Genomic DNA, 115,343 nt, shown 5'->3' on the forward strand with positions numbered 1-115,343 from the left:
TGGCAAAGAGGTCACACCCGTTCCCATACCGAACACGGAAGTTAAGCTCTTTAGCGCCGATGGTAGTTGGGGGCTTCCCCCTGTGAGAGTAGGACGTCGCTAGGCACCTGAAAAAGTCGAGGATTTATTCCTCGTCTTTTTTTCTGCGAAAATAAATGATTCTTAACGCCAGGAGGCAATAGCACGTTCAAGGATGTCGATTCATCTCATTGGGCGAGTGGATATATTGCCACTCTAGCGGACCATAACATTGCACTAGGTGATGAAAACGGCAATTTTAGACCAAATGAAAACTTAACACGTGCACAATTTACGGCGTTTATGTATCGAGCGCTTGGATTATAAAACGTGAAAAAGAGGGATGTATCGTATATTAAAATGTACCCTTTGTAAAGGACATTTAAAAAAAGGTTAGGCAGCTTTTTTAATTTCCATTGCCCTCGATAATGATTGTAATAAATCATATAACTCTTAATTTCTTTCTTTACTTCTTCTATCGTTTCACATGCTTTAATAGTTGTTTCATCTTTAAAATGCCCAAAGAATGATTCTTGTGGCGCATTATCCCAACAGTTTCCTCGACGTGACATGGACTGTCCTAAGCCAATTTTCTTCACTAAGTCTTGGAACTTTGGATGGCTTCCTCACTAAAATAGCGATAAAAACCAGAACGTGAAACACCTGTGATTTCACAAAGATAACGAACAAGACGCTTTAGTTGATACTTCTCTATGATTTGGTGGATGAGTTCGAACTTTTGGGTTGTAGTTATTTGGATTTCTTTCTCATCATCTGCCTTTCGAGTTGATCCAGCTTTTTTAAAAGTTCGTTTTCAGCTTCTAATAATTTCATCTTCGCTTCTAAGCGTTCATATTTTTCTTCTAAACTTAATTCCCGTTCTAATGGACGACCTGAATGATGTTTTCTTGCATCCTCTAATCCCACCATCCCATGTTCTTGCAGTACGCCAACGATAGGCTGCTTTATTTACGCGTGTCATGCCAATAATATCAATATCAAAACCTGCTTCAAGAAAAATTTCACGAGGGTATTTTCCTTTCTCAAATTCATCTATAAAGAATTGTTTAAATTCATCTGTATACGTAATCGATTTATCGTTCACAGCTTTTACATAAGGATTCAATTTTAATTGTGTCTGTTGCTGTTTGGTAAATAATTTTTTGGTCATGTCTGTCCGCTCCGATAGTTGTTTTTCTTATTATAAACTTAAAGACAAAAAGACCCTATAAGATGACCTTTTTAAAGTGTCTATCTTATAGGGTACATTTTATACTTGATACATCCTTCTTTTAATTTTTTGATAAATGAAAAGAAAAATAGGTACTACATTAATTATTAGCGAATAAACTGAGGAGTCGCAGGAACCATTGGGTCAGCTATTGGGAGTCTTTTTATCATAAATTTGTAACTATCTTCATATAGTATAGTAAGCCTATGAAAGGAGTCGTTATCATGCGCATGCCGGCACTACCTAAAAAGAAGTCTCCTCCAAGGGAAGCACCAAGGTCATGGTGGAAAGTTGTGAAAGCGTACTTATCCAGAGGGAGGTTTTACCGTATACCGCCTCGGAATTGATAAATGAGCATTCAATGTTCGATGCTAATAAAAAAGTCGCCATAATAGCGACTTTTTTATTGTTACATCTTTTCATTTTCTAATAGAAATGTATTTTTTGTTGAACCGATTAAATAAAGCTCATGCATGGCTCGAGTGAGTGCCACATAAAGCAGCTTGCGATCAACCTTCGTATCGTAGAAAGGTGTATCGAAGGCAGCTACGATAACAGCATCAAACTCAAGGCCCTTTGCTAAATGACTCGGAACAACGAGCAATAATTCCTGATTGATGGACTCATCTTCAGTTAGGAGCTGCGAAGCAATTTTTTTGTCTTTTAATGCTTGCTGCATTGTAATCGCCTCTGCAGTCGTTTTGCAAATTAAAGCAACGGAATGATGTCCATTGGCTCGAATGGCTTCGAAAATTTCTTTAATTTGCAGGGCATCAAATGATTGAGCCTGTATATAGGTAGGGACATTGCCATGCCGGACTACTGGCTCTACTAATGGAAGTTGTTCATCCATTTGTGCTAAGACTTTGTTCGCAACCTCCATAATTTCAATTGTTGTTCGATAGCTCTTTTGCAGTGTTCTAAAGCTTGCTCGAGGAAATAGATTTTGGACAGGTTCCCAGGCAGTAAGAGAACGATAACTATGAATTCCTTGTGCTAAATCACCGACCATCGTAAACATATCTGTTTCCAGCCCAGTCTTTAAAGCAGCAAGCTGAAATAAACTATAGTCTTGTACTTCATCGATAAAAACAACTCTCATTTTCCATTCATCTGGGATACCCTTTAGTCGAGCTTGTAAAAAATAAAGTGCAGCTAAATCTTCAAGGACCCATTGTTCTTTAGCGTGTGCCTGTAAAAATTGCTGTTGCTCAATGAAATGCCATTCCGGTGCAAGCTCTATTAAAAGATCAGCATTAGTTAGAAGAGTACGATAGAGAGTCTTGATGTTATGTTTAGAAAAGCGTCGCATATAAACAGTTGCTGTTGACTTTGCCTCTTTTTCAATGGCAGGAATGCGTTCATCACGCTCATCAATAAACTTCGTGACAACACGACGTCGTTTGTCATCATCACGAAAACCATCAAGTGCTCTGCCAAGTGCTTCATCATATTTTTTATGAAGTGTATTTAAAATAGCCTGTTTCTTTTGACGGACATGGCTTGCAAGCACTTTTTTAATATGTGCAAGTCGTTTTTCAATCGGCATATAAGAAAATTCATATAAAAATAGCTTCTTTAAATGCGAGGCACGCATAATGCAATATTTTTCAATGTAAACATCTTCAAATTGGTTGGCAATTTCCTGCTCAATCTTTTGAACGTATCGTTCTATTACATCACGGTAATAAAGAGAGCCCTTCATTTCGGATATCCAAGAAGCTGCTTGTTGGGGTTCTCCTGCAACAAGAGATTCTAACTGCTCATTAGGATTTTGAAGTTTCAGTTTTAGCTTAGTCGCAGCTAAGACGTAATCGGTAAAGGTTGTTTGGCAAATTTTATCGACACCAAGCTCTGGTAAAACATCACCAATATAATCGATAAATAACTTATTCGGTGCTAAAATCATGAGCTGCTCAGGGTTAAAATGCTCGCCCATTGTGTAGAGGAAGTAAGATATTCGGTGTAGGGCAATAGTTGTTTTTCCACTACCAGCAGCGCCCTGTACGATAATAGGCTGACGAAGATGTGCTCGTATAATTTCGTTTTGCTCCTTTTGAATGGTGGAGACGATTTCTGTCAAACGCACATCTGCTTTTCCAGCCAACGCTTCTTGCAGTAATTCATCGTTTGTTGTTAAATCAATATCCCGTAAATCAAGCAATTCACCATCATTGATTTTATATTGTCGCTTGGCAAATAGATGTCCCTGATGGATTTCTCCACGAACATCATATTCCATATCCCCAAGGCGACCATCATAATAGACGTTTGCTACCGGTGAACGCCAATCAACTATTATAGGCTCATGGGTTTCTCGATGAAACAAAGACGTTTTTCCGATATACAGAAATTCTTCAGGATCTCCTGTCTTTTGAAAATGAATTCGGGCAAAGTATGGCTTTTTTTGAATAGCCTCTAAGCCTTCCTTTTGGTTTCGAGCCATTTCAAAGAAACGAGCATTTGCTAAGATATTATTATAGCCCAAACTTGAATCTAAATAATCAAGATCTGCCATCGACTTACGAATATTTTCCTGAGCAGATTGCAAACCTCTTTGTGATTCATTTAAAATTTGCTGCATGTAATTTTTGGTGTAAGCTAGCCGTTCCACTTCAGCCTGAAAATCTGGATGTTGTGCAGTCATTTTTTAGCACCTCCTAAGTACTTGCATTTTCAAGTAGATTATCATACTACTATATATAATATTTACCATCAAGTGAAATTGTAATAGGCTTATTAAGGAAGAAGAGAAATCGAAATTTAATAGCCCGCCTGCTAACGAGATGAGAGGTGGGCGAAATAGGAGGTTATCAAATTTGGATATTTTTGCCCATAGGGGCGTTTCGGCACATTACCCAGAAAACACTATGGCTGCTTTTGTAGCCGCTTCAAAGCTACCGATTACAGGGATTGAACTAGATGTTCATTTAACAGCGGATAGGGAGTTAGTCGTTATTCATGATGAAACGATCGATCGCACATCTAACGGCTCTGGCTTCGTAAAGGATTATACGCTACAAGAGCTTCGTGCATTTGATTTTGGTTCATGGTTTTCTTCTGAATTTGAGGGTGAAAGCATTCCAACTCTAGGAGACATTTTAGAGCTGTTCGCAGGCACAAATCATCGCATTAATATTGAGCTCAAAACCGATATATTTCCATATGACGGGATAGAAGCGCTTGTTATTAGGGAAGTAGCTGCATATCAAATGACAGAGAGAGTAATTATTTCTTCCTTTAATCATGAATCTATTCAGATCGTCGCACAAAGGGCACCGTATATTGAAAAAGCAGCGCTGTTTGCGGAGATTTTAGTTGATTTTAACGGCTATACAGCTCAAATCCCGGCAGATGCTATACATGTCAGCTTACCTACAGCGTTTCGCAGATCGATACAAGAAACTCTAAATGAAGGAGCGACTGTCCGTGTGTATACAGTTAATGATGCCGATCACGCAAAACAATTACAGCAGCTCGGTGTACAGGCAATATTTACAGATGACCCGGAAAAGATAGTGTCGGGGCTGGCATAGGAAAAGGAGCGAAGAATAGAGCTGTCAAAGCGACGGATAGGAAGGCGAGAGCGACGGAAAGAAGAGCCAAGGTGACGGATAGAAATTAGAGCGACGGAAAGAAGAGTCAAAGCGACGGATAAGAAGGCGAGGGCGATGGAAAGAAGAGCCAAGGTGACGGATAGGCATCAGAGCGACGGAAAGAAGAGCCAAAGTGACGGATAAGAAGGCGAGGGCGATGGAAAGAAGAGCCAAGGTGACGGATAAAACCGCCAAAAAGGCGTTATTCGAAGGCTTTTTCGGATTTAACGCGCTGAGGGTGCGCGTATATCAGTGCGTTAAATCCTAGTATGAAAAGATAGCAATTAAATTTTTCTGTTCTTACCATTTGACGCGATTTTCTTCGATACTGCCTAGCATTTGCTTGATGACAAGTGTTTCGCCGTTGTCTAGTAGTACGGAGCCGTCGTAATAGCCAAACATTTGATGTACTTCAGATTTTACGAGACCAGCTTTTGTGACGGATACACGCTCGAAGAATGGGGAGAATGTTAATGCAACTTGGTTAGTGAATTTAGTCTTAATTTTCCACCGTTGCATCAAATCCTCTTGATCATAATTGAACAGTACATCCTCATGTATTTTTGTCATTTTACCTTCAACGAAAACAGCATTTTCCGTCATGCCAGTTCCGTCTGTCCATTTACCACCTAAATTGAGCCCGATTCGTCTCCCTCGAACTCGTTGTGAGGCCATTCCCCAATTCCATGTGGATGTACGAGGCCAAACGCCACGACTGTATTCTAGTACAGAGAAGTTTTCTTCAGGAGAAAATGTAAAACGGCGATTACCAATTGTCACAAATCCAGAAGTAGGGAGTATATGATGCTTACCTGTAAATTGGAATGTTTTACGGTTCCAAGGGATGACTACATTCAATGATTCATCTGTAGGCGGATGCTGAATGATAAGTTTTGCACGTAAACCATCTCCATCGAAGTCTGGGATTGAAACTGATAGATGTGTTTCATTTTGTACATATGTCATATCAATCATCATGTCACTATTTTTGAAGGATACTGAATCTAGCACCTGCGTAGGCATTTTTAGCTTTCCACCTAAAGGAATTGTAATTGTTTTTTCAAAGTAGCGCTGTGTTTCATATTCAAGGAAATAGACGAAGCAGACCGCTGCGTAGTCTAGATGGCTAATAGTAGCTGAGAAGATGATCTCATCACCGTAGACACACCAATAATTCCATTTCTTTTTGCGCATGATATGGCCACTTAAATTGCTGTTTATGAGAGGTTTACGTGCAAATCCGATGGCAGCTGGATTTAAATTACCTTTTTTATCGCATAAAAGAGTAGGCTGTATAATTTCTTTCTCAGCATGCTGCTTCAATTTCAACATCCCTTCTGATTCATAAAATAAAAATCTATAATTCCTTACCCTTATTGTAGCAAAAACTATCTTAAAATTGGCAAAGTTAGTTCCAATTAAGACCACATTCGACATTTTTATGAATAAGGACCTAGCTAATAGAAATACCTCTTTATACATATGTTGAACATAAGGAGGGGAAGTGTGGCAAAAATGTATAACAGACAGGCCGCTGTACAGTATGCGAACTTGTGGTGGAACAGACGGAATCCAGCATTTCCGAATTTTACTGTTGATTGTACGAACTATATATCTCAATGTTTACTTGCAGGAGGAGCGCCAATGCGAGGTGCTCCAAACAGAGGGAAAGGCTGGTGGCTCCAGCATGGAAATTGGAGCTTTAGCTGGTCGGTGGCACATTCCCTTAGATGGTATTTGGAAGGCTCTACAACTGGGTTGAAGGGTAGGCGTGTCCAATCTGCTGAAGAATTAGATCTTGGAGATATTGTTTTTTTGGATTTTCAAGGGGATGGAAGGATTGATCATTCCTTACTTGTGACAAGTATTCAAAATGGTATTCCATATGTTAACGCACATACTTCAGACAGTATTAATCGACCGTATTTTTATGAAGATTCAACGGCCTATACGCCAAGTATGACTTATTATTTCATTCATATAGACGATAGTTTTGCTTAGGGAGCTAGCAGTGTTAAAGCTCATCATTTTATGATAATGTGAAGGGTAGAAGATATACATTTTAATTATTGTATTGTTATAGAAGGAGATAAGAGTATATGAGTGAACAATTTTTGTCTGTTAGGGATGCGATCATTGAGCGTCGTTCTATTAAAAAATTTAATGGCCAGTCGGTAGGTCGTGAAGATTTGATGGCCATTATTGGCGATGCAGTATGGGCACCGAATCATGGAAATCGAGAGCCTTGGCGTTTAGTCGCTGCATGTGGTAAGGAGTTAGCTGCTCTTCATAATTTATTGCGTGATCTAACGATACCGAAATGGCAGGAGCTTTCAAGTGAAGATTTAGTGAAGCAAATGACGAAATTCACATTACCGGGTGGTTATGCTTTTGTAATCGTTCCAGAGGATGCTCGACAAAAAGAGCGATTAGAAGATTACGCAGCGGCAAGTATTTTTATTCAAAATATTCAATTGCTAGCTTGGGATAAAGGAATCGGCTCATGCTGGAAAACACCTGGCTTCCTAGATAATCCGAAATTCCGTGAAGCCTTAAAGGTTCAGCCGGGTGAGCGCGTAATCGCGATGCTACAAGTTGGCTATTTTGATGAAGTACCAAAAGGGAAAGAACGTAAAAAATCAGCAGATATCGTTACGTTTTTCGGAGAATAACATAGCAAAATCCCCTCGTTAAAAGGTAGCGAGGGGATTTGTTTCATTTATTTTATTTTTGTAATTCAGCTACTTCAAATAAATAATCACTTAAAACACGTAATCCTTTATCGAAGTTTTCTAAATGGAAGTGTTCATTTGGTGCATGGAAGTTTTCACTTGATAAGCCAAAGCCCATTAGCACTACTGGCAATTCTAAAATTTCATCAAAGGCAGCCACGATAGGGATTGATCCTCCACCACGTGTGTAAGCAGTTGGCACATTATATACTTTTTCGTATGAGCGACCAGCAGCTTGGATAAATGGATGATCAAATGGTGTTAAGAATGGACGACCTTTATCGAATTCAGAGATCGTCACTTCAACGCCAGTTGGCTTATGTTTTTCAATATGTGCTTTTAATAGAGCTACAATTTCATTAGGCTCTTGATTTGGCACAAGACGGCATGTGATTTTTGCGCCAGCCTCAGCAGGAAGCACTGTTTTAATGCCTTCGCCAGAGAAGCCACCAAACACACCATTGACCTCTAATGTTGGGCGTGCCCAAGTACGTTCTAAATAAGAATAGCCAGCTTCACCGAATAATTCCTTCACGCCAACTTCTTCCTTCACGGATTCTTCATCAAAACTAAGCGCACGATAAGCTTCGCGTTCTTCTTCAGATAATGGTAAAACGTTATCGTAGAAGCCCTCAACTTGAATTGTGCCATGCTCATCACGGAAGGATGCTAAAATGTCAGCTAATGCATGAATAGCGTTTTGTACACCGCCACCGTAAAGACCAGAGTGAAGGTCGCCTTTGGCACCGCGAACATCAATTTGAACCCCCGTTAAGCCACGTAATCCATAGCATACAGCAGGCTTACCAGGACCATATAAACCTGTATCAGAAATTAAAATTAAGTCTGCAGCTAGTTTCTCTTTATGCTCTTCAACATAGGCAGGAAGGTTAGGACTACCAATCTCTTCTTCACCTTCATAGATGAATTTCACGTTCACTGGTAAAGTGCCAGTTGTCGCAAATAGTGCTTCAATCATTTTTAAATGCATAAACACTTGCCCTTTATCGTCACTAGCACCACGAGCAAATAGTTTGTTATCTCGGATTGTAGGGTTGAATGGCTCAGTCTCCCATAAATTTAATGGGTCAACCGGCTGTACATCATAATGACCGTAAAATAGAATAGTTGGTTTACCCTCTGCATGTAGCCAATCAGCATAAACAACAGGGTGACCTGCAGTTTGCGTAACGGAGACATTCTCAAGAGTTAGCTTTTTAAAAGCGTTCGCTAGCCACTCAGCAGCATTTTGTATGTCTCCTTTATGCTCTGATAAAGAACTAATACTTGGAATACGTAAAAATTCATTTAATTCATGTAAGTGTGCTTCGCGATGTTCTGAGAAATACGCATCTAATTGCTGTAAATTTGTCATCTAGCATCCCTCTTTTCAAATATTTCGATAATAGAAATAGTATAGCATAATGTGGTTGGGGGATCTTGTGAGAGCAATGATTTTAGGCACACTCCTTATTGATTAGCCCCAGTTTTAACCCCACTAGCCTGTAAAGTTTGGCTAAATAAAGAAACAGATTCAGAGCTTCTAATTCCTTTTGAACATGCATATACATCCATAATCATCTTTGGTGCATTGCCTAATCTCTCTATGATAACTTGCATATTGAGTCCACGATTTAACAAGATGGTGCAATGTGTATGCCATAAACCATGTATAGTTGTTTTTGGCAGTCCAGTCCGATCTAAAAGTTCAAAAAAAGCAATGTCCTCCAAATGCCTTCTAGGACATTGCCAAAATCGATCGTACAACCGATGAATTATTTATTGAAGCGTACAAGGCGCTCAATTGGAAGACGTGAAGAACCATAAGCTGGTCCAGCTGCCTCGCCAATCGCTAGTAATAAAATAGGCACTTCGTTCGGTGGTAATTCCATATATTCAGCAAATTTTGATTTGTCGAAGCCACCCATTGCGACTGTATCATAGCCCATTTCCTTCGCTAATAGCATAATTTGCATTGAAATTAAGCCTGCGTCAAAGTGAACGATATTTAGTAGCGCCTCTTTTGGAATCGCACCATACATTGCTAGAGAGTCCTGGGCTAGCTTACTTGCAATTTCTTCGGGCATATAGCCTAGCTCAACGTTTTCTGCATAAATTTCCTCTGCATTTAGATACATTTCTGCATCTCCAATGACAGCGATAATGGCAGATGCTGTTTCGATTTGTTCTTGATTAAATGAAAAAATATTAATGTTCTTTTGGATTTTTTTATCATCGATGACGATAAAGCGCCATGGCTGCAAATTACTTGAAGATGGCGATGAAGTTGCATTTTGTAACAGTTGCATAATCGTTTCACGAGAAATCGCTGTGTTAGCATTGTATTTACGAACCGATTTACGCTCGTGCATAATTTGTTTTACTGGTGTAGTTGTTGTCATTTTATTTCCCTCTTTTACTAAATTAAATTAAACCGCTTTAATTGTTACGTTGATATTGCCCATTGTCGCTTTTGAATATGGACAGACGGTATGTGTAATTTCTAATAATTGTTGTGCTTCTTCAATTGATAAGCCTTCAATATGACCTTCTATGTCAACAGCAAGCACGTAGTCAAATGCAGCTTGCTCCGTTAGTTTAACTGTTGCTTTAATTGTTGATGCCCCTTGAATTTTCTTTTGACGTTTAATTAAATCTAACGCGCTATTAAAGCAAGCGCTATAACCTGCTGCAAATAATTGTTCTGGGTTTGTAACATCCGCTAATTTCGAGCCAGGTGGTGCAATATTTAATGATAATGATTGATCCTCTGCATACGATTTACCATTACGGCCACCGTTATTAATCATTGTTGTTGTATATAATTCTTTCATAAGATAAAACTCCTTTTCTGTGGCACCATTCAATTAGATTGTGCACAATTTAATTGCGTGATATTGATTGTATACAATTTAATTGTGTTTGACAAGTAGAAACTTTATTTTTAATATGAATAGTATCAAAAGTACTTAAAGAGGGGATTCCTATGTCGAATCATTTAGATAATCAACTATGCTTTCTTTTGTATGCGACTTCAAAAGAAATCATTCGACAATATACAATGTTATTAAAGCCATACGATTTAACTTATACAGGTTATATTGCCATACTAGCTCTAGAGGACGATGAGCAAATTACGGTGAAGGAATTGGGGCAACGTTTATTTTTAGATTCTGGTACATTAACACCAGTACTAAAAAAGTTAGAGGTAACAGGCTACGTCTGTCGTGAGCGTTCCAAGGAAGACGAACGACAAATGAAAATCTATCTAACAAAAGCAGGAATTGAAGTACGCCAAAAGCTACCTGAAGTGTCACGTCAAGTAATGAAGCAAACGAACATTTCAGAGCAGCAGTATATGCAGCTGAAAAACGTCCTTCAAGATATTTTACAAAACGACTTGCCAATTAAGGATGAAAAGCTAGGGAAATAAACTGATTTATGAGTCTCTCCTTGAACTATTGGATCAATGCACACAAGATTCAGCCACAAAATAATCAAATTGTATTATTTAGTAACGTCAGCTATCAAGTTGGCGTTTTTCTGTTTTATATAATAAAAACAAGGATAAACAGGTGTTTTTGTGCATCCAAATGAGAGGGATTGTCAAACTAGTTAATTTGGAAAAAAGGTAGTTACTGAAACTTTTCGATATTAAACCTCGTAAATATAATTAAATGTCTTATTTATACATTAATGGGGGTTATCATTATGAAGAAATTCAGTAGTCCAGAAGAAGTCATAGATATCTGGTTAAGAGAAGGTTACGAAAAAGTTTATGATGCTCATCAAAAGACTTTCAGAAGATGGTCACTTTAGAACAATTCATGGAGCTAAGCACATTTTTTAATAAGGGTGTTAAAAAATATCAATTAGAAACAAAGACGATATTACAAAATTTAACGCATTACGTATGGTCAGATGATAAACGAGAGAAAGTAGTTGTAGCTTCTTTTGATGAATTCAATCAAATACAGCTTTTTTATTTAAAGCCTTTTATTACTTATCCAAAAACGGATCAACAATTTACAGAAAATAAATATATAATGCCAATTAGAGGTGAGTGGTTTGCTTTTTGGGGTGGTACGAATGAATTTGTAAATTATCATTATGTATATGAAAATCAGCGATATGCTTACGATTTAGTAAAAGTTCAAGATGGACAATCTTATCAAAATAGCCAAATTCGAAATGAAAATTTTTATGCTTTTGATGAAGATATTATAGCACCAGCAGATGGTAAAATCGTAAAAGTTGTAGATGGAATAAAAGATAATGTGCCTGGTGAAATGGATGAACATAATCCGGCAGGAAACTATGTCATGATTGAGCATGCGAATAATGAATTTAGTATGATTGCTCATTTTAAACAGGACTCAATTTTAGTAAAAATAGGCGAAATCGTAACAGAAGGGCAACTTATTGGGAAATGCGGAAACTCTGGTAATTCATCAGAACCTCATATTCATTTTCAGGTAATGGATTCCCCGGATATTGTATATGGAAAGTCCATTCGTATTCTTTTTAAAGATGGTAATGAGCCAATACAAGGGGATACGATATCTTAAACATACGCAATAGTTTAGTACGAGATCAATAAATAATATACGTTATTGCCGCAGTATAGACGAGCCTTACTCCTAGCATGGTAAGGCTTTTTTTTACGGACAATAGAAAATGCTACTGAAGCTTGAGTCAGAGCAATCGGATCGATAGTGTACAGCACATGTTAAAAGCCTGTCAACAATTGGTTAGAACAACGTAATACTTGTGCATAATAAATAGTAGATAACCAAATTTAGATAACTGGTTGTTGAAATGATGATTGGTTAACGCGTTATTCAAGATCACCCTACAATAGGTAATCTTGAATAATCTGTTTTCAGAGTGTGTTACTATTTACCAAATGAAAGGAATTAGTTTTTTAGTTTTCTGTTTATATATTGTAAATTGTTCTCCGTACTTGTTTTGTAAGTAATCATCAGATTTTGGAATATAGCCAAAAACAAATACTAAGAATAAACTTAGAGGGATAAGCAAACTATAAATATTGTTAGAGATTAGTGCTAAGCCTAGTACCCAAAGGCAATCTCCAAGATAATTAATATGAATCGCATATTTAAATAAACCGCCTGTATATAGTTTACCTTGGTTTACAGGATTGTCTTTAAAAGGTTTTCTAAGTAACTCTGAAACTGTGTTTAACATACTGCCTCCTAAAAATAATATCCAGCCTACAATAAGTACCGTTAAGTTTGGATCCTGATTACTAGTAATCATTAAAATGGGAAAACCTAAATAATAAATCCCAAAAGCTATACTGTTCATGATGGCTTCTTGCCATGCAATACCTCTAGGCAACCATATAAACATCATAGCTGTTAATCGTAAAGCTGTAATAATTAAAGCAATAAAAAGCCCTAGTGAGATGCCTGATTTGTCATATGTAATGAAAAGCAAATAATAGGCAATGATTAAATAGATAATCTCAGCAACTAAAATCAAGATTTTTTCCTTCATCGTTAACTTGTTTATACCATACATTGTAAGACGCTCCTTCATTTTTTATTTAATAGGAAAATATACCTCTATGATATTATTCTCCTCTGGTGTGCTATAGGGGTCCGTTTGATAAACTTCAAACGGAGCACCATTCAGTTTATAGTTATTTTCAGCAATCCAAACATGCAGCTTTGTATGAATAGAAGGTAAATCATCGTAAGAGCCAATAAGCGTAGCCATTGCGCAAAGACCAGGATTAAACACTTTTGTTTGATTTGTGGCCATTGCAAGGGGAATGGCAATTTCTATATCATAATTTTCAGGTTCATATTCTGAACTATGGAAAATAGCAAGTGGCTTTGCGATAGGTGATAAATTCTCAAACAAAATTTTACTAAACAACTTATTAAAGTGTATTAGAAAATCAGCGGTATTCATTTGTTTTCGTTGAGATAATATATGATAGGTTAAGTGATCAACAAGTTTAATCTCAATCTGATCTAAATAACCCATGATATTTTCCTCTTCATCTAACAGTTGAATATCAATCTTTAATTTTTTTAACAACGAAGAATAAAATGTAATCTGTTGAGTCAGATTTTCTTGTTTGGCTTTCATTTTAGAGTTAAGAAGTTCGGTATTCTCCCAATTAGCTAAAATAACCTTGATTTCTTCTAACGAAAATAAATAGCTTTTTAAGCGTGCGATCAATAAAGCCGTTTCTAGCGTCTATGAAAACAGGTTTTAAAAGTCCAATTTCATCATAGTAGCGAAGAGTCTTCAATGTGAGATGTGATATCTTTGAAAACTCACCGATTGTAAGCATAACAATCACCTCCTGTTATAAATATAATGGTTCCTGTAAGGGGAGGGTCAACCAATGTAGCTATGAAAAATTATTTATTTTGTGAAGAATATATTGGATATTGCAATCACAAACGAATTAAGGCAAAAAGAAAAGGATTAAGTCTGGTTCGAAACCTAACTTAATCCTTTCTAGCTATTTAACTAAATAAGCGGCGTTTAACTTTTAGGGGAAAATGTTAAGAGTGTTAGTGTATGTGGAAATCATATTAAACTCGGAATTGAGCTGCTAAGTTTCTTAACTCTTCTGCCAAGTTTGCAAGTGCATAAGCAGATGATGAAATTTCCTCCATTGATGCCATTTGTTCTTCGGACGTAGTAGAAACACTCTCTGTGCCGGCTGTAGTAGATTTAGTTACGGAATGGATCGTATTCATACTACCAACTATTTCTTCAGTTCCTGCTGCCATCTGCTCGACTGCTGCAGATACTTCTTCTACCTGCATCGTAACACTTTGGATGGCACCTTGAATTGAAGCGAAAGTTGTACGTGTATTTTCTGTTGTTTCAATTCCTGCTGTAACTTCCGTTGTTACCAACTTCATTGATTCAACAGCCTTTTGAGTATCTTTCTGTGTCTCTGAAATCAACACTTCAATTTGGTTTGAAGAAACAGCAGACTGTTCTGCTAATTTCCTAACCTCATCTGCAACAACGGCAAAGCCCTTCCCATGCTCCCCAGCACGTGCGGCTTCGATTGCCGCGTTCAGGGCAAGTAGATTTGTTTGTTCAGCAATCGCTGTAATAGAATCAATAATTTGACCAATTTCATAAGAACGCTTTCCTAACAAGTCGACAACTTCGGATAAGCCTTTTACTCGATCTGTGATGTCTACCATTTGTTCATTCATTTGATTCGCTGCATTTATACCATTTATCACCAAGGATAATGAATCCCTTGACAGCTCACTTACAGCTTGAGCATTTCCGGCTACTTGTTGAACACCTGTTGAAAGCTCATTGACGGTATTGAATGTATTAGAAACATTATTTAGTTGCTCTACAGATCCATGAGCGATAGTTTCCATCGTATTTGCAACCATCTCTGTTGCCTTTGTAGTTTCTGCTGCATTAACATTCAATTCTTCAGATGCTGCGGCTACATGATTAGCAGTTTCAGTGACTTTTGTTACCGTATTGCGAATATTATCAATCATTGAATTAAATGATTGAGTTAATTGACCGATTTCATCCTTGGATGAATAGGTACCTCGCACAGTCAAATCACCGTCGCCTGCTTTTAACATATTAGCCTGTAACTCTTTAACTGGATTTACAATTAAGCGTCCAATCCATATTGCCAATGTAATAAACAAAATAATGGCTAAAACAGTGAGAATGACAGAAACAAGCATAGTAGTGGATAGGCTTTGTTTATTTTCTTCATTCAGCTCATTAGCATCTTTAGAACATAGAGTCATAAGATTGCGTGCATCAGTTGCCACTTTTTCACGATAATTATCCATATCTGTAGTGTATAAAGAATAGGCTTCCTCGTTTTGGTTCTTACCAGCCAAATCCCTGACCTCTGTCATGGCACTAATATAATCGTTGAGATTGGATTTAATAGATTCTAATAGTTTTTGTTCATCTTCTTTTCCAGTGTAAGAGTCTTCAAATTTTCCGATTGATTCTTCAATACTTTGAGCTCTTTCTGTGATGTTTTCTTGTAGCTCGGCATTATGTTTAGAATCCAAAGTAATCATAAGCTCTAAAATGAAAGCATCCATTGCACGAGTGTCAGTTCGAATTTGACCGATATATTGGATTGGCAAAAGTGACTCGTTATACATAGATTTGGTTTGTTTTGCCATATCATTAATGTAATAAAAACCGCCACCTGAAATAATTAGCAAAAAAATAACAGCAGACGTAATGAGTGTTAAAATTTTCTTTCTAATAGAAAAATTTTTCAAAATTATTTCCTCCATTGGCTCAATTATCTACAAAAAAAGTGGTATATACTAATAACCTTGGATATATTGAGTAATATAGATTTTGTGATAATATACCACATTCAAGATGTTAATAAGAGAAGAGTGAATTGTTGGATTTTTATAAAAAATGAAGAGTTACAGCTTATTGCAATCGAGTTTACTGACAAAAAAACCTAAATTGAAATCACATCCTGTGATAACGCCTTCGTGACCAACATCCTGCCACCCCGACGCCCCCGAGAAAGCGCCCACTCGGAACGGAAATTAACCACACGTTATGGTATGGGCCATTTATATTTAAGAATTTACAAATAGGAACATGATTTGTTTTTTAAATATTTAAAATATTGAGTTTTGTGTTAAAGTATTTAGTGAACAATATTTTATAAGGGGGTTTATAAATGTCTTCTACGACAACTTTAATCGAAGATTTTCAAGGTTTTTTTAATCGTTTTCAAAATGTATGGAATGGTTGCAACGCAGATGAAATGAATGCTTTGATTTCACCGGATATAGTAGTACGGTGGGTAGGACCTGGGACTGATATTTCAGATTGGGGCTACGAAGAGACTTGTAATGGTTGGGTAGAAGCATATAAACAATATGAAGGTCATGATCCAAAATAGCACTTTAAAAAGTTACATATTACACCTGCATCTGAAAATGAAGTGATTGCAACGTTTTGGGTAACCTTTGAAATGGATGGGAAATTAATAGATGTAGTGAAATTATTTGTTCAGAGATTTAGGAAAGAACAAAATGATGAATGGAAATTAATAAGAGAGTATTGCGAACACCTTAATTCGGAATCTTTTATCTCTAACTAATTCTTTATATCGTTTGAACTGAATATAACTTCTAATAAAAAGCTGAATGAGAGGAAATCATTCAGCTTTTAGTATGCTTATTCTCGAATAATTAATAGTACGCCACTAAAGATTAATACAGTTCCCACCCAAAAGGATACGCCGATTTGTTCGCCTAGTAATAGCCATCCTAAGAAGGTGCCGACGATTGGTTGAAAGAAGAAAAATAAACCACCACTTGCGGCATTGAGCATCTGTAATCCACGATTCCACAGTAAGAAGCCACACGCTGTAGAGATAACGCCTAAGTAGAGTAAGCCACCCCAGATTGATGGTTCTACCATAGCATGGAAGTCTAAATTTTTTAATCGTGGAACGGCTAAAGGTGTTAAGATAATGATAGCGACAAGTGTTCCGTAGCTAGTGACAACAATTTGTGAATACTGCTCCGGTACCCGTTTAATAAGGACGGACATCAGTGACCAGGTTAAGGCAGCGATTAGTAGAGCAACCCCACCTAATTGATGGGAGGAATCGATATGTGCACTACCGACGATCATATAGACTCCAAATGTCGCTAGAATAATAGAAACAGCTTTTTTAAAAGTGATTTTTTCTTTTAAAATGAACCTCGCAAAAACAACCATAAATGCAGGTGTCGTTGCTGTAATGATGGCCCCCATTTGAGCAGTAGACAGCATAGTACCCATCTCTTGGGCAACGATAGAAATCGTATTACCGATTAGCCCAATCATAAAGATTAACAGCCTGTCCCGCTTATCAATTCGCCATGATTGTTTTGTAATAATGCCAATGATGATCAAAGCAATTATTGCGATCATATAGCGTAGCCATACTAATTCTAAAGGTGGTACGGTATCGACAACTACCTTTACTACTACATACATGCCGCCCCAAATGCTAGCAGCAAGTGATAAATATAAGGAACCTAATAAGGTTTTTTTCATTTTTTTCCCCTCCGTTATCTCTAGACAATTCCTGTCCTTAACGGAGATATGAAGATTCTCCGTTAAGGGAGAATAACTTCAGGCACATCCTGTTCAAATAATGGTGAGAAGATCATAATAGCCAGCCCCTTTTATAGTATTTCATCTATCATATAACATTTTTTTGAATTTGATTAGAAAAAAATGGTCTGAATCTGGTAAATTACCGAATTCAGACCATGTTAAATCAATTTCACCATGATGTAATTGTAACTGCCGTTGCACTTTCGTTACAAAAAAACTTCTGTGGCTGTCGCTTTGCTTTCGCACAGGAAAACAATTTGTGGCTGTCGCTTTGCTTTCGCTACAAGATTATTGAGCTGTATAGCCGCCATCAACAAGAAGAGTAGTACCGTTGACAAAGCTTGCATCATCGCTTGCTAAAAATAGCACAGCTTTTGCTATTTCCTCTGGTTTACCAAGTCTACCTTGTGGATGAAGTGAAGCTAAATATTCTTTCTTTTGAGCATCTACTTCGGAGAGTAGGGGAGTGTCAATGTATCCCGGACATACGGCATTAACACGAATACCTTCTTTTGCATAAGCAGTACATAAGTTTTGTGTTAACAGTTTTACGCCACCTTTTGCAGAGGAGTAGGCTGTTGGAGCTGGTAAGGAAACAAAACTATGAATGGAACCAGCATTAACGATGACACCGCCTGTACCTTGTTTAAGAAACTGTTCAATGGCATATTTATCAGAAAGAAATACACCTGACAAATTAATATCGATCGTTCTTTTCCATTTTTTGTATGATAATTCATGTGCTGGAGCATCATCAGCTACACCAGCATTTGCATACATAATATTTAGCTTACCGTATTTATTAACCGTTTCATTCATCATGTTTTGGATTTCTTCTTCTTTTGTTACATCTGTTTTGATGAAAAGAGTATCATATCCATTACTATTCAATTCTTCTGAGATGCTTTGTCCACGATCAGAGAAATCAGCAATAACTACTTTTGCTCCTTCTTCAACAAATAGGCGAACAGTCGCTTCACCAATGCCACTTGCGCCACCTGTTACGATTGCTACTTTATCTTTAAGTTTCATATTTAATCCCGCCTTTTATTTTGCTGTTGCTCCACCATCAATGACGAATTCGGCTCCTGTTGAGAAAGAAGACTCATCAGAGGCTAAAAACAATACCATCTTAGCCACTTCGTTGACAGAGCCTAAACGTCCTAATGGGAAGAGGTTTTTACCTAATTGCTCTTTAGAGTTACCTGTTGTTTTTGATGCATAGTCTGCCATTCCAGTATCGATGTAGCCTGGATGAATAGAGTTTACTCTAACACCAGCGTCGGCATATTCCATCGCTGCATCCTTTGTCATAATACGGACTGCGCCTTTACTAGCTCCATATAAAACATGCCCAGCAGCTCCAGTTAAACCTGCTATCGATGAAGCATTAATGACAGAGCCTTTATTTTGTTTAGCCATTAGTGGCATAATATGTTTCATTCCAAGGAATACGCCTGTCACATTAATGGACATTAAACGATTCCATTCGGCTAATTCAATTTCTGCCAGAGGCTTGATAATATAAATACCAGCATTGTTGAATAGAACATCAACTTTGCCAAAAGCATGGATTGTTTCATCTGCAACCTTTTTCCAATCATCTTCGTTGCCCACATCATGACGTACGAAAAGTGCTTCTCCATCAATTGCTTGGATATCCTTTACTACTGCATTTCCTGATTGTTCATTAATATCAGTAATGACTACTTTAGCTCCTTCTTTAGCAAATAATAGTGCAGTCTCTTTACCGATTCCTGTACCGCCACCTGTAATAATGGCTACTTTGTTTTCTAGTCTCAAAACAACCACGCACCCTTCATTTTTGGATTCAAAAGATCTAGTGATACTTCCATCATACTCGTTTCATTCTGAAATACTATCCTATAAGATGCTGTATAATATTGAGTTAATATCGTCCATTTATAGGGTAATGGATTGTGAAGGAGCAGGATTTATATGACCCATTCAAATGAAGAAGTTACATTTCAAGAATTCGTCTTGTTCATTAAAATCTATAGCAAACAGCTAGAAGAAAATATAAATATCTATCTTAATTTAGAGCCTTCTATTTCTGAGTCGGATCGAAAAAGGACTACGATGCTATTGGATTCGTTTATTCTTTTGTTAACTCATATTGATATTGAAGATATCAATGAAGAATATGGAGTTTATTTAGATACGTGGCTTCAATCACAATTATCCATTATAGATATGAGAAGCTTTAACCTGTTTCAATTAATACTTGAGAAGTCCTTGATTACCTTTATGATTCAACAGAAACATAGCCGAATGAACGCAATAGTAATGTTTTTACTATTGATGTTTACTTATCTTGTTCAAAGTTATAACAAATATGAGGAAGAGCATACGACAAGGTCCGAATCACATGAAAGTTTGGAACTGAAAAACCTCCTATTGTTAGATCAATTAAATAAGCTACTGATTCGTTGTTCTGGATATCAAGATTTAGCCTATATATTAAAAAAATGTGAAGAGTATTTTCAATATAAAAGATGTGTTTTTTATGCATATGTCCCATGGTCAAATCAATTCTACGGGGTCATTGGTGCAGAGCTTTCAAAAGTACAGAGCATGAAGGGGCAGCTCACTGCACAAGATTTAGTTTTTAGCTCCAAGAAACCGATTTATTTAAGAGATCCTAAAAATTATGTAAAAGAAGAGCATATAAAATTATTTGATTTGTCCTCTGTGATTTTTATACCGATTATTCATGAAGATCAATTGTTTGGGTGGCTGACATTTGATCAGCTTGGAGAAGAATTTGATTGCTCCAAAGATGAATTACAGTTACTTGAACAAGTTGGGAAACGCTTGGGGTTATTTTTATCAAGAAAAGGTGAAAAAACGGAGAATTCCTCTGAGCTTCACTTAACAGAACGGGAATCAATGATTTTGGGCTTACTAGCAGAAGGGTATGACAATAAAAAAATAGGTAGCTTACTGTTTTTAAGTGAGCACACAGTAAGAGATTATGTCAGCAGTCTAATGACAAAGCTAAAAGCAAAGAACCGCACTCAAGTTGTCGCTTCTGCCTTTCGATTGGGGCTCTTGAATTAAGTGTTTAAAATGTATGGAAAATCTGAATTCTTTTGAGTTAGGAAATTTAAGGAAATGCTATTGAATATACAATAAAAAAGAAGGGGTAGGGGCGTGTTATAAAGCTTTTCTCCGAATAATAAATATAGTAATAAAACATTATTTACGAATATTACAAGTGAAAGCATTTAAGCTTACACGATTGTAATGTAATTGAAAGCCAATACGATAGAGTGTAATACATTATTTTGCGAGAATGTGTATAGAAGCAAGAACAAGAAGCGGAGGAATACACAATGAATGAAAAATTAGAAGGCGTATATGAGGAATACAATCGTTACATATACCACTTATGTTTAAAACTTACTCGCAATAATGTAGAAGCTGAAGATTTAATGCAAGAAGTATGGGTAAAAGTTGTGCGCTATGAGGAAAGCGTTGCCGAGGTGGAGCATATTAAAGCTTGGCTAACAACAATTACAATGAATACATTTAGAGATCGCTATCGTAAAAAAACACGACGTAGTAAATACATGATGAACCAACCTGAAACATTAGACGTACCGATTTTAGATTTGGTTCCCAACAATGACATTTCAACAGAAGAAAAAATTGAAAAAGATATAGTTACTAAATTAGTACAAGATAAAATGGGTCAATTAGATACAATCTATCGTAAAACATTATGGTATTTCTACATAGACCAATTTTCACTTGCAGAAATCTCTACAATTATGAAAGTTTCAATTGGTACTGTGAAATCTCGTTTATTCCGTGCAAAAGCTCGTTTAAAAGAAATGCTAATGGCCGATGTATCCATAGTAGAGTCAGTGCTGCCAGCATAATTAAATGCATTGGTCGCACTAGCATAATTACTTAGACGGAAGTATTCGCTCGGCCAATCCCAAAAAAGATGCATTGCAAAATTACTTTGCGATGCATCTTTTTTTGATGGATTTTTATCGCCAATAAACCAGAGAACATCGCTGGTAAAAGTGCTAGAATCGCCGGTAAACCAGAGAACAACGCCGATAAACCGAGTCAAGTCCTTATTATTGTGTAAAATTCTATACAAAGTTTTTTAACCCTGACTTTAGTTTTGCCAAATTGTCCAGCTTATATTGGAATTCGCCGCTAAAAGTGTGAGTTGCGCCGCTAACCAAGGGAGGAACGCCGCCAAAACATAAAGATGCGCCGCTAACCAAGGGAGGAACGCCGCCAAAACATAAAGATGCGCCGCTAACCAAGAAAAGAACGCCGCTAAAACTTGAAATCCCGATACCTGTATTCCGTAATGAACGGTACAGGTTTTTTTATTAACTTGACTTAGAGTTAACTCTAAGTTGTAAACTAACTTTAATCAAAAGAGAGGGATGATGTTATTGTATTCCATTAGTAAAGCTGCTGAGATGTCTGGTATTAGTCCATATACATTAAGATATTACGAAAAGATTGGGCTACTTCCCCCACCAAAAAGACAAAACGGAGGAAGGCGTTTTTATACGGAAACTGATATTCGATTCTTGTTATTCCTGAAAAGTTTAAAAGAAACAGGAATGTCTTTAGAGGATGTTAATGAGTTTATTATAGACGGTTGTATTTTAGAAAAAATTAATTCCGATGTGAAATCGTCACAACTTACTCCTTCTATAAATAAACGTATCGAGATTTTAACTAAGCACTTAGAGAAAATGGAAATTAAAAAGAAGGAACTTGAAGAAGTAATTTCAACAGCGAAGGAAAAACTAGATACCTATTATTCAATCCTGAAAGAGGAAGTGGAAATCAAGTGAGGCATTTGAAAATATATCTTATGTTAATCGGCTTCTCCATTTTTACGGGAGCTACCTTTAATCTCGCAAAATATACAGTTGGCTATTTTTCTCCATCATCTGCTGCGGCATGGCGTTTCGGCTTAGCCGCAGTGGTAATGCTAATTATTTTAATTTTTTCTGAAGGTATAAAGAAAAGTCAATTAAAAAAGAATGCCATTTCATATATTGTTCTTGGAATAGTGGGGATCTTTGGATTTAATGCTTTGTTTTTTGTTGGTTTGCAATATACATCTCCTGTTAATGGGGCATTAATCATGGGACTGAATCCAATATTAACGACGATTTTCGCACGAATTATATTAAAAGATAGTATTACAATAAAGCAAGTAGTCGGTATACTCTTTGCCCTTATTGGTGTTTTGTTAGTTATTACACACGGTTCTATTGAGACTATTAAAACTCTATCAATTTCAGGTGGTGATTCAATAATCTTTGCAGGCAACGTTTGCTGGGCACTTTACGGTGTACTTGGACGTCGATTTATTAAGGACGCTACTCCGCTATCTACCACCACTTATACGATGATTACTGGTGCTGTTAGTTTAATAGTGGTTTCTTTATTTACTTCAAATCCTGTCTCTTTACCGAACATTTCGATTGGAGCTTGGGGCGCAATTGCCTTCATGGCTTTCTTTACAAGTGTTTTGGGTTACCTTTGGTGGAATCAGGGGATAAAGGAGATTGGGGCAAGTAAAACATCTCTATTTTTTAATCTTGTTCCTGTTGTAACAATGATTATTTCATTTGTTATTGGAACACCGATAACGGTATTTCAAATTATTGGGGCTATGTTAGTTATAGTAGGTGTTTTAACGGCTTCGGGGGCAATAATTATTTCTAAGCGCAATACGGATGAACGAGCAGCTATATAATAGGTCATTCAGGGAAACGATCAATCTTTATTTCAAATATACAAATAGAGGGCAAGAGGAAGGGGAGTTACCCAAAAATTGAGCCAACAGAAAAACACCGTAAAAAGTTAGATGCATGTCTAACTTTTTAAGGCGTGAAAATGAAGCTTTTACTCATGTCGATTAGGCTCAACGTTGAGTAATTTTGCAAAAATATCTCGTAATGTTTGTACCTCATCAGCTGACAGCATACCAAACATATTTTGTATAAGTTCGGTAACTTGCTGACGGGAATCTTCTAAAATATCTTCGCCTTCAGCTGTAATTTTCAATTGGGATGCTCGTCGATCTGTTGCATGCTGTGTTTTTTCAATAAAGCCAGCATTAATGAGCTTACTTGTTAAAACAGTGACACCACCTGTTGTCACTTTTAACCGATCAGCAATGGCAGAAGGGCGCTTTGGACCCTCCTGCGATAAGTAGTCTAAAATTAAAATATGGGATTTTGAAAAGCCGAGTACATTATGATTATTCCACTCGTTTGCCCACTTACGCTCAATGGAAGATACTACTTCAAACAACGAGGTAATGGCTCTTTCTTTTTCTTGATCCATATAAGGTCAACTCCAAAACTGTTTTAACTTTCTTGTGCCAATCTTGTCATCGCGTTTAACTCGTAAGCACGTACTCTGCGTGGAATAAAACGACGAATGTCCATCTCATTGTACCCAACTTGAATACGTTTTTCATCAATTAAGATCGGGCTTCGTAACATTCTTGGGTGAGCTTGGATGATTGAAAACAACTCTTGAATAGAGAGCTGATCAATATCAATATTTAGATTTTTAAAATCATTTGAGTTAGTTGCGATAATTTCATCTGTTCCATCTTCTGTCATGCTTAAAATTTCTTTAAATTCAGCAAGTGTTAGTGGATGTGAAGTAATACGTTTTTCTTTATATTCGATGTTATGATCTTTTAACCATTTTAGTGCTTTTCTGGATGAAGAACAGCTCGCTTGTGAATAAATTGTAACTGTCATTCTTCATTCCCCGCTTTCTTTTTTAGGATTATATTTAATATATATCTTATTAGTAAGTTAAATAGGTTATACACATATCTTACTAGTAAGCTATATATAAATCAATAGTTATTTGAAAAAACTTAAACAAAAATGATAATTTTTTTAACTACACTAAAATATACGCACAAAAGAGCGAAAAGTTTCACTAATTCAGCTTACAATGATGTAAGATTTATTAAATTTTACTAATAGATGCTTATAGAATAAAGAGAGCTGTTCTAATATAGAGAGAAATAGTCTGAATTAAAGGAGATAGATATATTGTTAATCCACTCATTATTAATATGATTGAATACAGGTTTTTATGCCTAGATAAATAAATTTTTGTTTTGGGCTAAGAAGAAGGCCATTTCCAAAAGCTCAAGTAGGTTGGGGAACTGCTCGGGTATGCCGGAAAACTGATCAGGTAGGTGTAAGAAGTGCTCAGGTACTCCAAAGAACTGGTCAAATACGCAAGTATAGTTCCCAGAAACTTTACCCACGCCAAATGTTAAGCACAAAAAAGAGGGCAGCCCCGAGTGATCCATGAATCACACCGGTAACTGCCCACAGTGATAATATTTCTAGCTTTGTTGTCCTGAAGTAAACCAGTCTTGGACATTCCAAACCTTTGTTGCTAAACCTTCATAAAAATCAGGTTCATGGCTTACTAGTACGATTGTGCCTTTAAATTCTTTCATGGCACGCTTTAGCTCATCTTTTGCATCGACATCCAAGTGGTTTGTCGGCTCGTCAAATAGAAGCCAGTTTGCTTCATCCATCATGAGCTTACATAAACGTACCTTTGCTTGCTCACCACCAGATAAAGAATTAAGTGGGCGAGTAATATGATCCGTTTTTAGTCCTGCGCGTGCTAATGCTGCACGTACTTGTGCTTGCTCCATAGAAGGGAAGGCATTCCAGACATCATCAATAGGTGTAATTTTTTCAGCTTTTACTTCTTGTTCGAAGTAAGATGGGTAAAGATAGTCACCGCGAATCACTTTTCCATCTAGCGGATTTATTTTGCCTAACATCGTTTTTAATAATGTTGATTTACCGACACCATTCATACCGACTAGAGCAATTTTTTCCCCACGTTCAATAGCGAATGTAAGTGGAGGAAGTAACGGCTTGTCCTTGTCGTATCCAATGACTAAGTTTTCAGCCTCTACTACATAACGACCAGAAGAACGTGCCTCTTTAAAACCAAATTCAGGCTTTACAGCTGTTTCAGGACGGTCGATACGCTCTAAGCGGTCAAGCTGCTTGGAGCGAGATTTTGCACGACCAGTAGTTGAGTAGCGCGCTTTATTCTTCGCAATAAAATCTTCTTGTTTTTTAATGAATTCCTGTTGTTTTTCATAGGCATCGATATGTTGACGTTTATTGATTTCAGCAAGCTCTAAAAACTTTTCATATGTCGCAGTATAGCGAGTTAATTTTGAAAATTCTAGTTGGAAGATAACATCCACCGTTTCATTCATAAACTCTGTATCATGCGAAATTAATAAGAAAGCGTGTGGATAGTTCTTTAAATAGTTTTTCAACCATGTAATATGCTCTTCATCAAGATAGTTTGTCGGCTCATCTAGTAATAATACTTTTGGTTTTTCAAGTAATAGCTTAGCTAGTAAAACCTTTGTACGTTGACCACCTGAAAGAGCAGCGACATCACGGTCTAAGCCGATTGCGTCAAGCCCAAGACCTCGTGCAACCTCATCAATTTTCATATCAAGCGAATAGAAATCACCTGCATCCAGAGCATCTTGCACCTCAGCCATTTGCTCTAGTAAATCTTCCAATTCTTCAGGTGTTGCTTCAGCCATTTTTCCTGTAATTTCATTGAGCTCTTCTTCTTTTTTATATAAAGGAAGGAAAGCGTCACGTAATGCATCACGCATAGTTCGGCCGGCTGTCAATACAGTGTGCTGATCTAAATAGCCGTAATGCGTTCCAGGAAGCCATTCAACTTTACCAGTATCATGGATTGCTTGGCCAGTAATGATGCCCATTAATGTTGACTTACCAACACCGTTTGCACCTACTAGACCAATATGATCACCTTCAACTAGACGAAAAGAGACATCTTTAAAAAGCGTACGGTCACCGAATGAATGACCTAAGTTTTCAACTGTTAATATTGCCATATATGTTCCTCCGAGATAGCGGCTACGTTTTTTTGACCGCTAGATATTGTCATGCTTAAAGTTCTGCTAATTGTTTATTTAATTCCGCTAGCGTTGCTTCCATATTTGCAAGGCGTTGCTCTGCTTTTGCTACTTGATCATTATGACCTGTAGATTCAAGCTTTTCGATGTCGCCTTGTAAATTCATATAATCCATTTTAAGCTCTTTAATTTGATATTCAATATCACTTTTTGATGGCATGATGATTGCTCCTTTATGTGTATATTTGTATAACGAATGCGTGTAAAAGCGATGGAGGTTTTTTTATCCCCCACCGCTTATTAGTTACTATCAATCGGGTACTTATGATGCTTGAATTCACTTCTTGTAATTACAGATAAGTGAAAGTGAAAGTTCTACTATATTGTATCATATCCACCTGCAAAGAATCATTAAGTAGAAGCGATATTGTGCCGATCATAAGCGAAATCTAAAAGCAATGACTGTAGTGCTTCATTATTACTTGCAAGATTGAGCTGTCGTTGTTTTTTAACAGCGCGTTCGCTTCGGGCCTCATGTAATAAAAATTCCATGACAGCATTTTGAATCTGTGATTGCTTCATTTTGCGACCAAGTCCAAGATGAATAAAGCCATTCTGTTCGCGAGGGAAGGCATGTAATAGCTCAGCCTCAGTTTGTGCAAGAGTAATACAAGGAACACCATAAGAGGCGATTTTATAAGGAGTATAGTTAGCATTACAAATAATAATATCTGCTTTGGGTAATAGTTTTAGGAGTGCGTTTTTATCACGAAGAATGGCTGTGTTACGACGACTAAGTACCATCATTTGCAAATCATCTGTTGCATGACGATAGCTTTCATCAATCATCACTGTAATTTGTAGTGGGATTTGTAGCTGCGTTAAGTGTCGAAGGGTACGGTAGGTTAAGTTATGCTCGTCCCCATCCTCAAAAGCAACAACAATATGAGGTGGGTTTTCAGGTATTTTACTGTCAGGTCTATCATCAAAATTCTGATAAGCTTCTGGTAATGCAAAATTGAAGCTGCCACCAATATAATGAGATGGTAAATAATCTTTAACCTCTTGATAGAGTGCTAGCAATACACAGTCACAGGCTTGACCACCCTCACCAAAATCATCAAAATGAATGATTGTTTTGCAGAACGGTCGTAAATTTTGTATTTGCCAGCTTTCAGAGTTACGGCCATCTCTTACAATTAAATCAGGCTGAATACCTTTCATTTGCTTTGGCAGCTCATCGAAATGTTCAAATAAGATTGGCGAGAGATTTTCATTCATTAAAATTTGAATCCCATCATTTGAAGGGGTCTTTACAAATATGAAAACTTTTTCATTTGTAAGTAGCTTTGCCAGCGTTGCAACCCGTTCAAAAGGATACAGCCCTTTATCGATACAGCTTTCAATAATGAAAACTATCGTCTTTTTTAGTTCCATTGCTTGAGTTTCGTTTTGCAAATGTATCCCATCCTTTCATTCGTCTATTTAGACTATGGTGAATAATGGGCAAGTATGTGTAAAAAAATAGGATTATTAAATCAATATCGCCGAGGCATAATTGATAAAAACCTAAAATTAAATGAGGAAGAGCTCCTTCTTTGGCCGATAAATAAAGTAGAGTTTGTGGAAAGATACATAGGATTGTTTCAGTTTTTTAACAAAAATAGAGGCTAGATAATTTTGTTCCGGCAGTGGGGCTTCTGGAGCAAATGAGCTTTGAAGGGGGTACAACCAATGGGAATGCGCGCAGCGATTGTTGTAGGGGCTACTGGATTAACTGGTACTTCTCTTGTAGAACAATTATGTGAAAATGATGAATATGTTTCGGTTACGGTTATTGCACGAAGAGCACCAGCATTTACGCATCCAAAGCTAGAAGTAAAAATTCGTAATTTTGATACTTTAGAGGAAAAAGATATCGAATTTGCACATGAGCTTTATTGTTGTTTAGGAACAACGATTAAAAAAGCAGGATCTCGAGAGGAATTTGAGAAAGTTGATTTTGAATATCCGCTAACGATTGCCTCGTTAGCAAAAAATCGAGGAATCCCACATATGTTAGTTATTACAGCAATGGGGGCAAATGAAAAATCTCCAATTTACTATAATCGAGTAAAAGGAAAGCTTGAACATGATCTTATAGAGCTAGGCTTACAGAGACTTTCAATTATTCGTCCATCTTTATTGACTGGGGAGAGAGAGGAATTTCGCTTAGGTGAAAAGGCGGGAGAGAAGGTTTTGAAATTCGCAAAGCCACTATTAGTTGGGCCATTAAAGCGTTCAAGAGCTATAGAAGCTTCTCAGGTTGCGAAGGCAATGATAGTTATTGCGTTGTACGGCGATAAACAGCAAGTTACAATTTATCAATCTCAGGATTTGGCTAAGTTAGATTTTCCTGAAACGCATGATGAGGATGTTTCAAGGGAGCAAATATTTAATTGGGATAAGCGCAAATTATCGGGTTCTAGCGATGCAGGAAATAAAGTAAACCGTGAAGTCGTGATTAATCGAGATAAATATAAAATAGAGGAAACCGTTGTAGATAAAGAAGTAAATTTTCAACGTCGTGAGGATAAATAAAAAGTTCATCACCATAACGTGTGGTTGATTTCCGTTCCGACTGGGCGCAGTCTTCACTCCAATCAACTTAAATGATAAATCTTTGGAAATATTATTTTAGAACAAGTAATCGACATACCAAAGCCTCTTCTAAAGCAATATTTCTTGAGGGACTACATTCCGCCTAAAGACTGAATTTATGGTTTTAACCACTACAATTCTTTCCGTGCTTCTTTTCATTTGTTACAATATTATTGTAGAAATGAATGTGGAGGCAAAGTGAAAATGAAAATTTTACTCGTTGATGGCACAATGTTTGGTCGTAAAACTGGTGCTATTTTAGAGCAAGTGGAGCAATATATTAAAGAATTAGATGCAAGTTTCGACTTAGAAATTATGCATTTTAGTCAATATAAGCATCAAATTGTAGACGGTTCACCGTTAAATGATGACATGAAGGAAATGATTCAAAAGTTCGAGGAAGCGGATGCGTATATTATCGCTACACCGATTTTCCAAGCATCGATTCCGGGCGTTTTAAAAAATGCATTTGACTTCTTGCATCCGAAAACAATGCGCTATAAGCCAGTATCAATCGTGGCGAATGGTGGCACGTATCAGCACCATTTAGTAGTAGAAAATCAGTTGAAACCAATTTTAGACTACTTCCGTGCACTTGTAACGCCGAACTATGTATATACACACACATCTCATTTTGATGCAGATAATAAGATTGTCGACGAAGATGTTCATAATCGTTTACGTGAATTAGCTCGTGTTTTTGTGCAATATTGTGAAATGAGCAAAACATTGCCGAAAGAACCGATTGATCAACATTAAAATAATATCTTTATCCCTTGTGCAGTGGAAGGAAATCACTGTGCAGGGGATTTTTCTTTTCAAGAATCCATTTACGATGTGATAAAATAGAATTTTAGTGAAACGGAAGGGAGGGCTGCTCATGCAGGACATCGCTTTACTAGAAAAACAACGCTGTAGTCTAATATTGACTAATAAAGCGAAGGAAGCGGTAGAGGAATGCTCAGCAAATGAGCATGCCTTTTTTGCCTTACAAAAAACATTCACCGTCTATATCGAAAAGCGCAAAGCAAAAACAGTTGGAGAAACATTTTTATCTGTTTATTTCAATGCGGAGCACAATGAAAAGTTGACCGACGCCATTGCTGAGAAAACAGCCATTATGGATTGTGTGCTAAAGGCTGAAGGATTGCTAGCTACAAATATTCGTTTTGTACATATGCGAGGCCAAATCAATACAAACCGACGCTTACCAGCAGCATTACAATTTGTTACAAGACCTAATAATGGAGCAGGGATTCCGCTCGAGCTTCATAAAAAAATAAGAGAGCTACCGATAGCCGAGGAGCGCACAGAATATGTGAAAAAGCGTATCTCGAGCTGGGAAGGCTATTTAAAAATTCAAGAACGTGATGCGACTATTGATGATATTCATACAGAGTTTAAGCAAAGCTATTTTAATGAAGATTTTACTAGGCTGACAATTGTCTGCCCTTATATAAAATCGAAGGAATGGAAGAAGCTTGAAGGGTTAAGTGTGAGCATTCAAGGGGTACGCGGTGAAATTGGACAAGTATTAAAGGCTAATGCAGGGAAGCAGGCAATAGAAATTGACTTAAAGCCTTTTGTGCAAGATTTAGCACGTAAAGATCAACTAAACCTTCGTTCAAAGCAAGCGAGCTTTAGTAATTTTGCGACATTGAGTCAAATTAGACGATTGCGCAATGGTTTTACAAAGCTTGAAAAAGGCGAGGCAGTTAACCCTAATTTAGAGACAATTCTATTTGAAAAACGCCCAACTGTCCGAACATCAAAGCTTCGAGAGGATATTGTTTTTCACAATAATTTAAACGAATATCAAAGACGTGCTGTTTTAGGAGCATTGTCTGTTGAAGATTTGTATGTGATTCAAGGACCTCCTGGCACAGGGAAAACAACCGTTATTTCTGAAATTTGTCAGCAAAATGTCAAGGCTGGCTTAAAAACACTCGTGGCTTCTCAATCAAATCTAGCCGTGGATAATGCTTTAGGACGACTACTTTCTAATCAAGAAATTCGAATTTTACGCTATGGTAGAACGGAAAGTATTGAAGAAGAGGGTAAAAAATTTATTGAGGAAAATGTTGCGCTTTATTGGCGTGAGCAAACTCTCGTAGCGATTGAAGAGGAAATTACAGCCTTTACAGAACGTGAACAAGAACTAAAATCAAGTATTTGCAAGGCTGAGGAAGAGCTAGAAAAGCTTGAGGCATGGCTTGAGGAGCTAACAAAGGAAATAGCTGCAAAAGAGCAGGCCGCAATTGACGAGCCAATCTTACAGCAGGAAATACAAGCGTTAAAGAAAGAATTAAAGGCTGCGAAAGTTGAGCAGCAGGAGAACGAGGCACATAAAGAGCATTACGAAAAACAGCTGGCGCAAATCGAGCCTGCTGTAAAGTCGCTTGAGCAGACCCTTGCTGAAAGCCCATCTATAGAGCAGCTAAAGCTTACAATAGAAGAAACTACTCAAAAAATTGAGCAATTGGAAGCATCTTCTCAATATAAGGAGCTGCAAGAGCAAAAGCAGCATCTAGCACTGCAGTTCAAAGATATCCAATCGAAATATGAAGAGGAAAATAATCGTCTTCGATTAATGAAGGATGCCGAACAATATATCGGTACTTTAACGTCCTATGAGCGCATCGAACGATTTTTACAACATTATCACATTCGCCCATCCTATGTGCTGTCACAGCAAATTAATCGATTGCAGCATTTAGAGGATGCCAAAGATTTAGAGGCATGGGCAACCATCAATTCACGTTTGCAAAAAGCGATCGCAAAGCTTGAGGCGTTGGTATCTGATGAAGAAAAAGAACGTGCCCTTGCTAAAAGTAGAGTTCAGCAAGTTCAATCGTTTTCGTTGCAAAATCTAACAGGTGTTTTTGCGCAGCTTAATACAGTCTTTCAAGATGATCAAACACCACCTGCCGAGCAAATTGAGAGTTTCTTGCTCGGGTTATATATGCGTCGTGATTTTGTCTGGCAAAAAGGTGTAGCTCTCAAACAACAACAAGATCATAAAGATCAAGAATTTGAGTCCTTACGTAAAGGTATTGGTGGCTTGTTACATCAAGAGTGTGCGATTACAAGCTTTGACGTTCAAAGTATACAGCGACAATTACAACCATATTTACAGCATACAGAACGACTGCAGCAGCTAGCTGAGACATTCCAAATTGATGCTGAGCCAGAAGAGTCTGTAGAGCATTTAAAAATGCTTGTATCACAATCGAAATCTTCTCTTCAAACAGAACGTCAGCAGCTTGAGGCAGTAGAGCATGCTAATACACAGCTCCTACCAAAGAAAGCGGCACTTCAAACAGCGCAGACTAGCTTACAAGAGATTGAACAACAGCTCACACAATTAGTAGAAAATATAAAAGAAATTAATATAGCTGGATTAAAGAAGGAGAAGCAGCTAACGGCATGCACAAAGCTTCTACAATCAACACCAGAGCGTACTTCCGAGGAAGTAGTGGAAACAATTGCATCCTCCAAAACAACAATTGTGGAATTACAGCGCAAGGAACAACAGCTACCGCTTCGAAAAAAATTACAAGAGCAATGGCGTGACAAGCTGCAAAACGCTACTGAATATGATTTAGATGAAATTCGTAAATTATATGTGCGTCATGCGAATGTTATCGGTACGACATGTGTCGCTTCAGCAAGTAAGGAATTTATGGAGAACTACCCAACGTTTGATGTTGTCATTATTGATGAAGTATCAAAGGCAACACCACCAGAGCTATTATTACCGATGCTTAAGGGTAAAAAAGTTATTTTAGTGGGCGATCATCATCAGTTACCTCCATTACTTGGAGACGATACGTTGGAGGAAACGTTAAAAGCAATGCTCGATGAAAATCCAGACTTCGATGGCGCGCAGGAATTAAAAAATTTGCTGCGTGAATCACTGTTTGAACGCTTATTTAATAACTTGCCGCAAACACATAAGCAAATGCTGGCATTGCAGTACCGAATGCATGAGAAAATTATGCACAGTATTACACCGTTTTACGCAAAAGAGGAAAATGGTTTGCAATGTGGTTTACCAGATTCAGATGCAGCACGAGACCATTGCCTAGAAGGACAGTTTGTGAACCGTGATGATCATTTGCTATGGGTTGATATTCCGACCGAAAAGCCTTATCTAGAGGATCAGGTAAAGGGCGGAACGAGTCGTTACAATGAGGGTGAATTACAAACAATTCGACGTATTTTAATAGATTTGAATAAGGCTGTTATTGAAGCAAAAGCAGCGGGACGCATACCTCAGGATGCACAAAAAAGTGTTGGGGTAATTAGCTTCTACGGAGAGCAAGTAAAGAAAATTAACCGCCTTCTACAACAGGAATTACAGCTCCCACATCTTCAATTTAGAACCGGGACAGTCGATAAGTTCCAAGGTATGGAGATGGACGTCATATTAGTTAGTATGGTACGTAATACGCCGAAAGGGGGAGACGTTGGCTTTGCAAGAGATTATCGCCGCTTAAACGTTGCCTTATCTCGTGCACGAGAACTATTACTACTTGTCGGAAGTGCTGAGATGTTTGCCAAACGTGCCAAGCATCAAGATACACGAGAGATGTACAGCAATCTGTTAGAGACAGTGAAATCCTATAACGGCTTGCGTAATCACGAAGGACAGGTGATGTAGATTGTCAAAATTACAGCAGCGCTTAATGCGTGAACTTCAGCAAAATCGAAATATTAAAATCGTCAAAATCAATGAGTGGTGCATCCCCATTCGAACAGTAGAAGTGACCTATGAGCCAGTTCGTCGTTCCACTATGGATGTCTTGATGACAATGCTGTTAATGAGCATACAGGAAGCGGATTTTGCAAATGCACAAGAATTAAGTGAGCTATTGCTAGTCGATCCGTTATTTATTGAGGATTTAGTATCGTTAATGTCTCGAGTAAGTCTTATTGAGCAAACGGAAAGCTTCTATAGATTAACCTCTAAAGGACAGCAGCAACTGGAACGTGGCATCTTTGAAGAGGAGCTAGATGTAGAAATGGCCAACCTTTACTATAGTCCATGCCATCTTGCATTTCTTACTGTCGACGAGGACAATATGGAAGAATACGATGATCTACCAGAGATATATCGCTATGTGGATGAAGAGGCTGAGAAGCAGGAGCATTTCGAAGAAGCACTGTTAATAGAAGCGCTACAGCAAGAGGATGACAAAGAAGCTGGAGCTGGCGCCTCACAAAAAATAATTTCAAAAATTGTTCAAACCGACGCTAAACAAATTAATGATAGCCCGTGCCTTGAATTTGTCCTACACAATAAAGAGCAAGATACTTTGTTCGTTCGTGTATGGAACGCACTATTAAATCAATGGGATTCGCACCTAGAACAACAGCTCACAGAAAAAGAACAACTAGGGTGGCGTGAACAATATTTATAAAACAAAAAACGAACGTGTGTAGCGTTCGTTTTTTGTTGTGCTTTTTAGGTGAATGTCGATAAAACGGAAAAGTTGGGCGATAAAAACAAAATGTTAGGTGATAAATTAATAAAGTTGGTCGATAAATTCAAAAAATAGGGAGATAAAATAGTAAAACGCCTCGATAAATTTTTAAGCTTGCATATATTATTACAAAAAAAGGAGGGGACCGATGTTTACGATTAGTTTATGTATGATTGTCAAAAATGAAGAATGTATTATTGAAAGATGCTTAGATTCCGTTCAACATTTAGTGGATGAAATAAATATTATAGATACAGGTTCAACTGATCGTACAAAAGATATCGTTCGAAACTATACCTCTCGAATTTTCGACTTTACCTGGTGCGATGACTTTGCCAAAGCTCGTAACTTTTCCTTTCAACAAGCTACGAAAGATTATATTTTATGGCTCGATGCAGATGATGTGATCACAACAGAACATCAGCAAAAGTTTCTACAACTTAAGCAATCACTTTATCATCCAAATGTCGATGCTGTTTCAATGGATTATTATGTAACGTTGGATGTTGATGGCTGTGTAGAATCGAGCGAAAAAAGGTTTCGTCTCGTAAAACGTGCACGTAATTTTCAGTGGCGGGGTGCCGTCCATGAGTATTTAGATGTAACAGGCCAGCTTTATCATAGCGATATAGCCGTTACACATTTGCCAAGAAAAAGTGATATTCATCGCAATATTCGTATTTATGAACGTTTAATGAAAGAAGGGCACCCATTTTCAGCTAGAGAAACTTTCCATTACGCAAATGAGCTCAAAATTCATCAGCGATTTGTAGAAGCGATCAATCACTATAATATTTTCCTAGATTCCACAAAAGGCACTGCCGATGAAAATATAGAGGCTTGCTTAAATTTAGCGGATTGCTACCAACAGCTACGCGATTCAAAACAAGCAACACAAGCTATTTTACAATCATTATTATATGATCGACCAAGACCAGAAACATGCTGTCGAATCGGTCATTTTTTTATGGAGCAATCGAAAAATAAAGAGGCTATCTACTGGTATTCACAAGCATTACAGCAACCTATAGAACAAACAATGGCTATTCACAAGCACGCTTATTCCACATGGCTTCCACATTTACAGCTAAGCTTGTTATACAATCGCTTGCGTCTCTATGAAAATGCATATCAGCATAATGAAGCAGCACGTAAATTTAAGCCAAAAGATCAGCGCGTACTAGATAACCGAAAGTTCTTGTTAAGTCAGTTAAAGAAATAAGGCCGTCATGGAAAAGGAACATCAATAAAATTTATATATATACCGTAACCAATTAACACCGATACAAAAACAACAATCGTCATAAAAATCACATTCCGAGGCCTGAAAGTTCGAGCATCCATTCATTCATCCCCTTTCGATTTTGTGAACATTCTGTTAACTCAACATATGTTTTGAGAGTTTGAGTATGCAGTTCATCTTCGATATTTTTATTTGAAGCATAGAAAAAGAGCAAATTCACAATTAACGTGAATTTGCTCTTTAAATTAATCGTCTAGCTGATTAGTTCTGTGGGTTAGCCGATCAATATTCCTGTCTACCCGATCAGTTCTGAGGGGAACCTGATCAACATTCCTGCCTAGCCGATCAGTTCTCAGGCGTACCTGATCATTTTTCTAGGCTACCCGATCAATTCTCTGATGTACCCGATCATTTTCCATCACTACCTAATCATTTCTCCGGCAATGACTGTTATGGAGGCTAAGTAGATGCCTCTAAACAATTTCTACCCCGAACTTATGGTATATTAGACAGTACATAGTTAGTAAAGGAGTACGAAAATATATGGTTAAAAGTGTAGTTATTGCTGAAAAACCTTCAGTTGCACGTGATATAGCAAACGTCTTGAAATGTAATAAAAAGGGGAATGGATTTTTAGAAGGTGACAAATATATAGTTACTTGGGCATTAGGTCATTTAGTGACATTAGCTGATCCAGAAGCCTACGATAATAAATATAAAACATGGAATTTAGAAGACCTTCCGATGTTGCCAGAACGTATGAAGCTAGTAGTGATGAAGCAGACGGGTAAGCAATATAATGCGGTCAAATCACAGTTAACGCGTAATGATGTCAATGAAATCATTGTGGCTACTGATGCTGGGCGTGAAGGTGAATTAGTTGCTCGATGGATTATTGACAAAGCAAATGTTAAAAAACCAATTAAACGTTTATGGATTTCATCTGTCACAGATAAAGCGATCAAAGAAGGATTTGCTAATTTAAAACCGGGTAAAAATTACGAAAATTTATATGCTGCAGCTGTCGCTCGTTCTGAAGCGGATTGGTACATTGGCTTAAATGCGACGCGGGCTCTAACAACAAGATTTAATGCACAGTTGAATTGTGGCCGTGTTCAAACCCCAACTGTTGCGATGATTGCTGCACGCGAAGATGAAATTAAAAACTTCAAACCACAAACGTACTACGGTATTGAAGCACAAACAGATTCATTAAAGCTTACATGGCAAGACGCAAACGGTAATTCACGTAGCTTTAATAAAGAAAAAGTCGACGTTATTGTCAAAGCATTAGGCAATCAAGATGCAAAGGTTGCATCAATTGATCGCAAGCCTAAAAAATCATTTGCTCCTGGTCTTTATGATTTAACAGAATTGCAACGTGATGCCAATAAATTATTTGGTTATTCTGCAAAAGAAACATTAAATATTATGCAAAAGCTATATGAATCTCATAAAGTGCTGACATACCCTCGTACAGATTCACGCTATTTATCATCTGATATTGTCGGCACATTACCTGAGCGTCTAAAAGCATGTGGCATCGGCGAATACCGTACATTAACGAATAAAATTTTAACTAAGCCGATTAAAGCGAATAAATCATTTGTAGATGACAGTAAAGTATCCGATCACCATGCCATTATTCCAACTGAAGGCTATGTGAACTTATCTGCATTCAATGATAAAGAGCGTAAAATTTATGATTTAGTAGTAAAACGATTTTTAGCTGTATTATTCCCAGCACAAGAATATGAGCAATTAACAGTACAAGCTCAAATCGGTAATGAGAAATTTATTGCCAAAGGGAAAACGGTCACTATTGCTGGTTGGAAAGAAGTATATCAAAATCGTTTTGATGATGAAGAATCAACGGATGATGTCAAAGAGCAACTGCTTCCTCGTTTAGAACAAGGACAAGTGTTAAAAACAAAGCTAATTGCCCAAACATCTGGTCAAACAAAGCCACCAGCACGTTTTACAGAGGCGACATTACTATCTGCTATGGAAAATCCTACGAAGTATATGGAAACGAACGACAAGAAACTTGTAGATACGTTGAAATCAACAGGCGGGTTAGGGACAGTTGCAACACGAGCAGATATTATTGAGAAGCTATTTAATTCATTCTTAATCGAAAAACGTGGCGGCAAAGAAATTCACATTACATCTAAAGGTCGTCAATTACTGGACTTAGTGCCTGAAGAATTACGTTCTCCTGCAACAACAGCCGAGTGGGAGCAAAAGCTTGAGCTCATTTCAAAAGGTAAGTTGAAAAAAGATGTGTTCATCAATGAAATGAAACAGCACACGAAAGAAATAGTCGCTGAAATTAAAGCAAGTGATAAAAAATATAAACATGACAATATCTCAACAAAATCCTGTCCTGATTGTGGCAAGCCAATGCTTGAAGTCAACGGTAAAAAAGGCAAAATGCTTGTCTGCCAAGACCGTGATTGTGGACATCGTAAAAACGTATCTCGCGTCACAAACGCACGATGCCCGCAATGTAAGAAAAAGCTAGAACTACGTGGTGAAGGTGATGGCCAAATCTTCGTATGTAAGTGTGGTTATCGTGAAAAGTTATCTGCATTTGAAGCCCGTCGTAAAAAAGAAGGCGGTGGCAAAGTAGATAAGCGTAGTGTACAAAAGTACATGAAGCAGCAAGAAAAAGAAGCTGAACCGATTAATAATGCGTTTGCAGATTTGTTAAAAGGAATGAAATTTGATAAATAAAGTTCAATTAATAGTTGATATGACTGAATTTATTGTTGGTATAAAATAAAATCACGATGTTTTTGGCTCTGGATCACTGATCTGGAGCTTTTTTTTATTTAAATAAGGTAAATGAGAAAGTGCATAACAAAACTTATCACTATGTACTTCATTAAAGAATAACGGTTTATGGGAAACAGCACTTCTCGTTCAATAGTATCTATACCAGCAGTATCACTAGAATCGCTGATAACAGCATGAAAATCGCTGATAAAATGTCAAAGATAGCTGATAACATCATAAAGATCGCTGATAAAATTTCGAGAACAAGTTGGCCCAAGTGGCTCATCGGGCGCCTCTGGTCGAAACGGAAATTAACCCCGTTATGATAATGGGCCACTAAATTGAAAAATCTCTATTTTTCATATATAAACAGAAATTTCAGAAAACATATTGAATTGTGAAAATATTTATGCTACTGTATGTAACATGAAAATGAAGTTTAAACTTCAAAAACTAAAATAAAAAGGATGTACTTCTTTGATGGATAATCAAACAATTCAACAAGTCATTCAACATAACTACCAGGAGCTTTCAAAGAGTCAGCAAAAGGTAGCGATCTTTATCCTCAAAAATTTGCAGACTGTCGGCGTTCACTCAGCTGCATATGTGGGGGAAAAGGCAGGGGTAAGTGAAACGACGGTTATCCGCTTTTGCTACGCTATAGGATTATCGGGTTATGCTGAGTTGCAGAGAGAGATTACGATGCATCTATTCAATGAAGGACATACTAGTAGCTTGCACAATTATTTGCAATCAAAGCAGGCACTTTTTGAAACGCCACGTTTTTATGAAAAAACGATGGAAAAGGATGCATCGAGTATTTTAAATGTGGCTAAGAACATTAACGAGGAAGATTTTAATCGTGCTTCTCGCCTGCTGCATACGAAGAAAAAAATCTATATTGTTGGGAATGGGTCCTCCCATTTAGCGGCACAATGGTTGTATTTTACGTTAAATATGTTACGTCCTAACGTAGTGCTGTTAGATTTTGAAACTAGTGAAATCATTAGAGCTTTACAAGAAATCGATGAGGATAGTGTGGTCACTATTTTATCGTTCCATCGCTATTTTAAAGAACCGATTCAATTTGCAGCTGAAATTCAAGAAAAAAATTGTGAGATTATTGGTATTACAGATTCTAAAATTGCACCTATTACGCAATATGCGACGATTACCTTTGTGAATGAACAGCAAGAAATGTCTACAATTGACGCAATGCCAGCGCTGATTGCATTTTTAAATACACTAATTGCAGGTATGACTGCACAAAATCACGACTATTATGAAAATCAACGCGTAAAATATGATGATTTCCAAAATAGCTTTTTAGCAAATCGATGGAGTTGAATAAAATGAACCAAGGTTTACAAAACTTACAGCCGAGATTGGCAGAGATTTTTACACATCTACATGAGCATCCAGAAATTAGCTGGAAGGAGCAGAAGACAACGCAGTACATTGCAGATCTATTGAAGGAGGCACAGATGGAGCCTCAGCTTTTCGAAAATATGACTGGACTGTATGTAGATATCGGGAAAGGGACACCGACAGTCGGATTTCGTACGGATATTGATGCACTATGGCAGGAAGTAGATGGTGAATTTAAGGCCAATCATTCTTGTGGTCATGATGGTCACATGACGATGGCTATCGGGACGGCACTAGTGTTAAAGGATATGGAGCATTTACTTCCCGGCGCAGTACGAATTCTTTTTCAGCCTGCTGAAGAAAAGGCACAGGGCGCTCGCGCATTCGTTGAGAAGGGACTTATTGATCATCTAGAATACTTATTTGGTGTCCATGTTCGTCCGTTAAAAGAATTACAGGACGGAACGTATGCCCCAGCATTGTACCATGGTGCGGCAAAGCTTTTTACTGGGACCATTATTGGAGAAGAGGCACATGGCGCACGACCTGAACTTGGCATTAATGCTATTGAGGTAGGGGCAGCGATTGTCGAAGGCTTACAAAAAATTTGGACGGACCCCAATGTCTCAGCATCAGTTAAAATGACGCAATTTAATGCAGGAGGTACTGCTACAAATATTATTCCTGGGAAAGCAACATTTAGCATTGATGCACGAGCACAAACAAATGAAGTAATGCAAGCTCTTACAGATGGTATTGAACGCGTGAAGGCATCGGTAGAAGCAATGTATGGTGCAAAAATTTCCTTAAATGTAGATGCGCATATTGTTGCAGCACTAGTAAATGATGAGGCATTACAGCATATGAATGCAGCTATTATTGAAGTTGTTGGTAAAAAGGCATGTGCTTTACCAGTCGTCACTCCGGGAGGAGAGGACTTTCATTTTTATACGTATGAGCGTCCTATTCTTAAAGCGACAATGCTTGGCTTAGGCTGTGGTGTAACACCAGGATTACATCATCCTAAAATGACATTTAATCGAGAGCGGCTTATTACTGGTGTGAACATTATCACGAGAGCTATTTTACGAGCTTTATAGACCCTAAGTTAGGGCCGTTAAATGGGATAAAGAATAGAAAGAAGTGATAGTAATGATTGACGTAAGGGAAATAAAGACAATCGAACAACTAGAGCAAGTTCAGCAATTGGAATTTAACGTCTGGGGCATGCCTTCAATTCCCATTCATCAAACTTTAACAGCTGTGAAAAATGGCGGTATCGTTGTTGGAGCCTTTGATGATGATCAATTAGTTGGCTTTAGCTATGGCTTTTCAGGGTTTCGAGAGGGCAAAAGCTATTTATGCTCCCATATGTTAGGGATAGACGAAAATTACCGGTCTCAAGGAATAGGTGAACAATTAAAATATACCCAGCAAGCTATTGCTATTGAGCGGGGCTACGATTTAATGGTGTGGACGTTTGATCCGCTGGAAACACGAAATGGTTTTCTCAATCTGTCCAAATTAAATGGTATTTGTTATACGTATATAGAAAATTGCTACGGTGAAATGCAGGATGGCTTAAATAAGGGACTACCTTCAGATCGTTTTGAGGTGTGCTGGTATATCACCTCTGATTATGTAAGTAAAAGTGTTTCAATAGATGCAACTGATGCCATACCAGTGGCAAGTTGTATACCAAATGAACAAGGCTTTCCACACTTAAATATAACTGAAAATTCAAAATATAATGGAGATTTATATACATTGCCTGTACCGAAGGATTTTCAAGCATTGAAGCTGCAAGATCCAACATTAGCATTGGACTGGCGTTTCAAAACGAGATATTTATTACAACGATTATTTGCGCAAGGCTATGCGGCAGTTCAATTGCAGCAGCAAGAACATTACAACGAGTATGTTCTCATTAAATTAGAAACTTTAAATCTGGAAGGGGCAAACCAATATGAAAATTGCGGAAATTACCATTAGACATTTAAAAATGAAATTAAAAGAACCATTTACAACTAGCTTTGGCACGTTTGATGATAGAGATTTTTTAGTTTTAGAGGCCAAGGATGAAGCGGGAACGATCGGTTGGGGAGAATCTGTAGCGTTCCATTCTCCTTGGTACAACGAGGAAACATTGCAAACGAACTGGCATATGCTAGAAGATTTTTTAATTCCTCTTCTTTTAAATAAAGAGCTTCAGCATCCGGATGAGGTCAATGAGCTATTTAAACCAATTCGTAAAAATAATATGGCGAAATCCACGATTGAAGGTGCTATTTGGGATATTTATGCTCAGCAGACGAATCAATCACTGGCAGCTGCACTTGGTGGCAAAAAGGACAACATCGAAGTAGGGATCAGTATTGGTATTCAACAATCAATCGAGGACTTAGTAGCGTTAGTAGATGGCTTTGTGAATGAAGGTTATAAACGAATGAAAATCAAAATCAAGCCAGGTTGGGATGTAGAAGTCATGCGTACATTACGTGAAGCGTTCCCCGATGTGGCATTTATGGCGGATGCGAACTCAGCTTTTCGTCTGTCAGATGCTGAAACACTCAAGCAGCTAGATGCTTTTCATTTAACGATGATCGAGCAGCCATTGGCATCAGATGACATCATTGACCACGCAGCATTACAAAAATTAATCGATACGCCAATCTGCTTGGATGAAAGTATCCATTCATTAGAGGATGCACGTAAAGCTGTTGAGTTAGGCAGTACCAAAATTATTAATATTAAAATTGGACGTGTGGGTGGCTTAACAGAAGCAAAGAAAATACATGATTATTGTGAAGCAAATAACATTCCGGTTTGGTGTGGCGGCATGCTGGAGTCTGGTATTGGTCGAGCACATAATGTGGCATTAACTACATTATCGAATTTTATTTTACCTGGAGATACTGCAGGCTCCAGCCGTTATTGGGAAAAAGATATCATCGACCCAGAAGTTGTGGTAAAGGACGGCTATATTGAAGTTCCTCAAAAAGCGGGTATCGGTTATGAAGTGAATAGGGAGACGATTGATTTATTCACAGTAGCGCAGAAAACATATAAATAATGCAACTTAGAAAACTTATGGATGGAACTTAAATCATAAGGCGATGGCTCCTGCGAGGAAGCTACCGCGTACCCCAGGGGGATCTTGTGGATTTGAATTTGCTCAAAAAATAGATAAGCAGGTGTTCGATGAAAAAAAGTTGGCAGATAGGTGGCGCGTTTGTAGGATTAATCGTTGGTGCTGGCTTTGCATCAGGACAAGAAATTATGCAATACTTTACGAGCTTTGGTCTTTACGGTATTGCAGGAGGAATTGTCGCAACAATCGCATTTGCCTTTTTAGGGATGAGTCTAGCGCAATTAGGAGCGGATTCACAAACGACATCTCATAAAGAGGTTATATATCAAATTGGTGGACGTTATGTTGGGGTACTATTAGATATAGTCATTACATTCTTCTTATTTGGTGTTGCGGTTGTAATGTTTGCTGGATCGGGGTCAACATTTGAGCAAATGTTTAGTATAAATCCGATGATTGGCAGTATTTTTATGGTAATCATTACGATTTTAACATTGCTATTAAATGTAAAAAATATTATTAATATAATAGCTTTAGTGACGCCATATTTAATGGGGATCGTTTTTATTATTTTAATTTACTCCATTTTTACAATGGACTTAACAATTGCAGAACAGAATGTGTTAGCGCAAGAGCAAACATCTGCGGCTTCAAATTGGATATTGGGGGCGCTTCTCTATGTATCTTATAACATAGCTGCTGGTACTGCGATGTTAATTGTTATGGGGGGCACAGTAAAAGAGCGCAAGATTGCTGGTTTAGGCGGTTTTCTTGGGGGGGGAATGCTCGGTGTTTTAATCATACTTATTAATATTGCTTTGTTCGTTAAAATGGACGTAGTTGGTGGGGCAGCAATGCCAACATTAGAGCTAGCAAAACAAATTCATCCTGTTGTGGGTATTTTAATGTCTATTGCTTTATTAGGCATGATGTACAATACAGCTGTAGGGATGCTTTATGCATTTACAGTACGTTTTATAGCGCCTGACCATCAATATTTTAAGTTAGGCATTGTAGTCATTGGTTTAATAGGCTTTGTCGCAAGCTTAGTAGGGTTCACGACATTAGTTGGAAAGGTTTATTCAACAATGGGGTATTTAGGCTTTGCATTAATCATTGCAATCATCATCTCGTGGCTACGTAAAATACCAAAAGCTTCATAAAACTATGTTTTGAGATTCTCTAGTGTCTTTATACAGCGCTAGGGAATTTTTTTGGATTTTAGTAATGAAAAAAAGTTGGGAATCATACAGTAATTGTATGTTTGTTTACTTGTGGTGATTTATAATATTCTGCTTTATGTAAAATAAATTCTCGTAATTTTAAATAAAATCTATCTCGATGCTAGACACTAATTTTTGTAAATGCTATATTAATGGTGTCGTAGTTTTTTTATAATTAAGAAAAATCAGGTTTTGTCACCGAGAGATAGGATGGCATTTTGCTTAAACATATGCCGTATGCGTAAGTTGATTGGAGTGGAGGCTGAACGCCCCAAGGAAAGCGCCCAGCCGGAACGGAAATCAACCACACATTATGGTGATGACCCAAAACTTTTTCTAATTATAAAGAGTAATGGAGTAAAGAGTTATAAGAAGGATGATAGATGCCTATGGTAAAAAAGACGTTAAAACAACGCATTGTTGACGCTTCTGTAGTGCTATTTCAGCAAGATGGCTATCACAATGTAACTGTTGATCGCATTGTTGAATATATTGGTGCATCAAAAGGTGGGTTTTATCATAACTTTAAATCGAAAGATGAACTGTTGTATGAAATTCACGATGTATTTATTTCATATGTTATTAAACAGTCACAGGAGGCATATGACAAATACGATACGCCGATTACACGTTTATGTGCAATGCTGCAAACACTGACCCAAGTATTTGATATGTATCAAGCGCATATTACTGTTTTTTATGAGGAGAGTCGTTCATTGCCAGAGGAATATAGTGAAATTATTCATAAAAAACGAGATCAATATCGGGATATTTTACAAAAAGTCATAGCGGAAGGCCAGCAAACAAAGGATTTTCGCACAGAACTACCTTGTACTATTGTAACGATGGCTATTGTTGGGATGATTAACTGGACATATAAATGGTTTAAGCAATCAGGTCCATTAACAATGGAGGAAATTACAGAAGTATTTACGGATATGGTATTGCGTGCGATTGTCACTGAACAAGCAATGGAAGAAGCAGTTCAATTTATGATCAAGGGGGAGCCAGCAGTAGAGACTGGTTTTATTAATACTTAATACAAACCGACTAGTCGGTATTAACTTATTTCAACGGGTGTCCAAACACCCGTTGAAATAGAGGAACTCAACTCAGTCATTGCCACGTCCTGTGGCAATGACTGAGTGACCAACATCATGTCGGCCCAAAGCCGATTCCGGACGCAATTATGCCGAGGCATAATTGATTTTTTGCAACTGTCATCTGAACGAAATACGCTATGGCAAAATAAACATTAGGGGGACTAGGGATGAACTTTGAACTAACGAAAGAGCAAGAGATGATTCGAGACATGGTGCGTGATTTTGCTGAAAATGAAATTAAACCGTATGCTCGTGAGGTTGACGAGACATCGACGATGAGAATAGAGAGCTTTAAAAAGATGGCAGAGCTAGGTTTATTAGGTATCCCATTTCCTGAAGAGTACGGCGGTTCAGGCGGAGATACTGTTTCCTACGCACTTGCTGTTGAAGAAATCGGTCGTGCGTGTGGCGGCACAGGATTAAGCTATGCAGCAGCAGTTAGCCTAGGTGCATCGCCTATTTATAATTTCGGTACAGAGGAGCAAAAGCAGGAATGGCTTGTTCCGTTAGCAAAGGGGGAAACATTAGGTTCATTTGGTCTAACAGAGCCCAATGCGGGTTCAGATGCTGGTGGGACACGTACAACAGCCGTAATTGATGGTGATGATTACATCATTAATGGTGAAAAATGCTGGATCACAAATGCTGGCCATGCACGTCAAATTATTGTGACAGCAGTGACAGGTAAACGTGAAGATGATAAAAAAATCATCTCAGCTATCATTGTACCAACGAATACGCCTGGCGTAACGATCAACTGCAATTACGACAAAATGGGCGTACGTGGCTCCAATACGTGTGAGATTATTTTGCAAAATGTTCGTGTACCAAGAGCTAATCTTTTAGGGGATGAAAAACGCGGATTTAGCCAATTTTTAAATACTTTAGACGGAGGGCGTATTTCTATTGCTGCATTATCTGTAGGCATTGCGCAGGCAGCTTATGAGAAAGCACTAAAATACGCAAAAGAACGTGAACAATTTGGTGCACCAATTTCAAAACTTCAGGCAATACAGTTTAAATTAGCCGATATGGCAATGGAGATAGAGCTTGCACGTACGTTAGTACATAAGGCGGCATGGCTTAAAGATCAAAAGAAACCATTCGGGAAGGAAGCGGCAATGGCAAAATTATTTGCTTCTGAAATGGGCTTTCGTACTTGTAATCAAGCCATTCAAATTCACGGCGGTTCAGGGTATATGAAAGAATATGACGTAGAGCGTCATCTACGTGACATTAAGTTAATGGAAATCGGTGAGGGAACGTCTGAAATTCAACGTCTCGTTATTTCTCGTCTAATTGGCTGTTAATCATCATATATGAGGGGGATTTTCATGGCAGAACTTGTGTATCAAACTATTGGTCAATTGCTAGATGAACAATCTGAAAAGTATCCACAACGCGAAGCATTAGTGTATGCAGATAGGGATTTACGTATGACCTATGAGGAGCTCAATCGGCAAAGTCGTTTAGTAGCTAGAGGGTTGATGGCTCTTGGAATAGAGAAGGGTGAACATATTGCCGTATGGACGACTAATGTCCCAGAATGGGTGCAACTACAATTTGGTACAGGTAAAATGGGTGCCCCAATCGTCACGGTCAACACTAATTATCGTTCAAGTGAGTTGGAATATTTATTGAAGCAATCTGATGCAAAAACGATTATTTTAATTGAAAATTATCGAGACCATTCTTTTATGAATACACTGCAAGAGTTGTGTCCAGAGCTTGAAAATTGTGAACCGGGTAATTTGCAATCAAAGCGACTACCTTTATTGAAAAATGTTATTTTAATTGGCGAGACAAAATATCCCGGAGTGCTAAACTGGTCTGATGTTTTATCTGCTGCAGAGCAAATAACAGAGGAGCAATTAAATCAAAGACAGCAAGAGCTTCATTATGATGATGTTATTAATATTCAATATACTTCGGGAACAACAGGTTTTCCGAAAGGTGTTATGTTAACGCATTATAACTTAGTCAATAATGCGATTAATATTGCAGAATGTATGCGTTTAACATATGAAGATCGCTTGTGCATCCCTGTCCCATTCTTCCATTGCTTTGGCTGTGTAATTGGAACATTAGCGATTACAACTAGTGGTGGGACGATGGTACCAGTGCAGGAATTTTCAGCTGCTGAGGTGCTACAAACGGTTGAAAAAGAAAAATGTACAGCGTTACATGGCGTACCAACGATGTTTATTAGTGAGCTTAATTTACCGAATTTTTCGTCTTTCGACCTATCAACGTTGCGTACTGGAGTAATGGCTGGCTCTAACTGTCCTATTGAGGTGATGAAGGCCGTTATCGACAAAATGGGGATGAAGGATGTTACTATCTGTTACGGACAAACAGAAGCCTCACCTGTTATTACACAAACGAGAGCAGATGACCCGCTATTGTTAAAGGTAGAAACGGTTGGCCGTGCATTGCCGAATCTAGAAGTTAAAATCGTCGTTCCCGGTACAGACGAAGAAGCTGTGCCGAATGAGCAAGGAGAGCTATGTACGAGAGGTTACCATGTCATGAAAGGCTACTATAAAAACCAAGAAGAAACGCTTCTTGCAATTGACGAGGCTGGTTGGCTGCATACCGGGGATTTGGCAACGATGGATGAGGCGGGCTATGTACGTGTAACAGGGCGTTTAAAAGATATGATTATTCGTGGTGGTGAAAATGTATCTCCTCGAGAAATTGAAGAATTCCTTTACACACACCCAAAAATTGCAGATGTACAAGTTGCAGGCGTACCTGATCCTGTTTATGGAGAGGAAGCGGCAGCTTGGATCATTTTGCGAGAAGGAGAGCAGACAACAGAGGAAGAGATTCGGGATTATTGTCGGGATAAAATCTCTAGACATAAAATACCACGACATATTTTCTTTATCGACGACTATCCGATGACTGCATCAGGAAAAGTTCAAAAGTATAGATTGCGAGAGAGTTTTGGTGCAACAGTGAAGTAAAAAGGGGGCCAGTGTTATGTTCAAGAAGGTTTTAATTGCAAATCGTGGAGAGATAGCAAGGCGTGTTATAAGAACATGCAAACGACTAAATGTTCAAACAGTTGCGGTGTATTCTGAGGCTGACGCTGAAAGCTTACATGTTAAAGAAGCGGATGAGGCGTTCTGTATCGGAAAACCGCCTGTTGCACAAAGCTATTTAAATATTGACCGTATTCTTGAAGTGGCGAAGGAAAGCAGTGCTGACGCTGTTCATCCCGGCTATGGCTTATTATCAGAAAACGCTGAGTTTGCTAAACGTTGTACAGAGGCGGGCTTAGTTTTTATTGGGCCAAGTGCGGACGTAATTGCTTCGATGGGTAGTAAATTAGAAGCCCGAAAAACAATGAAGGCAGCAGGTGTACCAATAGTTGAAGGTGTAGAGGCACCGGTGAAAGATGTAACAGAAGCTATAGAAATTGCTTCCCGTCTAGGCTATCCGATTATGTTAAAAGCCTCTGCTGGCGGTGGGGGTATCGGAATGCAGCTCGTTGACAATGCAGAGGAATTGGCAAAAGCCTTTGAAGGAAATCAAAAGCGTGCACAGTCATTCTTTGGTGATGGCACGATGTATATGGAACGATTTATTGCTAATCCTCATCACGTCGAGGTACAAATTATTGCGGATCATGATGGCAATGTCGTACCACTATTTGAACGTGAGTGCTCGATTCAACGCAGAAATCAAAAAGTAGTGGAGGAAGCGCCATCTCCTTTCATTTCTGAAGAAACAAGAAAAAGTATGCTAGATGCGTCAGTCAAGGCAGTTCAGCATATTGGCTATGTGAATGCTGGAACGATTGAGTATTTAGTAGATGCAGAGCAAAACTTTTATTTCTTAGAGATGAATACTCGTCTACAGGTGGAGCATCCAGTGACTGAGGAAATTACAAAGTTGGATCTTGTAGAGGAGCAATTAAAGATTGCAGCTAAACAACCATTAGCATTTACTCGCGATAGCATAGAAAGAAAAGGGCATGCGATTGAAGTGCGAATCTACGCCGAAAATCCTTCTACCTTTTTCCCTTCTCCAGGCACAATTACAGCTTTTGAATTACCTACAGGTGAAGGTATTCGCCATGAATGTGGCGTAGAGGCTGGCACTACGGTAACACCTTTTTACGATCCGATGATTAGCAAACTAGTAGTATGGGGAGAAACACGAGCAATTGCGTGTGAACGACTTATCGAGGCACTTCAAGCGTATAAAGTAGAAGGAATTCAAACAAATATTCCGATGCTGCTGAAAACAGTCACACATGAACAATTTTTAAAGGGCTATACAACAACGAAATTTGTAGCTGAATATTATCTACCTCTTTTAGCAGAGACAAAATAAAGCCACTGGACGTATTGTTTATCTGTGCGAAAGCGAAGCGACAACAACAATTACGCCAAGGGAGAAATTGATAAAAAGCATTCGCACTTCACCATTAGTGCGAATGCGTTATATGAAATTCACATACGGTTAACCGTACATTCATACATTTGGAGGGATTTATAATGGCAACAGTTAAAGCGAGCATGGCAGGAACAGTATGGAAAATCGTTGTAGCAGAGGGCGAGAAAGTGACAGCAGGACAAGATGTGGCAATTTTAGAGTCGATGAAAATGGAGATTCCTATTGCTGCAGAAGAAGATGGTGTAGTAACAAAAATCATTGCGAACGAAGGGGATTTCATTAACGTTGATGATGATATTTTAGAAATCGAATAAGGAGGCTTCTTTATGCAGCTACCAAAGCATGTAACGTTAAAGGAAGTAGGTCCTCGTGACGGTTTGCAAAATGAGAAAATGCATCTTGCAACTGCCGATAAAGTACAGCTAGTGAATTTACTTAGCCAAACTGGAATGAATTATATCGAGGTAACGTCTTTTGTACATCCGAAGTGGATTCCACAGCTGGCAGATGCGGTGGAGGTACTTCAAGCCATTAAACGCCAAAAAGATATAACGTATGCGGCACTCGTACCGAACATGCGTGGCTTAGAACGTGCATTGCAGGCTGAAGTAGATGAAGTGAGTGTTTTTATGTCGGCCAGTGAAAGCCACAATCAAAGCAATATAAATAAAGCGATTAATGAAACATTTCCGATATTAGAGGAAGTAGTGGTAGGGGCAAAGGCAGCGCATAAAAATGTACGAGGCTATATCTCAACGGTGATTGGGTGCCCGTATGAAGGCTACATACAACCAGAAAAGGTTTTGCGAGTAACAGAAAAATTATTAGAAATGGGTGTCGATGAAATTTCACTTGGTGACACGATTGGTGTTGGTGTACCGACACAGGTGGAAAGTCTTTTAGAAGAATTGTTTAAAAGATACCCTGCGGAAAATTTTGCGATGCATTTTCATGATACACGTGGCACGGCACTAGCGAATATTGTTAAATCTTTAGAAATGGGAATTACCAAGTTTGATAGCGCACTTGGTGGGCTTGGAGGCTGTCCATATGCCAAAGGAGCATCAGGTAATGTAGCCACGGAGGATTTATTGTATTTATTAGATGGCATGGGTATTAACACGGGTGTAGAACTGAATAAAGTGCTAGAGGCGGCGCTATTTATTGAACAGAAACTAGGGAAAGCAGTTGCCTCTAAACAAATGGCGATTGCCCGTAATGAAAGGAGTGCGAGTCAATTATGACGCAACTCGTTCGTTTTGAATTATTAGATGGTTGCATTGGGCTTATTACACTTTCCAGACCTGAAGCTGCGAATGCAATGTCTGTACAATTACTCCAAGAACTAAGCACGACACTCGACAACATAAATGGTGATCCGGCAGTGCGAGTCATCTTACTAACAGGAGCAGGGGAAAAAGCTTTTTGCGCAGGAGCAGATTTAAAAGAACGTAAAGGGATGCCAGACCGACAAGTAAAGCAGATTGTGCAATTAATTGGGGCAACAGTAGCAAAAGTAGAAGCACTCGCTCAACCAGTTATCGCGGTATTAAATGGTGTTGCTTTTGGCGGTGGGCTCGAACTTGCGTTAGCCTGTGATTTACGTCTTGCAGCTGCCCATGCAAAGATAGGTCTTACAGAAACATCTCTAGGCATCATCCCAGGAGCAGGAGGCACACAACGACTTCCGCGACTAATTGGCATTGGGAAAGCGAAAGAATTAATTTATACAGCACGTCGATTAAATGCAGAGGAAGCAAGAAGCTACGGTATTGTAGAGTATGTTCATGAGGGACATGAAGTACTTGAAAAGGCTCAGCAACTTGCACTTGAAATGGCAAAAAATGCTCCGCTTTCTTTAGTACAGGCGAAAATTGCGATCAATCAAGGTGTTGAAGTCGATTTAGCTACTGGCTTAAAAATCGAATCACTTGCATATAATGCTCTGATTCCTACAGAAGATCGATTAGAGGGCTTACTAGCTTTCCAGGAAAAGCGAACACCGCAATATGTAGGGAAATAAAGGGCGCTGATGAAGGATTTTGGATGGGCTTACCACATCATCAAAAGTCGGGGATGACATTTTTAAAAAGTATGCAATGTATATAAGTTGATTGGAGTGGAGGATGGGCGACTCCTCGGGGATCAGCGTTACACGTTATGATGATGAACCAAAAACTGGGTATATTATTAATTATTTATGCTAAGGCATAACCGATTGGGCAAAAGGAGGAATTAAATATGAGCAATGTACCGACAGAAAATACAACTAAAACAATGAAGGAACAAATTTTAGCAGGTGGTCTGCCAAAATATCACGATAAAAATGCACAACAAGGAAAGTTATTTGTACGTGAACGACTCGAATTATTATTAGATGATGGGCTGCAATCAGAGGATGGTTTGTACGCGAACTGCTTAGCGGGTGACTTACCGGCAGATGGCGTTGTAACAGGAATCGGTAAAATCCATGGCCGTACTGTTTGTGTTTTAGCAAACGATTCGACGATAAAAGCTGGCTCTTGGGGTAAACGTACAGTAGAAAAAATGATTCGTATTCAAGAAACAGCAGAAAAGCTAAATTGCCCATTACTGTATCTAGTCGATTCAGCAGGTGCGCGTATTACAGATCAATTAGAAATGTTTCCTGGTCGTAGAGGAGCAGGACGTATTTTTTATAATCAGGTAAAGCTTTCAGGTAAAATTCCTCAAATATGCTTACTGTTTGGACCTTCGGCAGCAGGAGGTGCATATATCCCTGCATTCTGCGATATTGTAGTCATGGTAGAGGGCAATGCATCGATGTATTTAGGATCCCCACGTATGGCGGAAATGGTGATAGGCGAGAAGGTAGATTTGGAAACGATGGGTGGAGCGAAAATGCACTGTTCTGTTTCCGGTTGCGGAGATGTGCTTGCTAAAACGGAACAGGAAGCAATTTCCTATGCCCGTAAATATTTAAGCTATTTCCCAAACAACTATGCAGAGCGCAGTAAGGTAGAGGCTCCCAAACCACCAGCGGCATTTGAGAAATCGATTGAGGAACTAATACCGAAAAATCAAAACGTACCTTTTGATATGTATAAGTTAATTGAACGTATTATTGATGAAGATTCGTTTTGTGAAGTAAAAAAATTATTCGCTTCAGAATTAATTACAGGACTTGGACGCATTAATGGGCAATCCGTCGGAATTATCGCCAATCAACCGCGCGTAAAGGGGGGCGTTTTGTTCCACGATTCAGCTGATAAAGCAGCAAAATTCATTTCACTTTGTGATGCGTTTAATATTCCGCTTCTTTTCCTTGCAGATGTACCAGGCTTTATGATTGGTACGCAAGTTGAAAAAGCTGGAATTATACGCCATGGTGCGAAAATGATTTTTGCCATGAGCGAGGCGACCGTTCCTAAATTAACAGTCATTGTTCGTAAGGCATATGGTGCAGGTCTGTATGCGATGGCAGGTCCTGCTTTTGAGCCAGACTGCTGTATTGCGCTATCCAATGCACAAATTGCTGTAATGGGCCCTGAAGCTGCGGTCAACGCAGTATACGCAAATAAAATTGCTGAACTCCCAAAAGAGGACCAGGCAAGCTTTATTGCAGAAAAACGCAAAGAATATCAAGAGGAAATCGATGTCTATCGTCTAGCTTCAGAGATGATCATTGACGATGTTATTGAGCCAAATGATTTAAGAAAAGCACTTGAATCACGTTTAGAACTCTATATGTCAAAATATTTATTATTCTCAGAACGTAAGCATGGTGTAAATCCAGTATAAAGTTTGAAATAATGCTGTCTCAGTTTAATTGAGGCAGCTTTTTTGTTCATCACAAAAGTCGAGGGTTTTGTTAAAATTTGTTTATTTATCTCTTTTCTAATTGAACCTGGACAAACGTATAGTATAGGGGGATAAAGTACTCCTAATGTGCTAGTATCCTTTAAAACGCTTTACCCATCTTATTATTACCACTTGCATGGGGAAGTGGGGCATATTAAAATTATGAGAGGATACAGGAGGTAGGTTGTAAAGGCATGACAAAAAATAATATACAAGGTAATGCCAAGCTACCATTACCTTATCGTTCATTGATAGATACATATTATTTACCAATCAAAATAACAGGTTGGATATTTTTTTGTATTTACTCCATTATAGCTTTTTATAAACTGGTCATTGATCGTCTAGTGAATGTAGTCATTATTTTATTTAAAGGTGAATATTCTTTTGATGAATTAGGATTGTTTGATTATAGTGACTGGCGATTAACTACAAATTTTGTTCCCTTTGATACAATTCTTCGCTATATAAATTACTCTCAGTATTTTAATTTTGATATCATTCTCGTTAATTTACTCGGCAATTTATTAATATTTACCCCAATGGGCTTTTTACTTCCATTATTATCGAAAAAGTTTCGTAAAGCTCGGACCGTTATTTATGTAGGTTTCTTCTCTAGCTTAGCGGTAGAAACTATCCAATTTATTTTTACAGTTGGGTCAGCAGATGTGGATGATTTAATTTTAAATACACTCGGAGCATGGCTTGGTTATTTAGCCTATAAAAGTATACTTATTAAACCTAAAAAAGATAGATAGAAACAGTCCTTGTTGAAGGGCTGTTTTTTTTAGTGGTGAATTAACATCATTTATAAAGTGATAACAGTAATATTTTTTATTGAAATTATATATTACAGTAATAAATGAATGAGAAAAATGGATTTAGATAAAGGTCTTTATGCCTATTTAATCAAAAATGGATTATTCCTTTAGGAGCTTAGTATTAATTTGCTCTTGAATTTGATAATGAAAATTCCGATAATTAGTGTAAAGAAACTGTTCAGACGGAATAGGTAAAGTTAATTGAAGATATTATCATATCTGTTAATTAACTTGCATATTAAATTAGAAAGCCGAGGTGAATTATATGAAACTATCCAATTTAATAGAACAAGAAAGAATTTCATCACACTATAATCGTAAAAAGATTTTACAACGAAAACAAGCAGGTGATGCATATCGAAAAAACTCTCTATATTTTCAGCCAAAGAAAAATCCGTTATTGTTTGAACTAGAAAATTTACTATTAGGGCATACAGATCAAGAACTCTATGAGCAACAAAAAGAAGAATCAAAAGAAATCACGCCTCAACAGCAAGCAATCATTCAAGATTTGCAACAAACGCAAAAGCCTGAAGCTCTTGCATATCCACTAGAGCATGTAGATGAGGAAGCGCCTATACTAGATGAGGAGACGTTACAAATTCTAGAGCAGGTGCGGAATACAGCTCTAGCACCCATGCAACCATCACCACAGGATTTACATGTAGCAGTAAGTGGAGATGCTAAAATTCAACACATGCAAGCGCAGTTAAATGGTCAAGAGGTAGATAAAGATGACAGTGATCCTGCTTTTGTACGTGAAGTAATTGAAGTTAAAGTACCAGAACGTTTTTCGATAGAATTGAAATTAAATCCATTTGCAGATACAATTTTCGGTAAGAGTTATGCAGAGGCATATAGGGCGCGAACATTTAAATACGCTTCTGAAAAATATGCCACTCATATTCAAATGGCGAAAGATGGCTATCGACCAGGAAATGACCCTATGTTCTCCATGATAGCCTGATGCTACAGATAGGAGTTTTTTTACATGGCTAAGGCAAAACATGCGAAAACGAATGCTATAAGATTATTGGAGCAACAAAAAATACAGTTCGAAGTAATTGAATATGAGACTGGTGACGGCCAAGTTGACGGAATTTCGGTTGCTGAAAAAATTGGTCACCCAGTTTCTCGTGTTTTCAAAACATTAGTAGCAAAGGCAAGTGCACAAAAGCTTTTTGTATTTGTTATTCCTGTAGCAGATGAGCTGGATTTAAAAGCTGCTGCAAAGGTTGTGGGCGAGAAGAAAATCGACATGCTCCCGGTTAAGGAGTTACTCGGCTATACAGGCTATGTACGAGGTGGATGCTCTCCAGTCGGCATGAAGAAGCTTTATCCAACTGTCATCGATGCGTCAGCTCAAGAGCAAGGAAGTATTATTGTGAGTGCCGGGAAAATCGGCATGCAAATCCACGTACAGCTAGATGATTTAGTCGCAGTGACAAAAGCAAAACTCGCAACAATTACCACTACCCAAGGATGATATGCTGGGTAGTTTTTTTATTTAAGTTGTCAGGAAGTAAGAGTAGGATTTTTGTAGAAAATAGGGTACTGTTACAGCAATATCATACATAGAGAGAAGGATATGATATGAGGAAAATTACGGGGTGGCGTTGGACGTTTTTTATTGGTGGCTTAATGGTGATGTCGCTTGGAATTACAATGTCCATTAAAGGGAAAATCATAGGAACGAGCCCTTGGGATGTGTTACATGTGGGTTTATTTCAGAATCTTGGTTTATCAATTGGTACTTGGTCTATTTTAACAGGGCTTTTAATTGTTGTTTCAACTGCAATTGTTTTACGAGAATGGCCAAAAATCGGGACATGGCTCAATATGCTACTTATCGGATCATTTATAGATGTTTTTAATTGGCTATTACCATCAACAAGTATTTATGGCTTACAGATAACTTATTTTGTAGTAGGTTTATTTGTTTTAAGCTTTGGCTGTGGTATGTATATTGCTCCGAATATGGGGGCAGGGCCACGGGATACATTAATGATGATTCTTGTTGAAAAATTTGGCGGAACGATTAAAACAGCACGAATGGGTATCGAGGTGCTTGTAACAATTCTTGGCTGGTTACTCGGAGGTCCTGTTGGCATTGGTACTGTGGTCATTGCTTTAACATCAGGCTATATTGTGCAATATTCGTTACCTTATTGTCGAAAGGTATTAATGAAGTGTATTGGCGATATAGAGGGCATGAAGCCATTCTATTAAATAAGAAGCTACTTTTATTTGTGAAAAATAAAAGTAGCTCTTCATTTTTTTAAAGGTTCCTTCATATAATGCAAGGCATAAGATAAAGGGGGATCGAAATTGAACGGAAATGTGACCTATTATTATGGACACGCACTGACTGGGCAAGGAATTAAACATTTATATAAAGAAATGATGGATGAGGCTGAATTAGTTTATATTTTGCAGGGTGCACCTACGTTTAAAGGATCGGAGCTTCTTAAAGAGCTTGGGTATTTTTATGTGAAGCAAGGCTTTGCGGTGGAGTGGTTTAAGCATGCGTTGCTGGAGGATATTGTTGAGGCAGTGTATGTTCAAGGATGTAATCGACTATTTGTATGGTCATCGGAATGGGGAATTGAACCGGTTTTCCTTGGAACAAAGCATCGGGTGATGTCATTTTATGATTGTTTAGAAGAAATCCAGCTTGAAAGGGTTGGCGAACAGCTCGCTGATGCAATGACGGAACGAGAGTCATGGAGTGAGAAGTGTATTTCGAAGCTGAATAATGCTATAAAGATTCATGATGATTGGGAAGTAGTCACACAGAGCTGTATGAACTGGCAGGCATTAAATGACCAGATTGAAAATTTAAAGACAGATATTTTCCAATCGATGGTCTTAAATAAAACAGGAATGCGCACACATCGCTTACTCGGAACATTAACACCGAGGGGGGCCGAAAATACAGTAGATAGCATAACAAAAAATGTAGCGCGAAGATTGATGATCAAAGGTAAGCCAGGTACAGGTAAATCTTCTTTAATGAAAGGTTTAGCAGACGAGGCAAATGCGAGAGGGCTCGATGCACAAATTATTTGGTGTGGCTTGGATTCAAACTCTGTTGACATGGTTATTATCCCGGAATTGAATTTCTGTATCTTTGATAGTACAGAGCCTCATATCTTTGACCCACAGGACGGAAGACTAGGGGATGAAATTTTCGATATAGGGAGACATTGCGCAATTTCACAGGAAGCAGAAGCTCAAATTGAAGATATTCGGGCAAAGTATAAAGAAGCAATGCAGGATGCAATGGGTTATTCGAAGCGTTATGCGGAAGCGGAGTATACAGTCCGTCGATTATTAGATAATTGTGTATCATCATCTCTTTGGCGCGAAAAAACTGCCCCACTATTCGAAAGATTAACAAAGTAATTTTTCTAATAGCATGCTTGTGCTACACTAGGAACTAGAATAGTGTTCCTAGGAAAGGATGATACGCTTGTCAAAAGTATTGAATGCATTTTTAGATGAGAACCTAAAAGCCTTACACGATCAAGGCTTATACAATGAAATTGATCCAGTAGAGGGAGCAAACGGCCCAATTATTCAGGTACGTGGCAAAAATCTAATTAATCTATCCTCAAACAACTATCTTGGCTTAGCAACGAATGAAGATTTAAAGCGTATTGCCAAAGAAACAATTGAGACATACGGTGTGGGGGCTGGAGCAGTCCGTACGATTAATGGCACACTTGATTTACACGTAAAATTAGAGGAAAAGCTTGCTGAATTTAAAGGAACAGAAGCAGCTATCTCTTACCAATCAGGTTTTAACTGTAATATGGCAGCTATTTCAGCTGTTATGGATAAAAATGATGCGATTCTTTCAGACCAATTAAACCATGCATCGATTATTGATGGCTGCCGTTTATCACGTGCGAAAATCATTGCCTTTAATCACTCAGATATGGACGATTTACGTACAAAGGCAAAGGAAGCAAAAGAATCAGGCTTATACAATAAAGTCATGGTCATTACTGATGGTGTATTCTCAATGGACGGTGATATTGCAAAATTACCAGAAATCGTTGAGATTGCGAAAGAGTTTGATTTAATAACATATGTCGATGATGCACACGGATCAGGTGTAACAGGTAAAGGAAAAGGCACTGTAAAGCATTTCGGTTTAGAAAAAGAAATTGACTTCCAAATTGGTACACTTTCTAAAGCAATTGGTGTTGTTGGTGGATATGTAGCAGGTAAGAAAAATTTAATTGACTGGCTGAAAGTGCGTTCTCGTCCATTTTTATTCTCAACAGCATTACCACCAGGTGATGTTGCTGCGATTACAGCAGCCGTGCAAATGCTGATCGACTCAACAGAGCTTCACGATAAGCTGTGGGACAATGGCGATTATCTAAAAGCAGGTCTTGCTAAGTTGGGCTTTAATATCGGCGAATCGGAAACGCCAATTACACCATGTATTATTGGTGATGAAAAGCTTACACAGGAATTTTCACGTCGCCTATTCGAAGAGGGCGTCTACGCTAAATCGATCGTTTTCCCAACGGTTCCAAAAGGCACAGGACGTGTTCGTAACATGCCTACAGCGGCACATACAAAAGAAATGCTAGACGACGCTCTAGCAATCTATGAAAAAGTCGGTCGTGAACTAGGTGTTATTCAATAAAAAATGGGGCTACCTCAATTGTGAGGTAGCCCTTTTTGAGATTCAGACGGATAGTAAGGTCGAAGTGATGGATAGAATCGTCAAAGTCGTGGATAGAACAGCCGAAATCGTGGATAGAACGGTCAAAGTCGTGGATAGAACAGCCAAAATCATGGATAGCCCCGACAGAGTGATGGAAAGAAGAGCCAAAGTGACGGATAGAGGAGCCAAAGCGACGGATAGAAGACAGAGCGACGGAAAGAACCAGAGAAGTGACGGATAGAAGAGCCAAAGCGACGGAAAGCCACCCCGAAGTGACGGATAGAAGACAGAGCGACGGATAGAACCGTCAAAGTCGTCTTTAATTCACGTACATTCTCCCAATTTAACTTCTTTCAGCAGAAAGAAGTTAAAGCCTCCGGCGGATGTCACGGAATCGGAAAGGAGTTCTTTGTGCAAGCACAAAGCCGATTCCGGACGCAATTATGCCGAGGCATAATTGATCGTTGGATGGAACACATTTTGCAAAACGCCCTGTACATATGACTCGAATGAATCATCTGGTAAAGAAGCAGTAAAAACAGGGTCGTTCATATAGTTTCCTCGTGCATACCCAAGCTTTAATGGTGAAAATTGATTGCGAACATCTTCTTCACGCCAGCCAAGCATGACTGTATCTACAGTTAAAACAATCGCCTCAAAACCAGCGGCCTCAGCTCGAGCGGCATGCTATAGGCAATTTTCTCATTTGTTGACCAATATAATTGAAACCATTTAGTAGCAGTGGGAGCTGCTTGTGCTACATCCTCAAGCGCATAGCTTGAAACGGTACTTTGAATATAAGGAATTTTTAACTGATCAGCTGCACGTGCAACAGCAAGCTCTCCCTCATCATGTGCCATTCTGTTCATGCCAACAGGAGCAAATAAGAACGGCGTTGGATGTACTTTGCCAAACAGCTCAATCGATGTATCAATACTTGAAACATCATGTAAAAAGCGTGGAATAATAGAGTATTTTTCAAAGGCTGCACGGTTATTTCGTAATGTTTGCTCACCACCAGCACCTGAACGGATGTAACCAAATGGACCAGCTTCCATTTTTTCTGCAACTGCCTTTTCTAAATCTGCAAAGCAAATAGGGAAGGGGGCTTGTGCATTAATATTTTTTAACAGTAGATCGCCATCTGTTGTCTTTGTCATCGTAATCCTCCTACTAATCTTTCTTTAGCTTCGCGGCAAAGCGGTTACCTATTGATTGAATACTCTGAACAAGGATGATTAAGACAAACACTGTCGCATACATCACATCGACCTCATAGCGTAAATGTCCATAACGGTAGGCGAGATCACCTAAACCACCAGCACCCACCATTCCAGCCATTGCTGTTGCTCCTATAAGACCGATTGTGGCAATCGTTAAGCCTAGAATAATGGCTGGGCGAGCCTCACGTAGTAAGACATTCGAAATAATATGACGACGCTTAATACCCATTGCTGTATAAGCTTCCACAACACCTGGATCAACTTCTAAAAGTGCCGTTTCCATAAGTCGCGCAATATAAGGCGCTGTATAAACAACAAGCGGCACAATAACACCTTTTACCCCAATAGTCGTGCCGACAATTAGCTTCGTGAACGGTAAAATGAAGAATAGTAAAATAATGAACGGTACAGAGCGAATAATATTAATAAATAAATTGAAAAATTGATAGAGAAATTTATTTTCAAACGATTGTCCCGGACGAGTTAAAACGATTAAAAGCCCTAACGGAATTCCGATTAAAATAGAAAAGAATAATGAAATCCCGACCATTTGGAAGGTTTCGATAATGGATTTCCCAATGACATCTGACCAATCTGCAAAGAAGCTTTGAATGCTATTCATTTAATTCGCCTCCTAATTCCTCAACACTTACCCCGTTTTCTGCAAAATACTTAAGTGCTTTTTCTACGATATGTGCCTCACCGTGTAGATGCACGACAATATTACCGACAATGCCGTTTTTTAATTCAATGATATTGGCTGTTAAAATATTTGGTTGTACATCATAAACTTTGCTCACTTCTGCAAGTAATGGTTTCCCTGTACTTTCGCCAAGGAATGTTAAACGAATAACACTTCCCGAAACATTTAATTGCTCGATAAGGGAAGGGGATAAATTACGTTGAGAAATGGTATTTAAAAACTTTCGGGTCGTTGGATGCTGAGGCTTCGAAAATAGTTCTATAGCAGAGCCATATTCCACAACCGTCCCTGATTCAAGAACAGATACATCATCGCAAATTTTTTGAATAACATTCATTTCATGTGTAATGAGTAAAATAGTGATGCCTAGCTCACGATTAATTTTCAAGAGAAGCTCAAGAATAGCATCAGTTGTTTCAGGATCGAGTGCACTTGTCGCTTCATCACTGAGCAAAATTTCAGGTTCTTGGGCAAGGGCACGTGCAATAGCGACACGTTGCTTTTGACCACCTGAAAGCTGGCTAGGATAACTATCTAATTTTTCTGTTAGGCCAACAATTTCTGCATATTTTGCAACGCGTTTTTTCACTTCGGAGTCGTTATAGCCAAGAAGCTTTAAGGGTACCGAAATATTGTTGTAAACAGTCGCTGTTTTTAAGAGGTTAAAATGCTGGAAGATCATCCCGATTTTTTGACGGGTTTTGCGAAGGTCGTTTAGAGAAAGGGAAGTAATATCTACATGATCGATTAATACCTTTCCTGTTGTTGGACGCTCTAATAAATTGACACAGCGAATAAGAGTACTTTTTCCTGCACCACTATAGCCAATAACTCCATGAATTTCACCTTTTTTGACATGTAAGTTAATACCATTTACTGCTTTGACAATACCCTTTTTAGTTTTAAATTCTTTTGTTATATTTTCTAATTGGATCATACTGTGATATCTCCTTTCTAAGTCCTTCTATAAAGCAAGAATCTGCTAGCTTTCCTGTAGGAGTCTCGCAGATTCTCGATTTTATGAAAGGTCCTTAATCGTTACTTACCAGCTTGGAATTATAGCACCTTTGAATTCCTCTTCAATAAATTTGCGTACTTCATCAGATTGATAAGCTTCAACGAATTTCTTAATCGTTGGGTCGTCCTTGTTTTCAGCACGTACCGCAATGTAATTTACATATGGAGAGTCCGTAGATTCTAAAAGAATGGAGTCTTTTTTAGGATCAATGCCAGCTTCAAGAGCGAAGTTCGTATTAATGGCTGCTATATCTACTTCACTAAGCTGCTTCGGAATTTGTGCGGCCTCTAATTCAATGAATTTTAAGTTCTTTTTGTTTTCTTCCACGTCGCGGATAGATGCTGTTAAATCTGCTCCGTCTTTTAATTTAATATAGCCCGCCTCTTGAAGGACAAATAGGGCACGAGCCCCGTTTGTTGGATCATTTGGTAATCCGAATGTTGCACCATCAGGAACGTCTTCTAATGATTTATATTTCTCAGAGTATATGCCCATAGGAGTTAAAATTGTTTTTCCTACTGGTACTAAATCTGTATTGTGATCTTTGTTAAATGCATCGAGGAATGGCTTGTGTTGATAGCTGTTTACATCAAGATCACCCTCGGCTAACGATGTATTTGGTAACACATAATCAGAGAAAGTTTTTAGTTCCACCTCTAAGCCCTTTTCTTTGGCAACTTTTGCAGCAACCTCTGCAATTTGTTCGTGTGGACCAGAAGTTACACCTACTACGATTTTATGTTCATTAATAGCCTTACTTTGACTATCTTCTTTAGTACCACAGCCTACTAATGCTGCTACCAATGTGAGACTCGCTAAACCTAGTAAAAATTTGTTTTTCTTTTTCATGAGAAAACCTCCAAAGTTATTTTTTCGGTTTTTAAAAATAAAAAAACCCTCTTAAAAAAACTAAGAGAGGCTCATGAAAAAACGTCCTCTCTTATCTTTCAAACGATGATCGTTTGCAGGATTTAGCACCTTCCTTAAAAAAGGAGGTTGCCGAGCTTCATAGGGCCAGTCCCTCAGCTACTCTTGATAAGAGATTTATAATATTTTTTTGTAAATCCGATAAAACTAATATAGATTATAGTATATAGTAAGTCAATCGAATTTTTAAAATTTTTTATTTTATTATAATATTTCGTTGAAAAAGAATCCGCTAGAAGAAGGGGGGGAGCAACCAAAAAGATAGTGAAATGAAAAAACTGTCCCCGTAGCCAAGTTTGAGCTAATGGAACAGTTTTTTGGTTGAGTCTACTCAGGTAGGGAGATTGAAATGTTCATAAGCTAAATAAGTTTAATTTTTCAATTCTGCTAATTGCTTCACGTAAGCGGTCTTCGCTAACAAGTAAACCAACCCGAACATAGCCTTCACCATATTGACCGAAGCCATTGCCTGCAGCTACTGCGATATCAGCTTTGTCGAGCAATAAATCGGCAAATTGTTCACTCGTAAAACCTAGCGGAACAGGAAGCCAGGCAAAGAAAGAGCCTCTCGGTGCTGTTACTTGCCAACCAATTCGCTGAGCTTCTTCGATCAGGACGTTTCGTCGACGCTCATAAGTCGCTCTTAGCTTATCCGCGCAACTCTGGGAAGCAGTAAGTGCAACTGCCGCGGCTTGTTGCACTGCAGGGAATTGGCTACAAAATAGATGATCTTGAATAAGGTTAATGGCTGCAACAATATCGGGATTACCAACTGCAAAACCAATGCGCCAGCCTGCCATATTATACGTTTTTGATAATGTATACATTTCAATACCGACATCTTTAGCACCGTCAGCTTGCAAGAAACTGATAGGTCTATTGCCGTCAAATCCGATCGCCCCGTAGGCAAAATCATGTGATACGATAATATTATGCTCTTTTGCAAAGCGTACTGTTTCCTCGAAAAATTCAAGTGTTGCCGTACCACCAGTTGGGTTATTCGGGTAATTCAAGTAAAGCAGCTTCGCCTTTTCCTTTATTTCATCGGATAAAGCATTATAATCTGGCAAGAAATCATTTTCTGCAAAAAGTGGCATGACTTCAAAATTAACATCGCTTAATACGACACCAGATAAGTAATCTGGATATCCAGGATCCGGTAATAGCATTGTATCACCGGGATTTAAAACGGCTAACGGTAGCTCAACAAGACCGATTTTCGTACCACCGAGAATAGCTACCTCTGTTTCAGGGTCAATGTCAACATTGTATTCACGTTTGTAGAAGCTTGCTGCTGCTTGGCGTAATTCTGCTATGCCGCGAAATGGAGAGTATTTATGATTTTGTGGATTTTCTGCTGCCTCCTGTAATGCTTTAATAATATGTGGAGGAGTGGGTTGATCTGGATTACCTTGACCAAGATTGATAACATCACGCCCTTCAGCTAGAGCAGCGTTTACTTTTTGCACAAGTGCTGCAAAAAATTGAGTTGGGAGTTGCTGTAGTTTTTTTGAGAATTCCATGCATGTCCACCTTTTTCAGAATATAATAATTATTAAAGATATGATGCACATAATATTACTTTTTTTAGTAATTGTCTAGAGCCTTTTCAGTTAACTAAAAACTAAAAGAGACCCAATTATATATATGAGGTGAAAAAATTGAACAAAGTTTCATATTTTATCGTCAATGCTTTTACTACAGAACTTTACAAGGGAAATCCCGCAGCAGTCTGTTTACTTGATTCAACAATACCTGAGTCGACTATGCAGAAAATTGCTCAGGAGATCCCCGTACCAACAACAGCTTTTGTCCAAAAGAAAGATAATGATTTTTTTCTTAGATGGTTTACGCCAGCAAAGGAAATACCGATTTGTGGACATGGAACAATCGCTAGCGCTTTTTTACTCTGGAAACAAGGGATTGTACCCGTCAACTCGGCAATTACATTCCAGACTTTAAGTGGTCCTTTGCAAGCAATTTGGCTGGATGAACTAGTTAAAATAACAATTAAGAAGTACCAGTTAGAAGAGATTGAATGTCCTGTGGAGCTTGAAGAATGGCTTGGGTTGAAACCAACATATGTAGGAAAAACAGAATTGGATTATATAGTGGAGCTAAGTCACGAAGAGTATATTGCAGATTTTAAAGCTGATTTTCCTGCGATGAAACAGTTCCCTGTACGTGGTGTTTGTATTACAAGCATTTCTAAGGATGAGGGAATTGATATTGTCTCAAGATTCTTTTCTCCTGCACAAGGCATTGATGAAGACCATGTAAATGGTTCCACTCATGGAGCGTTAGGACCTTACTGGTGTGCAAAATTATCAAAAGAAAGCATCGTTAGCAAACAGCTTTCAAAACGTGGTGGATTATTGTACGTTACACCAAAAGTAGAAGATGTTGCTATTGCAGGTTCGGCAGTTCAAGTATTAAGTGGAGAAATATTAATCTAAATATTGAGCTTAAACCATGGAAGTAAGGTTGATTTATTGTAGTATAAATACAGAAAAGTACTGTCTAGAGGAGGAATAACAATGAAAATCGGTTGTATCCAATTAAACGTAGGCTTTGGCAAAGTAGAAGAAAATTTTGCTCGCGCTGAGGACAAGATTCGTGAAGCAGCAAAACAAGGTGCAGAAATTATTGTACTACCGGAGATGTGGAATACAGGCTATGCACTTGAAAAATTACCAGAGCTCGCAGATGTGGATGGAGAGCGTTCGAAAGCATTTTTATCGGATCTAACGAAAGAGCTTGGCGTACACATTGTTGGTGGCTCTGTTTCAACAAAGAAGGGCGATAAATTTTACAACACGATGTATACGTTTGATAAGAATGGTGAGTTAGTAGGTGAATATAACAAGGCACATCTTTTCCGTTTGATGGACGAGCATTTATATTTAGAAGCAGGGGATGAAATGAATCGCTTTACTCTTGGAGATATCGAGGCTGCAGGAGTGATTTGCTATGATATTCGCTTCCCTGAATGGCTACGTGCTCACGCCTTAGAGGGAGCAAAGGTATTGTTCGTACCGGCGCAATGGCCGACACCACGTATTGATCATTGGAAAACATTGCTGCAAGCACGTGCCATTGAAAATCAATGCTTTGTGGTCGCTGTTAATCGTATTTCTAGAAAGGTAGAAAACTTCAATGGTCAATCAATGATTATTCAACCATGGGGCGAAGTGCTTTGGGTTGGTGCAGAGGATGAAGAAGTAGCTGTCATCGACGTGGACTTTTCGATTGTCGATGAAGTCCGTGGCCGAATTCCAGTTTATGACGACCGCAGACCAGGATTATATAGCGGAGTAGTTACCGAAAACTAAAATTTGATAGCACGCTCAAGCGATGTTGAGCGTGCTAATCGATGAACATCGCTGATAAACCTGCGAACATCGCCGCTAAACCCGCCAACAACTAAGAAATTAATTCTTATCCTCAATCAAAGAATTAGCAAGCAGCATAAATTCAAGTGTAATGCGATTGTGGCCCTTCATGAAATTTTCCCCTAAGAGACTTTCAAGCTTTTTTAAGCGATGGTAGAGTGTTTGGCGTACGATGAACAGTTGATTGGCTGTTTGTTGTTTGGAGCCATTCGTTTGCAAGTATACTTGTAGAGTTTCTAGTAGCTTACTGTTATATTTTTTGTCGTATTCAATGACGGGCTGCAAATAATCTTGAATTACTTCCTGTAAATTGACTTGCATCTGTAATTTATAGATGAGGTGATACAGGTGTAAATCATCGTAAAAATAAGATGTTGTTTGTACTTTACTGCAAATATACAATGTTTCGAGTGCCGTTTGATAGCTCTTTGGTATTTCTTCTACGTCTGCAACGACTTTGCCAATGGCTACTTGATAACCTTGGACCATTTGTTTTTTATAAAAATCAGTTTTCTGAACGGAAGAAACTAACGTATTTAATAATTCGCGACTCGATTTACTATCCTTCGTATGGAGTAAAATAAAAATGACATAGCTTTTTCTTTCAAATAAAAATGGTATAAATCCATTTTGCTCAAAAAGGTTGCGATAGTAGAGCTTACTATAAATAATATCCTCTTGCACCTTAGAGACTGCATTAGGAGTTGCTAAAATAAAAACAGCCCCGCTAGAAAGTTTATAGTTAGAATGATAGGTTACGATAAATTTATAAATTTCCTCTTTCGATAGTTTTTGATCGATCCAATCCGCTAAAATAGAGGCATCCTCAATGTCCCTTTTCTCTTCAATATAAAAATCTCTCATTAACAGCTGTGCTAATGCAGTAGCTGTGCGGTCTAAAATAAGTAATTCAAACTCTGAGAATAGACCATCCTCTCTATAGAGCGTTAAATCTGCATAATGCTGGTCAAAAATAAAGATTGGTTCATTTTTAAATACTGGTGCTGATTTTTTCATCGTTAATAGTTGTTGGCGCTTATTATGAGGCATATTTGGAGAAAAGATAGGCTCTCGACCTTTAATAGAAAAGATAATTTGTGTCATTAATTCATTATACATATTTTGTAAAATTTCTTCTGCGGTTTGCCCTAATAGAGCATTTTTATTTAATGTTTGAGAGTAGGATTCTAAAGTAGAGATCATTAAATATTGTTGATTCATAATTTGACTATGTAAATCCTGTGTAATGCGGACAAAAGGGACAGTGTCATGAAAAACGATAATAGGGAAGCTGTGACGGTTAGCAAGAGCTACAATTACTTCTGGAATGGTTTGTATGGAAGTCCCGTATTCAATGCACAATGCAGCGCAATTTTTGTTGATTAAGGATTCTACAAAAAAGATAAAATCCGCTATGCTATGCTGGAGGCTTATCCCTGTTGTTAAAACCAGTTCATCACCAGCTAGAAAATTATCTACTTGTATAATTTCGATGACATGGGCCCATTTTACAATTCGTAATAATCCATCATCACCAGCTACGACCTCCGCACTTTGAAAGTATGTATTTTCTAATACATCCTTCACTTGAAGCTTAAATTGACTCACTTTTATCCCCCTTCCTTTTAACATAGATCTTCTTCCTGATTTCTTATTGATGTGATATTTTTGCTTAAATAAACTTAAATACCTTATTTTAAGAATGTTTAGTCTATTTTACATTATGTTTAAAACAAATGTATAGAATTTTACAGTTTGTCTATACCTTCGTTTCTATGTAACATGTAAAATTTTTGTAAGCGGTAATCCAATCTAATAAAAGAGGTGAACAGATATGGAGCAACAGACGCATTTACAAAGAGGGTTAAAGAAAAGGCATATGACGATGATCGCTATTGCAGGGGTTATTGGAGCCGGTCTATTTATGGGGAGCGGCTCAGTGATTAACTTAGCCGGCCCTGGCGCGATTTTATCTTATATCTTTGCGGGTATTATCGTTATTCTTGTCATGCGAATGCTTGGAGAAATGGCAGCTGTCAATCCAACAAGTGGGTCTTTCGCGCATTATGCACATGAAGCAATCGGTCCGTGGGCTGGTTTTATGATGGCTGGTTATATTGGTTTTTCTGGGTTGTTGCAATTGCTTTAGAGGCAACGGCAGCAGCGGCGATTATTCAATATTGGTATGATGGGATTCCTTTATGGCTACTAAGTCTTTTATTAACTGTAGCACTTACTTTAACAAATGTTGTTTCCGTAAAAGCTTTTGGTGAATTTGAATATTGGTTCTCTCTTATTAAGGTTACAAGTATTATAGCTTTTTTGGCACTTGGTGCATTTATTATTTTCGGTATCGCACCTAATTTTGATGCGGTAGGTACTGCCAATCTAATCGGTGAGGGGGGCTTTTTACCAAATGGTTTTGGTGCTGTCTTGATGGGTGTAGTGATTGTTATTTTCTCCTTTATGGGCACAGAAATTGTTGCCATTGCAGCAGGGGAATCTGACGAACCGTTAGCAGCGGTGACAAAAGCTACAAATTCAATTACTTGGCGTATTTTGATTTTCTATGTTGGATCAATAACGATAGTTGTCACATTATTACCTTGGCATTCCTCAGATATTTTAACGAGTCCCTATGTAGCAGTATTGGATTATATCGGTATTCCAGCAGCTGCACAAATCATGAATTTTGTTGTCTTAACAGCGGTTTTATCGTGCTTAAACTCCGCGCTATATGCGACATCTCGAATGGTATTTTCTTTAGCTGAGAAGGGGGAAGCCCCAAAAGCATTTTTGAAATTAAATAAAAAGGGAGCACCTGTTAATGCCATATTAACAGCGACATTCTTCTCTTATATTGCCGTTATTATGAACTATGTTTCACCAGATAAAGTATTTATGTTTTTACTTAGTTCATGTAGTGCAATCACGTTGATTCTTTACTTAATCATTGCTTTTTCACAATTAAAAATGCGACGGAAAATTGAGAAAGAAACTCCCGAGCTATTAAAAGTGAAAATGTGGTTATTCCCGTATTTAACGTATTTCACAATATTGGTTATAACAGCTTTGCTGGTCGCTATGTTCTTTATTGAATCGATGCGCTCACAAATTTTATTTACATGTGTTGTAGTGGCAGTAGTGATGATTTTCTATTTAGTTACACAAAGGAAAAAGTCATCAGACCCAGTAGATGAAGCAAGCTCTATTTTCCAAAAGGAAGAATTGGATTTTGAATAACAATAAATAAGGAGTGGGGAAATTATGACAGTTCAGCAAAAAATGAAAACGCTATCACATTTTATCAATGGTGTTGAAACAGCAGGTACTAGTGGTCGTTACTCGGAAGTATATAATCCAACAACAGGAGAGGTCATTGCGCAAGTTCCGTTAGCGACTAGAGATGAGGTGAAACAGGCTATCCAGCTAGCGAAGGCAGCTTTCCCATCATGGAAAAAGACATCGATTGGTAAACGGGTCGAGGTTTTGCATCGTTTCCGTCAGTTATTAGTAGAAAGACAGGATGAGCTTATTGAAGCGATTTGTGAGGAAAGTGGGAAAACGAAGGAAGACGCTAAGGGCGAAATTGTTCGTGGTATTGAATCCGTAGATATGGCAATAAGTGCTCCGCAAATGCTGAAGGGAGAATACTCGGTTAATGTAGGCGGCAATATTAATGCCTTCTCTGCAAAAGCCCCACTTGGAGTTGTTGCAACAATTGCGCCATTTAATTTCCCTGTTATGGTTCCACTGGCGATTACAAGTATGGCGGTTGCGGTAGGAAATGCAGTTATTTTAAAGCCGTCTGAGCGTGTGCCGATCTCAGCACTATTTTTAAGTAGCTTATGGAAAGAGGCAGGTCTGCCAGATGGGATTTGGACAGTCGTTAATGGTGATAAAGAAGCGGTTAATGAACTGCTTGAAAATAAAGAAATACAAGCAATTTCATTTGTTGGATCCACACCTGTTGCGGAGTATATTTACCAAACAGGGACGAAGCACAATAAACGTGTCGCTGCGTTTGGTGGCGGGAAGAACTTTATGATTGTCATGCCGGATGCAAACCTAGAGCAAACAGCTAATGCCTTTTTAGGTGCAGCATTCGGAGCGGCGTCTCAGCGTTGTATGGCTATTTCAGGAGCGATTGTCGTTGGGAAAGATACTGAACAACGCTTTACAGAAATATTAAAGGAGAAAATCTTGAAATTAAAGGTTGGTCCATATACAGATGACGAGGTAGACTTTGGCCCAGTCATTACGCAGCAATCAAAAGATACCATTCTACGATATATCGATGGTGCTATTGCGGAAGGAGCAAATCTTGTAACGGACGGCCGAAATCCAAAAATATGTGAAACATCTAAAGGCTTCTATCTTGGTCCGACATTGTTAAATAATATAACTCCAGAAATGACTATTTTTAAAGAGGAGGTTTTTGGTCCTGCACGTATTATTGTAGGCGCTGAAACCTTACAAGAAGCTATTGATTTAATTAATGACCACGAACTTGGGAATGGCGTTACGATGTTTACGAGCAGCGGTTCGGCAGCGCATAAATTCCAAGAAGAAATTGAAGTTGGTATGGTAGGCGTTAATGTTCCGATTCCGATTCCAGTTGGCTATCACAACTTTGGCGGATGGAAGCGATCTAAGTTTGGTGAAGGGCATATGTTTGGACCAGACCAAGCACGATTCTTCACGAAAGCGAAAACGATTTCTGAACGTTGGCCAGATGAAACAGAGGATACGACAAGTTCATTTGCGTTCCCAAGTAATAACGATGTGAATAAGTGAAAATAACATAAAGAGGTGTATAGATATGGTTCAAGTAAATCTTAAAAGTGACATTTTAAAGAAAGATGAACAATATGTATGGCATTCTATGAAACCCTACAATCCACAAGCAACATATGTAGTAGAAAAATCAAATGGTGCGAGGATTATTGATACAGATGGAATTGAATACATCGATGCAATGGCAGGATTGTGGTGTGTAAATGTAGGCTATGGACGCAAGGAATTAGCGGATGTGGCACATGAGCAAATGATGAAAAATGCATATGCTCCTTTATCGCAGGGACATTTACCAGCAGTTGAACTGGCTGAAAAGATTAATGAAATGCTTGGCGGAGATTATGTTATTTTCTTCTCTAATAGTGGGTCAGAGGCTAATGAAACTGCGTTTAAAATTGCGCGTCAGTATCATCAACAAAAAGGGGAAAGCTCTCGTTATAAAATTATTTCTCGCTACCGTGCATATCACGGAAGTTCTTTTGGAGCATTGGCTGCGACAGGGCAAGCGGAACGAAAATATAAATATGAACCATTATCTCCTGGATTTATTCATGTAGCACCACCTGATCAATATCGAGAACATGAAAGTGATACACTTGCCCCAGCAGATTTAGCAAGCGTCAAGGCTGTAGATAAGACGATGACATGGGAGCTAAGTGACACAGTAGCCGCAATGATTTTAGAACCAATTATTACAGGTGGGGGCGTCATTATGCCGCCGGAGAACTATTTAAGAGGCATTGAAGAAGTGTGTAAAAAACATGGAGCTTTAATGATTGTAGACGAAGTAATTTGTGGCTTTGGTCGAACAGGTAAGCCATTTGGATTTATGAACTACGGTGTTAAACCTGATATTATTACGATGGCAAAAGGGATTACAAGTGCCTATTTACCATTATCAGCTACAGCGGTAAAACGGGAAGTTTATGAGGCGTTTACTGGCTCTGATGCATACGGTTATTTCCGTCATGTCAATACATTTGGTGGATCACCAGTCGCATGTGCGGTTGCATTAAAAAATATTGAGATTCTTCAGCGAGAAGCATTGTTTGAAAGATCTAGTGAGGTTGGAGCTGCTACTTTGCAAGCACTTCAGCAAGCATTGAGTAATCACCCGAATGTTGGGGATGTTCGAGGCAAAGGTTTATTAATTGGTATCGAGTTAGTGTCAGATAAAACGTCGAAGGAGCCTTTACCAGTAGATAAAGTAAATGCTGTTATTGCTGCATGTAAGGAGCAGGGTGTTATTATAGGTAAAAATGGTGCAACTGTTGCAGGCTTTAATAATGTATTAACATTATCTCCACCACTTAATATTGTACAAGAGGATCTTAATACAATCATAAAAGTTGTGATTGATAGTATTCAAAAAATGAAGGCATAATATAAAATCTAAAAGCAAAGCTGTCTCTAAAGTCGTAGGTAAACTTTTGAGACAGCTTTTTGATTGTCTTATAGCCTTAGAAAGGCTAGGCGAAGTATGAGTATGAACAAAGCTCCTCCTGTTAGGAATAGCAATAATAAAATTCTCTTTTTTAAAGTATCGTTCATACACGCCTTCACCTACTCTTCTGTTGTTTTAAACATGTAGCCACTATAAGAATTATAGATAATCATCACAATGCCCATTAACATGAAATTGGAGATGAGTGAACTTCCGCCATAGCTTAAAAACGGTAATGTCATACCTGTTACAGGTAAAAGTCCAATTGTCATACCGATATTTTGTGTAATTTGGAAGGCTAACAAACTAGAAATACCAGCTCCCATCAGCGCCATAAATGGGTCCTTTGCTTCTACTGTAATAAGAACAATACGGTAAATAACGAAGAATAAAAGAGTAATGACAAATGCCCCTCCAACGAACCCGAACTCTTCAGCGATGTTCGCAAAAATGAAATCTGTATGCTTTTCCACGACATAAACATTATTGTTCATGTAACCTTTTCCGGTAAACTGTCCTGTACCAATTGCTGAAAATCCCTGCCTCGTTTGAAAAGATGAGTCCGGATATTCATTAGGCTGCAACCATCCATTAATTCGAGAAATCTGATGCCCTGACATTTTATTTAATATTTTGTCTGTGAAAAATTCATTAAATTTTACATATAGTATAGCCACAACGCTGAGAATTGATACTGGAATGGCTGTAAGGATTATTAGCAATTTTCTTTGTATACCTGAAAAGAAAAGCATCGGTACAATCATCGACATATAAAGCATGACCATGCCCGTATCAGGTTGCTTGTAAACAGCGAGCATAGGAGGAAGAGTAAGAACAGCAATGATTAAGAGTAGCCGCATATCTGTTAAAAAGGTAGGACGCACATATTTTTCTCTATGTGCAACAATAACCTTACTGACCACGATTAAAAGCGCGAACTTTAAAAACTCTGACGGCTGGAATGAACCTAATACTGGAATTTGGTACCAACGCTTCGCCTCATTGACAGTCCGGGCTATACTTTCGGGTGCGATGAATAAAGCAAATGTTAACAAGATCATCGCCCAATAAAATGGCCATCCAATTTTTTTAAGTTGCTCAATATCAAGCGTTGCTACGACATACATAACTAAAAATCCGATTAGGTAATAAAATAACTGCTTTATAATAAACGAGCTTGAATACTGCTCAAACACCGTACTGCTGGAATGAACAAAGAGACAACTAATAATACCGAGCAATAACAAGCTAATGACTAAACTTTTATCTAATTTATTGATTTGTAACATTCAAACACCTCCTTTTTACCACACTATTAATAGACAACGATAAGAAAATACAGAAGGTTGCAAGTTAAATGTTTATTACAAAAATTACAAATCGTAAATCAATTTTACTAATATATTAATTTTACATTTGATTCTAATTTGTGTAGATTTATAGATTACTACAATCACGTTTGGTTTATTTTCTGAGCTCTTCTGATGATTGCTCTTAGGGTTACGATTGTGTTATATGCGAAAGCGAAACGCTGAAACAGAATGTGTTGTTCAATATGATAACTTTGTGTTCGAGTAAATCGGTATAATTTCACAACTCTTCGTGCAATCTTTACAAAAACATAACACTGGCTTTATATCTTCATACTATCATTATCGGTAAGCGTTGGAGAAGGAGCCAAAAATGATGCATTTTTTTCGATACATAATGGTGAAGGACAAGTTACTTGTGCTGATGATTGTTTGTGTACTATCGAACGTGTTGCTAGGTATTTTTAGTGTTGATTATTTACGGAAAATGTCATGGCATGCAAGTGAAAGCTATACAGAAGGACTTGTACCAATTGGATGGTTAAATCAACTAGAGGAATCACAACGACAATTAGATTATTTAGTAGATTCAGCTGGTGCTTATCAAGAAATGACTGTCATTTTAAAAAATACTGAGCAGTCTTTCAATCATTTAGAAAGTCTAGAGATTGATAAAAAGATGAACCTTCAGATGAAGAAATTTAAGACCTTACTAGCACAGCAAGTAGAATTGATTGATAGCTATAAGCAATTGGGTCAAAATGAACAACAACAATTTTATGTCCAGTCTTATTTACCTGTAAGCCAGCAAAGTCATTCATTATTAGAAGAAACTCAAAGTTATTTAGTTCAGAGGGCTACGGAACAGCAACAGACATATCAGAAAGATGTGCAATTTGGTTATTGGCTATTAGGAGGAGTATGTTTATTTGTTGTTTTATTAGTAATCTGTATAGGATTTATAGCAACAAAAGCTGTGAATATACCAACACGTCAATTGAAGTCATTATTAAAGCGTGCAGAGCAGGGTGATTTCACAGCGAATGCCAGTTATGTGGCGCAGGATGAGCTTGGCGAGGTAGTGTTGTCTTATAATCAAATGGTAACAGAGATGAAAAGACTACTTCATACAGTATCAAATAGTGCACATGAGGTTGAAGAAATGACCGGGAAACTGCAGGAATCTTCCGAGCAATCGTCTAATATGACGCGCAAAATTGCAAAGGATGTGCAGTCCATTTCAGATTCAACTGATGCTTCTACAAAAAAATTAGCTTCTAATACAGCATCTTTAGAGGAAGTGCTAAATGGTGTGCAAGTAATTTTAGAAAAAGTACAGGTTGTAGAAAATTTTGCTCATAAAACTGCACGTGATGCAGAGAGTGGTACGGAAATTGTACAGGCAAATTTAACACAAATACAGGCTATTAAACTTGCAGTTGAAAAATCGAATACAGCCATTTTTAATCTTGTAGAGAGAGCAGCTACAATCGATCAAATGGTTGAGGTGATTGAAAAAATTACTGCGCAAACAAATCTCTTAGCCTTAAATGCTTCTATTGAGGCAGCTAGAGCAGGGGAGCATGGTAAAGGATTTGCGGTTGTAGCCAATGAAGTTCGCAAACTCGCGGAGCAAACCGTTCATTCAACGCAAACGATTACGTCCATTGTACAAAACATTCATTTAGAATCTAGCTATGCTGTGCAAATGATGGAAGGTGTGTTAGTTGCAACTGAAAAGGGTGTGCAGGTTACAGGAGATACGGCAACAAGCTTTGATCAAATCTTAGAAAAAGTACATACAATTAAGCCATATATAATGGAAGTATCTGCAACCGTTCAAGAAATCGCCAACCATACGAAAAAGGTTAGTGAAGATGCGGTGATGTTAACATCATTTTCTGATACGAATGCAGCATCAACTAAACATGTAGCTACTTTAACAGCCGATCAATTAAACGCGCAGCAGCAATTCCATGATTATATTAGAGAGCTACATAAGGTATCCAAAGTTTTACAAATAGCCGTAAAGCGTTTCTCAATTTAATAAGAACAAATGGAACTTTCTTTGTATACAAAGAAGGTTCTTTTTTGGACTAGTAGGTGCAAGGGTCATTTTTTCAAAGAGAATTAATATTGCTCCTATGTGGTGAAAAATAAATAATTGTCCTTTCTGGGTGTACATATGTATTTTATTTGTTTTGATAGCACAATATTTTATAGGTCTCATATACTGATTATAAAGGATTTTTCATTCTAATTCCCAAAATTAAAAATATTATGGTTGTATTTTTAATATGAACAAATTATAATGAAATTCATTGGAAGTGTTATTAAAACAATGTTTGTTTATATATTATTGTACATTCCAAAAGTACAATTGTTCATAGGTGGAGGTTTGGAGAAATGAAAAAGATAATGGTTACAGGAGCACTAGGTCAAATAGGTTCTGAGCTTGTAGAAAAACTCCGTAGTGTTTATGGAGAGGACAATGTATTAGCGACAGATATTCGGAAGCTTGAGCATTCTAAGGGTCCATTTGAAGTATTGGACGTGACGGATGGACAAAGAATGCATGATTTAGCGAAGGATTTTGGTGCAGATACAATGATGCATTTAGCGGCGTTATTATCAGCGACAGCAGAAAGAAATCCGTTACTGGCGTGGAATTTAAATATGGGTGGGTTAATGAATGCGTTGGAGGTTTCGCGTGAGTTAAACTTGCAATTTTTTACACCAAGCTCAATAGGAGCGTTCGGTCCATCGACACCGAAGGATAATACGCCACAGGATACATTACAGCGTCCAACAACAATGTATGGGGTAAATAAAGTTGCTGGTGAGCTATTATGTGATTATTATTTCAATCGTTTTGGTGTAGATACTCGCGGTGTACGCTTCCCAGGGTTAATTTCATACGTAACTCCTCCAGGAGGTGGTACTACAGACTATGCAGTAGAGATCTTCTATGAGGCGATCGAGCAAGGTAAGTACACATCTTATATTCAAGAAGGTACGAAGATGGACATGATGTACATGCCAGATGCATTGCAGGCTATTGTAGATTTAATGGAAGCCGATAGTAGCAAACTAATACATCGCAATGCCTTTAATATCACTGCAATGAGCTTCGAACCATCTGAAATTGCGGCGGAAATTAAAAAGCATTTGCCACATTTCCGTATGGATTATAATGTAGATCCAGTACGTCAAGCGATAGCAGATAGTTGGCCAGATTCTTTAAATATAGAAGCGGCACAGAAAGAATGGGGCTTTAAAGCACAATACGACTTATCAAAAATGACAGTTGATATGCTAGAAAAATTAAAAATCAAACTACAAACAAAAGCCTGTTCATAATTAAGAATTCCTGAAAAAACGGATGAAGAAAACAATATAGTTTTCTTCATCTTTTTGTGTTGGAACACAAAATCGTCAAGGAAATCTCTGTGAATGCTGTGACACTTTAAATGGGGTGATTTACGTTTTTAGACAACCCACTTTCCTACAGGCGCGATTCTCATGTTACTATCAGGGATTTTTGATATTTTATCAGCGATTCTTATGTTGTTATCGGCGATCGGCATTTTGTAGCATCGAGCCGCTTCCTCCGCTTTCGTTGTTGTTGCTGTCGCTCCGCTTTCGCACAGAAACATCTGTTGGCCCAAGCCCCCTGGAAAGCGCCCAGTCGGAGCGAGATATAAGTTCTCTACGAGCTATTTGTTGTGGTGGCTCTGCTTCACCTACTCGACTTATTCGTACATTTGAAGAGCAATATGGCATTCCATATATAGTCGTATATGGAATGACTGAAACAACACCGATTGTAGCGTTATCAAATTATATGTCTTGGATGGATGAATGGCCAATTGAAAAGCGTATTGAATCGCGAGCAATGCAAGGAATGACGATGGCCGGTATTGAATCGAGTATTATTAATGACAATGGAGAAGTGCCATGGGATGGAGAGACAATGGGTGAGTTACGCTTACGAGGTCCATGGATTTCACACGAGTACTATCGTGATGAACGCACAAATGATGCCTATCGTGACGGCTGGTTATATACAGGGGACATTGCGGTGAGAACAGAGGATGGCTTTATCAAAATAACAGATCGTACAAAGGATTTAATTAAATCAGGCGGGGAGTGGATCTCCTCAGTTGATTTAGAAAATACGTTAATGACACATGATGCTGTTTTGGAAGCAGCAGTTATTGCAATTCCGCATGTCAAATGGCAAGAACGCCCGCTAGCTTGCGTAGTATTGAAGGAAGGAAAGTCAGCAAGTGAAGAGGAGCTTCTTGCATTTTTAGAAAGCCAATTTGCAAAATGGTGGGTACCAGATGATGTGGTATTTTTAGATGAAATTCCAAAAACATCAGTTGGGAAGTTTCTGAAAGCTAAGCTTCGAGACAATGTGGCAGAAATTTATCCGAAATTAGGTTCATTCGTATAGTTAAAAGAGCGATTTCCATAAAGGGAAGTCGCTCTTTCATTTTTTTATCTATTTAACATTTGAAATACTTGTTCCACGTCTTTGTCTCCACGGCCAGAGATATTGATAATAATGCTCTCTTCTGAAGATAATGTTGGGGCAAGTTTTAGTGCATGAGCAACTGCGTGCGAGCTTTCAAGTGCAGGAATAATACCTTCAACTTTTGACAGCACTTGGAATGCTTCAAGCACCTCTTCATTTGTCACCGTTACATATTCTCCGCGACCAATTGTTTTTAAATAGCTATGCTCTGGACCAGCACCAGGATAATCTAGTCCAGCGGCAATCGAATAGGTTGGTAGTGGATTGCCCTCTGCATCTTGCAGTACTAAACATTTGAAGCCGTGTAATTCACCCGGTGTTCCTTCATTTAATGTTGCTGCCTTATCGGGTTCAATACCGATGAGGCGAACTTTTTCATCTGTAATATATTCTGCAAATGCACCAATCGCATTACTACCACCGCCGACACAAGCAAGTACTGCTGCTGGTAGCTTCCCTTCTTTTTCTAAAATTTGTTCACGACTTTCACGGCTAATGACTGATTGGAAATGCTTTACCATTGAAGGGAATGGGTGAGGTCCAACAGCAGAACCTAGTAAATAGAAAGTCGACGCATAGTTTTTTACTAAATCAGCAAATGCTGCATCCACTGCATCTTTTAGTCGTCCTTGACCTTTATCAACGGCTACTACCTTAGCACCAAGAAGCTCCATACGGAAGACGTTTAATGCTTGGCGCTTAGTATCTTCTAAGCCCATATAAATTGTGCAATCCATCCCGAACATTGCACAAGCAGTTGCTGTTGCTACACCATGCTGACCGGCACCTGTTTCGGCGATAACACGATTAGCACCCATGCGCTTTGCCAATAAAATCTGACCTAGAACGTTATTAATTTTATGAGAACCTGTATGGTTAAGATCTTCACGCTTTAAATAAATTTTTGCGCCACCTAATTGTTTTGTTAAATTTTCAGCAAAATAAAGTGGAGATTTGCGCCCAACATATTCACGGAAATAATAATCTAGCTCTTTATTAAAGTCTTCATCGTCTTTATAGTTTTGGAAGTTTTCATCTAAAATAGTTAATACATTTTGAAGCTCATCAGGAACAAAGCTACCTCCAAATTCACCGAAATATCCTTTTTTCTCTGCAACTGTACTCATCTTCTCTCGACTCCTCTATCTAATTTTTCCATAAAAAAAAGCCACTACAATCCTTCTGTAAAAAGGACGAGTAACCGTGGTGCCACCTTCATTCGCAAAAATTGCGCGCTTTCGTACTCCGGTAACGGGGAGTAAATTCGTCCTCACATTTGATGAGGCTGCTCCAAAGTCCATTCACAAGTTTGTACTACTGATTTGCACCAACCATCAGCTCTCTTTGAGTACGACTGCTTGCTACTATTCTTTTTCCTAGCATTTATTGAAATGAATTGTAAAGTATTTTCAGAATAGTGTCAAGGTGTGCTGGTACCAAGAAAATAAAAAAGACGAATCTAATAAGATCCGTCTGTTTAAATTAAATTTTTGAAGTTTAAGCGTTTATTCAATATATACATAATCGGTGCACCGACTGCTAAGACAACAAATTCACCTGCAGCAACAGTTAACCATGTCCAGAAGAATGGTAATTCTAATGCTAAGTTCAATTCAAAGGCAATGATAAACATAGTGCATGTAAATAATAATGTATTGATGACTAAACGTGCCCAAATATTTTTGACAAATTTACAAATAAGAATGAGCAACCCAAGAGTAATCATCGAATGCCCAACACCAAAAATTAAATCGTAGATGCCGAGTGGTGAAAAAATATTGGAGATAAATACGCCAATAATAATCCCAACGGCAAAGCGTGGATTAAAGGCAACTAAATGGTTAAACATTTCGGATAGACGGAATTGCACCTCTGTAAATCCAAATGATCCGACTAGTAATGTAACAGCAATGTAGAGCGCTGCAATAATGCCACTCGTTGCTAAAAATTTTATTTTCATATTCATTTCTCCTTAGTTTTTTTACGTGGGATGGTTACGAACCACGTGAAGCAAATGCAATCATATCAATGTTCATGCTTATTTGTAAATAGCGATAAGTAAAAAAGCGTAAAATTGCATGTTTAGGATTAATTAACATGTGTATATTTGGAATCCATCAGGAGGGGCTTGTACATAGATGAGAAGTAACCACTAAAGTTAGAGTCCAGTCATGTCAAAAAAGAACTGTTCTAAGCAGTTCTTTTAACAAGTGTAGTTATCAGTAGTTTTTTAAAACACTAAATGCTTGAGCAAATTTTTGGGCAAAGATTAATGGGGGCTCTATTGATTGAAAGTGAACGTATAAAATAGCGGGGTCCGAATATATCCAGTGATTATGAACAGCACTTATAATCAAATTATTTTCTGCAAGTACCTTAACAAATGGAGGTAATTCCTCTTGAAGTACTACAACTTCACCTAAGTTAAGTGCATTTCCATATATATCGAGTGATTCGAATGTTATCCCAGCATGAAGTGCACTACGACTTGGGCGACCTTGAATCATAACATTAAGATTTCGATTAAGTCTTACTGAGCATACGCCATGTTCCATAGAAGCTTTTCCGTTGGCAATCTGTGCGAATTTTGTACACATATCTTGAAAGCTTAGCATTTTAGACACCTCTACTTTTTTAATATTTATAATGAGGACGTCTTGGCGCGAAAGTAGTACGTAAACATATCACTATCTTGATATAAAGGGTTTCTGATTTGAAATTACTCCTCTATAATATTTTTAATTTCTTCTATTTCAATAATTAAATCGTCTACTTGTTTCTTGAATTCATCTGTATATTCTAATTCCTCATCCAATTCTTTGGTATACTCTAAGGCATTTAAGGCAAAATCCAGAGCAAATGCGAATAGACTGTCACAAAGATTAGAAATGATTGTGTCAATATCTCCTATTTTAGCATTTTGCTTCTCTTGTGAATAAGAAGGTTGTTTTAAATCCATTTCATCATTATTCATGGTATTCCTCCTTTTTGGAAACAGCACTAGTCTCATCATATGCATTAAATGTAAAAAAGGAGACTGAACTGTGTAGATCAATCTCGTTAGCAAAAAAAATGTAACCATTAAGAGAGAGTACAAGAGGTCGTTCTAAAGCACTCGCAGGTTGTTTTTATTCAGCCATTCAAGGTGTTGCTCAAACGCACGTATGCTTCCCGGATATCCCGTTACCCCAAAGTAGTTGGTTAGTAGATATCTTGAAGAAGTAATAATGAATAAATAATGTTATGAAAGCCTGACATTTCTTATGGGGAATGTAAGGCTTTCCAGGTTTTATATAAATTTCTTAAAAAATCAAATCTCAGAAAAATAACTTTGCAAAATTGTCATAAAAATTTTTGTTATGTTAGAAAAAGAAATCGATTTATAGAAATAGCGTAATTTAGCGGTTTAAAGCGACAAATTGAGTGAAAAAATAAAATATTTTGTTGAGTTTAAAAGTCAGAACATTCATAATGTTGTTGACGAAGCGATATAATAAAGATAATATAGCGATACGTTCACACTTTGTTTGGATAAAGTGTGATAAATATCAAAGATAATATCGGGGGGATTATTTGTGAGAAGCAATTTAAAAAAGCTTTCGTTCCTGTTATTTGGATTAGTTTTAATGCTTGCTGCTTGTGGCAACAGTGGCTCTAGTTCATCAGATTCGAAAGAGAAAGAAAAGAATAATGCAAGTGAGAGCAATTCAGATGACAAAACATATAAGATTGGGATTACTCAAATTGTTGAGCATCCATCTTTAAACGCTGCAACTGATGGCTTTAAAAAGGCAATTGAAGATTCAGGATTAAAAGTTGAGTACGATCCACAAATAGCGCAAGGAGATAACAGCCTTAATACGACGATTGCAAACAATCTAGTAAGTGCCAACGTAGATTTAATCTTTGCTAATTCTACACCTTCTGCACAAGCAGCGGCGACAGCTACTAGTGATATTCCGATCGTCTTCACTTCTGTAACGGATGCTGTTGGCGCACAGTTAATAGATTCTATGGAGAAGCCAGGGAAAAATGTAACAGGAACGATCGATTTACATCCTGATACTATTTCGAAAACAGTGGCATTCTTAAAGGAACTAGGCGCGAAAAAAGTAGGTATGGTTTACAACGCTGGTGAGCAAAACTCAGTAGCACAAGTAAAAGAAGTGAAAAAGGTCATGGGCGAGCAAGGCCTAACAGTAGTTGAGGCATCTGCGGCAACTTCTGCGGAAGTAAAGCAAGCTGCTGAATCATTAATCGGTAAAGCAGATGCATTCTATATCATTACTGATAATACAGTAGTTTCGGCTCTTGAGTCTGTAATTGATGTAGCGAATGCCAATAAATTACCACTAGTTGTTGGAGAACTTGACTCTGTGGCACGTGGTGGCTTAGCGGCATATGGTTTTGAATATTATGACATCGGTTATGAAGCGGGGCAAATGGCTGTGAAGATTCTAAAAGGTGAAGCAACACCTGCTGATATACCAGCTCAATACCCACAAAAGCTAAAACTATTAATAAATAAAAAAGTAGCCGATGATTTAGGAATCGAAATTAAAGATTCTTGGGGTGCAGAGCTTTTAGAAAAGTAATGCCTGACATGATCATCTAATGGAGCGAAGCGGGGGAGAACTAAAACTGCCTCCGCTTTATCTACTTTTATGAGGAAGAATCAGCACTCTGTTTGCGGATAGAATACATTTAAGAATTATGTATTGATCTACAAGTATGGGTGGGCAGTCCTTTCTAGTGGCATCTTATTAGAATACTAATTTATGAGAAGGTTATAGTTCACACCGAAAGTTATACGTTATGTGGATAAGTTGATTGGAGTGGAGACTGGGCGACTCCTTAGGAATAGCAATAGAGGAACGAAGGCTAAAACCATCACGTCCTGTGATAACGCCTTCTCCGACGCCCCCAGGAAAGCGGCCAGCCGGAATGGAAATCAACTTCAAGTTATGGTGATGAGCAAAATTAGAAATTATTAGGAGATGATTCAACTATGTTTTTAGCAATATTTGGCGCAATGGAGCAAGGAATCATCTATGCAATTATGGCACTGGGTGTGTATTTAACATTCCGTGTGTTAGATTTTCCAGATTTAACGGTTGATGGGAGCTTTGTAACAGGGGCGGCTACAGCGGCAACGATGATTATGCTTGGCTACCACCCGATCTTAGCGACTTTAGTGGCAATTGTTGCTGGATTTATTGCTGGATGTATGACAGGAATTCTTCACACAAAGGGGAAAATTAATCCTCTATTATCGGGGATTTTAATGATGATTGCTTTGTATTCTATTAACCTACGTATTATGGGATCAACTACAGAAAATACGATAGGTCGTCCGAATATTCCACTATTAAATTCAGAGACTATATTTTCAAAGTTTCAAGCATTTTGGAGTAATTTAGGAATCGATGCTGCTTTAAATAACCTATTAAAAGGCATCGGCATTCAGAAACTACCTGCAACATGGAGTACGATAATCGTCGTATTAATCATCACGATTTTAATTAAATTCATTGCAGACTGGTTCTTAAAAACAGAGATTGGTCTAGCTATTCGAGCAACCGGTGATAATAAGCGTATGATTCGTAGCTTCTCGGCAAATACAGATACACTTATTATTCTAGGACTAGGACTTTCTAATGCACTTGTCGCATTTTCGGGAGCTTTAATCGCTCAATATTCGAAGTTCTCAGATGTCAGTATGGGGATTGGGATGATTGTGATTGGTCTTGCATCTGTTATTATCGGTGAAGCCATCTTCGGTACAAAAACGATTATGCGCACAACTTTCGCCGTCATTGCTGGAGCCATCATTTACCGCATTATATTGGCGCTAGCATTACGAGTAGATTTCCTTGATTCGGGGGATATGAAATTAATAACAGCTATCATTGTTATTATAGCGTTGATTTTACCTCAATTTATCAATAAGAGTAAGGAGCGCAAACGTAAGGTGAAGCGCGCAGCAGAGAGGACACGAGTAAAGACGGTTGAGCAGGGAGGGAAAGGCCTTGCTTAAATTAAACGGTATTAATAAGATTTTTAATGAAGGTACGCCTGATGAAAAAATGGCACTTGCAGAAATTAATTTGCACTTAAAGCCAGGGGATTTCGTCACAATTATCGGCAGTAATGGTGCTGGTAAATCGACAATGATGAATATGGTTTCTGGCGCGTTAACACCAGACTTCGGCACGGTTTCAATTGATGGAAATGAGGTTACGACCTTACCAGAGTACAAGCGCTCCTACTACATCGGTCGCGTATTCCAAGATCCGATGGCTGGTACAGCACCAACAATGACGATTGAGGAAAATTTAGCATTAGCTTACTCACGTAATAAGAGTCGAGGCATGCGTATCGGTGTTGATAAAAAGCGTCGGGAATTTTTCAAGGAATCATTGCAGATGTTGGGCTTAAATCTGGAAAATCGCCTATCTGCAAAAGTTGGCTTGCTTTCTGGAGGAGAGCGTCAAGCGCTGTCTCTTTTAATGGCAACATTTACGAAGCCTTCGATTTTATTATTAGATGAGCATACGGCGGCACTTGACCCATCTCGTGCCGAGTTAATCACACGTATTACGAAATACTTAGTTGAGAAAGACAGCTTAACAACATTAATGGTCACGCACAATATGCAACAAGCATTAGACTTAGGGAATCGACTGATTATGATGGATAAAGGTCAAATCATTTTAGAGGTTGGCGAGGATCGCAAGCATGAGTTAACCATCCCAGATTTAATGGCAGAGTTCGAACGTATCCGCGGTGAGAAAATGAACTCAGACCGTGCGCTACTAGGATAATAAATGATAAAACGCTCATACATAGGTATGGGCGTTTTTTCGCTGGATGTCGATAATTTTTAAAAGTTGGGTGATAAATCGATAAAGTTGGTCGATAAACAATCAGAAATTTTCGATAAATAGGCAAAACGTTTCGATAAATTGCATTATAATCTAGCTAAAGGAGGTGAAAATATGTTACTCAAAAAGCGCGAAGTTTCATCGAAGCAAATCACATTAGAAATGCTTGAAAGGAGGTTACCGAAATCTCACCCAAAATCTACTTACTATCAAGAAATGCTAAATAGAACAAGAGCAGGGTATGCTGGCGAGCAAAGAGTAGATCGAGGATGGCGGGAAATCTATTTGGAGCATGCGTATTATTTATTGCATGATGTGGTGCTAAAAGCTGAAGGTGGAGCAATACATCAAATGGATACATTATATATGTCGCGAAATTTTGTTTTAATAATGGAAATTAAAAATATCGTTGGCCGTGTCGAATATATGGAAGATAATCATCAATTTATTCGAATTACGTCTGATGACAAAGTAGATGGCTTTAGAAATCCCTTTGATCAAGTGAAGCGGCATGCTAGGTTTTTGCGTCAGATTTTTCAAAAGGCAGGTTATCATATACCTATTGTCTATATGATCGTCTCTGCAAATCCGAATATGATTATGACGTCAAGTTTGTCGGCGCAACCGATTATTCATGTGAGTGGTTTGGCAGAAAAGATGGAGCAGCTGTTCAAGCAATATCAACAAGTCCATCTAAGTGGAAAAGTTTTAGAAGAACTCTCAAAACATATTCTAAAGATGCATAAACCTACGCAATGGACACTGGATATGAAGATGAATGAACTAAAGAAAGGTGTATTGTGCTCTAAGTGCGATTATCGATTTGTCATGCAATATCGTCAAGGTAAGTGGCAGTGTGAGAATTGTGGTGAGGTAGATAATCAAGCATTCAATGATGCACTGAAAGATTACCGTTATATGTATGGAGAATTTATATCCAACAGTTTATTTCAAGATTTTTTCGGTATCTCTTGCGTTAAAACAGTATATAAAATATTGAAGTCGTTACAGCTTCAAGAAGTAGGCGCAAAGAAGAATCGAAAGTATATTATTAAATAGTATAGTCTATCAATGCGGTCAGATAGACTGTGTTTTCTAGAATGTTCCGATAAATCGATGAAACATTCCGATAAAATCCGAAATTGTTCCGATAAATCTCAAAATTGTTCCGATAAACCTCAAAATCATTCCGATAAACCTAAAAAAGCCACACTTACATAGCAAGTGTGACTCTTTATTTTAGACTAGTAGGCCGAATAGTTGAATGTCGTTGTTTACTTCTTTGTATTTGAAGCCGAATTCATTCATGCGTGCTAGTAATCCTTCGTAGTCTTCACGATTGCCAAGCTCGATACCGACTAAGGCAGGACCACTTTCTTTGTTGTTTTTCTTTGTATATTCGAAAGTTGTAATGTCATCATTTGGTCCTACCACGCTTGTTAGGAATTGGCGAAGTGCGCCTGCGCGTTGTGGGAAACTAACGATGAAGTAGTAAAGTAAGCCTTCGTGAATTAAAGACTTCTCTTTAATCTCCTGCATACGACCAATGTCATTATTACCACCACTAATGATGATAACGACTGATTTTCCTTTAATCTCCTCTTTATAAGAGTCGAGTGCTGCTACTGATAATGCTCCAGCAGGCTCTGCGATAATGGCATGTTTGTTGTAGAGGTCTAAAATCGTTGTACATACTTTTCCTTCTGGTACTAGTACGATGTCGTCTAAGTAGCGACGACAAACATCATATGTGTAATTACCGACGCATTTTACCGCAGCACCATCTACGAATTTATCAATCCAATCAAGTGCCACTGCCCCGCCTTCTGCAAATGCAGCTTTCATACTGCCCGCTCCAGCAGGCTCTACACCGATAATTTTGCTATTAGGGGAAATGTTTTTCACATAGGCAGAAACACCTGACATTAAGCCTCCGCCGCCAATACTACCAAACACGTAATCAATCGGTTCCTCCATGTCATTCATAATTTCAACTGCGACCGTTCCTTGTCCAGCGATGACATCAAAATCATCAAATGGGTGAATAAAGATTTTAGCGTGTTCATCACAGTAAGCAAATGCACTTTCTGCAGAATCATCAAAGGTATCACCAGCTAAAATAATTTCTATATATTCACGACCAAACATACGCACTTGGTCAATTTTTTGCTTAGGTGTTGTTTGAGGCATAAAAATACTTGCTTGAATTTTCAATTGTGCACAGGCGTAGGCAACACCTTGAGCATGATTGCCCGCACTTGCGCAAACAACGCCAGCTTTACGAGCCTCTTCTTCAATTTTTTTAATCTTATAATAGGCACCACGAAGTTTAAATGAGCGTACATGCTGTAAATCTTCGCGTTTAAAATAAATATTAGCTCCATATTTCTCGGATAAATAGTCATTTTTTTGTAGCGGCGTGTGCACCACTACGTCTTTTAAGAAATGATGTGCAATCAAGATATTTTCTACTTGCACAGTTCTAGTGTCAGCAGCTTCCATATTATTCATCCTCCGTTATACGTATAAAACATTTATCTATGATAGCACATATTATAAGCTTTTTGTCATTAATTTTTAGTGAATTCTAAATTTTCGGTGTCTATTTCATCTATGAAACTACAAAATGCAGAATAATTAAATTTCTTCGAGAATATTTTGTAGAAATAAAGGATGCACACATTTCCTCATAACGAAAATGGTCAAGCATATACTAGAATACCTTAGGACAAGTAGGAGGGTATGTAATTGGAAATCATTCAAGGAATTCTATCTACATACATTCAATTTTTCAATTGGGAAATGTGGAAAGAGATCTTAACTGACCCTGTATCTTGGGGGTTAATATCAACACTAATTATAATAGAAGGTTTACTATCGGCAGATAACGCACTTGTATTAGCAGTGCTAGTGAAGCATTTGCCAAACAAACAACGCAAACGAGCTTTAATGTACGGTATGTTGGGAGCCTATTTTTTCCGATTTTTATTTATTGGGATAGGTGTCTATTTGGTAGAATTTTGGTTTATTAAATTGCTAGGAGCCCTGTATTTAGGTTGGCTATGTGTCGCACATTTTCTGCAGATTGGGGAAGCAGATAGTGCCAAGGAGATGAAAAAAACAGGATTGTTGGTTCGCCTTTTTGGAACGTTTTGGGCAACGGTTATTTCTGTAGAACTGATGGATATTGCCTTTTCAATTGACGCGATTTTTGCCGCTTTTGCGATATCCAATCAAATTTGGATATTACTAATCGGGGGAATGTTAGGTATTTTAATGATGAGAACTATTGCGGGCTTATTTTTAATTGTTATTGAAAAAATACCAGAATTAGAGGCAACAGCATTTATTATTATTGGAATTATTGCACTGAAAATGCTAGCCGGTGTCATCGGTATTCACATTCCACATTATATGTTTTTTGTTGTGTTAATTATTATTTTTGCTATCACTTTCATTATTCATTTCTTAAAAAAAATGAAGGTTGCTTAATATAAAAGGGTTCTGTTCTCAATTAGGAAAGAGGACAGAACCCTTTTATTGTTATTAAAGAGCATTCAGCGCATTTATTGTTATTTTACATATTGATCAGGATTTACAATATAGAATTTTTCAATATTAAGCCAGCTTTCACTCATGGGCTCACCGTCATCGATACGTTTTTCTGTTTCTTGCATCATCCAAGCAGTTTGAGATGCATGTGCTTGTAATGCTTTAATTTTATCCATCTTCATTTCACTGATATCGTTGACAACATGTGGCTCACCATTTTTTTCAATTGTATCATTTGCAAAGGCACAGCCTAACACTTGTGGACGTGCGGCTTTTGGCATACGACGAACAGCTTCTACTACAGCACGTGCTGTTGCCTCGTGGTCAGGATGAACTGCAAAACCAGGTAAGAATGTAATGATAAGAGAAGGCATTAACTCCTCTATTAAACCTTCAACAAGCTTTACCATTTTTTCATCGTCTTCAAATTCAATCGTTTTATCACGGAAACCAAGCATACGTAAATCTTGTATTCCCATAGCCTCTGCTGCTGCGATAAGCTCCTTACGTCGAATTTCTGGCAAGGATTCACGTGTTGCAAAAGGTGGATTTCCTAAATTACGCCCCATTTCGCCTAAAGTTAAACAGGCATATGTAACAGGTGTATTCATTTTCTTTGTATAGTAAGCAATTGTTCCAGCAACTGAAAAAGCCTCATCATCTGGGTGAGGGTAAACAATTAAAATATGACGTTGTGGTTGTAAATTCAAAAAGTCGTCCCCCTTAGTAAGTAAATGGCGTTTCGCTAATTTCAAGTGCAATCGCCAATTTACCTGAGTAGTCTAGTCCAGCCATTAATAAACGGCCTAAATCATCTAATTCAAAATGTGTGATGCCTTGAGCATAAACCCAGCCATGTGCCATTTTTAATCCGACACGATGGGGTGAATCATCTACCACTTTAGCAAGCTCATAGTTGATTTTAGCATTGCGAATAAAAGCACCTGCATTAAAAAATTTCTCATCAAAGTGTGCTGCATAAGAACCGTTCGTCGTCTCAAGATGAATATAAACGTCTTTGTTGGCGAAAGAATTCAATAATTCCTGCAACGTCTTTACTTGTACTTCTTGCATCTTAACACTCCTCTCGATTATTTCTCCTTTTAGTATAGTTAAAAAAGATGACAAAGGGAAATCGAAAGGCTTTGTTGCCAAACTAATCATAAATGTTATTGATAAAATGCAGAAATTTCTTTATTTTAAAAAATGTTTTTTACCATTATTAAGGTGGATTACTTGAAAAAACTATTCTAATGTATCAATATAGGACACGTGAAACAGATTAATATAAATGTATGCGGTTTCATAAATAAAATATGGGGAGATTGATACTATGATATATGCAAATCCTAATACTCCAGGCGCAGTAGTAAACTTCAAAGAAAAATATGATAACTTTATCGGTGGCGAATGGGTTTCTCCAGTTAAAGGTCAATATTTTGAAAATAAAACACCTGTAACAGGTCAGGTTTTCACAAAAGCAGCTCGTTCAACAGCTGAAGATATTGAACTTGCCCTCGATGCAGCACACGCAGCAAAAGATGCATGGGGTAAAACAAGTGCAACTGAGCGTGCCTCTATTTTAAATAAAATCGCAGATCGCATTGAAGAAAACTTAGAAATGATTGCTGTTGCAGAATCATGGGATAATGGTAAAGCAGTTCGCGAAACTTTAAACGCAGATATTCCTTTAGCAATTGATCACTTCCGTTATTTTGCAGGTGTTATCCGTGCACAAGAAGGGCGCACAACACAATTAGATAACGACACTGTTGCATACCACTTCCAAGAGCCACTAGGTGTAGTTGGCCAAATCATTCCTTGGAACTTCCCAATCTTAATGGCTGCTTGGAAAATTGCTCCTGCACTTGCAGCAGGTAACTGTATCGTGATGAAACCAGCTGAGCAAACGCCTGTTTCATTATTAGTGTTAATTGAAACAATCCAAGACATCTTACCAAAAGGCGTACTTAACATTGTAAACGGCTTTGGTGTTGAAGTTGGTAAACCACTTGCAACGAACAAACGAATTGCAAAAGTTGCTTTTACTGGTTCAACAGCTGTTGGTCGCCAAATTATGCAATATGCAACTGAAAATATTATTCCTGTAACGTTAGAACTAGGTGGTAAATCACCAAATGTATTCTTTGAGGACGTAATGGCTTCAGATGATGAATATTTAAATAAAGCAATTGAGGGCTTTGTGATGTTCGCATTAAACTCAGGTGAAATTTGTACTTGTCCTTCACGTGCACTTGTTCAAGAATCCATTTACGATAAATTCATTGAACTTGCATTAGAACGCGTAAAAGCTATTAAAATTGGTAATCCATTAGATACAGAAGTCATGATGGGTGCTCAAGCTTCTAACGAACAAAAACAAAAAATCCTTTCTTACCTAAAACTTGGTAAAGAAGAAGGTGCTGAGTGCTTAATAGGTGGAGAAGAAAATATTCTTGAAGGCGACCTTGCAGGAGGTAACTACATTAAACCAACAGTTTTCAAAGGTCATAATAAGATGCGAATCTTCCAAGAAGAAATCTTTGGTCCAGTGCTTGGCGTAACTACATTCAAAGATTTTGATGAAGCTATGGAAATTGCAAATGATACAGAATATGGTTTAGGTGCTGGTGTTTGGTCACGTTCTGGTGACATCGCTTACCGTGCAGGTCGAGCTATTCAAGCTGGTCGTGTGTGGACAAACACTTATCATCAATATCCAGCGGGTGCTGCATTTGGTGGATTCAAACTTTCAGGTATCGGTCGTGAAAACCACGCAATGATGTTAGATCACTACCAACAAACTAAGTGTCTTTTAGTGAGCTACAAAAAAGAAGCACAAGGATTTTTTTAATACCAAAGGATGAATAACAACATGGTAGAACGAGTGATTGCAACAAAAGAGGCTTTAAATTTAATAGAGTTAATTAAGAGTCAGCATGGCGCTATCATGTTTTATCAATCTGGGGGTTGCTGTGATGGCTCTGCACCGATGTGTTATGTAGAAGGAGATTTTAAAATTGGTGAAAACGATATCTATCTTGGTAAAATAGGTGACGTTCCTTTTTACATTCATAGAGCGCAGTATGAATATTTTAAGCATACGCAATTGATTATTCATGCGATTGAGGGCAGAGGTGCAAGTTTTTCTTTAGATAGTGTTGAAAATATGCATTTCATTACGAACTCTAGAGTATTCACAACAGAAGAGTATGAAGAAGTAATAAAGCTTTTTTAATTGATTGCATCTTTTAATCTATGAAGATTTTTTTAAGCAATATTCTTGAAAAAATTATATAAATATATCAATATAATGAGTGTGAGAGCAATTTTGTACAAAATGTGTCGTTTTGTATTGTATGCGGTTTCACCAATGAAAAGATACTGCGACCATTATTTCTTCCTTAATTGACGGATAGACAGCGCATAATGTTGAAGGGAATTTTAAACTAGGTAATAACGAATTCTATCTTGGTACAATAGATGACATTCCTTCAACATTGATATGTATAGCTGTAATAAGGTAAGAAGACGGAAAGCTCATTATCATAGTATAGTAAAAAAGCCGCGATTCTCTTTTATGACGGAGAATCGCGGCTTTGTATAATTAGTGGTTTTTAAGGGTATGTATTTGCTAATATCGGTTGAGTTTTCGTTCAATGGAATCTAGACGGTTGTTGAGATTTTGTAGATGCTTATGCATATGTCTAAATTGCGAATTTTGATTTTGCGCGTCGGATGTTCTTGTTTGTTCATCTGCCTCTGCTTCCTGCAATGCCAAAACGGTGGAGAGGGTTGCTAATGAATACCCTATTGTTAAAACCATTGAGGATATTAGTTCTACCTTAGTAGAGGTTATATCTCCACTTTGGATACCTGTATCTTCACCTAGGAGACCTGCTTCTTCACCAGCTAGGAAATTCCCTTCTCCATTTGGGCCTTGTTGTTGTCTACGTCTTACCATTTTTCTCCCTCCCATATACAGCTAATATATGGCATATGAAGTAGTAACGTATCTTGTCCAGAGCATTAAAAAAACCACGGTCAAAAAAACTTAATTTTCCGATAATGAATTTGATATTTATGGAAAAATAGAGCAATATAGTAGAAAAAACAGTTGTTTTAGGGGGACTAGATGTGAACAAAGACTTTAAATATTGTAAAGATTCTAGAGTTATGCGTACAAGTCGAGTTTTTCCGAATGATATTAATAATCATAATACACTGTTTGGTGGTCGATTAATGAGTGATATCGATCAAGTAGCTTCAATTTCAGCTGCTAAGCATAGTCGTAGAGATTGTGTAACGGCCTCAACGGATTCTGTAGACTTCCTGCATCCAATACGCCCGACCGACTCTGTCTATTTCGAATCTTATGTAACGTGGACAGGGACATCTTCAATGGAAGTTTTCGTAAAGGTCATTTCTGAGAATTTAAAAACGGGAGAACGCAAGGTAGCAGCAACAGCATTATTAACATTTGTTGCATTAGATGAAAATAATAAACCAGCTCCAGTTCCATCTGTTATTCCAGAAACTGTAGAAGAGACTAAGCTACATGAAACTGCAGCTGAACGAGCAAAAGCACGTGCAGAGCGTAAAAAGGAAAGTAAGGCATTGGCTCAATTTATTTCGATGAATGATCCATGGGATTATTCATCGAAATGATGGAGAACTACTATATGTAAAAGAGGCATCTGAAATTAATCAGATGCCTCTTCGTTTTTAAATTTCTGAGACTGTTACTTGTGGTGCGCCAAAACGAGATTTTGCACCGTGCATAACTGGTCCTACATAGTCATTTAATGCCCAACCGTGAGCGATTGCAGCTGAAACGAATTCTTTTGCTTCAATTACAGCTTCTTTTATTGAAAGACCGTTTGCAAGGTTTGCTGTTACTGAAGCAGCAAATGTACAGCCAGCCCCGTGGTTATAAGTAGAAGCAACTTTTTCAGATTCTAATAAGTAGAATTTGTCACCGTCGAAGAATAAGTCAGTTGCTTTTTCAGTAGCTAACGCTTTTCCACCTTTAATCACAACAGCTTTAGCACCAAGCTCGTGAATTTTACGAGCTGTTGTTTTCATTTCATCGATTGTTTTTGGTGTTCCAGTTCCAGCTAATTGCCCAGCCTCAAACAGGTTAGGTGTTGTAATTGCGGCTAATGGTAAAAGATGTTGAATCATTGCATCTGTGTTACCAGGGTTCAATACTTCATCTTCCCCCTTACATACCATTACAGGGTCAATGACAACATTTGTCGTACCAGATTTTGCGATAGCATCACCTGCGATACGAATAATTTCTTCAGTTGACAGCATACCAGTTTTTATTGCGTCAATGCCTGTTGAAAGAGCAGTATCAATTTGTTTTTGCAAAAGCTCTGTTGGTAATGGCGTTACGTTATGAGTCCAACCGTTTGGATCCATTGTTACGACAACTGTTAATGCCACCATGCCATATGTGCCGTGCTCCTGGAATGTTTTAAGATCGGCTTGCATACCTGCGCCACCTGATGTATCTGAACCAGCAATCGTTAATGTTTTTTTAAGAACCATGTGGAAGATCTCCTTTATAGATGAAAGTTTTAACTTATTTCAGCGGATTCCGCTTTGTGCAGGCACAAAGCGGAATCCGGACACAATTATGCCGAGGCATAATTGATAATTACCATCTAGTATAGTCTTATTCTGATTCCGTAAAAATAGTCAGAATTATATATTTTTACAAGGTCAGTTTAACTTCTTTTTCTGATGCTTGAATTCAACATTATTTTTTTGTACCGTTGTAAGAAGAGAAAGGGGCTTATATTACGATGAAACAAGCATTCCCGAATGACTGGCAAGAAATACTTGTTGAAGAAATAGAAAAAACATACTATACAAAGCTACGTCAATTTGTAGTAGATGAATATGCAACACAAACAATTTATCCACCGATGAATGACGTAATGAATGCATTTTATACGACGGCTTATCATGACGTAAAGGTCGTAATTTTAGGTCAGGACCCTTATCATGGACCAAACCAAGCGCATGGATTAAGTTTTTCGGTCATGCCGGGAATCCCACATCCACCAAGCTTGCGAAATATGCTACAAGAGTTACAGGATGATCTTGGCTGTCCAAGCCCTCAAAACGGAACATTAACAAAATGGGCACAGCAGGGTGTAATGTTATTGAACACTGTATTAACAGTTCGAGCAGGACAGGCGAATTCTCATAAAGAACAAGGATGGGAGCAATTTACGGATGCTGTAATCAATAAATTAGCATCAAGAGATAAACCAATTATCTTTGTGCTTTGGGGTAAACCAGCACAACGAAAAAAACAATTAATATGTAAATACTCAACGCCACATTTAATTTTAGAAGCACCTCATCCAAGTCCTCTTAGTGCTTATCGAGGTTTTTTCGGCAGTAAACCATATTCGAAGATCAATGCACAGTTAGTGGAATGGGGAGAGCAACCAATTGATTGGTCTCTAGCTTAGATTGGCACAAATCATATTCTTTATACACTTATCATTTCATGTTACAGTTAATAATAGAAGAAAGTGAGGAACAACGATGAAGGTAAATTGTTTCAAATGTCAATATTTCAAAGTAACATGGGACCCACAAACGCCACGGGCCTGTGTAGCATACGGTTTTAAAACGAAGCAAATACCATCCGTTGTCGTTAAACAATCCTCTGACACGGACTGTCTAAAGTTTGTGCCAAAAGCAGAAAGTGGGAGAATGCAATGATTCCTTATCAAGCCGTTATTCAACAACTTGAAAAACAATTATCTGGTGTCAAAAATACTGGAAACGAACAAGAAATTCGTGAAGCCTTAACAGCAATCCGAGCATTATGTGATGTAGTATTAGACTCACCTGACGGCAATTCTAAAGCGCAGTCAAAACATCTGCCACAAATGTTAGTATCAGAGCCGAAGCAAACAAGTTTATATACAGCAAAAATTGAAGAAGAAGATGGAGCAAATGGTGATTCAATTTTTGACTTTTAATCATGATTAAAGGTAGGGAAAATAACATGAAAAAATTTATCGTGACAGGTGCACTCCACGGCTTTTTAGCAGTGGCATTGGGTGCATTCGGTGCACATGCTTTAAAAGGAGTTCTAGACGATTATGGTCGTGGGATTTGGGAGACAGCTGTTCAGTACCAAATGTTTCATGCCACGGGTCTACTTGTAATTGGCATTTTGATGAGTTCGAAACTTTTAGGTGAAGTAAAGCAGTTGAATTTAGCTGGAATCTTTTTCAACCTAGGTATCGTTTTCTTTTCAGGAAGCTTATATGTACTGGCAATCAGCGGCGTTAAAGTTCTAGGTGCCATCACACCAATTGGTGGTGTTCTATTTTTAGCTGGCTGGATTCTAATTATAGTATCTGCCCTTAAATATGCGCGATAAAAAAATTAATAGATATTCCTACAAAGTTACTCCTTTGCACTATGTGTGAGGGAGTTTTTGTTTTTTTAAAGAGGTAAATACTAGTAACGGATCAAGAGAATTTTTCTTCCTAATCAACAATATAATTTCTATAGATTGGTAGTTTTAATTCCTATTGTTTTTGTAAGGATTTATAGTACACTGTTATTATCAAATAAGTTCGACAAATGGAAAGTGAGGATTTGGGATATGGAGAAGCTTTTTACTTTACTAGATCATAACTATGATGAAATGGTAGCGATTCGTCGCCATCTACATGAATATCCGGAATTATCCTTTGAGGAAGTGGAGACACCGTCGTATGTAGCTGCTTTTCATCGAGCGTTAGGGCATGAGGTTCGTGAGCATGTAGGTGAACGTGGTGTTGTTGCTACTTTACGTGGAGGGAAGCCGGGTAAAACAGTGGCGTTGCGCGCTGATTTTGATGCATTGGCAATTCAGGAGGAAAATGACGTCCCTTATAAGTCAAAAGTAGATGGTAAAATGCATGCATGTGGACATGATGGTCATACTGCAACATTACTAGGGCTTGCTAAAGCACTTAATGCAATAAAGGATGACATTGCAGGCAATGTAGTATTTATTCATCAACATGCAGAAGAAATGGCGCCAGGTGGAGCAAAGCCTATGATTGAAGATGGCTGTCTAGACGGAGTAGATGTTATTTTCGGTACACATTTATGGGCACCAACACCTTTAGGGGATATATTGGTGAGAGATGGGGCAATTATGGCTGCTGCAGATAAAGTGGAAATTACGATTCATGGCAAAGGTGGTCATGGTGCGGAGCCTCATCATTCTATTGATGCAGTTACTCTTGCGTCACAGTTTGTAGTCAATGCACAGCAGATTATATCTCGACGCATTGATCCATTAAAATCAGCCGTTTTAACAATTGGTCATTTTGAGGCGATTAATCCTTTCAATGTTATTGCTGAACGAGTAGTATTAGCTGGAACAGTCCGTACTTTTGAGGAGCAGGTACGCAGACAATTGGAGCAAGAACTTGAGGCAGTGTTAAATGCCACTTGTTTGGCCTTTGGTGCAAGCTATGATTATCGTTATACAAGAGGCTATCCACCTGTTTACAATCATGCGAAAGAAACAGAATTTATTGCACAACTTGCAGCAGATATACCAGGAGTAGAAAATATTATATCGTGCCCACCATTTATGATTGGTGAGGACTTTGCGTATTATTTAGAGAATGTACCAGGTACATTTTTCTTCACAGGTGCTAAAAAGCCGGAGTGGGAAGTAGCATATCCTCATCATCATGCACGCTTTGACTTTGATGAACTTGCAATGTTGATTGCTGCCAAAACATTAGGGAAAGCAACATTGCAGTTTTTACAAGAAAATCAATAGTTCCGTAAGGTATAGGGTTTAAATAAAAATTGGCATACTAGGAGGTATCCTAACATGCCAATTTTTTTGATCTAATGGCAAATATCCTTATAGATTCCTCGTTTTGTAGCGTAACTTGCGATGCGACGAAGCATGAGTAAAATGTAGCGAAGAGGCACGCCGATTCGGCTCTTATCTTACTTGCATATAGAGGAGTGGAATTTTACCATATAAGAAAATATGAATGTATAACAACTCATTTTAATTATGGATTTTGGTTAAAATAAGCCATTTCTTCATCATATTCAGCAAAATCAAAGTAAATCATAGGGAATAGGAAACGATGATTCGATTTGAGTTCACGTAAAATAACGTGGTCTCGACCAGCAGCTTCTACAACGCCTCGCACAATTTTCGTGTTTTTTCCTGGCTCAACTGCATGTTCGAAAGAGAAATGGAAAGTACCAGGTTTTCCACGATTCAAGCGAAAAATGTTTTCAATATACGATTGCTCCCGTCCAGGTGGTCGTGCTCCAGTCGTCTGTGGAGGCATTACCTGTGGAGGCATTTGTTGTTGCGTTGTCGGTGTCCAATAATAAGGCATCATAAGTTATCAACCTTCTTTCTTTTAGATTTGAGGACAATCTTCTTCGGTTGGCGAGAAGAAGCAATGTGCTTTGAATCTTCCCGTGTTCCACTGACCATACCACTGTGCTGGACAATCTCCCTCAGGTCTGAAAAACCATAGCGAACGAGTCGCTGGATGAAATCTTTCGCCTTGAATAACTCTCTTTGCTAATCGAAGGTCTTGATCACGTGCTCGTTGATAAAAGAAGCCTTTTTGTGTCGCTTCAAAGCCCCCAGGACGCTGAAAAACCATTTGTTCTATTGTACGAACATCTGTAAAATCTAAACAATCTGCTCGTACACGATTGACGCCCACATTGCCGACCATCAGCATACCTAAATTTCCTTCACCTTCTGCCTCAGCGCGCATAAGCCTTGCTAGCATGGCTGTTTGTGCATCATTCGTCTTTATAACGGCGACTTTCACTCCTCCTCGCAGACAGTATATGCATGATGGTATTGTAGACATGTTCAATTTTAATGAAAGAAATTCACAACTTAAAAATGCTAAGCATATATTAGTAATAACTAGTAGTCTGTAAAAGAGGGCCAGATTTTTTTAAAAATTACATCAAACGTATGCCACGTACAAAAAACATCCAGTTGCTGACGCTACGCTTTCGCACAAAAAACATTTTTTGCCCCGACGCCCCCAGGAAACCGCCTAGCCGGAACGAAAATCAACCCCACGTTATGGTGACGAGCTTAAATTTTACGAAAATAGGTAAATAGAGAATAGAAAATATAATGGGGAATGTGAGATAGGAAATTGCATGTGTATTGAATACATGTGAGGTGACAGGGTATGGAGATTGGTGTTTGGATAGGTATTTTGTTGAGTGCTGTGCTGGCATTTTTAGTGGGGAGTTTTTACGGACAGCCACTCCATTGGTATCTCTTTATATTAATAATCGTAGTTGGATTTTTTATCAATACGATTATACTAATTTTGAAGGTTAAGGATGAAAGGTCCTGATGTATGAAAATAAGAAAGTGTCATCGTAGTAGGTGACACTTTTTTATTTTTGTTAACTTTTTTTGATTAAGTAGATGAAATCTAATGTTTTGCAAGTATATCAAAAATAAACTGTGACATACTAAAGTGGAAAATTATTTTTTGCTTTCATGAAGGAGTGTTATAATGCATATTTTTGGTACGTTTGTAGCAATTATCATAAGTGCATTCATGGCCATTGGTATAGCAGAATACTATCATCAACCGTATAGTTGGTATTTAGTTTTCCTTATGATTCTAACTGGATTTTTTATTCATACAATTATTTTAATATTGGAATCAGAGAACAGCGAAGAAAACGAATTTTAAAAAATGCGAGTCCGCAGTAGCGACTCGCATTTTTATATTTAAAGGCATTTTAGATTAAACAGTTAAGAATTTCACAAGTTTTTCTTGATCAAGAAGGTTACCAACGAAGAATGCACCGAACTCACCGTAGCGAGCTGAAACTTCATCAAAACGCATTTCATATACTAATTTTTTGAATTGTAGTACGTCATCTGCAAATAATGTTACGCCCCATTCATGATCATCGAAGCCAACAGAACCAGTAATAATTTGTTTAACTTTACCAGCATAGCCACGACCAATCATACCGTGAGAACGCATTAGAGATTTGCGTTCGTCCATTGAAAGCATATACCAGTTGTCATTGCCTTGACGACGCTTATCCATTGGATAGAAGCATACATGCTTAGCACGTGGAAGTTCAGGATATAGACGCGCACGCACATGTGGATTTTGGTAAGGATCTTCGTCTGATTCACCTGCTAAATAGTTAGAAAGCTCTACAACAGATACATATGAATATGTAGGAATTGTAAAATCAGCAATCGCCAATTTATTGAATTCAGCTTCAAGTTCTTGTAGCTCTTCCATTGTTTCGCGTAATGTCATAATCATAAAGTCCGCTTTTTGACCAACAATTGCGTAAAATGCATGGGCACCTGTTTTAGCGATATCAGCTTCGTTTAATTTTTCTAAATAGGCAATGAATTCTTCTACTGCTGCTTGGCGTTCCTCAGCAGAAACTAGTTTCCATGAAGCCCAGTCGATTGAGCGAAAATCATGTAAAGCGTACCAACCATCTAAAGTAATTGCTGCTTCATTCATTATTAAAAACACTCCTTTATAAGTGAATAGCATTCAAATTTTAGTTTATCATAGTTTGTACAAATTCCCTAAGTTCATGATTGCATTTCACGAATTTGACACCTTCCATAGATAATGTATTCTAAAGAGAAGAGATGTAAATAGAGGAGCTCCAATCATGAAAAGTATTTTACAACAGCCGATTTGGCGTCTTTACGATCAATCCATTAGCGCGAAGCAAAGATCGCCACTTGAATCCTTTGCAACAGACGATACTTTATGTCAGCTAGTTGGGCAATTATCCACTCCACCAACTATTCGGACATGGGTACATGATGCATCTGTTGTGCTTGGTATTCAGGATCACCGTTTACCATATGTGCAGCAGGGCATGGACTTGCTTAAAGCACGTGGCTATCATCCTATTGTACGCAATTCAGGCGGATTAGCAGTTGTCTTGGATGAAGGTGTACTAAATATTTCTATAGTTTTATCTGAACAAACGGAAGCGTTAAGTATTAATGATGGCTATGATGTAATGGTAGCTCTAGTAAAGGGATTATTCCCTGAAGTAGCGGATCAAATTGAAGCCTATGAAATTGTAGGCTCCTATTGTCCAGGATCCTATGATTTAAGTATTGCAGGAAAGAAATTTGCTGGTATTTCTCAGAGACGCTTACGTCAAGGTGTAGCAGTGCAAATTTATTTATGTATTGAAGGAAGCGGTTCAGATCGAGCTGCACTCATTCGTGACTTTTATGAGGAAAGTCTTAGAGGAGCCGAAACAAAATTTACGTATCCAAATATTGTACCTGATGTAATGGCGTCATTATCTGAACTTATTGATGCATCATTAACAGTGGAAGACGTTGTGATTCGTTTACAGCAGTTTCTTAACAATATGGCAGAAGAAATTCGAGTTGAATCTTTTCATGATGAAGAATTAACGCTATATGCATTTTATTTACAACGTATTTTAGAACGGAATTCGAAAATGCTTGAACCGAATTGATGAAGTGAAAAAAAAAGCGATGCTGCTAATTAAGCGCATCGCCATTTTCTTGAAAAGGGCTACTTACAACAAGATTTCCGTTTTTCTCCATTTTGAAAACAGGTGCAATTCGTTCATCCTCTTCATCTAGTGTTACTAGTCGTCTAGCGCGATTCATAATTTGTACAAATTGCTCGTAATCTTTTCGAATAGCTCTATTTTCCTCTTCAAGCTGAGAAATTGTTTTCTCTAGTTTTTTATTTTTCTCAGATGTTACGTGTACTAGTTGTCTCCATTTTGAAGACTCATTACCTATTTCACCAGAGTGCTGTAAACGTAGTAAATAGGCTATGACAATATCAAGATTTAATGCAGATAGAGGAATTGATTTACCCTCCGCGGCACTACTATTAACTGTAAACATACTAGAAGCACGGCGTCTTGCTGGAGCTCCTAACACTCGCATTCTTTCTTTTCTTTCTTTTTTGGCTTCTGATAATTGTCCCTCGTATTCTTTACGAACAACAGCATTCCAACGAAAACCACATGCAGCAGCAGTACGATTTAAAGCATCACCAGCTTCTTCAAAGGCATTTAATTGTGTACTACCTTCCGTCACATGGCGAATTACTGCCTCTGCTAATAATTCATCGTTTTCTTCTAACCAAGCATCTTGTCTTATTTTACTCATATTAAAATCCTCCCACCTTTATTTGGAACTTTTATTTACAACTAGCATGACCAATCTTTTAACCTTTTATTCATCTATGTGGAAAGAATTATGCTTGAATACAAGGGGAAAAATGCGATACAATACCCGATGTAGGTTTGTACGTATGCTACATACTTAAATATGTGAAAGTCATACGTTCCATAGAAACGATTTTTAGATTAAAAAAATACTATATAGAAAGGGTTGTTGACAAAATGGCAAACGAATTTAAAGTTTGCGATGAATGTCAGGCCGTTAACTTAAAAACGTTAATTCCAAAATTAAAGGAAATCGATCCTGATGCAACCATCGAAATTGGCTGTCATTCCTATTGTGGCCCAGGACGTAAAAAAACATTTACCTTTGTAAATAGCCGTCCTGTTGCTGCATTAACGGAAGAAGAACTAATGGAAAAGGTTTTAGCAAAGTTAAAGAAATAAGTAAAACAAAGCGCTATCTTCACTAGTCTAGTTGGAGATAGTTTTTGTTTTTTCTGCGCTTTTAATATAACAACGGATAAAAGAGTCAGAGCGACGGAAAGACCTCGAAGTGACGGAAAGAAGAGTCAGAGCGACGTATAGACTCATCGAAGTGACGGAAAGAAGAGTCAGAGCGACGTAAAGCTTCACGTTTGCTCCATCACCTGGAAATTAGGTCAATAGAATCCTAAAATATGACAAGAATACAGTGAGTTAGGTTGATAGTCTCTACAATTAAAAGGGAATATGTATGCTAGTCCTATATAAATCGCATATAATAGAACAAATAGGAAACGGGGGTGCTGTACAATTGACACATTATGCAAAAGCTAAATTACAAGAGGAAAAAGTATTCAAGGACCCAGTGCATCGCTATGTGCATGTACGGGATCAAGTGATTTGGGATCTAGTTGGTACGAAAGAATTTCAACGATTACGTCGAATTCGCCAGCTGGGTACAACGTTTTTAGTATTCCATGGGGCAGAGCATAGCCGCTTTAGTCACTCACTTGGCGTATACGAAATTGTACGCCGCATAGTAGATGATATATTTGCAGGTCGTCCTGAATGGGATGAAGATGAGCGACTGCTTGTGCTTTGTGCAGCCCTATTACACGATTTAGGGCATGGGCCATTTTCACATGCTTTTGAAAATGTCTTTGAGCTTGATCATGAATTTTATACAAGACAAATTTTGCTCGGCGATACAGAAGTAAATGCAGTATTAAAAAAAGTATCGGCTGATTTCCCGGAGAAAGTATCACAGGTAATTGAAAAGACATATCCCAATAAGCAGGTCGTTAGTTTAATATCGAGTCAAATAGATGCTGATCGTATGGACTACCTACAGCGTGATGCTTATTTCACTGGCGTAAGCTATGGTCATTTTGATATGGAACGTATTTTAAGAGTGATGCGTCCACGAAAAAATCAGGTCGTTATTAAGGCGACGGGCATGCATGCGGTAGAGGATTATATAATGAGCCGCTATCAAATGTACTTACAAATTTATTTCCACCCAGTATCTCGCAGTGCTGAGGTTGTTTTAAATAATATTTTAAAACGCGCTAAGCAACTAAGCTTGACAGGCTACAAATTTAAGCATGAGCCTACACACTTTTTAGCATTTTTCCGCAACTCAATTACGCTTGAGGACTATCTTGCATTAGATGAGAGTATTCTTTTTACATATTTTCAGCTTTGGATGCAAGAGGAAGACGCTATATTAAGTGACTTAAGCCGCCGTTTTGTTAATCGAAAGCTATTTCAATACATCGATTTAGATCCAGGTGTAGAGCTAGATAAATATCAAAAACTACAAGAACTCTTCAAACAAGCTGATTTAAATCCAGAATATTATCTTGTCCACGATACGACAGCAGATTTACCTTATGACTTTTATCGACCAGGAGAGGAAGAAGTGCGTGTTCCTATATTCTTAGAAATGAAAAATGGAGAACTACGAGAGCTATCGCGTGAATCTATTATTGTAGATTCAATTTCTGGTCGCATGAAGCGAGATCATAAAGTATATTTCCCACTAGATTTCTTAGAGGACAACAGTATCCACCCCGTTGTAAAGAAACAAATATTAACCTTACTTCAAGGACAGGGGAAAAATTAATAAAAAAAATTTTGTGTATAAAAATGTGTATATTAAATAATTGAATTAAATAGTAATCCAACATAACTATAGTGAAAAACAGCGAAAGTACTCTATTAGAGTTATTTTCGCTGTTTTTTTGTCGTGTATAAAGATGAAAAAAGTGGAAAATATATAGAATTTTTTAGAATTTTTTAAATAGAAAGTCCGTGATTGTTTAGAAATTGTTTAGTATTATCTCTTATGATGAGTCTAAAACCCTAAGGGGGGTGAGGCCTATTATTAGAGGTGTCACAAAAGTACTATGTATATATTCAAAATGTGCATCGAACATACATAAGTCATCATGATTACCTATTCGAAGTACTTATTAAAATGTATGACGACAGCTGAATAGAAAGAAAGAGAGACCAACCTATGTTTGTGGCATACCTTTACAGAAAGGATGCAACGTCGTCGGCAAACATCAACAGGTATCTCTCTGAACTTAGAAAAGGAGAGAAACATGAAAAAACTTAAACAATTAAACATAGCAATTATCCTATTGCTACTCGTATTCCAAACCGTACTATCACCGATTTCAGCGTTTGCGCATGAGACCGATCCTAGCGATGAATTTAGCAAGGTAAATAGTTCTGAGAATGGAACAACAGGTTCAGTGGATGAAGGTACAAAAACAAAACCAGATGCAGGGAGTAATGCTGGCGCTGAAATACCAAAAACTTCTGGTACTAATATTGACACAGGTACCTCAGAGGGAGATAACAAGCCAGCTGAACCAACAGGAGATATTCCTACCGAGGGAAAAGAAAATAATGGAAAAGATAGTGACTTAACACTACCTGAAACGCCTGAGGGAAGTGACAAAAATTTATCTGATAAAAATGAAGTGGGTAATGAAGATCCAAATGATCCTACACTAAAACCCCAACTTGAAACAAATTCAGAGCCAGTAAAAGAATTAACTGCATCTGATATAAATGTGACTAATGTTGTTATTAGTTCACAAGAAGAGGATTTACCTATGGTTGGAGAAGATTTTATTTTAAACACAACATTAGGCGACCTAAATAAAATGTATTCTCTTAAATTTGATTTTTCTTTACCGGAAAATCATACAGTAAATCCAGGGGACTTTTTCAAATTTAAAGTACCAACTGCATTTAAATTAGAAGCACAATCAGATGTGCCGATTAAATCTTCCAATAATGAAGTATTTGCGAAGTACTCGATTGATAAATCTGGAGAAATAACAATAGAGTTTACAGACGCAATTAGAAATGAAGCTGGTGAAGGTCGTCCGGTAACAGATGGGCACTTCTTTAAAGCATGGGCTTTAGGGGATGTAGTTAAAACAGGAGAATTAACTCAAGAATATCCTTTTAATATTAACGGAGAAAAGAATTTTATTATTTCAATCGCTAACTCAGGTGGAGAGGCCATTAAAAAATACCCAGGCTCTCACGAAAAAAATGCTAATACTGTAAAATGGTATGTTGATGTTAACACAAAAACAGAAAATATTGCTGGTCAAGAATTAACAGATACACTAGCAGCTGATATCGTCCCAGGTTCTATAGAGGTTTATGAACTAACGCCTAAATTAAGTAACGGTAAAATTAGTTTTGTTCAATCCACTATTTCTACAACGGAAGGATTCACATTAGAATCTAAAAGCTTCCCAATTAAATTTACAGGGTCAGAAAATAAAAAGGCGTATCGCATTTACTACGAAACAACTGTTACTAATGAACAGAAAGAAGCATATTATAATGGAGAAAATAAAATTTATAACCAAGCCTCCATTAATGGTGAATCAGACGGAAATAAAGTAACATTAAGCTTCGATAACCCAATCACAAAAAGTGCAAAAGAATATGATCCAAATAAAGGTTCAATTGATTGGACAGTCAAAGTAAACGCAGATGGCCGAGATATTTCATCTGGTATGAAAGTTGTTGATACACTGACATTAAAACCAACCGATGCGTCTAAAGACGGGAAAACTATGGAGTTTGATGTAGATTCGGTATCTATTGAACCGGCTCCTGCTCCAGGATCAGAAAAAATTAAAGTTAACGGTAATACTTTAACAATAGAATTTAAACCAAGTGAAGGTAATGAAAATAAGGAACATACAATTACCTACACAACAATCGATGAAGTTGTTGATAAATCGTACTCAGTAACAAATGAAGCTAATATTTCTTATGGTGATGACGAACATAAATATTCATCGAATAAAGTAACGCAAACAGTAACTCAGCATATGTTCTCTAAAAAAATAGAGGCTGTTGATTATAAAAACAAAAAAATACATTGGTCACTTACGTTTAATGGTAACGAGTATAAAGAGATATCTGATGTAACAATTACAGATACATTCGAGAATGGAAAATACTTGAAAATGTATGAAGACGATTTTATAGCTGCAAATCCAGACACTATTTGTTCTGATTCTTTAACAACTGATTGCTTTAAGTTGACGTTAATAGAGCCACAGACTGAGGAAGGAAGAACATTTACGACAAAAGGCTTTAAGCTAGAATTAAAAGGAACAGTAGATAGGAAAGTAATATTTAATTATCCAACATATTTTGACCCAACAAAAACTTATGATGGAAATAATGTTAAAAATTCCGCAGCTGTTCAATGGACAAAAGATAGTATTGATTACGATAATTCTACGGAATCCACTGCACAGTTGAATGTTTATACTAAAAACAATGGTAATAAATCAGGGATTTACAACCCAATAGATAAAACTGTGGAATGGACATTAGATATTAACTATAATAAGCACACTTTAATTAATCCTATTATTGTAGATAACTTCGGTGATAAGCAAACAATCTCTGACTTAAATGAAATTAAAGTATATCTATTAACCTTAAATGATAAGAATGAAGAACCAAAACCATCTGATGAAGAATTTAAAAACTTCGATATTGAAGGTACAGGTAAAAATGACAAAGGTTATACTGGTTTTAAATTGAAATTTAAAGAAACCATTGATCAACCATATCGTATTGTTTATACAACAGAATATAAAAAGCAATTTATTGGTGATTTCTCAGATGCTAAAAACACTGCTAAAAACACTGCACATCTAATTGATAAAGACGGCAAGGAAATTACAGATTACGAAGTAGAAGGTCCTACCGTTGACAATGCAGGGCAATATTTCACTAAAGATGGCCGAGATATTGCAAATACAGATTATTTAGAATGGAAATTCGCTTTAAATAAGAGTCAATCTTATATCAAAGAAGGTTCAACAATCAAAGATACATTGAATGATGGACAAGTGCTTGTAACAGACTTCGCAGGCTTAAAATTAGACGGCATTACTCTTGAACGTGATACTTTTATGGTGAAACAAGTAGTATATGAACGAAACGGAAACGGATTCACTAAAAGTATGGAAGAACTAACGTCAGACCAAGTAGAACAATTATTTGACTTCAAAATCGCTGACGATAAAAAAAGTTTTAAATTAACATTTAAAAAAGACATTGATCACGAATATGAAATTTCATATGTTACAAACATTTCAGCTTCTTTAGATTCGGAGATATCTAATTCATACGAATATAACTTTATTGGAAACGAAGTAAAAACTGAAAAACAAACAATTTCACAGTCAGTAACATATGAGTGGTCGGGGGCATCTGGTGATCTTAAAAACTATAATATAAAACTAGTGAAACAAGACGCAGATGATGAAACAAAAAAATTGGCTAATGTTAGTTTTGATTTATATTTAGGGAAAGAGCCTAACTTGATTAAAATTAAGTCGGGTACTACTAATAATGATGGTGAACTTGATTTTGGGAATTTGAAATGGGGAACATATACATTAAAAGAAACAGTAGCACAAGCAGGATATACAACTGATTTCCAAGTAGATTCAAATCCATATGGTTCGCAATATACCTTTACAACAAAAGGTGAAAGCCCAACTATTTTACTAACTTTGAAAAATAAGAAGCGTACACTAACACCAGAACCTGAAAAGCCAGTTGACCCAGAAAAACCAGTTGATCCAGATCCAGGAAAACCGGTTGACCCAGGAAAACCAGTTGATCCAGATCCAGGAAAACCAGTTGATCCAAACAAACCAAATCCAGATCCGGAGAAGCCGGTTGATCCAAATAAACCAAATCCAGATCCGGAGAAACCAGTTGATCCAAACAAACCAAATCCAGATCCGGAGAAACCAGTTGATCCAAACAAACCAAATCCAGATCCGGAGAAGCCAGTTGATCCAAACAACCCAAATCCAGATCCAGAGAAACCAGTTGATCCAAACAAACCAAATCCAGATCCGGAGAAGCCAGTTGATCCAAACAACCCAAATCCAGATCCGGAGAAACCGGTTGATCCAAACAAACCAAATCCAGATCCGGAGAAACCAGTTGATCCAGAAAATCCAGGTAACCCAACAACAGATTCGAAAAAACCAATAAATCCTGGAAAACCTGAAACAACTAAACCATCTGTACAAGAAGTCATTGACCAAGGGAAAAACTTAAAGCCATACAATCCTTCTACAGCAAATAAAGACACTTTAGATGCATATAAGGATTTCCTCGATAAATACAACAAGTTATCTAAAGAGGAACAGGAAGAAGTAGCAAAATCTCTTGATATTGACAAAATCAAAGCAGATGCTAAAGAAATGGAAGTGCAGTTAAAGGCGAAAGGCCAACTGCCACAAACAAATGGAGCAAACCAAACAGCTCTTACACTAATTGGTGTAGCTCTCGTTCTAGGTGCATTATTCTTATTGCGTCGTCGCAATACAGAAGTGAAATAATTTTCAATAAGAAAACCCCAAGATTATGAAATCTTGGGGTTTTCTTATACTAAAAAGTCTCTGATAGTTTTGCTGGTGCTTGGTCGAATGGATATTGCTCGACAAAATCTGCTTGAACGGCAAGTCGTTTCGTACCTTTATCAGCGCATGTTACGAGGGTTAAGGTAGTTTTGTGAGGGATGTCATCAATAACATAAACATCCGTTGCAGCGATGATTTCCTTGGCCATTATTTTGTACTCATAAATATTCGTTAAATCCGTTAAATAAATCGTATCGCCAATGCTTGCTTTGTATAAGGGGCCAAATAAAATATCTTTTTCCTCAAAGTAATGGCCTGCTAATGCGTAGTTTCCTTGTCCAAGTTTTTGATTAGGCTTCATAGTACCTGCTCCAACGGCAAGAGAGGCATTCCCAACTCCTTTGACGATAGGAAGTTTCATACCAACACTAGGGACAGCGATACTACCAATGACAGGCATTTCATTTGCGGTTGTTTGGGCTTTTAAAACTTCCGCAATGGATAAAGATTGCACTGCTTCAAATTCAAAATCGGCATCTGCATTTTTGTTTTTTTCAATATCCTCTGCACTGTAATCAGTTGTATTTAATTGCTTACTTAAATGAGCGATGATTGCATTTTGAATGGGGTTAATAAAAATAAGTAAGAGGCCGACGATGAGCATACAAATGAGTAGTGATAGTTTAAACTTATTCATTTTATAGATCACATCCTAGTATTGAAATTACGAGTTGCCTGCAGAAGGTCAAGTTCCGCCGCTAAAACCGTAAAAGTCGCCGGTAAAAGTGCAAGTTCCGCCGCTAAAACCGTAAAAGTCGCCGGTAAAAGTGCAAGTTCCGCCGCTAAAACCAAAAAAATCGCCGGTAAAAGGCAATGTTCCGCCACTAAAACCAAAAAACGCCGCTAGCAATACGTTAAAAATGGGTAGAGCTTTATGTGCTCTACCCGTTCTAATCTTTATTTATCGCTGAAACGCACGCCTGCAACACCGTAATGGTTTTTAGACATTTCTTCAATGAAAACTGTTACGTTTTCTGGTGGCGCGTTAACTGTACGAGAAACGGCTTCTGTTACTTCTTTTACTAGTGCACGTTTTTGTTCTTCTGTACGACCTTCAAGCATTTTCACTGTTACGTATGGCATAATATTGCCTCCTTTATTGAATAATGTTGTATAGTTAGTTTATAAGAAAGTATATAAACTTCTTACTTGTATGTAGGCATATGCGCAATACCAGTGTCGCTATCATTGCGGCGCTAATGCGCTTAACTATGCTTTACTTTTATAATAGCAGAATGGAGGTATTTAGAGTATGGCAAATGAAGAAAAACCAAAACAAAAAATGGGCTTTACTATTATCAAAAATGACCCAACAGACGGACATAAGGGATTTGGTATCGGTTCGCTTTCATTAGAAAACGTATCGCCAGTCATGATCGATATAGAAGAGGGGACGGCATCAGTTGAAATCGGTGCTATGCATGCTCGCAGTGATGTGGAAAGAGGTATTAAATTTACGACAGATCGTGCTGATTCAGAAGGTGGGAAACCGTATTGGCTAGTGTGGGTGACAATAGACCATAAAGCGGATGGACCTTACTATGCGGGTGTAACTGCGTGTGAAATGGTAGTCAATCGAGAAAAACGTCGTGGCTATAAAATTTTAGCTGATCATGTAAATAAAATGGATAAATCTATGAAGCGTCATATTATTGTAGAACATATGGATGCACCATCTAAAAAGGTGTTATCTTCTTTCCTAGAAGAGCTTAATCCGGACTTGTGGGCACGTAGTGAGGAGCAATTGCGTCAAGATTTATTTGTTTAATAGACCTACAATGATTGAACAATCTGTGACATTTTGCAATCGCTTTCGATATAAGGTTGAAAGTGGGTTTGAAACAAAGTAAACTTGATACAGGCTTACATTTTAGTAAGCTAGGACACTTGGTTCTGCGAATGTGATGAGCGCTATGCGGCATTTGAACAACCCAAACCCAAGCCAAATGCCTCATGATGCTCATCTACTTCGCGAACCATAAATAAGAAAAGCTTTCTGTTCCCACGGACACGGCTCCGGGGAAGAGAAAGCTTTTCTTTTTCGTATATGTCTGTACTTTGTCGAGAGCCTTCGATAATTAAAACGTCTATCTCTGATAAAGGTTCCACACGTTAATCTTTAAAAATGGAGAATGGAAGCATGTTCCAGAATTTTCCCCACGTATTCGTATCGAGAATATCGAAGTTTGAACATTTTTCGGTTGGTACATCTTTAGCAGCCATATAGACGAGACGTTGTTTCGGGCAGGCATCTGTTGCTAACTTACCTGATTCAATATCGATGACCGCACCTTTAACGTCTTTAGGCTTTGTAAAATCTTCGTTCTTTGTTCCTTTATTGACAGCCTCCATAAAGTCGATCCAAATTTGCTTTGTAGATGCAGTATCTTCTCTTGCTGTTAGATTTTTTCCTTGGTCATAGCCGTTCCACACGCCAGCAGTTAAGCTAGGTGTAAATCCAATTAGCCACTGATCGCTATTTGTAGAGCCAGATTTGGCTGCATACGTATGCGTCATACGAGAGCGAATGCCAATCCCTGTAGCTGGAGAATAATCACTAAAGACTGGATCAAAAATACCCGTCATCATTTCTGTTAAGATATACGTATGCTCTTTTGATAGAACAGTCTCATCTTCTTTTTCAACTTCTTTATTTTCATAGATGATATCGCCATTAGCATTTTTAATAGAAACAATAGTAGTAGGCGTAGTTTTTTTACCTTGCGATGCTAAAATATTATAAGCATTCGTCATTTCATATAATGTTGTTTCAGTCGTTCCAAGCGCGATGGATAAATTGTCCTTAGTACCGATATTCACGTTGAAGCGATCAGCCATATTATGAAATGCTTTAAATCCAATTTCCTCTAAAGTTTTCACAGCGTAAATATTATCTGAAATAGCGATAGCTTGGGCCATTGACATATCATGGTTTGCGAATTTGCCATTAACATTTTTGGGTGCATATGTGGCACGTCCATGATCATAAGTGAAAGTTGTCTCACCTACATTTAAATAGGTTAAAGGTGTATAACCATTCTCTAAAGCTGCCGCATATAAAATAGGTTTAATGGTTGAGCCTGGCTGACGTTTTGCCTGTGTAACTCGATTAAATGAACTTGTAGCATAGTCACGACCTCCAACTAATGCTGTAACGGAACCTGTATTGGATTTCATACTAACAAAAGCAGTTTGAAGATCATCAGCAGGCATATGTTTGGCTACAGCTTCTTCTGCGGCCTTTTGGTGTTCTAAATTAAGAGTTGTTTGGATAGTCCAGCCACCTTCACTAATGTCGAGATTTTTTGATTTCAAAATTTCACTAGCCTCTTGCCATGCTACGTCAAGGAAAAATGGTGCTACAGATTTTGTTGCTACCCAACTATCATTCTTTAAGACAAGCTTTTCATTTTCTGCACGTGTTTTTTCATCTTGCGTAATAGCACCTTGATCAGCCATCAGTTTTAAAATAACGTGTTGGCGATTAGTTGCCTTTTCTAGATTGGCAATAGGAGAGTAAATACTTGGCCCTTTTGGAATTCCGGTTAACATTGCAGCTTCTGCTAATGTTAAATCTTTTGCTGATTTTCCGAAATAAAATCGACTAGCTGCTTCTACGCCGTACATCCCATGCCCGTAGTAAACAGTATTTAAGTAGCCTTCCAATATTTCATCCTTATTATAAAAAACTTCTAATCTATAAGCATACAGTGCTTCATTTAATTTTCGTGTCCAAGATTTTTCATGTGAAAGATATAGATTTCGAGCATATTGTTGCGTAATTGTACTAGCTCCTTGAACCTTACCTCCAGCCTTAAGATCAATTAATAATGCACCAGCGATACGAGAAAAATCAAAACCGCCATGCTTATAATAATCTTTATCCTCAACAGCGACTACTGCTTTCGTTAAATAGGGGGACATCTCATCACGGCTAACCCAATAACGTCGTTCATTCGTAAAGTGATCCCCAATTTGGTTCTCATTTTCATCTAAGAAAATAGAGGCTTTAGGTACGGTTAAAGGTGGGGCACCAGCCACTTGAACGTAGACGCGTAAAGCTATAAATGCTACTACAATTGCAGATGTAAAGGCGATAAAAAGGGTAAGTGCTTTACGCGTACGCTTTACACGCTTTTGTTTACGTTGATAGCTTTTTCTCTGCATCCGACTTCACCTCGTTTTCTCACACTTGCGTATAGTATGTGTCTGAACATTCATATTTAATCGAAATTATTGGTAAAAACTATTGCACTTTATTCAAAAACATCTATACTTTTTTTGTACTGTTTGAAATGCTAGCGTTCGACAAAAGAATGCCACCTTGTAGATTTTAATCGAATTTTGCTAGACGTTCCAATAATGTATACGAGGATACAAGGATAGAGGTTTCATTACAATCCTGTAAGTCGTTAATAGAGTAATGATAAAAAGGTTCATCACTGAAAGTATTGGATAATATTTTGCTAAAACGTACCCTTGTGGATAAGTTGATTGGAGTGGAGACTGGGCGACTCCTTATTAGCGATAGGGGAACGAAGGCTAAAAGCATCACATCCTGTGATAACGCCTTCGTGACCAACATCGTGTTGGCCCGAGACCCTGCAGCGAAGCGGGTAGGGGAACGAAGGCTAAATACATCACGTCCTGTGATAACGCCTTCGTGACCAACATCCTGTTGCCCCGACGCCCCCAGGAAAGCGCCCAGTCGGAACGGAAATCAACCCTAAGTGATGAAAATGAATCTAATAGAATTAATTCTAATCAAGTGGAGGTCGAGTAATGAGATTTGATGAAGCTTATTCAGGAAATGTTTTTATAAAAAGTCATCCTACATATGAGGATGCTCAGGCGGTCATTTATGGTATGCCAATGGACTGGACAGTTAGTTATCGTCCAGGCTCACGTTTTGGTCCGCAGCGTATTCGTGAGGTATCTATTGGATTAGAAGAATATAGTCCATATTTAGACCGCGAGCTAGAAGAAGTGAAATATTTTGATGCGGGTGATATACCATTACCATTCGGCAACGCTCAGCGCTCGCTAGATGAAATTGAAAAGTATATCGAGAAGCTTTTAGCAGATAACAAGATTCCTGTAGGTATGGGTGGCGAACATTTAGTATCGTGGCCTGTTATGAAAGCTGTATCAGCAAAATATGATGACCTAGCAATTATCCATTTTGATGCACATACAGACTTACGTGTAGAATATGAAGGGGAGCCACTTTCTCACTCAACACCAATTCGCAAAATTGCTGAACATATCGGACCGAAAAATGTTTATTCATTTGGTATTCGTTCAGGTATGAAGGAAGAATTCGAATGGGCGAAGGAAAATGGCATGCACATTTCAAAATTTGAAGTGCTAGAACCATTAAAAGAAGTATTACCGTCTTTAGCGGGACGTAATGTTTACGTTACGATTGATATAGATGTACTTGATCCAGCACATGCACCGGGTACGGGAACAGTAGATTGCGGAGGCATTACATCAAAAGAATTACTAGCGTCAATCCATACGATTGCAGCAAGTAACGTCAATGTAGTTGGCTTTGACCTAGTTGAAGTAGCACCAATCTACGACACATCAGAAATGACTGCGAATACAGCTTCAAAGCTATTAAGAGAAATGATTTTGGGTTGGGTAAAATAAGTAGGGTTTTCTAATATTGATATAAACCGGTTGGAGTGGGGTTAGCAATAAGCTAGCCCCATTTTCCTTTAAACTCTGACTAAATACAGATACCGTTTGCGCCTCCATCTCCTGAAGAATGTGGCCATAAACTGTAGGGATCATTTCAGGAGTATTTCCTAATCGTTTGGTAATGGCTTTTACAGGGATACCATTATTCATTAGAATCGTAGCATGTGTATGCCGTAATCCATGAATTGTTGTAGCAGGTAATCCAGCAGCTTTTACAGCCCTGTTAAAAGTTGAGTTTAATTAG

103 protein-coding genes, 1 rRNA gene, 5 pseudogenes, 2 riboswitches and 1 other annotated feature are annotated in these 115,343 nt (G+C 37.9%); of the genes and pseudogenes, 65 read left to right on the forward strand and 44 right to left on the reverse strand.

What is annotated here, in order from left to right:
• Both rrf and ACIQLB_RS11395 read left to right on the forward strand, forming a co-directional pair.
• Positions 1 to 105, forward strand: a 5S ribosomal RNA gene (gene rrf, locus ACIQLB_RS11390); the annotation flags it as partial.
• A gap of 90 nt (positions 106 to 195) precedes the next feature.
• Positions 196 to 345 (forward strand): annotated as a pseudogene (locus tag ACIQLB_RS11395) (S-layer homology domain-containing protein); the annotation flags it as partial.
• A 71-nt stretch (positions 346 to 416) separates the two neighbouring features.
• On the opposite strand, the pseudogene ACIQLB_RS11400 reads toward ACIQLB_RS11395, so the two are convergent.
• Together ACIQLB_RS11400 and helD are read right to left on the reverse strand one after the other, a co-directional pair.
• Positions 417 to 1,189 (reverse strand): annotated as a pseudogene (locus ACIQLB_RS11400) (HTH domain-containing protein); the annotation flags it as partial.
• A gap of 469 nt (positions 1,190 to 1,658) precedes the next feature.
• Positions 1,659 to 3,896: an RNA polymerase recycling motor HelD gene (gene helD / locus ACIQLB_RS11405; protein WP_400725348.1), complete on the reverse strand. Its 2,238-nt coding sequence runs from the start codon at positions 3,894 to 3,896 to the stop codon at positions 1,659 to 1,661.
• A gap of 172 nt (positions 3,897 to 4,068) precedes the next feature.
• Between helD and ACIQLB_RS11410 the strand changes: the two genes are divergently transcribed.
• The gene (locus tag ACIQLB_RS11410; RefSeq protein ID WP_400725351.1) at positions 4,069 to 4,785 is read left to right on the forward strand and encodes a glycerophosphodiester phosphodiesterase; all 717 of its coding nucleotides are present in this window, start codon (positions 4,069 to 4,071) and stop codon (positions 4,783 to 4,785) included.
• Between the two features lie 360 nt (positions 4,786 to 5,145).
• Here the strand turns inward: ACIQLB_RS11410 and ACIQLB_RS11415 are convergent, their stop codons facing one another.
• Entirely contained in the window at positions 5,146 to 6,168 is a 1,023-nt protein-coding gene (locus ACIQLB_RS11415; RefSeq protein ID WP_400725850.1) for a DUF2804 domain-containing protein, read from the reverse strand.
• Positions 6,169 to 6,351: 183 nt separating this feature from the next.
• On the opposite strand from ACIQLB_RS11415, the gene ACIQLB_RS11420 reads away from it, so the two are divergent.
• Together ACIQLB_RS11420 and ACIQLB_RS11425 are read left to right on the forward strand one after the other, a co-directional pair.
• A complete protein-coding gene (locus ACIQLB_RS11420) occupies positions 6,352 to 6,846 on the forward strand; it encodes an amidase domain-containing protein (protein WP_400725354.1) in 495 nt (164 codons plus the stop codon).
• A 98-nt stretch (positions 6,847 to 6,944) separates the two neighbouring features.
• The gene (locus tag ACIQLB_RS11425) at positions 6,945 to 7,517 is read left to right on the forward strand and encodes a nitroreductase family protein (RefSeq protein WP_400725357.1); all 573 of its coding nucleotides are present in this window, start codon (positions 6,945 to 6,947) and stop codon (positions 7,515 to 7,517) included.
• Positions 7,518 to 7,569: 52 nt separating this feature from the next.
• Here the strand turns inward: ACIQLB_RS11425 and ACIQLB_RS11430 are convergent, their stop codons facing one another.
• From ACIQLB_RS11430 to ACIQLB_RS11445, 4 genes are all read right to left on the reverse strand, one after another.
• Complete coding sequence (locus ACIQLB_RS11430; RefSeq protein WP_400725360.1) at positions 7,570 to 8,952, reverse strand: dipeptidase; 1,383 nt, start codon at positions 8,950 to 8,952, stop codon at positions 7,570 to 7,572.
• Between the two features lie 95 nt (positions 8,953 to 9,047).
• On the reverse strand, positions 9,048 to 9,308 hold the full coding sequence (locus ACIQLB_RS11435; protein ID WP_400725363.1) for a site-specific integrase: 261 nt from the start codon (positions 9,306 to 9,308) through the stop codon (positions 9,048 to 9,050).
• Positions 9,309 to 9,352: 44 nt separating this feature from the next.
• A complete protein-coding gene (locus ACIQLB_RS11440) occupies positions 9,353 to 9,979 on the reverse strand; it encodes a nitroreductase family protein (RefSeq protein ID WP_400725365.1) in 627 nt (208 codons plus the stop codon).
• Between the two features lie 27 nt (positions 9,980 to 10,006).
• On the reverse strand, positions 10,007 to 10,411 hold the full coding sequence (locus tag ACIQLB_RS11445) for an Ohr family peroxiredoxin (RefSeq protein ID WP_400725368.1): 405 nt from the start codon (positions 10,409 to 10,411) through the stop codon (positions 10,007 to 10,009).
• A gap of 152 nt (positions 10,412 to 10,563) precedes the next feature.
• Here ACIQLB_RS11445 and ACIQLB_RS11450 point away from each other — a divergent pair, with 152 nt between their 5' ends.
• Together ACIQLB_RS11450 and ACIQLB_RS11455 are read left to right on the forward strand one after the other, a co-directional pair.
• Positions 10,564 to 11,010, forward strand: coding sequence for a MarR family winged helix-turn-helix transcriptional regulator (locus tag ACIQLB_RS11450; protein ID WP_400725372.1), 447 nt, complete (start codon positions 10,564 to 10,566; stop codon positions 11,008 to 11,010).
• Positions 11,011 to 11,383: 373 nt separating this feature from the next.
• The gene (locus ACIQLB_RS11455; RefSeq protein WP_400725375.1) at positions 11,384 to 12,145 is read left to right on the forward strand and encodes a M23 family metallopeptidase; all 762 of its coding nucleotides are present in this window, start codon (positions 11,384 to 11,386) and stop codon (positions 12,143 to 12,145) included.
• Positions 12,146 to 12,476: 331 nt separating this feature from the next.
• Here the strand turns inward: ACIQLB_RS11455 and ACIQLB_RS11460 are convergent, their stop codons facing one another.
• The 4 genes from ACIQLB_RS11460 to ACIQLB_RS11475 form a co-directional block, all read right to left on the reverse strand.
• Positions 12,477 to 13,121, reverse strand: a complete 645-nt coding sequence (locus tag ACIQLB_RS11460) for a methyltransferase family protein (RefSeq protein WP_400725378.1) — start codon at positions 13,119 to 13,121, stop codon at positions 12,477 to 12,479.
• Positions 13,122 to 13,142: 21 nt separating this feature from the next.
• Positions 13,143 to 13,592: a GyrI-like domain-containing protein gene (locus ACIQLB_RS11465; RefSeq protein WP_400725381.1), complete on the reverse strand. Its 450-nt coding sequence runs from the start codon at positions 13,590 to 13,592 to the stop codon at positions 13,143 to 13,145.
• Positions 13,593 to 13,728: 136 nt separating this feature from the next.
• Complete coding sequence (locus ACIQLB_RS11470; RefSeq protein ID WP_400725384.1) at positions 13,729 to 13,905, reverse strand: MerR family DNA-binding transcriptional regulator; 177 nt, start codon at positions 13,903 to 13,905, stop codon at positions 13,729 to 13,731.
• Between the two features lie 247 nt (positions 13,906 to 14,152).
• Positions 14,153 to 15,859, reverse strand: a complete 1,707-nt coding sequence (locus ACIQLB_RS11475; RefSeq protein ID WP_400725387.1) for a methyl-accepting chemotaxis protein — start codon at positions 15,857 to 15,859, stop codon at positions 14,153 to 14,155.
• A gap of 422 nt (positions 15,860 to 16,281) precedes the next feature.
• Between ACIQLB_RS11475 and ACIQLB_RS11480 the strand changes: the two genes are divergently transcribed.
• Positions 16,282 to 16,506 (forward strand): hypothetical protein, encoded by a 225-nt coding sequence (locus ACIQLB_RS11480; protein WP_400725390.1) that lies wholly within the window; start codon positions 16,282 to 16,284, stop codon positions 16,504 to 16,506.
• A 278-nt stretch (positions 16,507 to 16,784) separates the two neighbouring features.
• Here ACIQLB_RS11480 and ACIQLB_RS11485 read toward each other — a convergent pair whose 3' ends face one another.
• From ACIQLB_RS11485 to ACIQLB_RS11495, 3 genes are all read right to left on the reverse strand, one after another.
• Complete coding sequence (locus tag ACIQLB_RS11485) at positions 16,785 to 17,654, reverse strand: DMT family transporter (protein WP_400725393.1); 870 nt, start codon at positions 17,652 to 17,654, stop codon at positions 16,785 to 16,787.
• A gap of 351 nt (positions 17,655 to 18,005) precedes the next feature.
• Entirely contained in the window at positions 18,006 to 18,749 is a 744-nt protein-coding gene (locus tag ACIQLB_RS11490; protein ID WP_400725396.1) for an SDR family NAD(P)-dependent oxidoreductase, read from the reverse strand.
• A gap of 15 nt (positions 18,750 to 18,764) precedes the next feature.
• On the reverse strand, positions 18,765 to 19,520 hold the full coding sequence (locus ACIQLB_RS11495) for an SDR family NAD(P)-dependent oxidoreductase (RefSeq protein WP_400725399.1): 756 nt from the start codon (positions 19,518 to 19,520) through the stop codon (positions 18,765 to 18,767).
• Between the two features lie 156 nt (positions 19,521 to 19,676).
• Between ACIQLB_RS11495 and ACIQLB_RS11500 the strand changes: the two genes are divergently transcribed.
• The 4 genes from ACIQLB_RS11500 (at position 19,677) to ACIQLB_RS11515 (ending at position 23,484) form a co-directional block, all read left to right on the forward strand.
• Positions 19,677 to 20,798 (forward strand): LuxR C-terminal-related transcriptional regulator, encoded by a 1,122-nt coding sequence (locus tag ACIQLB_RS11500; protein WP_400725402.1) that lies wholly within the window; start codon positions 19,677 to 19,679, stop codon positions 20,796 to 20,798.
• Positions 20,799 to 21,073: 275 nt separating this feature from the next.
• On the forward strand, positions 21,074 to 21,622 hold the full coding sequence (locus ACIQLB_RS11505) for an RNA polymerase sigma factor (protein WP_370047662.1): 549 nt from the start codon (positions 21,074 to 21,076) through the stop codon (positions 21,620 to 21,622).
• 531 nt (positions 21,623 to 22,153) lie between these two features.
• Positions 22,154 to 22,570: a MerR family transcriptional regulator gene (locus ACIQLB_RS11510; protein WP_400725852.1), complete on the forward strand. Its 417-nt coding sequence runs from the start codon at positions 22,154 to 22,156 to the stop codon at positions 22,568 to 22,570.
• The gene (locus tag ACIQLB_RS11515) at positions 22,567 to 23,484 is read left to right on the forward strand and encodes a DMT family transporter (RefSeq protein WP_400725407.1); all 918 of its coding nucleotides are present in this window, start codon (positions 22,567 to 22,569) and stop codon (positions 23,482 to 23,484) included. The genes ACIQLB_RS11510 and ACIQLB_RS11515 overlap by 4 nt, the downstream gene beginning before the upstream one ends.
• Before the next feature lie 149 nt (positions 23,485 to 23,633).
• Here ACIQLB_RS11515 and ACIQLB_RS11520 read toward each other — a convergent pair whose 3' ends face one another.
• From ACIQLB_RS11520 to ACIQLB_RS11540, 5 genes are all read right to left on the reverse strand, one after another.
• Positions 23,634 to 24,077: a MarR family winged helix-turn-helix transcriptional regulator gene (locus tag ACIQLB_RS11520; protein ID WP_400725410.1), complete on the reverse strand. Its 444-nt coding sequence runs from the start codon at positions 24,075 to 24,077 to the stop codon at positions 23,634 to 23,636.
• A 23-nt stretch (positions 24,078 to 24,100) separates the two neighbouring features.
• Positions 24,101 to 24,505 carry a transcriptional regulator Spx gene (gene spx, locus ACIQLB_RS11525; protein ID WP_400725413.1) on the reverse strand — a complete coding sequence of 135 codons (405 nt, stop codon included), beginning with the start codon at positions 24,503 to 24,505 and terminating at the stop codon, positions 24,101 to 24,103.
• A gap of 605 nt (positions 24,506 to 25,110) precedes the next feature.
• Positions 25,111 to 26,676, reverse strand: a complete 1,566-nt coding sequence (locus tag ACIQLB_RS11530; protein WP_400725416.1) for an ABC-F family ATP-binding cassette domain-containing protein — start codon at positions 26,674 to 26,676, stop codon at positions 25,111 to 25,113.
• Between the two features lie 55 nt (positions 26,677 to 26,731).
• Positions 26,732 to 26,917, reverse strand: coding sequence for an SE1832 family protein (locus tag ACIQLB_RS11535; protein ID WP_285397488.1), 186 nt, complete (start codon positions 26,915 to 26,917; stop codon positions 26,732 to 26,734).
• A gap of 191 nt (positions 26,918 to 27,108) precedes the next feature.
• Positions 27,109 to 28,155: a PseG/SpsG family protein gene (locus ACIQLB_RS11540; protein WP_400725420.1), complete on the reverse strand. Its 1,047-nt coding sequence runs from the start codon at positions 28,153 to 28,155 to the stop codon at positions 27,109 to 27,111.
• Between the two features lie 276 nt (positions 28,156 to 28,431).
• Between ACIQLB_RS11540 and ACIQLB_RS11545 the strand changes: the two genes are divergently transcribed.
• From ACIQLB_RS11545 to ACIQLB_RS11665, 25 genes are all read left to right on the forward strand, one after another.
• Positions 28,432 to 29,277, forward strand: coding sequence for an NAD(P)H-binding protein (locus tag ACIQLB_RS11545; RefSeq protein WP_400725423.1), 846 nt, complete (start codon positions 28,432 to 28,434; stop codon positions 29,275 to 29,277).
• A 264-nt stretch (positions 29,278 to 29,541) separates the two neighbouring features.
• On the forward strand, positions 29,542 to 30,096 hold the full coding sequence (locus ACIQLB_RS11550) for an NADPH-dependent FMN reductase (RefSeq protein WP_400725426.1): 555 nt from the start codon (positions 29,542 to 29,544) through the stop codon (positions 30,094 to 30,096).
• A 121-nt stretch (positions 30,097 to 30,217) separates the two neighbouring features.
• Entirely contained in the window at positions 30,218 to 34,000 is a 3,783-nt protein-coding gene (locus tag ACIQLB_RS11555; protein ID WP_400725429.1) for a DEAD/DEAH box helicase, read from the forward strand.
• A 1-nt stretch (position 34,001) separates the two neighbouring features.
• Positions 34,002 to 34,760: a hypothetical protein gene (locus tag ACIQLB_RS11560; protein ID WP_400725432.1), complete on the forward strand. Its 759-nt coding sequence runs from the start codon at positions 34,002 to 34,004 to the stop codon at positions 34,758 to 34,760.
• A gap of 211 nt (positions 34,761 to 34,971) precedes the next feature.
• The gene (locus ACIQLB_RS11565) at positions 34,972 to 36,045 is read left to right on the forward strand and encodes a glycosyltransferase (protein ID WP_400725435.1); all 1,074 of its coding nucleotides are present in this window, start codon (positions 34,972 to 34,974) and stop codon (positions 36,043 to 36,045) included.
• A gap of 564 nt (positions 36,046 to 36,609) precedes the next feature.
• The gene (locus ACIQLB_RS11570) at positions 36,610 to 38,802 is read left to right on the forward strand and encodes a DNA topoisomerase III (protein WP_400725439.1); all 2,193 of its coding nucleotides are present in this window, start codon (positions 36,610 to 36,612) and stop codon (positions 38,800 to 38,802) included.
• Between the two features lie 522 nt (positions 38,803 to 39,324).
• On the forward strand, positions 39,325 to 40,191 hold the full coding sequence (locus ACIQLB_RS11575) for a MurR/RpiR family transcriptional regulator (protein WP_400725854.1): 867 nt from the start codon (positions 39,325 to 39,327) through the stop codon (positions 40,189 to 40,191).
• Positions 40,192 to 40,196: 5 nt separating this feature from the next.
• Positions 40,197 to 41,312 (forward strand): M20 peptidase aminoacylase family protein, encoded by a 1,116-nt coding sequence (locus tag ACIQLB_RS11580; RefSeq protein ID WP_400725442.1) that lies wholly within the window; start codon positions 40,197 to 40,199, stop codon positions 41,310 to 41,312.
• A 52-nt stretch (positions 41,313 to 41,364) separates the two neighbouring features.
• Positions 41,365 to 42,204, forward strand: a complete 840-nt coding sequence (locus ACIQLB_RS11585) for a GNAT family N-acetyltransferase (protein WP_400725445.1) — start codon at positions 41,365 to 41,367, stop codon at positions 42,202 to 42,204.
• Entirely contained in the window at positions 42,179 to 43,285 is a 1,107-nt protein-coding gene (gene menC / locus ACIQLB_RS11590; RefSeq protein WP_400725447.1) for an o-succinylbenzoate synthase, read from the forward strand. Before ACIQLB_RS11585 ends, menC begins: the two co-directional genes overlap by 26 nt.
• 128 nt (positions 43,286 to 43,413) lie before the next feature.
• Positions 43,414 to 44,466, forward strand: coding sequence for a YkvI family membrane protein (locus ACIQLB_RS11595; RefSeq protein ID WP_400725450.1), 1,053 nt, complete (start codon positions 43,414 to 43,416; stop codon positions 44,464 to 44,466).
• Between the two features lie 449 nt (positions 44,467 to 44,915).
• On the forward strand, positions 44,916 to 45,566 hold the full coding sequence (locus ACIQLB_RS11600; protein WP_400725857.1) for a TetR/AcrR family transcriptional regulator: 651 nt from the start codon (positions 44,916 to 44,918) through the stop codon (positions 45,564 to 45,566).
• Between the two features lie 230 nt (positions 45,567 to 45,796).
• Positions 45,797 to 46,939 (forward strand): acyl-CoA dehydrogenase, encoded by a 1,143-nt coding sequence (locus ACIQLB_RS11605; protein WP_400725453.1) that lies wholly within the window; start codon positions 45,797 to 45,799, stop codon positions 46,937 to 46,939.
• A gap of 24 nt (positions 46,940 to 46,963) precedes the next feature.
• On the forward strand, positions 46,964 to 48,598 hold the full coding sequence (locus tag ACIQLB_RS11610; protein WP_400725456.1) for an AMP-binding protein: 1,635 nt from the start codon (positions 46,964 to 46,966) through the stop codon (positions 48,596 to 48,598).
• Positions 48,599 to 48,614: 16 nt separating this feature from the next.
• On the forward strand, positions 48,615 to 49,973 hold the full coding sequence (locus ACIQLB_RS11615; protein ID WP_400725459.1) for an acetyl-CoA carboxylase biotin carboxylase subunit: 1,359 nt from the start codon (positions 48,615 to 48,617) through the stop codon (positions 49,971 to 49,973).
• 164 nt (positions 49,974 to 50,137) lie between these two features.
• Positions 50,138 to 50,350: an acetyl-CoA carboxylase biotin carboxyl carrier protein subunit gene (locus ACIQLB_RS11620; protein ID WP_031418413.1), complete on the forward strand. Its 213-nt coding sequence runs from the start codon at positions 50,138 to 50,140 to the stop codon at positions 50,348 to 50,350.
• A gap of 12 nt (positions 50,351 to 50,362) precedes the next feature.
• Entirely contained in the window at positions 50,363 to 51,280 is a 918-nt protein-coding gene (locus ACIQLB_RS11625) for a hydroxymethylglutaryl-CoA lyase (protein ID WP_400725464.1), read from the forward strand.
• A complete protein-coding gene (locus ACIQLB_RS11630; RefSeq protein ID WP_400725467.1) occupies positions 51,277 to 52,059 on the forward strand; it encodes an enoyl-CoA hydratase in 783 nt (260 codons plus the stop codon). Before ACIQLB_RS11625 ends, ACIQLB_RS11630 begins: the two co-directional genes overlap by 4 nt.
• A gap of 218 nt (positions 52,060 to 52,277) precedes the next feature.
• Positions 52,278 to 53,816, forward strand: coding sequence for an acyl-CoA carboxylase subunit beta (locus ACIQLB_RS11635; protein WP_400725470.1), 1,539 nt, complete (start codon positions 52,278 to 52,280; stop codon positions 53,814 to 53,816).
• Between the two features lie 254 nt (positions 53,817 to 54,070).
• Positions 54,071 to 54,634, forward strand: a complete 564-nt coding sequence (locus tag ACIQLB_RS11640; RefSeq protein WP_400725473.1) for a VanZ family protein — start codon at positions 54,071 to 54,073, stop codon at positions 54,632 to 54,634.
• 328 nt (positions 54,635 to 54,962) lie between these two features.
• Positions 54,963 to 55,664, forward strand: a complete 702-nt coding sequence (locus tag ACIQLB_RS11645) for a hypothetical protein (protein WP_400725476.1) — start codon at positions 54,963 to 54,965, stop codon at positions 55,662 to 55,664.
• Between the two features lie 24 nt (positions 55,665 to 55,688).
• A complete protein-coding gene (ybaK, locus tag ACIQLB_RS11650; RefSeq protein WP_400725479.1) occupies positions 55,689 to 56,183 on the forward strand; it encodes a Cys-tRNA(Pro) deacylase in 495 nt (164 codons plus the stop codon).
• 107 nt (positions 56,184 to 56,290) lie between these two features.
• Positions 56,291 to 56,926 (forward strand): YczE/YyaS/YitT family protein, encoded by a 636-nt coding sequence (locus ACIQLB_RS11655; protein WP_400725482.1) that lies wholly within the window; start codon positions 56,291 to 56,293, stop codon positions 56,924 to 56,926.
• 99 nt (positions 56,927 to 57,025) lie between these two features.
• Positions 57,026 to 58,102, forward strand: coding sequence for a nucleotide kinase (locus ACIQLB_RS11660; RefSeq protein ID WP_400725485.1), 1,077 nt, complete (start codon positions 57,026 to 57,028; stop codon positions 58,100 to 58,102).
• A 58-nt stretch (positions 58,103 to 58,160) separates the two neighbouring features.
• A complete protein-coding gene (locus tag ACIQLB_RS11665) occupies positions 58,161 to 59,360 on the forward strand; it encodes a glycine C-acetyltransferase (RefSeq protein ID WP_400725488.1) in 1,200 nt (399 codons plus the stop codon).
• Between the two features lie 462 nt (positions 59,361 to 59,822).
• Here the strand turns inward: ACIQLB_RS11665 and ACIQLB_RS11670 are convergent, their stop codons facing one another.
• The 6 genes from ACIQLB_RS11670 to ACIQLB_RS11695 form a co-directional block, all read right to left on the reverse strand.
• Complete coding sequence (locus tag ACIQLB_RS11670; protein WP_400725859.1) at positions 59,823 to 60,032, reverse strand: hypothetical protein; 210 nt, start codon at positions 60,030 to 60,032, stop codon at positions 59,823 to 59,825.
• Positions 60,023 to 60,541 carry an alpha-hydroxy acid oxidase gene (locus ACIQLB_RS11675; RefSeq protein WP_400725491.1) on the reverse strand — a complete coding sequence of 173 codons (519 nt, stop codon included), beginning with the start codon at positions 60,539 to 60,541 and terminating at the stop codon, positions 60,023 to 60,025. The genes ACIQLB_RS11670 and ACIQLB_RS11675 overlap by 10 nt, the downstream gene beginning before the upstream one ends.
• 13 nt (positions 60,542 to 60,554) lie before the next feature.
• Entirely contained in the window at positions 60,555 to 61,226 is a 672-nt protein-coding gene (locus ACIQLB_RS11680; protein WP_400725494.1) for a methionine ABC transporter permease, read from the reverse strand.
• Positions 61,219 to 62,244 carry a methionine ABC transporter ATP-binding protein gene (locus tag ACIQLB_RS11685; protein ID WP_400725497.1) on the reverse strand — a complete coding sequence of 342 codons (1,026 nt, stop codon included), beginning with the start codon at positions 62,242 to 62,244 and terminating at the stop codon, positions 61,219 to 61,221. Before ACIQLB_RS11685 ends, ACIQLB_RS11680 begins: the two co-directional genes overlap by 8 nt.
• 105 nt (positions 62,245 to 62,349) lie before the next feature.
• Positions 62,350 to 63,174: a MetQ/NlpA family ABC transporter substrate-binding protein gene (locus ACIQLB_RS11690; RefSeq protein ID WP_400725500.1), complete on the reverse strand. Its 825-nt coding sequence runs from the start codon at positions 63,172 to 63,174 to the stop codon at positions 62,350 to 62,352.
• Positions 63,175 to 63,262: 88 nt separating this feature from the next.
• Positions 63,263 to 63,367: riboswitch (SAM riboswitch) on the reverse strand.
• 238 nt (positions 63,368 to 63,605) lie between these two features.
• Positions 63,606 to 64,775, reverse strand: coding sequence for a pyridoxal phosphate-dependent aminotransferase (locus tag ACIQLB_RS11695; RefSeq protein ID WP_400725503.1), 1,170 nt, complete (start codon positions 64,773 to 64,775; stop codon positions 63,606 to 63,608).
• A gap of 138 nt (positions 64,776 to 64,913) precedes the next feature.
• Between ACIQLB_RS11695 and ACIQLB_RS11700 the strand changes: the two genes are divergently transcribed.
• Positions 64,914 to 65,708: a PhzF family phenazine biosynthesis protein gene (locus tag ACIQLB_RS11700; RefSeq protein WP_400725506.1), complete on the forward strand. Its 795-nt coding sequence runs from the start codon at positions 64,914 to 64,916 to the stop codon at positions 65,706 to 65,708.
• An 81-nt stretch (positions 65,709 to 65,789) separates the two neighbouring features.
• A complete protein-coding gene (locus ACIQLB_RS11705; protein ID WP_400725509.1) occupies positions 65,790 to 66,584 on the forward strand; it encodes a carbon-nitrogen family hydrolase in 795 nt (264 codons plus the stop codon).
• A 99-nt stretch (positions 66,585 to 66,683) separates the two neighbouring features.
• Here the strand turns inward: ACIQLB_RS11705 and ACIQLB_RS11710 are convergent, their stop codons facing one another.
• The gene (locus ACIQLB_RS11710) at positions 66,684 to 68,252 is read right to left on the reverse strand and encodes a PucR family transcriptional regulator (protein WP_400725512.1); all 1,569 of its coding nucleotides are present in this window, start codon (positions 68,250 to 68,252) and stop codon (positions 66,684 to 66,686) included.
• Positions 68,253 to 68,478: 226 nt separating this feature from the next.
• Between ACIQLB_RS11710 and ACIQLB_RS11715 the strand changes: the two are divergent.
• The 3 genes and pseudogenes from ACIQLB_RS11715 (at position 68,479) to ACIQLB_RS11725 (ending at position 72,825) form a co-directional block, all read left to right on the forward strand.
• A pseudogene (locus tag ACIQLB_RS11715) lies at positions 68,479 to 69,887 on the forward strand (amino acid permease).
• 24 nt (positions 69,888 to 69,911) lie between these two features.
• Complete coding sequence (locus ACIQLB_RS11720; RefSeq protein WP_400725515.1) at positions 69,912 to 71,441, forward strand: CoA-acylating methylmalonate-semialdehyde dehydrogenase; 1,530 nt, start codon at positions 69,912 to 69,914, stop codon at positions 71,439 to 71,441.
• Between the two features lie 25 nt (positions 71,442 to 71,466).
• Positions 71,467 to 72,825 carry an aspartate aminotransferase family protein gene (locus ACIQLB_RS11725; RefSeq protein WP_400725518.1) on the forward strand — a complete coding sequence of 453 codons (1,359 nt, stop codon included), beginning with the start codon at positions 71,467 to 71,469 and terminating at the stop codon, positions 72,823 to 72,825.
• 179 nt (positions 72,826 to 73,004) lie between these two features.
• Here ACIQLB_RS11725 and ACIQLB_RS11730 read toward each other — a convergent pair whose 3' ends face one another.
• Positions 73,005 to 74,174 (reverse strand): FtsW/RodA/SpoVE family cell cycle protein, encoded by a 1,170-nt coding sequence (locus ACIQLB_RS11730; RefSeq protein ID WP_400725521.1) that lies wholly within the window; start codon positions 74,172 to 74,174, stop codon positions 73,005 to 73,007.
• A 394-nt stretch (positions 74,175 to 74,568) separates the two neighbouring features.
• Here ACIQLB_RS11730 and ACIQLB_RS11735 point away from each other — a divergent pair, with 394 nt between their 5' ends.
• From ACIQLB_RS11735 to ACIQLB_RS11745, 3 genes and pseudogenes are all read left to right on the forward strand, one after another.
• A complete protein-coding gene (locus tag ACIQLB_RS11735) occupies positions 74,569 to 76,242 on the forward strand; it encodes a methyl-accepting chemotaxis protein (protein WP_400725524.1) in 1,674 nt (557 codons plus the stop codon).
• A gap of 359 nt (positions 76,243 to 76,601) precedes the next feature.
• Positions 76,602 to 77,555: an L-threonine 3-dehydrogenase gene (locus ACIQLB_RS11740; RefSeq protein WP_400725527.1), complete on the forward strand. Its 954-nt coding sequence runs from the start codon at positions 76,602 to 76,604 to the stop codon at positions 77,553 to 77,555.
• Between the two features lie 316 nt (positions 77,556 to 77,871).
• Positions 77,872 to 78,654: pseudogene (locus tag ACIQLB_RS11745) on the forward strand (AMP-binding enzyme); the annotation flags it as partial.
• A 44-nt stretch (positions 78,655 to 78,698) separates the two neighbouring features.
• Here the strand turns inward: ACIQLB_RS11745 and trpB are convergent.
• From trpB to ACIQLB_RS11765, 4 genes are all read right to left on the reverse strand, one after another.
• Positions 78,699 to 79,862 (reverse strand): tryptophan synthase subunit beta, encoded by a 1,164-nt coding sequence (trpB, locus tag ACIQLB_RS11750; protein ID WP_400725530.1) that lies wholly within the window; start codon positions 79,860 to 79,862, stop codon positions 78,699 to 78,701.
• 59 nt (positions 79,863 to 79,921) lie between these two features.
• Positions 79,922 to 80,122: a binding site (T-box leader), on the reverse strand.
• A 90-nt stretch (positions 80,123 to 80,212) separates the two neighbouring features.
• On the reverse strand, positions 80,213 to 80,695 hold the full coding sequence (locus ACIQLB_RS11755; RefSeq protein ID WP_400725533.1) for a QueT transporter family protein: 483 nt from the start codon (positions 80,693 to 80,695) through the stop codon (positions 80,213 to 80,215).
• 6 nt (positions 80,696 to 80,701) lie between these two features.
• Positions 80,702 to 80,746: riboswitch (PreQ1 riboswitch) on the reverse strand.
• A gap of 208 nt (positions 80,747 to 80,954) precedes the next feature.
• Positions 80,955 to 81,350: a DUF1259 domain-containing protein gene (locus ACIQLB_RS11760; protein ID WP_400725536.1), complete on the reverse strand. Its 396-nt coding sequence runs from the start codon at positions 81,348 to 81,350 to the stop codon at positions 80,955 to 80,957.
• 104 nt (positions 81,351 to 81,454) lie between these two features.
• Positions 81,455 to 81,709, reverse strand: coding sequence for a hypothetical protein (locus ACIQLB_RS11765; protein ID WP_400725539.1), 255 nt, complete (start codon positions 81,707 to 81,709; stop codon positions 81,455 to 81,457).
• Between the two features lie 601 nt (positions 81,710 to 82,310).
• Here ACIQLB_RS11765 and ACIQLB_RS11770 point away from each other — a divergent pair.
• From ACIQLB_RS11770 to ACIQLB_RS11785, 4 genes are all read left to right on the forward strand, one after another.
• Positions 82,311 to 83,330, forward strand: coding sequence for an ABC transporter substrate-binding protein (locus ACIQLB_RS11770; RefSeq protein WP_400725542.1), 1,020 nt, complete (start codon positions 82,311 to 82,313; stop codon positions 83,328 to 83,330).
• Between the two features lie 413 nt (positions 83,331 to 83,743).
• Positions 83,744 to 84,772, forward strand: coding sequence for an ABC transporter permease (locus tag ACIQLB_RS11775; protein ID WP_400725545.1), 1,029 nt, complete (start codon positions 83,744 to 83,746; stop codon positions 84,770 to 84,772).
• Complete coding sequence (locus tag ACIQLB_RS11780) at positions 84,765 to 85,559, forward strand: ABC transporter ATP-binding protein (RefSeq protein WP_400725548.1); 795 nt, start codon at positions 84,765 to 84,767, stop codon at positions 85,557 to 85,559. The genes ACIQLB_RS11775 and ACIQLB_RS11780 overlap by 8 nt, the downstream gene beginning before the upstream one ends.
• A gap of 174 nt (positions 85,560 to 85,733) precedes the next feature.
• Positions 85,734 to 86,678, forward strand: a complete 945-nt coding sequence (locus ACIQLB_RS11785; RefSeq protein ID WP_400725551.1) for a nuclease-related domain-containing protein — start codon at positions 85,734 to 85,736, stop codon at positions 86,676 to 86,678.
• A 180-nt stretch (positions 86,679 to 86,858) separates the two neighbouring features.
• Here the strand turns inward: ACIQLB_RS11785 and ilvA are convergent, their stop codons facing one another.
• Complete coding sequence (ilvA, locus tag ACIQLB_RS11790; RefSeq protein WP_400725554.1) at positions 86,859 to 88,121, reverse strand: threonine ammonia-lyase IlvA; 1,263 nt, start codon at positions 88,119 to 88,121, stop codon at positions 86,859 to 86,861.
• A gap of 246 nt (positions 88,122 to 88,367) precedes the next feature.
• Between ilvA and ACIQLB_RS11795 the strand changes: the two genes are divergently transcribed.
• Positions 88,368 to 89,111 carry a TerC family protein gene (locus ACIQLB_RS11795; protein WP_400725557.1) on the forward strand — a complete coding sequence of 248 codons (744 nt, stop codon included), beginning with the start codon at positions 88,368 to 88,370 and terminating at the stop codon, positions 89,109 to 89,111.
• Between the two features lie 80 nt (positions 89,112 to 89,191).
• Here the strand turns inward: ACIQLB_RS11795 and bshB2 are convergent, their stop codons facing one another.
• Complete coding sequence (gene bshB2, locus ACIQLB_RS11800) at positions 89,192 to 89,881, reverse strand: bacillithiol biosynthesis deacetylase BshB2 (protein ID WP_400725560.1); 690 nt, start codon at positions 89,879 to 89,881, stop codon at positions 89,192 to 89,194.
• Positions 89,882 to 89,894: 13 nt separating this feature from the next.
• Complete coding sequence (locus ACIQLB_RS11805; RefSeq protein ID WP_053484519.1) at positions 89,895 to 90,245, reverse strand: YojF family protein; 351 nt, start codon at positions 90,243 to 90,245, stop codon at positions 89,895 to 89,897.
• Positions 90,246 to 90,504: 259 nt separating this feature from the next.
• Here ACIQLB_RS11805 and exaC point away from each other — a divergent pair, with 259 nt between their 5' ends.
• Positions 90,505 to 92,025 (forward strand): acetaldehyde dehydrogenase ExaC, encoded by a 1,521-nt coding sequence (gene exaC / locus ACIQLB_RS11810; RefSeq protein ID WP_400725564.1) that lies wholly within the window; start codon positions 90,505 to 90,507, stop codon positions 92,023 to 92,025.
• A gap of 21 nt (positions 92,026 to 92,046) precedes the next feature.
• On the forward strand, positions 92,047 to 92,409 hold the full coding sequence (locus ACIQLB_RS11815) for a DUF779 domain-containing protein (protein ID WP_400725567.1): 363 nt from the start codon (positions 92,047 to 92,049) through the stop codon (positions 92,407 to 92,409).
• A 396-nt stretch (positions 92,410 to 92,805) separates the two neighbouring features.
• Here the strand turns inward: ACIQLB_RS11815 and ACIQLB_RS11820 are convergent, their stop codons facing one another.
• Positions 92,806 to 93,135: a hypothetical protein gene (locus ACIQLB_RS11820; RefSeq protein ID WP_400725570.1), complete on the reverse strand. Its 330-nt coding sequence runs from the start codon at positions 93,133 to 93,135 to the stop codon at positions 92,806 to 92,808.
• Between the two features lie 212 nt (positions 93,136 to 93,347).
• Between ACIQLB_RS11820 and ACIQLB_RS11825 the strand changes: the two genes are divergently transcribed.
• Positions 93,348 to 93,839, forward strand: coding sequence for an acyl-CoA thioesterase (locus tag ACIQLB_RS11825; RefSeq protein WP_400725862.1), 492 nt, complete (start codon positions 93,348 to 93,350; stop codon positions 93,837 to 93,839).
• A 57-nt stretch (positions 93,840 to 93,896) separates the two neighbouring features.
• On the opposite strand, the gene thiD is transcribed toward ACIQLB_RS11825, so the two are convergent.
• The gene (thiD, locus tag ACIQLB_RS11830; protein WP_400725573.1) at positions 93,897 to 94,727 is read right to left on the reverse strand and encodes a bifunctional hydroxymethylpyrimidine kinase/phosphomethylpyrimidine kinase; all 831 of its coding nucleotides are present in this window, start codon (positions 94,725 to 94,727) and stop codon (positions 93,897 to 93,899) included.
• A 257-nt stretch (positions 94,728 to 94,984) separates the two neighbouring features.
• On the opposite strand from thiD, the gene ACIQLB_RS11835 reads away from it, so the two are divergent.
• The 5 genes from ACIQLB_RS11835 (at position 94,985) to ACIQLB_RS11855 (ending at position 97,995) form a co-directional block, all read left to right on the forward strand.
• Positions 94,985 to 95,662: a uracil-DNA glycosylase gene (locus ACIQLB_RS11835; protein WP_400725576.1), complete on the forward strand. Its 678-nt coding sequence runs from the start codon at positions 94,985 to 94,987 to the stop codon at positions 95,660 to 95,662.
• Between the two features lie 76 nt (positions 95,663 to 95,738).
• A complete protein-coding gene (locus ACIQLB_RS11840) occupies positions 95,739 to 95,918 on the forward strand; it encodes a uracil-DNA glycosylase (protein ID WP_400725579.1) in 180 nt (59 codons plus the stop codon).
• On the forward strand, positions 95,915 to 96,181 hold the full coding sequence (locus ACIQLB_RS11845) for a YwdI family protein (protein WP_400725582.1): 267 nt from the start codon (positions 95,915 to 95,917) through the stop codon (positions 96,179 to 96,181). The genes ACIQLB_RS11840 and ACIQLB_RS11845 overlap by 4 nt, the downstream gene beginning before the upstream one ends.
• Before the next feature lie 26 nt (positions 96,182 to 96,207).
• The gene (locus ACIQLB_RS11850; RefSeq protein ID WP_400725585.1) at positions 96,208 to 96,588 is read left to right on the forward strand and encodes a DUF423 domain-containing protein; all 381 of its coding nucleotides are present in this window, start codon (positions 96,208 to 96,210) and stop codon (positions 96,586 to 96,588) included.
• A gap of 228 nt (positions 96,589 to 96,816) precedes the next feature.
• Complete coding sequence (locus ACIQLB_RS11855) at positions 96,817 to 97,995, forward strand: M20 family metallopeptidase (protein WP_400725587.1); 1,179 nt, start codon at positions 96,817 to 96,819, stop codon at positions 97,993 to 97,995.
• A gap of 244 nt (positions 97,996 to 98,239) precedes the next feature.
• Here ACIQLB_RS11855 and gerQ read toward each other — a convergent pair whose 3' ends face one another.
• Together gerQ and ACIQLB_RS11865 are read right to left on the reverse strand one after the other, a co-directional pair.
• On the reverse strand, positions 98,240 to 98,581 hold the full coding sequence (gene gerQ, locus ACIQLB_RS11860; protein WP_082172840.1) for a spore coat protein GerQ: 342 nt from the start codon (positions 98,579 to 98,581) through the stop codon (positions 98,240 to 98,242).
• Between the two features lie 21 nt (positions 98,582 to 98,602).
• Positions 98,603 to 98,986: a cell wall hydrolase gene (locus tag ACIQLB_RS11865; RefSeq protein ID WP_400725865.1), complete on the reverse strand. Its 384-nt coding sequence runs from the start codon at positions 98,984 to 98,986 to the stop codon at positions 98,603 to 98,605.
• Between the two features lie 756 nt (positions 98,987 to 99,742).
• On the opposite strand from ACIQLB_RS11865, the gene ACIQLB_RS11870 reads away from it, so the two are divergent.
• Entirely contained in the window at positions 99,743 to 99,925 is a 183-nt protein-coding gene (locus tag ACIQLB_RS11870) for a hypothetical protein (RefSeq protein WP_400725591.1), read from the forward strand.
• Positions 99,926 to 99,979: 54 nt separating this feature from the next.
• Here the strand turns inward: ACIQLB_RS11870 and hemQ are convergent, their stop codons facing one another.
• Positions 99,980 to 100,729 carry a hydrogen peroxide-dependent heme synthase gene (gene hemQ / locus ACIQLB_RS11875; protein WP_400725594.1) on the reverse strand — a complete coding sequence of 250 codons (750 nt, stop codon included), beginning with the start codon at positions 100,727 to 100,729 and terminating at the stop codon, positions 99,980 to 99,982.
• 157 nt (positions 100,730 to 100,886) lie between these two features.
• Here hemQ and lipL point away from each other — a divergent pair, with 157 nt between their 5' ends.
• Complete coding sequence (gene lipL / locus ACIQLB_RS11880; RefSeq protein ID WP_400725597.1) at positions 100,887 to 101,720, forward strand: octanoyl-[GcvH]:protein N-octanoyltransferase; 834 nt, start codon at positions 100,887 to 100,889, stop codon at positions 101,718 to 101,720.
• A gap of 25 nt (positions 101,721 to 101,745) precedes the next feature.
• On the opposite strand, the gene ACIQLB_RS11885 is transcribed toward lipL, so the two are convergent.
• Complete coding sequence (locus ACIQLB_RS11885; RefSeq protein ID WP_400725599.1) at positions 101,746 to 102,390, reverse strand: RsfA family transcriptional regulator; 645 nt, start codon at positions 102,388 to 102,390, stop codon at positions 101,746 to 101,748.
• 236 nt (positions 102,391 to 102,626) lie between these two features.
• On the opposite strand from ACIQLB_RS11885, the gene ACIQLB_RS11890 reads away from it, so the two are divergent.
• The 3 genes from ACIQLB_RS11890 (at position 102,627) to ACIQLB_RS11900 (ending at position 109,312) form a co-directional block, all read left to right on the forward strand.
• Positions 102,627 to 102,851: a YuzB family protein gene (locus ACIQLB_RS11890; RefSeq protein ID WP_049667962.1), complete on the forward strand. Its 225-nt coding sequence runs from the start codon at positions 102,627 to 102,629 to the stop codon at positions 102,849 to 102,851.
• Positions 102,852 to 103,140: 289 nt separating this feature from the next.
• The gene (locus tag ACIQLB_RS11895; protein WP_369814334.1) at positions 103,141 to 104,514 is read left to right on the forward strand and encodes an HD domain-containing protein; all 1,374 of its coding nucleotides are present in this window, start codon (positions 103,141 to 103,143) and stop codon (positions 104,512 to 104,514) included.
• 484 nt (positions 104,515 to 104,998) lie between these two features.
• Complete coding sequence (locus ACIQLB_RS11900) at positions 104,999 to 109,312, forward strand: collagen binding domain-containing protein (RefSeq protein ID WP_400725604.1); 4,314 nt, start codon at positions 104,999 to 105,001, stop codon at positions 109,310 to 109,312.
• A gap of 49 nt (positions 109,313 to 109,361) precedes the next feature.
• Here the strand turns inward: ACIQLB_RS11900 and ACIQLB_RS11905 are convergent, their stop codons facing one another.
• Both ACIQLB_RS11905 and ACIQLB_RS11910 read right to left on the reverse strand, forming a co-directional pair.
• Complete coding sequence (locus tag ACIQLB_RS11905; RefSeq protein WP_400725607.1) at positions 109,362 to 110,030, reverse strand: class A sortase; 669 nt, start codon at positions 110,028 to 110,030, stop codon at positions 109,362 to 109,364.
• Positions 110,031 to 110,290: 260 nt separating this feature from the next.
• Positions 110,291 to 110,476 carry a 2-hydroxymuconate tautomerase gene (locus ACIQLB_RS11910; RefSeq protein ID WP_053484500.1) on the reverse strand — a complete coding sequence of 62 codons (186 nt, stop codon included), beginning with the start codon at positions 110,474 to 110,476 and terminating at the stop codon, positions 110,291 to 110,293.
• Positions 110,477 to 110,645: 169 nt separating this feature from the next.
• On the opposite strand from ACIQLB_RS11910, the gene ACIQLB_RS11915 reads away from it, so the two are divergent.
• Positions 110,646 to 111,161 carry a YwhD family protein gene (locus tag ACIQLB_RS11915; RefSeq protein WP_400725611.1) on the forward strand — a complete coding sequence of 172 codons (516 nt, stop codon included), beginning with the start codon at positions 110,646 to 110,648 and terminating at the stop codon, positions 111,159 to 111,161.
• Positions 111,162 to 111,505: 344 nt separating this feature from the next.
• On the opposite strand, the gene ACIQLB_RS11920 is transcribed toward ACIQLB_RS11915, so the two are convergent.
• Positions 111,506 to 113,560 (reverse strand): transglycosylase domain-containing protein, encoded by a 2,055-nt coding sequence (locus ACIQLB_RS11920; protein ID WP_400725614.1) that lies wholly within the window; start codon positions 113,558 to 113,560, stop codon positions 111,506 to 111,508.
• A gap of 615 nt (positions 113,561 to 114,175) precedes the next feature.
• Between ACIQLB_RS11920 and speB the strand changes: the two genes are divergently transcribed.
• A complete protein-coding gene (gene speB / locus ACIQLB_RS11925) occupies positions 114,176 to 115,048 on the forward strand; it encodes an agmatinase (RefSeq protein ID WP_400725617.1) in 873 nt (290 codons plus the stop codon).
• On the opposite strand, the pseudogene ACIQLB_RS11930 reads toward speB, so the two are convergent.
• Positions 115,016 to 115,324 (reverse strand): annotated as a pseudogene (locus ACIQLB_RS11930) (tyrosine-type recombinase/integrase); the annotation flags it as partial. The gene speB and the pseudogene ACIQLB_RS11930 overlap by 33 nt on opposite strands.
• Between the last annotated feature and the right edge of the window lie 19 nt (positions 115,325 to 115,343).

This window comes from Lysinibacillus sp. NPDC092081, assembly GCF_044755845.1.
GTDB lineage: Bacteria > Bacillota > Bacilli > Bacillales_A > Planococcaceae > Lysinibacillus.

What these genes read in the sequence shown, in the direction of transcription:
- helD (WP_400725348.1), bottom strand. Translation starts at nt 3,896, where the DNA reads ATGACTGCACAACATCCAGATTTTCAGGCTGAAGTGGAACGGCTAGCT.
- ACIQLB_RS11425 (WP_400725357.1), top strand. Translation starts at nt 6,945, where the DNA reads ATGAGTGAACAATTTTTGTCTGTTAGGGATGCGATCATTGAGCGTCGT.
- ACIQLB_RS11430 (WP_400725360.1), bottom strand. Translation starts at nt 8,952, where the DNA reads ATGACAAATTTACAGCAATTAGATGCGTATTTCTCAGAACATCGCGAA.
- ACIQLB_RS11440 (WP_400725365.1), bottom strand. Translation starts at nt 9,979, where the DNA reads ATGACAACAACTACACCAGTAAAACAAATTATGCACGAGCGTAAATCG.
- ACIQLB_RS11445 (WP_400725368.1), bottom strand. Translation starts at nt 10,411, where the DNA reads ATGAAAGAATTATATACAACAACAATGATTAATAACGGTGGCCGTAAT.
- ACIQLB_RS11450 (WP_400725372.1), top strand. Translation starts at nt 10,564, where the DNA reads ATGTCGAATCATTTAGATAATCAACTATGCTTTCTTTTGTATGCGACT.
- ACIQLB_RS11455 (WP_400725375.1), top strand. Translation starts at nt 11,384, where the DNA reads ATGGTCACTTTAGAACAATTCATGGAGCTAAGCACATTTTTTAATAAG.
- ACIQLB_RS11460 (WP_400725378.1), bottom strand. Translation starts at nt 13,121, where the DNA reads ATGTATGGTATAAACAAGTTAACGATGAAGGAAAAAATCTTGATTTTA.
- ACIQLB_RS11465 (WP_400725381.1), bottom strand. Translation starts at nt 13,592, where the DNA reads ATGGGTTATTTAGATCAGATTGAGATTAAACTTGTTGATCACTTAACC.
- ACIQLB_RS11470 (WP_400725384.1), bottom strand. Translation starts at nt 13,905, where the DNA reads ATGCTTACAATCGGTGAGTTTTCAAAGATATCACATCTCACATTGAAG.
- ACIQLB_RS11480 (WP_400725390.1), top strand. Translation starts at nt 16,282, where the DNA reads ATGTCTTCTACGACAACTTTAATCGAAGATTTTCAAGGTTTTTTTAAT.
- ACIQLB_RS11485 (WP_400725393.1), bottom strand. Translation starts at nt 17,654, where the DNA reads ATGAAAAAAACCTTATTAGGTTCCTTATATTTATCACTTGCTGCTAGC.
- ACIQLB_RS11490 (WP_400725396.1), bottom strand. Translation starts at nt 18,749, where the DNA reads ATGAAACTTAAAGATAAAGTAGCAATCGTAACAGGTGGCGCAAGTGGC.
- ACIQLB_RS11500 (WP_400725402.1), top strand. Translation starts at nt 19,677, where the DNA reads ATGACCCATTCAAATGAAGAAGTTACATTTCAAGAATTCGTCTTGTTC.
- ACIQLB_RS11505 (WP_370047662.1), top strand. Translation starts at nt 21,074, where the DNA reads ATGAATGAAAAATTAGAAGGCGTATATGAGGAATACAATCGTTACATA.
- ACIQLB_RS11510 (WP_400725852.1), top strand. Translation starts at nt 22,154, where the DNA reads ATGTTATTGTATTCCATTAGTAAAGCTGCTGAGATGTCTGGTATTAGT.
- ACIQLB_RS11520 (WP_400725410.1), bottom strand. Translation starts at nt 24,077, where the DNA reads ATGGATCAAGAAAAAGAAAGAGCCATTACCTCGTTGTTTGAAGTAGTA.
- spx (WP_400725413.1), bottom strand. Translation starts at nt 24,505, where the DNA reads ATGACAGTTACAATTTATTCACAAGCGAGCTGTTCTTCATCCAGAAAA.
- ACIQLB_RS11530 (WP_400725416.1), bottom strand. Translation starts at nt 26,676, where the DNA reads ATGGCAATATTAACAGTTGAAAACTTAGGTCATTCATTCGGTGACCGT.
- ACIQLB_RS11535 (WP_285397488.1), bottom strand. Translation starts at nt 26,917, where the DNA reads ATGCCATCAAAAAGTGATATTGAATATCAAATTAAAGAGCTTAAAATG.
- ACIQLB_RS11545 (WP_400725423.1), top strand. Translation starts at nt 28,432, where the DNA reads ATGGGAATGCGCGCAGCGATTGTTGTAGGGGCTACTGGATTAACTGGT.
- ACIQLB_RS11550 (WP_400725426.1), top strand. Translation starts at nt 29,542, where the DNA reads ATGAAAATTTTACTCGTTGATGGCACAATGTTTGGTCGTAAAACTGGT.
- ACIQLB_RS11555 (WP_400725429.1), top strand. Translation starts at nt 30,218, where the DNA reads ATGCAGGACATCGCTTTACTAGAAAAACAACGCTGTAGTCTAATATTG.
- ACIQLB_RS11565 (WP_400725435.1), top strand. Translation starts at nt 34,972, where the DNA reads ATGTTTACGATTAGTTTATGTATGATTGTCAAAAATGAAGAATGTATT.
- ACIQLB_RS11570 (WP_400725439.1), top strand. Translation starts at nt 36,610, where the DNA reads ATGGTTAAAAGTGTAGTTATTGCTGAAAAACCTTCAGTTGCACGTGAT.
- ACIQLB_RS11575 (WP_400725854.1), top strand. Translation starts at nt 39,325, where the DNA reads ATGGATAATCAAACAATTCAACAAGTCATTCAACATAACTACCAGGAG.
- ACIQLB_RS11580 (WP_400725442.1), top strand. Translation starts at nt 40,197, where the DNA reads ATGAACCAAGGTTTACAAAACTTACAGCCGAGATTGGCAGAGATTTTT.
- ACIQLB_RS11585 (WP_400725445.1), top strand. Translation starts at nt 41,365, where the DNA reads ATGATTGACGTAAGGGAAATAAAGACAATCGAACAACTAGAGCAAGTT.
- menC (WP_400725447.1), top strand. Translation starts at nt 42,179, where the DNA reads ATGAAAATTGCGGAAATTACCATTAGACATTTAAAAATGAAATTAAAA.
- ACIQLB_RS11595 (WP_400725450.1), top strand. Translation starts at nt 43,414, where the DNA reads ATGAAAAAAAGTTGGCAGATAGGTGGCGCGTTTGTAGGATTAATCGTT.
- ACIQLB_RS11600 (WP_400725857.1), top strand. Translation starts at nt 44,916, where the DNA reads ATGGTAAAAAAGACGTTAAAACAACGCATTGTTGACGCTTCTGTAGTG.
- ACIQLB_RS11605 (WP_400725453.1), top strand. Translation starts at nt 45,797, where the DNA reads ATGAACTTTGAACTAACGAAAGAGCAAGAGATGATTCGAGACATGGTG.
- ACIQLB_RS11610 (WP_400725456.1), top strand. Translation starts at nt 46,964, where the DNA reads ATGGCAGAACTTGTGTATCAAACTATTGGTCAATTGCTAGATGAACAA.
- ACIQLB_RS11615 (WP_400725459.1), top strand. Translation starts at nt 48,615, where the DNA reads ATGTTCAAGAAGGTTTTAATTGCAAATCGTGGAGAGATAGCAAGGCGT.
- ACIQLB_RS11620 (WP_031418413.1), top strand. Translation starts at nt 50,138, where the DNA reads ATGGCAACAGTTAAAGCGAGCATGGCAGGAACAGTATGGAAAATCGTT.
- ACIQLB_RS11625 (WP_400725464.1), top strand. Translation starts at nt 50,363, where the DNA reads ATGCAGCTACCAAAGCATGTAACGTTAAAGGAAGTAGGTCCTCGTGAC.
- ACIQLB_RS11630 (WP_400725467.1), top strand. Translation starts at nt 51,277, where the DNA reads ATGACGCAACTCGTTCGTTTTGAATTATTAGATGGTTGCATTGGGCTT.
- ACIQLB_RS11635 (WP_400725470.1), top strand. Translation starts at nt 52,278, where the DNA reads ATGAGCAATGTACCGACAGAAAATACAACTAAAACAATGAAGGAACAA.
- ACIQLB_RS11640 (WP_400725473.1), top strand. Translation starts at nt 54,071, where the DNA reads ATGACAAAAAATAATATACAAGGTAATGCCAAGCTACCATTACCTTAT.
- ACIQLB_RS11645 (WP_400725476.1), top strand. Translation starts at nt 54,963, where the DNA reads ATGAAACTATCCAATTTAATAGAACAAGAAAGAATTTCATCACACTAT.
- ybaK (WP_400725479.1), top strand. Translation starts at nt 55,689, where the DNA reads ATGGCTAAGGCAAAACATGCGAAAACGAATGCTATAAGATTATTGGAG.
- ACIQLB_RS11655 (WP_400725482.1), top strand. Translation starts at nt 56,291, where the DNA reads ATGAGGAAAATTACGGGGTGGCGTTGGACGTTTTTTATTGGTGGCTTA.
- ACIQLB_RS11665 (WP_400725488.1), top strand. Translation starts at nt 58,161, where the DNA reads ATGATACGCTTGTCAAAAGTATTGAATGCATTTTTAGATGAGAACCTA.
- ACIQLB_RS11675 (WP_400725491.1), bottom strand. Translation starts at nt 60,541, where the DNA reads ATGACAAAGACAACAGATGGCGATCTACTGTTAAAAAATATTAATGCA.
- ACIQLB_RS11680 (WP_400725494.1), bottom strand. Translation starts at nt 61,226, where the DNA reads ATGAATAGCATTCAAAGCTTCTTTGCAGATTGGTCAGATGTCATTGGG.
- ACIQLB_RS11685 (WP_400725497.1), bottom strand. Translation starts at nt 62,244, where the DNA reads ATGATCCAATTAGAAAATATAACAAAAGAATTTAAAACTAAAAAGGGT.
- ACIQLB_RS11690 (WP_400725500.1), bottom strand. Translation starts at nt 63,174, where the DNA reads ATGAAAAAGAAAAACAAATTTTTACTAGGTTTAGCGAGTCTCACATTG.
- ACIQLB_RS11695 (WP_400725503.1), bottom strand. Translation starts at nt 64,775, where the DNA reads ATGGAATTCTCAAAAAAACTACAGCAACTCCCAACTCAATTTTTTGCA.
- ACIQLB_RS11705 (WP_400725509.1), top strand. Translation starts at nt 65,790, where the DNA reads ATGAAAATCGGTTGTATCCAATTAAACGTAGGCTTTGGCAAAGTAGAA.
- ACIQLB_RS11720 (WP_400725515.1), top strand. Translation starts at nt 69,912, where the DNA reads ATGACAGTTCAGCAAAAAATGAAAACGCTATCACATTTTATCAATGGT.
- ACIQLB_RS11725 (WP_400725518.1), top strand. Translation starts at nt 71,467, where the DNA reads ATGGTTCAAGTAAATCTTAAAAGTGACATTTTAAAGAAAGATGAACAA.
- ACIQLB_RS11730 (WP_400725521.1), bottom strand. Translation starts at nt 74,174, where the DNA reads ATGTTACAAATCAATAAATTAGATAAAAGTTTAGTCATTAGCTTGTTA.
- ACIQLB_RS11735 (WP_400725524.1), top strand. Translation starts at nt 74,569, where the DNA reads ATGATGCATTTTTTTCGATACATAATGGTGAAGGACAAGTTACTTGTG.
- ACIQLB_RS11740 (WP_400725527.1), top strand. Translation starts at nt 76,602, where the DNA reads ATGAAAAAGATAATGGTTACAGGAGCACTAGGTCAAATAGGTTCTGAG.
- trpB (WP_400725530.1), bottom strand. Translation starts at nt 79,862, where the DNA reads ATGAGTACAGTTGCAGAGAAAAAAGGATATTTCGGTGAATTTGGAGGT.
- ACIQLB_RS11755 (WP_400725533.1), bottom strand. Translation starts at nt 80,695, where the DNA reads ATGAAAATAAAATTTTTAGCAACGAGTGGCATTATTGCAGCGCTCTAC.
- ACIQLB_RS11760 (WP_400725536.1), bottom strand. Translation starts at nt 81,350, where the DNA reads ATGCTAAGCTTTCAAGATATGTGTACAAAATTCGCACAGATTGCCAAC.
- ACIQLB_RS11765 (WP_400725539.1), bottom strand. Translation starts at nt 81,709, where the DNA reads ATGAATAATGATGAAATGGATTTAAAACAACCTTCTTATTCACAAGAG.
- ACIQLB_RS11775 (WP_400725545.1), top strand. Translation starts at nt 83,744, where the DNA reads ATGTTTTTAGCAATATTTGGCGCAATGGAGCAAGGAATCATCTATGCA.
- ACIQLB_RS11785 (WP_400725551.1), top strand. Translation starts at nt 85,734, where the DNA reads ATGTTACTCAAAAAGCGCGAAGTTTCATCGAAGCAAATCACATTAGAA.
- ilvA (WP_400725554.1), bottom strand. Translation starts at nt 88,121, where the DNA reads ATGGAAGCTGCTGACACTAGAACTGTGCAAGTAGAAAATATCTTGATT.
- ACIQLB_RS11805 (WP_053484519.1), bottom strand. Translation starts at nt 90,245, where the DNA reads ATGCAAGAAGTACAAGTAAAGACGTTGCAGGAATTATTGAATTCTTTC.
- exaC (WP_400725564.1), top strand. Translation starts at nt 90,505, where the DNA reads ATGATATATGCAAATCCTAATACTCCAGGCGCAGTAGTAAACTTCAAA.
- ACIQLB_RS11815 (WP_400725567.1), top strand. Translation starts at nt 92,047, where the DNA reads ATGGTAGAACGAGTGATTGCAACAAAAGAGGCTTTAAATTTAATAGAG.
- ACIQLB_RS11820 (WP_400725570.1), bottom strand. Translation starts at nt 93,135, where the DNA reads ATGGTAAGACGTAGACAACAACAAGGCCCAAATGGAGAAGGGAATTTC.
- ACIQLB_RS11825 (WP_400725862.1), top strand. Translation starts at nt 93,348, where the DNA reads ATGCGTACAAGTCGAGTTTTTCCGAATGATATTAATAATCATAATACA.
- thiD (WP_400725573.1), bottom strand. Translation starts at nt 94,727, where the DNA reads ATGGTTCTTAAAAAAACATTAACGATTGCTGGTTCAGATACATCAGGT.
- ACIQLB_RS11835 (WP_400725576.1), top strand. Translation starts at nt 94,985, where the DNA reads ATGAAACAAGCATTCCCGAATGACTGGCAAGAAATACTTGTTGAAGAA.
- ACIQLB_RS11840 (WP_400725579.1), top strand. Translation starts at nt 95,739, where the DNA reads ATGAAGGTAAATTGTTTCAAATGTCAATATTTCAAAGTAACATGGGAC.
- ACIQLB_RS11845 (WP_400725582.1), top strand. Translation starts at nt 95,915, where the DNA reads ATGATTCCTTATCAAGCCGTTATTCAACAACTTGAAAAACAATTATCT.
- ACIQLB_RS11850 (WP_400725585.1), top strand. Translation starts at nt 96,208, where the DNA reads ATGAAAAAATTTATCGTGACAGGTGCACTCCACGGCTTTTTAGCAGTG.
- ACIQLB_RS11855 (WP_400725587.1), top strand. Translation starts at nt 96,817, where the DNA reads ATGGAGAAGCTTTTTACTTTACTAGATCATAACTATGATGAAATGGTA.
- gerQ (WP_082172840.1), bottom strand. Translation starts at nt 98,581, where the DNA reads ATGATGCCTTATTATTGGACACCGACAACGCAACAACAAATGCCTCCA.
- ACIQLB_RS11865 (WP_400725865.1), bottom strand. Translation starts at nt 98,986, where the DNA reads ATGCTAGCAAGGCTTATGCGCGCTGAGGCAGAAGGTGAAGGAAATTTA.
- ACIQLB_RS11870 (WP_400725591.1), top strand. Translation starts at nt 99,743, where the DNA reads ATGCATATTTTTGGTACGTTTGTAGCAATTATCATAAGTGCATTCATG.
- hemQ (WP_400725594.1), bottom strand. Translation starts at nt 100,729, where the DNA reads ATGAATGAAGCAGCAATTACTTTAGATGGTTGGTACGCTTTACATGAT.
- lipL (WP_400725597.1), top strand. Translation starts at nt 100,887, where the DNA reads ATGAAAAGTATTTTACAACAGCCGATTTGGCGTCTTTACGATCAATCC.
- ACIQLB_RS11885 (WP_400725599.1), bottom strand. Translation starts at nt 102,390, where the DNA reads ATGAGTAAAATAAGACAAGATGCTTGGTTAGAAGAAAACGATGAATTA.
- ACIQLB_RS11890 (WP_049667962.1), top strand. Translation starts at nt 102,627, where the DNA reads ATGGCAAACGAATTTAAAGTTTGCGATGAATGTCAGGCCGTTAACTTA.
- ACIQLB_RS11895 (WP_369814334.1), top strand. Translation starts at nt 103,141, where the DNA reads ATGCTAGTCCTATATAAATCGCATATAATAGAACAAATAGGAAACGGG.
- ACIQLB_RS11900 (WP_400725604.1), top strand. Translation starts at nt 104,999, where the DNA reads ATGAAAAAACTTAAACAATTAAACATAGCAATTATCCTATTGCTACTC.
- ACIQLB_RS11905 (WP_400725607.1), bottom strand. Translation starts at nt 110,030, where the DNA reads ATGAATAAGTTTAAACTATCACTACTCATTTGTATGCTCATCGTCGGC.
- ACIQLB_RS11910 (WP_053484500.1), bottom strand. Translation starts at nt 110,476, where the DNA reads ATGCCATACGTAACAGTGAAAATGCTTGAAGGTCGTACAGAAGAACAA.
- ACIQLB_RS11915 (WP_400725611.1), top strand. Translation starts at nt 110,646, where the DNA reads ATGGCAAATGAAGAAAAACCAAAACAAAAAATGGGCTTTACTATTATC.
- ACIQLB_RS11920 (WP_400725614.1), bottom strand. Translation starts at nt 113,560, where the DNA reads ATGCAGAGAAAAAGCTATCAACGTAAACAAAAGCGTGTAAAGCGTACG.
- speB (WP_400725617.1), top strand. Translation starts at nt 114,176, where the DNA reads ATGAGATTTGATGAAGCTTATTCAGGAAATGTTTTTATAAAAAGTCAT.